Source organism: Methanobacteriaceae archaeon, assembly GCA_030656015.1.
In the GTDB taxonomy this organism is placed as follows: domain Archaea; phylum Methanobacteriota; class Methanobacteria; order Methanobacteriales; family Methanobacteriaceae; genus UBA349.
The window spans coordinates 115343-230685 of record JAUSNX010000012.1; the positions used below are offsets into that span (position 1 = coordinate 115343).

At 35.1% G+C, this 115343-nt stretch carries 95 protein-coding genes and 1 tRNA gene (2 of these 96 running past the window's edge); 48 read left to right on the forward strand and 48 right to left on the reverse strand.

What is annotated here, in order from left to right; all coding sequences use genetic code 11:
• From thiC to Q7I96_09075, 4 genes are all read left to right on the forward strand, one after another.
• Positions 1 to 1013: the 3' portion of a phosphomethylpyrimidine synthase gene (gene thiC / locus Q7I96_09060; GenBank protein ID MDO9627756.1), read on the forward strand. The gene continues 289 nt to the left of window position 1, outside the view; 1013 of the gene's 1302 nt are visible here — the last part of the coding sequence; its start codon lies off the left edge, out of view; it ends in the stop codon at positions 1011 to 1013.
• 379 nt (positions 1014 to 1392) lie between these two features.
• Complete coding sequence (lysS, locus tag Q7I96_09065; protein MDO9627757.1) at positions 1393 to 2970, forward strand: lysine--tRNA ligase; 1578 nt, start codon at positions 1393 to 1395, stop codon at positions 2968 to 2970.
• A 107-nt stretch (positions 2971 to 3077) separates the two neighbouring features.
• On the forward strand, positions 3078 to 3596 hold the full coding sequence (locus Q7I96_09070) for a UGSC family (seleno)protein (protein MDO9627758.1): 519 nt from the start codon (positions 3078 to 3080) through the stop codon (positions 3594 to 3596).
• 130 nt (positions 3597 to 3726) lie between these two features.
• A complete protein-coding gene (locus tag Q7I96_09075) occupies positions 3727 to 4920 on the forward strand; it encodes a hypothetical protein (protein MDO9627759.1) in 1194 nt (397 codons plus the stop codon).
• A 15-nt stretch (positions 4921 to 4935) separates the two neighbouring features.
• Here Q7I96_09075 and Q7I96_09080 read toward each other — a convergent pair whose 3' ends face one another.
• The 5 genes from Q7I96_09080 to polC all read right to left on the reverse strand — a co-directional run bounded on the left by Q7I96_09080 (position 4936) and on the right by polC (position 13412).
• Positions 4936 to 6153, reverse strand: coding sequence for an Ig-like domain-containing protein (locus Q7I96_09080; GenBank protein MDO9627760.1), 1218 nt, complete (start codon positions 6151 to 6153; stop codon positions 4936 to 4938).
• A 162-nt stretch (positions 6154 to 6315) separates the two neighbouring features.
• The gene (locus Q7I96_09085; protein MDO9627761.1) at positions 6316 to 6789 is read right to left on the reverse strand and encodes a nucleoside deaminase; all 474 of its coding nucleotides are present in this window, start codon (positions 6787 to 6789) and stop codon (positions 6316 to 6318) included.
• Between the two features lie 12 nt (positions 6790 to 6801).
• Positions 6802 to 7425: a class I SAM-dependent methyltransferase gene (locus tag Q7I96_09090; protein ID MDO9627762.1), complete on the reverse strand. Its 624-nt coding sequence runs from the start codon at positions 7423 to 7425 to the stop codon at positions 6802 to 6804.
• Between the two features lie 42 nt (positions 7426 to 7467).
• Positions 7468 to 9780, reverse strand: a complete 2313-nt coding sequence (gene nrdD / locus Q7I96_09095) for an anaerobic ribonucleoside-triphosphate reductase (GenBank protein MDO9627763.1) — start codon at positions 9778 to 9780, stop codon at positions 7468 to 7470.
• Between the two features lie 341 nt (positions 9781 to 10121).
• Positions 10122 to 13412 carry a DNA polymerase II large subunit gene (polC, locus tag Q7I96_09100; protein ID MDO9627764.1) on the reverse strand — a complete coding sequence of 1097 codons (3291 nt, stop codon included), beginning with the start codon at positions 13410 to 13412 and terminating at the stop codon, positions 10122 to 10124.
• Between the two features lie 293 nt (positions 13413 to 13705).
• Here polC and Q7I96_09105 point away from each other — a divergent pair, with 293 nt between their 5' ends.
• From Q7I96_09105 to Q7I96_09115, 3 genes are all read left to right on the forward strand, one after another.
• Positions 13706 to 13867: a preprotein translocase subunit Sec61beta gene (locus tag Q7I96_09105; protein ID MDO9627765.1), complete on the forward strand. Its 162-nt coding sequence runs from the start codon at positions 13706 to 13708 to the stop codon at positions 13865 to 13867.
• 116 nt (positions 13868 to 13983) lie between these two features.
• Positions 13984 to 15333, forward strand: a complete 1350-nt coding sequence (gene purB, locus Q7I96_09110; GenBank protein MDO9627766.1) for an adenylosuccinate lyase — start codon at positions 13984 to 13986, stop codon at positions 15331 to 15333.
• Between the two features lie 232 nt (positions 15334 to 15565).
• Positions 15566 to 16486, forward strand: a complete 921-nt coding sequence (locus Q7I96_09115; GenBank protein MDO9627767.1) for a hypothetical protein — start codon at positions 15566 to 15568, stop codon at positions 16484 to 16486.
• Positions 16487 to 16721: 235 nt separating this feature from the next.
• On the opposite strand, the gene Q7I96_09120 is transcribed toward Q7I96_09115, so the two are convergent.
• From Q7I96_09120 to Q7I96_09145, 6 genes are all read right to left on the reverse strand, one after another.
• The gene (locus tag Q7I96_09120) at positions 16722 to 17384 is read right to left on the reverse strand and encodes a transglutaminase domain-containing protein (GenBank protein ID MDO9627768.1); all 663 of its coding nucleotides are present in this window, start codon (positions 17382 to 17384) and stop codon (positions 16722 to 16724) included.
• A 19-nt stretch (positions 17385 to 17403) separates the two neighbouring features.
• Positions 17404 to 17745 (reverse strand): hypothetical protein, encoded by a 342-nt coding sequence (locus tag Q7I96_09125; protein ID MDO9627769.1) that lies wholly within the window; start codon positions 17743 to 17745, stop codon positions 17404 to 17406.
• A 99-nt stretch (positions 17746 to 17844) separates the two neighbouring features.
• Entirely contained in the window at positions 17845 to 17991 is a 147-nt protein-coding gene (locus Q7I96_09130) for a YHS domain-containing protein (GenBank protein MDO9627770.1), read from the reverse strand.
• A gap of 245 nt (positions 17992 to 18236) precedes the next feature.
• On the reverse strand, positions 18237 to 20708 hold the full coding sequence (locus tag Q7I96_09135) for a heavy metal translocating P-type ATPase (protein MDO9627771.1): 2472 nt from the start codon (positions 20706 to 20708) through the stop codon (positions 18237 to 18239).
• Between the two features lie 235 nt (positions 20709 to 20943).
• Positions 20944 to 23007 (reverse strand): copper-translocating P-type ATPase, encoded by a 2064-nt coding sequence (locus Q7I96_09140; protein ID MDO9627772.1) that lies wholly within the window; start codon positions 23005 to 23007, stop codon positions 20944 to 20946.
• A gap of 53 nt (positions 23008 to 23060) precedes the next feature.
• Positions 23061 to 23270 carry a hypothetical protein gene (locus Q7I96_09145; protein ID MDO9627773.1) on the reverse strand — a complete coding sequence of 70 codons (210 nt, stop codon included), beginning with the start codon at positions 23268 to 23270 and terminating at the stop codon, positions 23061 to 23063.
• Between the two features lie 376 nt (positions 23271 to 23646).
• Between Q7I96_09145 and Q7I96_09150 the strand changes: the two genes are divergently transcribed.
• Positions 23647 to 23859 (forward strand): hypothetical protein, encoded by a 213-nt coding sequence (locus tag Q7I96_09150; GenBank protein ID MDO9627774.1) that lies wholly within the window; start codon positions 23647 to 23649, stop codon positions 23857 to 23859.
• A 95-nt stretch (positions 23860 to 23954) separates the two neighbouring features.
• Here Q7I96_09150 and Q7I96_09155 read toward each other — a convergent pair whose 3' ends face one another.
• A complete protein-coding gene (locus Q7I96_09155) occupies positions 23955 to 25190 on the reverse strand; it encodes an amidohydrolase family protein (protein ID MDO9627775.1) in 1236 nt (411 codons plus the stop codon).
• A gap of 190 nt (positions 25191 to 25380) precedes the next feature.
• Here Q7I96_09155 and Q7I96_09160 point away from each other — a divergent pair, with 190 nt between their 5' ends.
• The 3 genes from Q7I96_09160 (at position 25381) to Q7I96_09170 (ending at position 26784) form a co-directional block, all read left to right on the forward strand.
• Positions 25381 to 25740 carry a DUF5518 domain-containing protein gene (locus tag Q7I96_09160; protein ID MDO9627776.1) on the forward strand — a complete coding sequence of 120 codons (360 nt, stop codon included), beginning with the start codon at positions 25381 to 25383 and terminating at the stop codon, positions 25738 to 25740.
• Between the two features lie 231 nt (positions 25741 to 25971).
• Positions 25972 to 26388 (forward strand): DUF5518 domain-containing protein, encoded by a 417-nt coding sequence (locus Q7I96_09165; GenBank protein MDO9627777.1) that lies wholly within the window; start codon positions 25972 to 25974, stop codon positions 26386 to 26388.
• A 9-nt stretch (positions 26389 to 26397) separates the two neighbouring features.
• The gene (locus Q7I96_09170; protein ID MDO9627778.1) at positions 26398 to 26784 is read left to right on the forward strand and encodes a DUF5518 domain-containing protein; all 387 of its coding nucleotides are present in this window, start codon (positions 26398 to 26400) and stop codon (positions 26782 to 26784) included.
• Between the two features lie 130 nt (positions 26785 to 26914).
• Here the strand turns inward: Q7I96_09170 and Q7I96_09175 are convergent, their stop codons facing one another.
• The 10 genes from Q7I96_09175 to cfbD form a co-directional block, all read right to left on the reverse strand.
• A complete protein-coding gene (locus Q7I96_09175; protein MDO9627779.1) occupies positions 26915 to 27316 on the reverse strand; it encodes a DUF126 domain-containing protein in 402 nt (133 codons plus the stop codon).
• Between the two features lie 113 nt (positions 27317 to 27429).
• Entirely contained in the window at positions 27430 to 28683 is a 1254-nt protein-coding gene (gene truD, locus Q7I96_09180; protein ID MDO9627780.1) for a tRNA pseudouridine(13) synthase TruD, read from the reverse strand.
• A gap of 205 nt (positions 28684 to 28888) precedes the next feature.
• Positions 28889 to 30238, reverse strand: coding sequence for a coenzyme F390 synthetase (gene ftsA / locus Q7I96_09185; protein MDO9627781.1), 1350 nt, complete (start codon positions 30236 to 30238; stop codon positions 28889 to 28891).
• A 555-nt stretch (positions 30239 to 30793) separates the two neighbouring features.
• Positions 30794 to 30865 (reverse strand) — tRNA-Arg (locus tag Q7I96_09190).
• A 166-nt stretch (positions 30866 to 31031) separates the two neighbouring features.
• Positions 31032 to 31499, reverse strand: a complete 468-nt coding sequence (locus tag Q7I96_09195; protein MDO9627782.1) for an HIT family protein — start codon at positions 31497 to 31499, stop codon at positions 31032 to 31034.
• 82 nt (positions 31500 to 31581) lie between these two features.
• Positions 31582 to 32025 carry a hypothetical protein gene (locus Q7I96_09200; GenBank protein MDO9627783.1) on the reverse strand — a complete coding sequence of 148 codons (444 nt, stop codon included), beginning with the start codon at positions 32023 to 32025 and terminating at the stop codon, positions 31582 to 31584.
• Positions 32026 to 32047: 22 nt separating this feature from the next.
• Complete coding sequence (locus Q7I96_09205) at positions 32048 to 33412, reverse strand: AIR synthase-related protein (protein MDO9627784.1); 1365 nt, start codon at positions 33410 to 33412, stop codon at positions 32048 to 32050.
• Positions 33413 to 33556: 144 nt separating this feature from the next.
• Positions 33557 to 34153 (reverse strand): imidazole glycerol phosphate synthase subunit HisH, encoded by a 597-nt coding sequence (gene hisH, locus Q7I96_09210; protein MDO9627785.1) that lies wholly within the window; start codon positions 34151 to 34153, stop codon positions 33557 to 33559.
• A 97-nt stretch (positions 34154 to 34250) separates the two neighbouring features.
• Positions 34251 to 35255 carry a sugar phosphate nucleotidyltransferase gene (locus Q7I96_09215; protein ID MDO9627786.1) on the reverse strand — a complete coding sequence of 335 codons (1005 nt, stop codon included), beginning with the start codon at positions 35253 to 35255 and terminating at the stop codon, positions 34251 to 34253.
• A 194-nt stretch (positions 35256 to 35449) separates the two neighbouring features.
• Positions 35450 to 36526 (reverse strand): Ni-sirohydrochlorin a,c-diamide reductive cyclase catalytic subunit, encoded by a 1077-nt coding sequence (gene cfbD, locus Q7I96_09220; GenBank protein ID MDO9627787.1) that lies wholly within the window; start codon positions 36524 to 36526, stop codon positions 35450 to 35452.
• A gap of 231 nt (positions 36527 to 36757) precedes the next feature.
• Between cfbD and Q7I96_09225 the strand changes: the two genes are divergently transcribed.
• The gene (locus tag Q7I96_09225) at positions 36758 to 37570 is read left to right on the forward strand and encodes a hypothetical protein (GenBank protein ID MDO9627788.1); all 813 of its coding nucleotides are present in this window, start codon (positions 36758 to 36760) and stop codon (positions 37568 to 37570) included.
• Positions 37571 to 37655: 85 nt separating this feature from the next.
• The gene (gene sfsA, locus Q7I96_09230) at positions 37656 to 38417 is read left to right on the forward strand and encodes a DNA/RNA nuclease SfsA (GenBank protein MDO9627789.1); all 762 of its coding nucleotides are present in this window, start codon (positions 37656 to 37658) and stop codon (positions 38415 to 38417) included.
• Between the two features lie 134 nt (positions 38418 to 38551).
• On the opposite strand, the gene Q7I96_09235 is transcribed toward sfsA, so the two are convergent.
• A complete protein-coding gene (locus tag Q7I96_09235; protein MDO9627790.1) occupies positions 38552 to 39565 on the reverse strand; it encodes an NAD-binding protein in 1014 nt (337 codons plus the stop codon).
• A 66-nt stretch (positions 39566 to 39631) separates the two neighbouring features.
• On the reverse strand, positions 39632 to 39982 hold the full coding sequence (locus Q7I96_09240) for a hypothetical protein (protein ID MDO9627791.1): 351 nt from the start codon (positions 39980 to 39982) through the stop codon (positions 39632 to 39634).
• Positions 39983 to 40173: 191 nt separating this feature from the next.
• Here Q7I96_09240 and Q7I96_09245 point away from each other — a divergent pair, with 191 nt between their 5' ends.
• From Q7I96_09245 to Q7I96_09255, 3 genes are all read left to right on the forward strand, one after another.
• A complete protein-coding gene (locus Q7I96_09245) occupies positions 40174 to 41058 on the forward strand; it encodes a metallophosphoesterase (GenBank protein ID MDO9627792.1) in 885 nt (294 codons plus the stop codon).
• Positions 41036 to 43216 carry a phage holin family protein gene (locus tag Q7I96_09250; protein ID MDO9627793.1) on the forward strand — a complete coding sequence of 727 codons (2181 nt, stop codon included), beginning with the start codon at positions 41036 to 41038 and terminating at the stop codon, positions 43214 to 43216. The genes Q7I96_09245 and Q7I96_09250 overlap by 23 nt, the downstream gene beginning before the upstream one ends.
• A 428-nt stretch (positions 43217 to 43644) precedes the next feature.
• Positions 43645 to 44214, forward strand: coding sequence for a flavodoxin family protein (locus tag Q7I96_09255; GenBank protein ID MDO9627794.1), 570 nt, complete (start codon positions 43645 to 43647; stop codon positions 44212 to 44214).
• 197 nt (positions 44215 to 44411) lie between these two features.
• On the opposite strand, the gene Q7I96_09260 is transcribed toward Q7I96_09255, so the two are convergent.
• A complete protein-coding gene (locus tag Q7I96_09260) occupies positions 44412 to 45599 on the reverse strand; it encodes a redox-regulated ATPase YchF (protein MDO9627795.1) in 1188 nt (395 codons plus the stop codon).
• 245 nt (positions 45600 to 45844) lie between these two features.
• On the opposite strand from Q7I96_09260, the gene Q7I96_09265 reads away from it, so the two are divergent.
• Positions 45845 to 46483 carry a cobalt-precorrin-7 (C(5))-methyltransferase gene (locus Q7I96_09265; protein MDO9627796.1) on the forward strand — a complete coding sequence of 213 codons (639 nt, stop codon included), beginning with the start codon at positions 45845 to 45847 and terminating at the stop codon, positions 46481 to 46483.
• A 107-nt stretch (positions 46484 to 46590) separates the two neighbouring features.
• Here Q7I96_09265 and Q7I96_09270 read toward each other — a convergent pair whose 3' ends face one another.
• From Q7I96_09270 to Q7I96_09280, 3 genes are all read right to left on the reverse strand, one after another.
• Positions 46591 to 46965, reverse strand: a complete 375-nt coding sequence (locus Q7I96_09270) for a cupin domain-containing protein (protein ID MDO9627797.1) — start codon at positions 46963 to 46965, stop codon at positions 46591 to 46593.
• 140 nt (positions 46966 to 47105) lie between these two features.
• Positions 47106 to 48131, reverse strand: a complete 1026-nt coding sequence (locus Q7I96_09275; GenBank protein MDO9627798.1) for a H(2)-dependent methylenetetrahydromethanopterin dehydrogenase-related protein — start codon at positions 48129 to 48131, stop codon at positions 47106 to 47108.
• A 322-nt stretch (positions 48132 to 48453) separates the two neighbouring features.
• Positions 48454 to 49425 (reverse strand): TRC40/GET3/ArsA family transport-energizing ATPase, encoded by a 972-nt coding sequence (locus tag Q7I96_09280; protein ID MDO9627799.1) that lies wholly within the window; start codon positions 49423 to 49425, stop codon positions 48454 to 48456.
• Between the two features lie 244 nt (positions 49426 to 49669).
• On the opposite strand from Q7I96_09280, the gene Q7I96_09285 reads away from it, so the two are divergent.
• From Q7I96_09285 to Q7I96_09305, 5 genes are all read left to right on the forward strand, one after another.
• On the forward strand, positions 49670 to 50458 hold the full coding sequence (locus tag Q7I96_09285) for an NAD+ synthase (GenBank protein MDO9627800.1): 789 nt from the start codon (positions 49670 to 49672) through the stop codon (positions 50456 to 50458).
• A 48-nt stretch (positions 50459 to 50506) separates the two neighbouring features.
• Entirely contained in the window at positions 50507 to 50827 is a 321-nt protein-coding gene (cutA, locus tag Q7I96_09290; protein ID MDO9627801.1) for a divalent-cation tolerance protein CutA, read from the forward strand.
• A gap of 258 nt (positions 50828 to 51085) precedes the next feature.
• A complete protein-coding gene (gene leuS, locus Q7I96_09295; GenBank protein MDO9627802.1) occupies positions 51086 to 53950 on the forward strand; it encodes a leucine--tRNA ligase in 2865 nt (954 codons plus the stop codon).
• A gap of 114 nt (positions 53951 to 54064) precedes the next feature.
• Complete coding sequence (locus Q7I96_09300) at positions 54065 to 54268, forward strand: hypothetical protein (protein ID MDO9627803.1); 204 nt, start codon at positions 54065 to 54067, stop codon at positions 54266 to 54268.
• Positions 54269 to 54432: 164 nt separating this feature from the next.
• The gene (locus tag Q7I96_09305) at positions 54433 to 54831 is read left to right on the forward strand and encodes a hypothetical protein (GenBank protein MDO9627804.1); all 399 of its coding nucleotides are present in this window, start codon (positions 54433 to 54435) and stop codon (positions 54829 to 54831) included.
• A gap of 169 nt (positions 54832 to 55000) precedes the next feature.
• Here the strand turns inward: Q7I96_09305 and hisG are convergent, their stop codons facing one another.
• Positions 55001 to 55861 carry an ATP phosphoribosyltransferase gene (gene hisG / locus Q7I96_09310; GenBank protein ID MDO9627805.1) on the reverse strand — a complete coding sequence of 287 codons (861 nt, stop codon included), beginning with the start codon at positions 55859 to 55861 and terminating at the stop codon, positions 55001 to 55003.
• 389 nt (positions 55862 to 56250) lie between these two features.
• Between hisG and Q7I96_09315 the strand changes: the two genes are divergently transcribed.
• The 3 genes from Q7I96_09315 (at position 56251) to Q7I96_09325 (ending at position 63532) form a co-directional block, all read left to right on the forward strand.
• Complete coding sequence (locus Q7I96_09315; GenBank protein ID MDO9627806.1) at positions 56251 to 61332, forward strand: PAS domain S-box protein; 5082 nt, start codon at positions 56251 to 56253, stop codon at positions 61330 to 61332.
• 151 nt (positions 61333 to 61483) lie between these two features.
• Complete coding sequence (locus tag Q7I96_09320; GenBank protein ID MDO9627807.1) at positions 61484 to 62776, forward strand: amidohydrolase family protein; 1293 nt, start codon at positions 61484 to 61486, stop codon at positions 62774 to 62776.
• A 75-nt stretch (positions 62777 to 62851) separates the two neighbouring features.
• On the forward strand, positions 62852 to 63532 hold the full coding sequence (locus tag Q7I96_09325; GenBank protein MDO9627808.1) for an HAD family hydrolase: 681 nt from the start codon (positions 62852 to 62854) through the stop codon (positions 63530 to 63532).
• Positions 63533 to 63576: 44 nt separating this feature from the next.
• Here the strand turns inward: Q7I96_09325 and tfrA are convergent, their stop codons facing one another.
• Positions 63577 to 65229, reverse strand: coding sequence for a fumarate reductase (CoM/CoB) subunit TfrA (gene tfrA / locus Q7I96_09330; protein MDO9627809.1), 1653 nt, complete (start codon positions 65227 to 65229; stop codon positions 63577 to 63579).
• A 272-nt stretch (positions 65230 to 65501) separates the two neighbouring features.
• Here tfrA and sepS point away from each other — a divergent pair, with 272 nt between their 5' ends.
• Positions 65502 to 67097 carry an O-phosphoserine--tRNA ligase gene (gene sepS, locus Q7I96_09335; GenBank protein ID MDO9627810.1) on the forward strand — a complete coding sequence of 532 codons (1596 nt, stop codon included), beginning with the start codon at positions 65502 to 65504 and terminating at the stop codon, positions 67095 to 67097.
• Here sepS and Q7I96_09340 read toward each other — a convergent pair.
• The 4 genes from Q7I96_09340 to Q7I96_09355 form a co-directional block, all read right to left on the reverse strand.
• Complete coding sequence (locus tag Q7I96_09340; protein ID MDO9627811.1) at positions 67094 to 68026, reverse strand: hypothetical protein; 933 nt, start codon at positions 68024 to 68026, stop codon at positions 67094 to 67096. The two genes, sepS and Q7I96_09340, sit on opposite strands and share 4 nt — an antisense overlap.
• A 46-nt stretch (positions 68027 to 68072) precedes the next feature.
• Entirely contained in the window at positions 68073 to 69371 is a 1299-nt protein-coding gene (locus tag Q7I96_09345; protein ID MDO9627812.1) for a DUF11 domain-containing protein, read from the reverse strand.
• A gap of 63 nt (positions 69372 to 69434) precedes the next feature.
• Positions 69435 to 70154 (reverse strand): hypothetical protein, encoded by a 720-nt coding sequence (locus Q7I96_09350; GenBank protein MDO9627813.1) that lies wholly within the window; start codon positions 70152 to 70154, stop codon positions 69435 to 69437.
• A 34-nt stretch (positions 70155 to 70188) separates the two neighbouring features.
• Positions 70189 to 75255 carry a hypothetical protein gene (locus Q7I96_09355; protein MDO9627814.1) on the reverse strand — a complete coding sequence of 1689 codons (5067 nt, stop codon included), beginning with the start codon at positions 75253 to 75255 and terminating at the stop codon, positions 70189 to 70191.
• Between the two features lie 409 nt (positions 75256 to 75664).
• Between Q7I96_09355 and Q7I96_09360 the strand changes: the two genes are divergently transcribed.
• From Q7I96_09360 to Q7I96_09370, 3 genes are all read left to right on the forward strand, one after another.
• Positions 75665 to 76042, forward strand: coding sequence for a DUF120 domain-containing protein (locus Q7I96_09360; protein MDO9627815.1), 378 nt, complete (start codon positions 75665 to 75667; stop codon positions 76040 to 76042).
• Positions 76043 to 76187: 145 nt separating this feature from the next.
• Positions 76188 to 76865 carry a 3,4-dihydroxy-2-butanone-4-phosphate synthase gene (gene ribB / locus Q7I96_09365; protein ID MDO9627816.1) on the forward strand — a complete coding sequence of 226 codons (678 nt, stop codon included), beginning with the start codon at positions 76188 to 76190 and terminating at the stop codon, positions 76863 to 76865.
• Between the two features lie 420 nt (positions 76866 to 77285).
• Positions 77286 to 78023, forward strand: a complete 738-nt coding sequence (locus tag Q7I96_09370) for an ATPase domain-containing protein (GenBank protein ID MDO9627817.1) — start codon at positions 77286 to 77288, stop codon at positions 78021 to 78023.
• Between the two features lie 94 nt (positions 78024 to 78117).
• On the opposite strand, the gene Q7I96_09375 is transcribed toward Q7I96_09370, so the two are convergent.
• Together Q7I96_09375 and gatA are read right to left on the reverse strand one after the other, a co-directional pair.
• Positions 78118 to 79656: an AAA family ATPase gene (locus tag Q7I96_09375; protein ID MDO9627818.1), complete on the reverse strand. Its 1539-nt coding sequence runs from the start codon at positions 79654 to 79656 to the stop codon at positions 78118 to 78120.
• 95 nt (positions 79657 to 79751) lie between these two features.
• Positions 79752 to 81131, reverse strand: a complete 1380-nt coding sequence (gene gatA, locus Q7I96_09380; protein ID MDO9627819.1) for an Asp-tRNA(Asn)/Glu-tRNA(Gln) amidotransferase subunit GatA — start codon at positions 81129 to 81131, stop codon at positions 79752 to 79754.
• Between the two features lie 436 nt (positions 81132 to 81567).
• Between gatA and Q7I96_09385 the strand changes: the two genes are divergently transcribed.
• The 5 genes from Q7I96_09385 (at position 81568) to Q7I96_09405 (ending at position 85689) form a co-directional block, all read left to right on the forward strand.
• On the forward strand, positions 81568 to 82272 hold the full coding sequence (locus tag Q7I96_09385) for an isoprenylcysteine carboxylmethyltransferase family protein (GenBank protein ID MDO9627820.1): 705 nt from the start codon (positions 81568 to 81570) through the stop codon (positions 82270 to 82272).
• A gap of 376 nt (positions 82273 to 82648) precedes the next feature.
• A complete protein-coding gene (gene ala / locus Q7I96_09390; protein ID MDO9627821.1) occupies positions 82649 to 83641 on the forward strand; it encodes an alanine dehydrogenase in 993 nt (330 codons plus the stop codon).
• 156 nt (positions 83642 to 83797) lie between these two features.
• Complete coding sequence (locus Q7I96_09395) at positions 83798 to 83962, forward strand: hypothetical protein (GenBank protein MDO9627822.1); 165 nt, start codon at positions 83798 to 83800, stop codon at positions 83960 to 83962.
• A 71-nt stretch (positions 83963 to 84033) separates the two neighbouring features.
• A complete protein-coding gene (locus Q7I96_09400; protein ID MDO9627823.1) occupies positions 84034 to 84777 on the forward strand; it encodes a LysE family transporter in 744 nt (247 codons plus the stop codon).
• A 123-nt stretch (positions 84778 to 84900) separates the two neighbouring features.
• The gene (locus Q7I96_09405) at positions 84901 to 85689 is read left to right on the forward strand and encodes an HAD family hydrolase (protein MDO9627824.1); all 789 of its coding nucleotides are present in this window, start codon (positions 84901 to 84903) and stop codon (positions 85687 to 85689) included.
• On the opposite strand, the gene Q7I96_09410 is transcribed toward Q7I96_09405, so the two are convergent.
• Positions 85690 to 85914, reverse strand: coding sequence for a hypothetical protein (locus tag Q7I96_09410; GenBank protein ID MDO9627825.1), 225 nt, complete (start codon positions 85912 to 85914; stop codon positions 85690 to 85692).
• A 171-nt stretch (positions 85915 to 86085) separates the two neighbouring features.
• Here Q7I96_09410 and Q7I96_09415 point away from each other — a divergent pair, with 171 nt between their 5' ends.
• Complete coding sequence (locus Q7I96_09415; GenBank protein MDO9627826.1) at positions 86086 to 86406, forward strand: DsrE family protein; 321 nt, start codon at positions 86086 to 86088, stop codon at positions 86404 to 86406.
• A gap of 84 nt (positions 86407 to 86490) precedes the next feature.
• Here Q7I96_09415 and Q7I96_09420 read toward each other — a convergent pair whose 3' ends face one another.
• Both Q7I96_09420 and Q7I96_09425 read right to left on the reverse strand, forming a co-directional pair.
• Positions 86491 to 87126 (reverse strand): TMEM175 family protein, encoded by a 636-nt coding sequence (locus Q7I96_09420; GenBank protein MDO9627827.1) that lies wholly within the window; start codon positions 87124 to 87126, stop codon positions 86491 to 86493.
• Between the two features lie 38 nt (positions 87127 to 87164).
• Entirely contained in the window at positions 87165 to 87923 is a 759-nt protein-coding gene (locus tag Q7I96_09425; GenBank protein ID MDO9627828.1) for a sugar phosphate isomerase/epimerase, read from the reverse strand.
• 502 nt (positions 87924 to 88425) lie between these two features.
• On the opposite strand from Q7I96_09425, the gene Q7I96_09430 reads away from it, so the two are divergent.
• The 5 genes from Q7I96_09430 to Q7I96_09450 all read left to right on the forward strand — a co-directional run bounded on the left by Q7I96_09430 (position 88426) and on the right by Q7I96_09450 (position 96705).
• Complete coding sequence (locus Q7I96_09430; GenBank protein MDO9627829.1) at positions 88426 to 88827, forward strand: PadR family transcriptional regulator; 402 nt, start codon at positions 88426 to 88428, stop codon at positions 88825 to 88827.
• 120 nt (positions 88828 to 88947) lie between these two features.
• Positions 88948 to 90027, forward strand: a complete 1080-nt coding sequence (locus Q7I96_09435; GenBank protein MDO9627830.1) for an ATP-binding cassette domain-containing protein — start codon at positions 88948 to 88950, stop codon at positions 90025 to 90027.
• A gap of 20 nt (positions 90028 to 90047) precedes the next feature.
• Complete coding sequence (locus tag Q7I96_09440) at positions 90048 to 91253, forward strand: ABC transporter permease (protein ID MDO9627831.1); 1206 nt, start codon at positions 90048 to 90050, stop codon at positions 91251 to 91253.
• Between the two features lie 222 nt (positions 91254 to 91475).
• Positions 91476 to 92708 carry a PQQ-binding-like beta-propeller repeat protein gene (locus Q7I96_09445; GenBank protein MDO9627832.1) on the forward strand — a complete coding sequence of 411 codons (1233 nt, stop codon included), beginning with the start codon at positions 91476 to 91478 and terminating at the stop codon, positions 92706 to 92708.
• A 463-nt stretch (positions 92709 to 93171) separates the two neighbouring features.
• Positions 93172 to 96705, forward strand: coding sequence for an Ig-like domain repeat protein (locus tag Q7I96_09450; GenBank protein MDO9627833.1), 3534 nt, complete (start codon positions 93172 to 93174; stop codon positions 96703 to 96705).
• A gap of 387 nt (positions 96706 to 97092) precedes the next feature.
• On the opposite strand, the gene albA is transcribed toward Q7I96_09450, so the two are convergent.
• From albA to Q7I96_09480, 6 genes are all read right to left on the reverse strand, one after another.
• A complete protein-coding gene (gene albA / locus Q7I96_09455) occupies positions 97093 to 97371 on the reverse strand; it encodes a DNA-binding protein Alba (protein ID MDO9627834.1) in 279 nt (92 codons plus the stop codon).
• Positions 97372 to 97644: 273 nt separating this feature from the next.
• Positions 97645 to 98406 (reverse strand): response regulator, encoded by a 762-nt coding sequence (locus tag Q7I96_09460; GenBank protein ID MDO9627835.1) that lies wholly within the window; start codon positions 98404 to 98406, stop codon positions 97645 to 97647.
• Positions 98407 to 98686: 280 nt separating this feature from the next.
• Positions 98687 to 100204 carry a 2-isopropylmalate synthase gene (locus Q7I96_09465; protein ID MDO9627836.1) on the reverse strand — a complete coding sequence of 506 codons (1518 nt, stop codon included), beginning with the start codon at positions 100202 to 100204 and terminating at the stop codon, positions 98687 to 98689.
• 223 nt (positions 100205 to 100427) lie between these two features.
• On the reverse strand, positions 100428 to 101243 hold the full coding sequence (locus tag Q7I96_09470; GenBank protein ID MDO9627837.1) for a DUF63 family protein: 816 nt from the start codon (positions 101241 to 101243) through the stop codon (positions 100428 to 100430).
• 340 nt (positions 101244 to 101583) lie between these two features.
• The gene (locus Q7I96_09475) at positions 101584 to 102240 is read right to left on the reverse strand and encodes a PHP domain-containing protein (GenBank protein MDO9627838.1); all 657 of its coding nucleotides are present in this window, start codon (positions 102238 to 102240) and stop codon (positions 101584 to 101586) included.
• 117 nt (positions 102241 to 102357) lie between these two features.
• On the reverse strand, positions 102358 to 103404 hold the full coding sequence (locus Q7I96_09480; GenBank protein MDO9627839.1) for a DUF1786 domain-containing protein: 1047 nt from the start codon (positions 103402 to 103404) through the stop codon (positions 102358 to 102360).
• Positions 103405 to 103736: 332 nt separating this feature from the next.
• On the opposite strand from Q7I96_09480, the gene Q7I96_09485 reads away from it, so the two are divergent.
• From Q7I96_09485 to hisB, 8 genes are all read left to right on the forward strand, one after another.
• Positions 103737 to 105038: a TrpB-like pyridoxal phosphate-dependent enzyme gene (locus Q7I96_09485; protein MDO9627840.1), complete on the forward strand. Its 1302-nt coding sequence runs from the start codon at positions 103737 to 103739 to the stop codon at positions 105036 to 105038.
• A 379-nt stretch (positions 105039 to 105417) separates the two neighbouring features.
• Entirely contained in the window at positions 105418 to 105705 is a 288-nt protein-coding gene (locus Q7I96_09490) for a hypothetical protein (GenBank protein MDO9627841.1), read from the forward strand.
• Positions 105706 to 105948: 243 nt separating this feature from the next.
• Positions 105949 to 107169, forward strand: coding sequence for a bifunctional 5,6,7,8-tetrahydromethanopterin hydro-lyase/3-hexulose-6-phosphate synthase (locus tag Q7I96_09495; protein MDO9627842.1), 1221 nt, complete (start codon positions 105949 to 105951; stop codon positions 107167 to 107169).
• Between the two features lie 226 nt (positions 107170 to 107395).
• Positions 107396 to 108001, forward strand: coding sequence for a flavodoxin family protein (locus Q7I96_09500; GenBank protein MDO9627843.1), 606 nt, complete (start codon positions 107396 to 107398; stop codon positions 107999 to 108001).
• Positions 108002 to 108183: 182 nt separating this feature from the next.
• Positions 108184 to 109743 carry a flippase gene (locus Q7I96_09505; protein MDO9627844.1) on the forward strand — a complete coding sequence of 520 codons (1560 nt, stop codon included), beginning with the start codon at positions 108184 to 108186 and terminating at the stop codon, positions 109741 to 109743.
• Positions 109744 to 109762: 19 nt separating this feature from the next.
• Positions 109763 to 110455, forward strand: coding sequence for a TOBE domain-containing protein (locus tag Q7I96_09510; GenBank protein MDO9627845.1), 693 nt, complete (start codon positions 109763 to 109765; stop codon positions 110453 to 110455).
• Between the two features lie 86 nt (positions 110456 to 110541).
• Complete coding sequence (locus tag Q7I96_09515) at positions 110542 to 110775, forward strand: ferredoxin family protein (protein ID MDO9627846.1); 234 nt, start codon at positions 110542 to 110544, stop codon at positions 110773 to 110775.
• Positions 110735 to 111316: an imidazoleglycerol-phosphate dehydratase HisB gene (gene hisB, locus Q7I96_09520; protein MDO9627847.1), complete on the forward strand. Its 582-nt coding sequence runs from the start codon at positions 110735 to 110737 to the stop codon at positions 111314 to 111316. The genes Q7I96_09515 and hisB overlap by 41 nt, the downstream gene beginning before the upstream one ends.
• A 329-nt stretch (positions 111317 to 111645) precedes the next feature.
• Here the strand turns inward: hisB and Q7I96_09525 are convergent, their stop codons facing one another.
• The 3 genes from Q7I96_09525 to Q7I96_09535 form a co-directional block, all read right to left on the reverse strand.
• Complete coding sequence (locus Q7I96_09525) at positions 111646 to 111945, reverse strand: hypothetical protein (protein ID MDO9627848.1); 300 nt, start codon at positions 111943 to 111945, stop codon at positions 111646 to 111648.
• 28 nt (positions 111946 to 111973) lie between these two features.
• Positions 111974 to 113185 (reverse strand): HD domain-containing protein, encoded by a 1212-nt coding sequence (locus Q7I96_09530; protein ID MDO9627849.1) that lies wholly within the window; start codon positions 113183 to 113185, stop codon positions 111974 to 111976.
• A 161-nt stretch (positions 113186 to 113346) separates the two neighbouring features.
• On the reverse strand, positions 113347 to 115343 hold the 3' portion of the coding sequence (locus Q7I96_09535) for an Ig-like domain-containing protein (protein ID MDO9627850.1). Its footprint extends 238 nt past the window's final position; the window shows 1997 of its 2235 coding nt (coding positions 239–2235); its start codon lies beyond the right edge, outside the window; its stop codon occupies positions 113347 to 113349.

A 115343-nucleotide genomic window follows, 5' to 3' on the forward strand; every position in this document is an offset into this window, starting at 1 on the left:
TTTCCGTAGGTGGAGATCTGGATGAAATCAGACAAAGAATTTTAAAAGTCTCTGACTTACCAGTAGGAAGCGTGCCTATTTACCAGGCCGCTGTGGAAACCATCCGAGAGAAAGGTTCCTCCATTTACATGGAAGAAGAATCCATGTTCAAAGCCATTGAAAAACAGGCAAAAGACGGTGTAGACTTCATGGCTATTCACTGCAGTGTGAACAAGGAAACCCTCAAGCGATTAAAAAGACAGGGCCGTGAAGGCGGACTTGTAAGTCGTGGAGGAGCTTTTGTATCTGCCTGGATGGTAGAAAATGAAGTGGAAAACCCCCTATACAAAAATTTCGATTATATATTGGAAATCGCCAAAGAACACGATTTCACTATGTCCATGGCCAACGCCATGAGGGCTGGAGCAATAGCTGATTCAACTGACCGGGCTGGAGTTCAAGAGCTAATTATTTTAGGAGAATTAGTGGACAAAGCACGAGAAGCAGGTGTACAGACCATTGTAGAAGGGCCGGGCCACATCCCATTAAATGAAATCCCAGCCAATGTAACCCTCCAGAAAAAACTCTGCAGAGGGGCTCCTTTTTACATGTTAGGACCTATTGTAACTGATATTGGTGCTGGATACGATCACATTGTGTCTTCCATTGGAGCGGCCGCATCTGCCGGTGCTGGAGCAGACTTCATCTGTTATGTAACTCCTGCCGAGCACTTAGCTCTTCCTTTCCCTGACGACGTGAAAGAAGGAGTTATTGCCACCCGTATAGGAGCATATGTGGGAGACATGGCCAAAGGTATTCACAACGGTGAAAAGGATTTAGTAATGGCTAATGCCCGTAAAAAACTCAACTGGGAAGCACAATACGACGCATCTATGTGTCCTGCGGAAGCCCGTAAAAAACGGGACGAAAGACCACCAGAAGACCCAGACACTTGTACCATGTGCGGTAACTACTGTGCGGTCAAAATCGTGAATGAATGGTTGGACAACGCCGAAGTTGACGTGTTTGATTAATTGAAATAATTAATTAAACTCTTTTCATTCTTTATTTAAATAAAATTTTTTTAAAAGGAAATATTTTTAATAAATATCTTTTTATATTTCTTATTTTTAAAATATAATAGTTAATATTATTCTTAAATAACTTGAAATAAATAAATTAATTTAATCTCATAAAAAACCGAATATTTCTGGTTTTCCTATGTAAGTCTATATTTTTAAAAAAGAAATTTAATTTCATTACTACCTAAATTATTAAAATAAAAATAAATCATATAATTAATTATTATAAACTGGTTATTTTATGTTCAATATAAATTATGTTCAATATAAATTTGAGCGAATAATAGCTTAGAAATTACATTAATTGACTCTATAAACTTAGGTGATTTGATTGAAACATTGGATAGAAAGGATAGCAGACGAATTAAAAGATTGGGATGTAGAAGAACATGTAGTGGCCAGCGGAACATCCATCTCTGGATCAATACATATTGGGAACTCATGTGACGTATTTATAGCAAATGCTGTGGGCAAGGCACTGAAACAAGAAGGAGCATCTTCCAAGACTATCTGGATAGCTGATGATCATGATCCCCTGCGTAAGGTTCCTTTTCCTCTTCCAGAAAGCTATGAAAAATACCTGGGCGTTCCTTATTCCCAGATACCTTGCCCTGAAGGCTGTTGTGACAGTTTTGTAGAGCATTTCCAGAAACCATTCCTGGACACCCTGGATGACTTTGGCATAGAACTGGAAACCTATTCTGGAGCCCAGATGTACAAGGACGGGTTATACCTGGATTACATACGCACTTCCCTGGAAAAGGCCCCTGAAATTCGGGAAATATTCAATAAATACCGTGAAAATCCCCTGGCTGATGACTGGTTGCCTTACAATCCTATCTGTACTGAATGTGGTCGGGTGAATACCACCTTCGCCTATGACTTTGAGGGCGATGAGGTTACTTACCGGTGCGAGTGTGGCTATGATGGCACTATGGACATCAAATCCGGAGAAGGGAAACTCACCTGGAGAGTGGAATGGGCTGCCCGATGGAAAATATTTGGAATAACCTGCGAACCATTTGGAAAGGACCACGCTGCCAGTGGAGGATCCTATGATGTGAGCAGTGTAATTTCTCAGGACATTTTTGATTACAAAGCACCTTATCCAGTTCCTTACGAGTGGATCACCCTTAAAGGAGAGGCCATGAGTAAGTCACACGGAGTATTTTTCACTCCAGGACAGTGGTTGGAAATTGGGCCTGCTGAGAGTCTAAATTATTTCTTATTTAGAAATAAACCAATGAAACACAAGGACTTCAACCCAGAAATGCCATTTTTAGACTTTGTGGAACAGTTTGACCGGGTGGAGCAAATATACTTCTGCAAAGAAGAAGCAGCCTCTGAAAAGGAAGAAGGGAAACTTAAAAAAATCTACCAAATGTCTCAAATCCAGGAAACAGAGAAAATGCCATTCCGGCCATCCTATCGTTTCTTAACGGTGGCCTATCAGATTGCTGGTGATGACCTGGAAAAAATCTACCATATATTACAGAGAAACTCCCAGCTACCGGAAGAAATGGAAAATAATTCATTTGAAGATTTATCTGATGATTTAAAAGATATTTTACAAAAAAGAATAATTCATGTTAAAAACTGGCTGGATACCTATGCTCCGGGCTTTGTCAAGTTCCAGGTGCAGGAAAAGATGCCTCCTGCGAATTTATCTCCGGAACAAACAGCATTTTTAAAGGATATGGCCACTTTACTGGAAGAGAAAGATCTTAATCCAGAGGAACTGCACGATGAAATGTATAATATCCTCAGAGAACACGATTTAAAACCACAAAAGGCCTTCCAGGCCATTTATCGAGTGGTTATTGGAAAGAAAATGGGGCCACGTGCCGCTTCATTTATCTTGTCCCTGGATAAGGATTTTGTCATTAAAAGGTTGAGATTAGAAGAATAATCTAAAATTCTCAATCTTTATTTTTTGATTTTAATTAATTGGATTTAATTTAGATTAATATTCAAATCATTTAATTCTTAGAATATAATTATAAAAAAGTGGTATTTGTGAAAGTTAATGTAACTGAAATGGAAGTAATGGATCCTTTGGCCGATTTTGGAGGAGAAAAAATTGACTTAAATGAAATTCCCTCAAAAATCTCTAAAATTTCCCTTTTTGACAATACCAAACCCCATGCCGATGTTATTCTGGAAACTATTGGTTCTCATTTACTAGACGTGGAAATTATTCACTCTGAAAAACCAGCCGGGGCCGGGGCCAGTGATGTACAACTGAAAAAGGCTGCTCAGGGAGATGTTTCTATACTGGCCCTGGGAGACTGTGGTTCCTGTACCACATGGGTTATTTTAGATGCCATACGACTGGAAAAAGAAGGTGTGGCCACTATATCAATATGTTCCCACAAATTTGCTCCTTTTGCTCGTAATCTGGCTCAGGCCCATGGTGCAGATGGTTTAATGATATTGGAAGTGGATCATCCTATTGCTGGTCGAAAAAAAGGCGAAGTGGTTGAAAAAACTCTTAAAATAGTTCCTGAGATTAAAAATATTTTAGGAATTAATTAATTTTTCTAGATTTTTTATTTTATTTTTATCAAAACTATATTTATTTCTTCTTATCAAATCTAATTCAACGATTAATAAAAAATAATTAATTTTTACCTATCTCCTAATTACAAATAATATGGTAATTTTCATGAAGCAAAAAATTGACAAATCATGTGGCTGTCTCATTGAAGACATTCAAGGTGAAAGTCCAGGAAAATCTAAAGACAAACAAACTATTGAATCCGTGCAGAAGTCTGACAGATTATGCCCTACTTCAAGCCAAGATGTAGAAATATTTGTAGATCCCGACGTGGAAAATATGAGCCTTGATTTTTACCAGAAAAAATATACTGATGGCCTACCTATAGTGCCCCCAACCAGGGAAAAAGTGAATAAATTCTATAAATACTCAGCCTACGAACCTCAAGAAGTGCTGGCCCTGCTCCCTCCCCGACAGGGAAAGGCCACTATAGAGAAAATAGCCATAAATGGAGTAATGGCCGGTTGTCTTCCTTTGTTTATGCCCGTTTTAGAGAAGGCCATCCTGGGAATGAGTCAATCCCAGTTTAATCTGGCCGGGGTCAATGCCACCACCCATCCCGTGGCCATCTGTGCCCTGATAAATGGCCCTATAGCTCAGGAACTGGAAATGAATGTAGGTGCCGGTTGTCTGGGTCCGGGAAACCTGGCCAATGCCACCATAGGCCGGGCCATAAGGCTTTGTTTAATTAATATTGCCGGGGCCGTACCAGGTATTGGGGACCATGCCACCATGGGTTCTCCAGCCAAGTACAGTTACTGTTTTGGGGAAAATGAAGAAGAAAGCCCCTGGGATCCACTGCATGTGGAGCGAGGTTTGCCCGCTGGTAGTAGTGCCGTTACGGTGCTGGGAATGGAGTGCCCGCATAATGTGAATGACCACCGCAGCAACACTGCTGAAGACGTGCTGGATACCATTGTGCACACCATATCCACTGCCGGGTGCAATAACAGCCACGTTCCTGGAGAATTAATGGTTATTATGAGTCCGGAGCATGCTGAAACGGTAGCTGGTGAGGGTTGGGCCAAAGAAGATGTTAAAAATTATATTCATGAAAAGGCCACTGTTCCAGTAGAATTAGGAGATCGGGGTGGCCGTCGATTAGATAAAAAATGGGTAAAAGAAGATATGGTTTCCCTGACCAGGTCGCCAGATGATGTTATAGTAGTGGTGGCCGGAGGAGTGGGAAGGCATACAATGGTGGCCCATGGCTTTGGAACTTCCTGTGAGTCTGTTACTGAGGGTTTGGTCTTAAAGAATGGGAGTTATGCTGGGTCGGTTAAGGATTATCTTAAAAAATAAAAGATATGGAAAATATTAGTATTTTCCTGTTTTGAATTTAAAAGAATAGAATTTGACTAAATTATTCCCAGCCAGGTCTTTTATGGCCGAAGCTGGTATGTAGACCTGATAAGTATTATAAGAGCTTCTTCTTAAATTCATTTTAATTTTTAGAGTATTTCCACTGATGGTTTTAGTGATGGCCACTTTTTTACCAGTCCTCAGATTTTTAATATAGATCTTAGACCAGTTAATGCTGCTTTTAATGTTTTCTGTGAGTTTAATAGAAATAGTGGCTGTTCTTGAAAAGCCAGTAGCTCCATTTTTAGGAGTTGTTAAAACTACTTTAGGTTCAGTTTTATCAATTACGTATTTTTCAGTACCTATGGCCGATTTTTTCCCATTGGAATCTATGCAAATAAATTTAAGAGTAGTTGTGGAATTTATCTGGATAGGGCCAGCAAATAATACACTGCTATTGGTAGGAGTGGTACCATCAGTGGAGTAATAAATAGTTGTTCCTGCTGTGGCATAGAGAGAAACATTTTTAGAAGTGTTGTAGCTGCCTCCTGCTAGATTAGCTTTTACAGCCAGTTTATTTATGGCATCACTATCTAATACATCAAGAAGCTTATTTGCATCAGAGGATTTCTTAGCCACTGAATCATTCATGTAAGTCTCAAAAATTATAGTGTTAATTCCCTTATTAGCAATAGGGATAGTGACATATTTAGGACTGGTACCATTTGGGGGATTATATGAAACTAAAAACGGCATTTTAGATATTATTTCATTAACATATCTTTGAGTTAATGAATTTTTGGAAATAGGATCCACAAAGCGAGCATACTGATAGCCACTAACCTTGTAGCGATTTTCATGCAGGTCCATAACCAACAGGGGATTTTCACTTGAAACATCAGGAACTATGAAACTTTGGGCCAGTAGCTGACCATTCATCCGTCCTTTACTGTAATCACTCGCATCTTTGGTCACATGAACCTGATAAAGCACATACCTTTTAGTTAGTGAAGATGATCTGGAAGTTATGGCATTGGCCATGGCAGTGTGTATTCCATACTCTTTAGGATGGACCCCTATTATGATAACAATAGTATCATTAGAGCTTAGATTTCCATAATTTTCTTTGGTTACATAACCATAGCTGGTACTGCCTATTTCAGCAGCAAAACTTACACTTATCGCTGAAAATATTATCAGCACACACAAAATTGTTCCTAGCATCCGATTCATCATTAGCCTCTTCTCATTTCTCCAAGTTATTAATTAATTAGTATCTATTCCTATATTTAATATTAATTGTGAATATTAATAGAAAATATAAAAAGAAGAATAATTAATTTTTATTTTTAAATCTCTAAGAGATTTATGAATATCTATAGATTATAATAGAAATCAATCATCCAAATCGGTGGCCCCGCCAACTCGCTCCAATTCCTGGGCCCAAGTATCCTGATTCTCATTAATATAATCCTCCAGAACTTCCCGACACTCATCAAGGCCCAGATTAATCACTTCCACACCATTAGCCTCCAAGAGATCTTCAGCACCCATGAGAGTTGTATTTTCCCCAATAACCACTCTTGGAATTTTATAAAGAAGTACTATACCAGAACACATGGGACATGGAGATAATGTGGTGTAGAGAGTACATTTTTTATAATCAACTCCCTTCAACCGGCCTGCACTTTCCATACAGTGCATTTCCCCGTGCAGAATAACAGAATCATCCTGTAAGAGTCGATTATGGCCCCGGCCCACTATTTTATCATCTTCCACCAGAACCGCTCCGATAGGAATGCCCCCCTCTTTTTGTGATTTTTTGGCCTCTTTAATGGCTTTTTCCATGAAAAAATACTCTTTGTTCAAATATTCACCATCTTAATTTTTTTTCTGAGCAGTAATTACTGTAAACCCACCATCCCCATATCCAATTTTAACCGGCTCAATAACAGTTATATCTTCTGGATTTTTAAATAGTGTCTGGCAAGTTTCAAAATTAGTATAATTCAATTTTTTAAGCCAGTTCATAACATTATTAGGTGAATAAAACTTAGCATGGCGATAAAATCTACTTTTTTTCTTTTTTGATAAATATATCTCGCCTAAAAAACTGTTTTTGTCAATCATCCCCATAATAATATGGCCCTCTGATTTAAGAACTCTTTTTACCTCTTTAAGAGCTTTTAAAGGATTTTGAAGAAAGCAGATAGTGGTTACCATCAAAACAAAATCAAAAGTATTATCTTCAAAGGGGAGATCTTCAGCTAAAGCTTCATAAACTTTTATTCCACGTTTTTGTGCTATTTTTGCCATGGCTTGAGCTGGTTCAACACCCACATTGATACCAAATGGAACTGAAAATCTTCCAGTTCCTACACCTACTTCTAAACCCAGGGCATCCTTTGGAACAAATTTTTTTAAAGCCAGGATTTCAGACTCATAAACCGGTTTGTTGATATCAAACCATCTATCATACTCCTCAGCGGACTCATTAAAAACCATTATATTATTCATGATAATAAAAAAATAAAATAAAATCCGAGATTATCTCTCGAATCGTTTTCGGTCAGATAATTCCTGACGTTTACCCTTATTCCAACCACCAGATGCAGACTTTGCCCGGCCAACTTGCTGGACATAGCCCGTAATCCTATCATACCATTCTACATCGTCCCGTTCTCCACAGGTAGGGCACTGGTCATTAAGGCCCTTCATAAGAGTCTTACATCCTATGCAGAAACTTAAAGCAGAGGAATAGGCCCAGAACCCAATATCTGATTTCTTGGAGATCTTATCAGTGAGGCTCATAAGAGATTCGGCACTGGAGTAGGATTCTCCCATGAAGGCGTGGAATATGTGGCCTCCCGCGGTGAGTTTATGGTAAGGTTCTTCTATCTTTATCTTCTCAGGTAATAGCACATCAGAGTTCACTGGTACGTGGGAAGAGTTGGTGTAATAATAGGCTCCCCTATCTCCCTGAATAACTGCTTTGTCCTTGAATTTTTCCTTATCCAGTGAAGCAAATCTATATGCTGTTGATTCTGCTGGGGTCTGGAGTACAGACCATCTAAGGCCTGTTTCTTTTCTTAGTTTATCGGCCCGTTCATTGATGTGTTCTAAAATCTTTATTCCGAATTTATTGGATTCCCCATTATCAATTCCGTTTCCCATATAGGATTGTAGCATTTCATTTAATCCCACAAAACCAAAGGACAAAGTGGAGTTTTCAATCCGGTAGTACATTTCATCACCGAATTTTTGGTGAAGGAATGGTAAAAGATTGTAATCATTTAAACAAGCCATGGCCTGTTCTCTTCTAAGCATTAATGCCTCTACAGCCATGTCCATATAAGAGTCCAGATAATCAAAGACTTCTGAATCATCCCGGGACTGGTAAGCAATACGTGGTAGGTTTAAGGTTACATATGCCAGGTTTCCGGTTCTAAGACAATCGGTATCCCAGTCTCCTGTCCAATTATCCTGCAAGGCAGTTCTGCACCCCATGTAGTTGGCCATGTCGCCCCGGTAGCTGGCCAGCATATTTACAAAGTAAGCAGTTCCGTATTTGGCCGAAAGCTCATGCACCCGCATGAGATCTTCTTCCATTTCGGATTTTAGGGTCTCTTTCCGGATGTTGTAAATAGTATTAGGGAAGAGGTGAGGTTTTCCATCTGAATCTCCTTCCAATAATGTTTCGGTGAAGGCCCGCTGTAACATTCGAGTTTCTTCTTCAAAGTCCCCGTAAGTTCCCACCAGCTGACCTTTAGGACCGTATGCTGGTTCTTCTTGGAGGAATTTAGGAACATTGAATTCCAGGTTCATGCTGGTAAATGGTACCTGAGATCCCCGAGCTGCGTAGGCCATGTTAAGGTTAAATATAAGCATTTGTACTGCCTGTTTAACCTTTTCATAAGGCAATCCCTTGGCAAATGGTGCTACAAAGACATTCCATAGACTCATGGATTGTCCACCACTCATGTTTTGTTGAGCCGCCAGCATTATTTCACCGGCGTGGTTCATGAGGGTTTCCATGTGTTTTGGAGGTCCAGCCACTGAAGTGTGGTCTCCAGTACCATCTACTTTCAGTCCGTGTTTAATAAATAATCTTAAATCGTGCTGTAGGCAGTTTAATGGTCTGCCAGCGAAGAATTCTAAATCGTGAATGTGTATATCTCCGGACATGTGGGCATCGGCCAAACGGTTAGGCAAAATGTGTACCAGAGCATATTGTTTTAGGGCCTCATCAGCCACGTATTTGTGCACGGTTTCCGGGTTGTGAATCATATTAGCATTATCACGAGAACCGTTTTCAATTAAATTAGTAATGTTATAAACCGGAATCCCAAGCCGAGTGTATTTTCTACGTAAATCTTCCAACCCATTTTCCACCAGCTTGGTATTTACGATTTCCCTTATCATAGGGGCAGTTAAATAATCAACATCCAATTTTTTAAGTTCTTTCCACACATCAGATGCAATTTTATGCGCTACTTTTTCAGATGCTCCAGTTTCCTGAATTAAAGTATTTTCGATCTTTTTTTGATCAAAACCTTCAATTTTATCCCTAGTAGTACGTACTCGAAGTTTATTAGTAGCCAAATATCTATCAGCTGCTGATTCTTTGATTTCTTTAAGATAATCATAAACCAGAATCTTTATTTCGGCTGTAGTTATCCCATCATAGGCCGCGGTGGCCACTTGAGATGCAATTTTTTCGGAAGCCCATAAAGGAGCCCCTACCATAAGGAGGGACTTTACCAGTTTGTCATGGCTGAATTTTTCGTTTACTCCATTATTTTTTAGTACGCAAGTCTCGGCCTTAGTTGGCAAAGCAGCTATTATTCGCGCATCCTTCATCAATATAATCACCCACGTTAAATACCCATTTTATTAAAATTATAATTTCTTTTAATAGACAATTACCCTAGGGAACATAGTTGTTCATAAAAAGCAATATTCACCTTAGATTTAAGTAATCCTCAATCAAAATCTAGATTAACTTTTGTTTAAAGCACTATATAAGTTATTTTATCGTTCGTTTTTTAAGCTCTTAGAGACAAACAAAACTCCCAAATACTTCTCTTCTCATTTTTTTAATAAAATTTAATTAATATTAAAATAAAAAAATGAAAATAAAAAATTTTTAGAAATATTAACAAAGATGATAACTAAATCATTTAAAAAATTATCTGAGTTAATTATAGAAATACATCCAGAGAACTCTGTTTAGATTTATCACTTTCAAATAGCGAATTTATTCCAAATTCTAAAATATCCAACCTCTGCATCAGGTAAGGATCAATTGGGTAACGATTAGCCAGTTCTCTGGAAATTTCCCGGTATTTCACTACAGATCCTTTAGAAACACTCAATATGAGATTAGAACCACATTTACACTCACCAGTGAGCGGTATACGTCGATATTTAGAATTACATTTAGTGCATCTTACCTTCTGCCGGGAAAAGGCCCGGGTATTTCCCATCATATCTGGCAAAAAGTGAGAAGTGAGTACTCCTTCCACCACTCCTCTTTGATCCACGGCCCTTATCCTCTCAGCAATTTGAATTTGAGCCTCTACCTTTTCTTTCATAGTAGGTAAGGTTTTATAGAGACATACTTTTGGTCCGGCATGAATACTGGAAGTATTATGGGAAAACATTATTCCTTCATATTGGCCCGGAGTACCCAACCGATTTTTCACATTATCTATTAAATCCAGAACATCAGAAGGTTTGGCATGTTCTTGAGCCTTTTGATAGAACTCTAAGGGGAATGATTCCATAGCATCAATATTGTGCGATTCATCATCTATTTCTTCAGGATCTATACGGGAAGATAGAACCAGTGGAGCATCCATACTTCCTCCCCGAGTGCTGGGCAAGTATGATTTAGAGAAATTCAATAAAGCATCCATTAAAAGCATGATAGAATCTTCATCACTGTCACAGTTTCTCCGCTTAGCAGAATGGAAGAAAGGATGAGCATAACAGGCCGCAGCCTTGGTAAATCCAACCACACGACCCAATACTCCGGCAGAGGTGTGAGGGGCCAGCCCAACAACTAGATGGCCAACCAGTTCTTTGCTTTGTTTTACATTGTAAAAACGTTCCAGCCCGTAAAAATTCGCTAAAAGGTCATCAATAAAACCAGCCACTCCTAGAAGATACTGGCCACAGTGTTCAGATACTACTACATCCTGAACCTTTAATTCTAATATTTGGTCTTCTTCTTCCAGTGCCACCCCATAGCAGTCTTTTTCATATCCCATTTCCTTTAATTTCGCAACATCTACTCCCACTTCTTTAGGAGTGAAATGAGTTAAAGGCAGATCAGTGGAATCATGACGTATAGTAGCATCTTTAAAGGTGAAAACTTCGTTTTTAGCCCTTAAAATTCCTTTTTCCAAAGGTTCTGGGAACTTATCCTCGGATATCATCCCTATAACTCCTTTTATTTCATCCATCTTACGTACACCCACATTTTCCGAGGCTTTTTTAAGAAGTCCAGCTATATTAATCTTCTTCTTTCCAGGTTGGGCCAGCTCAGTAGGTGACCCACAATGAGGACATATAGATTGGAATGAACTTATTTGACATTCGGTACATTTAGAACGGGCCAGTTCTACAGTTATACTACCTTTTTTAGCAGCTTCCACAATATTTCGGCGAGTTCCACCATTATTGCCAATAGGGAAAAGGGAATGAGGTGCTGGTTTCATTTTCCGTTCTTTGGTTTTTTCCGGCCTTCCCACCCTGGTTCCAATATAGGTAGGGGCTTGGGCCATAATTTCCACTGGAGCAGCTTCATTAACTGCTTTTAATGTATTTTCCAGGGTTTCATCCAATGGATTTGGAAGAGTTTTAATCAACACGTAGGCCTCTTCAGGAGCAATAATCACTTGAGAGTCCATCATAATATGAGGAACACCAATGACTTCTAGAATCCTTTTTTGAGGAGACATATCTAGTTTTAATTCATCTCCATTATGGTATTCATCAATTTTAGTAAATATCCATTCACGTAGTAGATTTAAATCTTTTATAGATACATCATGATAAAAGTAAGTGTATTCCGGATGCAAAGGTACTTCATAGTCTTCTGATATCTTAAATGCTTCCTCAGCAGTTATTTTTTTCATTAGCAGCGTTTTTAAATCTAGGGGATCTTTTTGCAGGTCGTATTTTTCAGCAGATTCAATGGTTTTAACCCACCATTCTTCACACCAGGCCGAAGGTAGTAAAACATGGTTATTTCTTAAAAATTCACCGAAAGCCACCAGCATATCGCCCAAAAATAAAACCTCATCTACTTGAGGCCTTAATTTACGTGCTTCTGCCGTAGTGGATATTTTAATTACATTTCCATTTTTTAATTTAACAATAGGTCCATCTATGGTATCCACCGGAACCACACAGGTACCTTTTCCAGGTCTTTCTATTTTCATCTGAGTTCCTACTGCCAGAAACTCTAGAAGTTCCATAGTGGCCGGGCTGACACCCATTGCCGCCAGCCCAGTATTTCGAGATCTTCCATATCTAAGTCGGAATGCTCCTTTCTCTGAAGGATTGGCCAGCACCGGTCTTCCACCAATAATATCCTGAATATACTTATAATCTGCTTTGATCTCGGTTTCTTCATCGTCTTTTTTAGCTGGTGCTTTTGAAAATTGTGCTAACCAATCCCAACCTTCTAAATTCAATATTTTGGCATATTTAAGTACTTTAGGTGCTTTCTGAATAATACCTTCCACCATAGCCAGTAAAGCCCCGCCCCGTATGTTATTGGTTTCTACTCGCTCCAAGTCCCGGTGGGATACTTCAATTTTATCAGTAGGTTCCCCAGTAACTTCTACAGGGATACTACGGGCGGCTAAACGTACTTCGTCAGGTTTAGGAGAATATTGTAGATTAGTTACTTCTGATTCATATAATTCCACTTCTTCCACATATCGTTCTATTTCAGCATCAATAGGTACATAAGGAGCTAAATCAATAGCCCATCGAATATAATCTCCTATTAAAACTGCTAGAGCCGCCGCAGTACCTCCTGCACTTCTAATTGGACCGGCAAAGTAAACTGCAAAATAATTACTACGGTCAAAATTCTGTTTAATTCTTACTTTGGCTATTCCTTCCAGTGGTGCAGCCACCACTCCTTCCGTAAGAATGGCCAGAGCCGTACGAAGAGCCTGGTCAGCCATAACTTCCCTCTGGGCCAGTTCATCCTCTTTACTGTTTTCGTCCAAGGGGGCTGACGCAATCTCGGCAGCTATTTTGAATGCTGCTTCCTCCCGGCTGGATTTTTCTTCCAGAAATTTAATTCTCTCTGCAATGCCTTCTGGACCTACCAGCCCCTCTACTCTTTCAGCTAAATCCTTGGCCAGAGGTATTTCTGTTTCAGTTTCCACATCTAGCCCCTTTGAGCGAGCCTCACCTGCTATTTTGTAGAGTTTTTTGGTTTCTGATTCTAATTCTTCGAAATAGTCCATTAACATCCCTTTGAGTTTGATTATAAGTATTTAAGTTATTATTAAGCCTTTTTAAAAAATAAAAAATATAAATATAATTGCAAGTTTTGCTTTAAAATATTATTGTACAAACAGATATTTAATGATTTTTTTAAACGCAAAAATTCTTTAAACGAAAATAATTATAAATTATTAATTAATAATTTTATTAAACATTTAAAAACAAATAATCATTAACTATTTAACAGTATAAATTTCATAATTAATTAAACAGAGAATTAAAATTACATTTATATATTATCATCGGTGATATTATGGGAAAAAAAGATAAAAAAAGCCTTCCACCAAGTGGTGCCGGGCTGGTAAGATACTTTGAAGATGAAACAAGAGGCCCTAAGATGAGTCCAGAGCAAGTAGTTGCTATGACCATTATTCTGGCTATTTTCTGTCTGGCTCTTCGTTTTTCAACTAGTTAAACAGATCAAATTTAAACATATAAATAATTAAATTTATTTTTAAGGTCTATTTTTTATTGCATTTTAAAATTAATATAGTTAGATTTATTTGAATTATAAACTACGGAGTGATTTTTATGGCTATTCACCCTATTGAATTTCGTTATGGAACTCCTGAAATGAAAAGCGTTTGGGAATCTGAAAATAAACTACAAAAAATGCTGGATATTGAATCTGCCCTGGCCCAGGCCGAAGCTGAGATGGGAATGATTCCTACCGAATATGCGGTAGAAATAAAAAAAAAAGCTAATACTCAAATCGTAACTCTGGAAAGAGTGAATGAAATAGAAAGGGCAACTAATCACGACATTGCTTCTATTGTAAAGGCCTTAGCTGAACAGTGCGAAGGGGATGCTGGAGAATATGTCCATTTTGGGGCTACTTCCAATGATATCGTTGACAGTTCTAACTCACTCTTATTTAAAGAATCCATGAAAATTCTAAGAGAAAAAATGGTTAGATTTACCCAGCTTCTTTTAAAATTAGCTGATGAAAACAAAGAAAACGTTTGTATAGGTCGAACTCACGGCCAACACGCATTGCCTACTACTTATGGTATGAAATTTGCCTTGTGGGCTGATGAAATGCATCGCCAAATCGAAAGGCTCGATTTCTGTCAAAAACGTCTATGTGTGGGTATGATGACTGGTGCCGTGGGAACCACTGCTGCTCTGGGTGAAGAAGGTCTGCAAATACACGAGAAAGTATCTGAAATTTTAGGCCTGGAAGCAGTTTCCATATCTAACCAAGTTGTTCAAAGGGACAATCATGCAGAATTCATGATGGTCATGGCCAATCTGGCCACTACCCTGGATAAAATAGCTCTGGAAGTAAGAAATCTGCAAAGAACTGAGATAATGGAATTGGGAGAAAACTTCGACCCTGAAAAACAGGTGGGAAGTAGTACCATGCCTCATAAAATGAACCCTATCACTGCTGAGAGAATTTGTGGTGTTTCAAGAGTGGTTAGATCCTATGTAGTAGCGGCCATGGAAAATAATCCATTATGGCATGAGCGGGATTTGACAAATTCTTCCTGTGAGCGAATAATCTTCCCTGAGGCATGTATCTTAACCGATTACATACTTAATCTCTCTCTAAAACTGATGGGAAATTTGGTTTTCTATCCTGAAAACATTGAAAATAACCTTAATTTAACCAATGGTTTAATTATGGCCGAACGATTAATGGCCGAGCTTACTCGGAAGGGAATGGGCCGCCAAACTGCTTATGGATTAGTTAGAGAGTGTGCCATAAAAGCTAATAAAGAACAAAAGCTTTTATCAGATGTTATCCTGGCCAGAAGTGAATTAGAAGGTTACTTGACTCCAGAAGATGTGGAAGAAATTATGGACCCTCACACTTACATTGGCTCTGCTGTTTTAAGTGTGGAAAAAATAATTAAGCTCTCTGAAGACTGGTTTTAAATATTTAGACTTTAAAAATTCTAAATATATTTAAAAAAAGTTTTTAAGTTTAATTAATGTTTTTTTCTTTTTAAAGCCTTTTTAATCTATTAATTTCTATTTTTTAGCATTTTCCTTGATTTTTATTTTTTACTAATTCTAATTACAAAATTGTACATTTTATTAAATAAATATAAAAGTTAATTAACCTCTTCCAACAGAATAATTGACAGTACCTGGGAGGTGCTTTTAAATGAGTGACATGAAAGAATTAAAATCTATAAAAATTGTCCCTTATACACTCATGAATTCTTCTTTGAGTGCCGTATGGGGCCTATTGTTTGCAATAATATTGTTGATATTTGCTGGAGCATTTTCAGCAGTGCTACCATCCGAATTGTCTTCATTTTCCGGATTCTTGTTAGGTCTGGGCGTAGCAGGGCTAGTTGTATTTCCAGTTGGTTCGTTCCTTTTAAGTATAACACAGTCTTTCCTTTATGCGCTAATTTATAATTTAATGGTCCCTAAATTAGGTGGGATACAAATAGAATTAGCCGACATGAAAGAAATCACCAAAGCTGGAGTTATTCCCTTTGCATTAATAGTCGCCGCAGTAACCGCTGTTTTCCAGTTTGTAATCCAGCTGGTATTTGTTCCTCTACAATACTTATCTATAGGGTTTATTGGGTCTATGGTCAAAACCATTGCCGCCACAACTAACAGTACTATGCCTGTAGCATCCATGGGATCTTTAGGAGGATTTAGTGCATTGGGGGCTATTTTAAACATTATTTTAACTCCAATAATAACCTTCATAATGGTTTTCATTGGAGCAGTTATTTTAGCCGCGCTTTACAACTTACTTGCACCTAAATTAGGTGGAATAAAAATAGGATTAAGTGAAAAAGCTCACGGATTCTTAGGAATTGAAAGTATCAGTCCAGTAGCATTAGGTCTTATTGGTGGAGCTATAGCCGCAGTTTTTGGAATTATTATTGGAATATTATTCTTAATAATTCTAGCAATAGCAGGTTCTGCCCTAGCTGGTTTAGTATTGCTATTTGTTTATGCTATAGGTGGATTTATAGTAATATTCATTGCCTACGCATTAACTGCAGTGTTCTATAACTTCCTAGCACCTAAAATCGGCGGATTCGAAATAAAATTAGAATAATTAGAATAAATTTCTAATATTTTTTATTTCTAATTCTTATATTTTTTTATTTTTACATTAAAAAGATTCAAAATAAATATTTTTAGATTAAACTATTTTTAAGAAATTTTTTTAAAAGTGAATTATAAAATATAATTAAACCAACATTAAATTGTTAATTAATATTTATTAGTCAATATGCTTGTAAAAATTAAAAAAATTAGTAATAATAAAATATCAAAAAGTTATTTTTGAATTAAAAAAGCCATTTAGGATTGTATTCAACGTCCTTGACTCCATTGACACAAACTAGAGAACCAATGGGTCGTTTAATTCCATGGTGAGTAACTGCTACCACATCATAATTAACCCAGTTTCCATAATCCCTACCTTTAATCTGGAGCCAAACATGGCCATACCATTGTTTATCCCCACATTTAACTCTTCCATGTGCATAACGGACATCATATCCCATGTCTTCCAGAACTGGGCGTATAAGCTGAGCATAGTCCGTACAATTAATTCCTAAACCTTTTCTAAGACGAGTTAGGGCCATTTTATTGTCAAATTTATCATTATAATAGTACTTATATTCCCCATGATTAGCTATGGCTTTATAAAGATCTTTAGCATCGTTAAATTTTTTATCAAGCGCTTCTTCCAATTTTATCCAAGAAGCAGATTTTTTTCGGCCCAATGAAGGTTTTACTATTTCCATATCTTCATCTAATCGGACTGATTTCGGATTCCTGCCTTTGCTTTTTATAAAAAGATCTACTCTTCGCATCATGTCTTCATACTGTCTTTTGCCTATTTTAGAACCATTTAAAGTAACATATTTAGGTTTTCTGCCCCTTTCCATTTGAAATTGCATTATACGAATGCTCATGTCCTGGTAATCTTTATAAGATATGATCATTGAATCCCCTCACAGGTGGTTAAGCCACATCTTCTTCAATTTCAGATTCTTCTTCCAGTATTTTCTCTTTATTTTCAGTTTTAGGCTTTATTTCACTTTTAAGGCCAGATTCACTCTCTAATTTTGGTTCTGGTTGTTCAGTGGTAGTTTTAACGGCTTTTTCTGCTTCATCACTTGATTTTTCTGATTCTGACGAAGCCTTACTCAAACCCTTATGAGATATAAATCCAGCTATGCCGCCAGCTGCAGCTGCAGCTATCTCATTTTGGCCTTTATACATCCCCATGAGAGAAATTAGTGTCAAACATAATATTGCTACTGTTTCTACCGCCACTATATATACATTACTAGGATTTGCCATTTTATCGCCCCTGATATCAATAATAAAGTAATAAATTAACTTACATGTGTAAATTAGATTAATATAAAAATTTAAATGTCATTAAATATTTAATTGTGCTTATTTTTCTGTGTATTTCTCAGGATTATCTTCAAATGTTTTTTTACATCCCGGAGCGCAGAAATAATATTTTTTCCCTTCATATTCACTCACAAATTTGGCCGATTTCTCGTCCACTTCCATGTTGCATATAGGATCTACTGCCATTTTTACACCATATAATAGTATATTTAAAAAAGTATTAAAGTTTTTATATTAATAGACCATGTTTTTTGAAAAAATTTAAATTTCCCATGAAATTTATAAATAGATTAAAAATTAATTAGTTTTAAATTAATTAAAAATACTATAAAAATAAAATAAGTTTTCTATTATCAAATTAAAAAGATAGATGATAATTAAATAAGTAGTTCTATTAAATCCTAATTTAATAGAAGCTACCTACAAATATATTAATCATCTGTATTTTTAGAAGTCATGGCAAGCTTCTTAGCATCAGGAACATATCCTTTTAACAGTAAAGATAAGGAAACCACTGTAACCGAACTCAGAGCCATGGCCAAACCTGCGTATTCGGGCCTAAATGTTATTCCAAAGCTTGGATAAAGTAATCCAGCTGCAACTGGAATCAGAATAATGTTATATGCAAAAGCCCAGAAAATATTAAGCTTAATTCTACCCATGACCTTTTTTGAAAGCTGTATACTCGCGACAGCATCTATAGGTTCGTTATTTATGAGAACAATTTCTCCACTTTCTATGGCCACATCAGTACCACTACCAATAGCAATTCCTACATCGGCCTGGGCCAGTGCTGGAGCATCGTTAATTCCGTCACCAATAAAAGCCACTTTTTTACCTTCAGATTGAATTTTAGAAACTTCTTGGGCTTTTTCATAAGGCAGAACCTCCGAAAGAACCTTACTAATTCCAATCTGATTGGCTACTGCTTGAGCTGTTTTTGAATTATCCCCGGTGATCATTACTGTTTCCAATCCCATATTATTGAATTCCCGAATCGCTAATGCCGTAGTTTTCTTAATGGTGTCCGCCACCGCAATTAAGCCTATTATTTTATGGTTTTGACCTATGATTATAGTGGTTTTTCCATCATTTTCCAAATTAGAAAGTGATTCTTCCGCTTTAATGTCCAGAACAATATCTTTATCAGCAAAAAGAGCACGGTTCCCAATTAAAATTTCATGATTATCTACCTTAGCAATTACTCCTTTTCCACCAATGGTATCAAATTTTGTAGTTTCTTTTAATTCCATACCTTCCTGGCGAGATTTAATTAGAATGGCTTCTGCAATAGGGTGCTGAGAATTACGTTCCACACTGGCCGCCCAGAGAAGAACTTCTTCTTCAGTCACACTATTTCCATCACTTTCATTAAATACCACAATATCAGTCACTTCAGGACTTCCCTGGGTCAAAGTGCCTGTTTTATCAAAGATAACCGTGTTTATTTGTTCTGATACCTCCAGGGATTCTCCTTCCTTAATTAAAATTCCCAATTCGGCTCCTCTTCCAATTCCCACCGTGACTGCCGTGGGAGTGGCCAGTCCTAAAGCACAGGGGCAGGCCACCACCAGAATAGAAATTAATACTGTAAGGCCAAAGAGTAAGGTAGAGCCCATTAAGAAGTACCACACTACAAATGACACTATGGCTACTGTAAGTACAGTAGGAATAAAATAAGTCACTGCTTTATCAGCAATCCTCTGAACCGGTGGTTTTGAACCTTGAGCCTGATCTACCAGACTTATGATCTGGGATAAAACTGTATCTTTACCTATCCTAGTAGTTTTGAATTTTAAAACACCATTTTTATTAAGGGTTCCTCCTACCACTTCTTTTCCTTTATTTTTGAAGACAGGGATCGGTTCACCAGTGATCATTGATTCATCCACGTAGCTTTCACCATCAAAAACCTTACCATCCGCTGGTATCTTTTCACCAGGTTTTACCAGGATTAAATCACCTAACTGGATATCCTGGATTGGAACTTCCCTTTCTTCACCATCCTGAATCAAAATAGCATTCTGGGGCTGCAGGCCAATTAATTTTTTTATGGCCGTAGAAGTCCTACCCTTGGCCCGGGCTTCCAGATACCTTCCCAGAGTTAAAAAGGCCGCCAGCATTAAAGCAGTCTCATAGAACATAAATTCCGGAGTTAGTATTATATTGAAAGTGCCCAGTAAACTGGAAACAAAAGCCACCCCAATACCCAGCGAATACATCACATCCATGTCCAGGGTTCGGTTTTGCAGTGCCCGGGAAGCCGCAGAGAAAATAGGGTAACTTACATAGATAAAGGGAATAATAGAAACTACCAGCATGAAATAAGGCATGTAAAAAGGTGCAGGAATCCCTAAAAGCATCATGGCCATTAAAGGGAGAGATACTCCAAAACCTACAATAATCCGGTACTTTTTAGATCTCAAATCTTTCTGGCGTATTTCTTCCTCCAATTCCTGACTTTCTTCCCCTTCTAAACCCAGAAATTGATATCCTAAATCTTCAATAGCATTTTTCATGTCCTCAATAGAAACCTGGTCATTTTTATAAGTCACATAGGCCTTTTCAGCACCCAGATTGACCGTTACTTCACTTATTCCATCGAGTTTAGTTAATACATCTTCAATGGCCTTAACACAGATGGCACAAGTCATTCCGCCTATTTTTAGAACGGCCTTGTCCTTTAGTACCACATAACCTGCATCTTCCACCGCTTTTTCCATCTGCCCCACACCCAGCTTTTCCGGGTCGTATTCTATGGTGGCTTTTTCCGTGGCCAGATTCACTTGAGCTTCCTGTACTCCTTCCAAATTATCCAAAGATTTTTCAATTTTAATGGCACAGGACGCACATCCCATTCCAGATATTTTAATATCAGTCTTCTTTTTGGGTTTTTCTGGCATTTTTAGTCTCCACAAGATTTGAACATGAATTAAATCATTCAAATTATAATTTAGTTAATATATGTAAATTATTTTTTATCAATAAGCTCACCATATTACTCATATGCTTCAGTATTACCATAATATACACCCATAATGAGTTTACAGCATAAGCTCGCGAATATGAATATAATAATATTCATAGTATTTGTTATCCATTAAACATCCATTTTAAATGTTTTTCGAAACTAATTATTCATTTCTCTATCTTCAAAAACCTCGAATTAAAAGCCACTATAATAGTACTAAGTGACATTAATATAACTCCTGCTGCAGGGGTTAAAAGAATTCCGAAACTATAGAGAACTCCAGCTGCAATGGGAATTGCAAAAATGTTATATCCTGCTCCCCATGCTAGATTTTCGAACATTTTTTTGTAGGTTGATTTAGCAAGCTTTATTATGTAAACCGCATCAAGAGGATTGCTTCTTACCAGAACAACATCACCAGCTTCAATAGCTACATCAGTGCCTGCCCCGATGGCAATACCCACATCAGCTTGTACAAGTGCCGGAGCATCATTAATACCATCTCCAGTCATAGCAACTATTAAACCTTCAGATTGGATTTCTCGTACTTTTTCAGCCTTTTCTTGAGGTAATACCTCAGCATAATATTTATCAAGCCCTATTTCTTTGGATACCCATTCTGCAACCTCTTTTCTATCCCCAGTGATCATTATGCACTGGATTCCCATACCTTTGAATTTTTTTATGGCTTCTCTGGACTCTTCCCGTATAATATCTGCTAGTGCAATTGCACCTTTAAGTTCTCCTTCAATAAGTAAAAAAACAATTGTTTTTCCCTCAGATAAGAGATTATCTACCTTTTCATTAGAAATATTTATTTTAAGTTCCTTTAAATATCCCGGACTTACTACCTCAACATTTTTTGTATTGATTTTACCCTGAATACCCTTTCCCGGGATTGATTTAAAGTCCTCAACATCAAAAGTTTCTTTTGAGGAGTTAACAACTCCTTTGGCAATTGGATGCTCGGAATAAGATTCAAGAGATGCAGCATATTTTAAAATATCATTTTCACCATATACGCTGCTTAAAGGGACAATATCAGTCACACCAAACTTTCCTTCAGTTAGGGTACCTGTTTTATCAAATATGACGGCGTCAATAGCTCGTGATCTTTCAAAAGACGCACGATTTCTTATTAAAAGTCCATTTCGTGCGGATAAAGATGTTGAGACTGCAACAACCAGAGGTACTGCAAGACCCAGTGCATGAGGGCAAGCAATAACCATTACTGTAACCGCTCTCTCAAGAGCAAATTCAAATCCAAAATTTGAAACTCCCAGCCATACTAAGAGCGTTATAAATCCGCCAGATAATGCTATTATTGTAAGCCCTGTTGCAAAACGGTCTGCCAAGTTTTGTGTCTTTGATTTGCTGGCTTGTGCTTCCTCAACCAGAGTTATGACTTTTGAAAGGAAGGAATCCTTTCCTGTTTTTTTAATTTCCACCGTAATGGATCCCTCTCCATTAATGGATCCACCTATGACTTCTGCACCAATTTCCTTAAATAACGGTTCTGATTCACCAGTAAGCATCGATTCGTCAATAGAAGTGCTTCCCATTATAATTTCGCCATCTACAGGGACTTTTTCCCCAGGTTTAATGACTACTTGGTCTCCTACAACCAGTTCATTTAAAGGGATGTCTATTATACTTCCATCAGGTATTATTTTATGGGCGCTTGATGGCATGAGTTTTACAAGTTCTTCAAGTGCTCTGGAAGCTCCCATCACTGATCTCATCTCCAACCAGTGCCCTATAAGCATAATGTCAATTAATGTTGCAAGTTCCCAGAAAAATACTTCACCCATAAGGCCAAAAACCACCGCACTGCTGTAAAGATAGGCACTGGTAATAGCAACCGAAATTAGCATATCCATTCCAGGTGCTCTGGATTTAATTTCATTAAAAAATCCTTTAAAAAATGGGTAACCACCATAAAAATAAACTATCGATGATAAGACAAAAAGAAGGTATAAATCTCCCGTGAATCGTATCGAGTCACCTAAACCAACTAATCCTTGGATAGTAGGTGATAAAATAAGAATAGGAATACTTATAATCAATGAAATCCAGAATCGTTTTTTTAAATCCTCTATCATACTAGAATGGATGTGTTCTCCTTCCATCCTATGTTTTTCATTTAGTTGCCCTTTGCATACAACACATTTACCGTTTTCACCTTCTTCATGCGCCCCATGTTCCATTTCATGTTCATCGCTGTGATTCAATTTTTATCCCACCCCAAGATTAAGATTATTTACTAATGATTTATTTTAACATTTTAGATACAAATAGTGCCAAAAACAGTCATGAACTTGTCAATTATCTCAACATTACTAAAAACTGCTTTTAAAAGTATATTTGGTAATAAAACGTTTATATTATCCGTTGTTTCTTCTAAGTGTATCATTATTAAAGAAATTAAGTGCATTAAGATATTCTGAAGTTTTCCAAAATCAACAATATAAAACTCTCCACCCCACTTAAGCACCCTGAAAACTTTTCTAAAAGCACTAACTCCATTTAACTCCAGAAACTTATAACTTGTACCCCTGTGTACTTCTTATAATCTTTTTAATTACAGCTCAGAGCCATCATTTGTAATTATTCTGGCTTTCTATCGCAAATATTCCATCTACTAAAGTCTCAAAATACGATGGGTAGAATTAATTTCAGTTTTTTTGTGGGTTTTTCAGCCATTTTTATTCACCAAATGATTGTGAGTAAAAATATAAACTATATAATTAATTATGTGGCCTTTGCATTAAATTGTTTTTTATCAATACATCAAAATTTGGAAATTAAAAAGAAAGAAATATGTAGTAATTAGCGAATAATATTAGTATCAAATAAAAGGAGGTGAAAATGTGGTAAACGCGATACTTGCAGCAATTGCATCTTTTATAATTCCGGGATTAGGTCAATTATTAGCTGGAGATGCTAAAAAAGGAATAATCTTCTTTGTAGTAGCAGTGATTCTAGGGATCCTAGTCACATCCATTAGTAGTTTTATAGGTATTTTATCATTAGTATTTGCTATATACGCAGCTTACGATGCTTATCAAATGGCATCAGTATAGTTAATTAGTAAAATATTGATATTTCTAATATACTTTGAACCTAAGAAGAAATATTTTCTCCTTTTTTTATTTTTTTATAAAAAAATTATAAATTATTAATTTAAAATATTTTTAAAGGTCTTACCATCTTTTATTACCATTAAAATATTTTTATTATCAGCTAAAGAAGCAATATGGTCCAGTGGATCCTTTTTTAGCACCACAATATCTGCTAGTTTTCCCTTCTCTAGAGTTCCCACTTTATCCTGCCACCCCATACATTCCGCCGCTTTTTTAGTACCGGCCTGAATAGCTTCCATAGGTTCCATACCCATATCGCATAAATAATCTAATTCTAAGAGATTAATTCCATGTTCAACCACACCACAGTCTGTTCCAGCGACCATTTTAACTCCTAGCTCATAGGCCATTTGCATGTTTTCTTTATGGACTTTAGCTATTTCAATAGCTCCCTTACGGCTGTATTCGGGAAGTTCACCAGCTAAGGCTTTTTTGAGATTTAAGTTAATGACCACAAAAGTAGGTACTAAATAAGTGCCGGCCTGGGCCATCATTTGACAGGCTTCTTTATCAGCGTAAGTTCCGTGTTCAATGGAATAAATTCCAGCCTTAACTGCATTTTTTATACCTTCTGAACCATGGGCATGGGCCATTACTTTTATTCCTCCCCTGAATTTTGCCTCTTCTACTACAACCTTCAATTCATCCACGGTGAATTGGGTGAATTCTGGCCGGTCATTGGCACTCATAACACCCCCAGTTACCATGACCTTTAGAACATCCGCTCCAGCTCTTAAAACCTCTCTTGATCTTTTTCTTACCTCATCTGGGCCGTCACAAATGCTCTCTGGATGTCCAGGATAGGAAATTTTCATGTCAAATCCTGAATTTAAATTAAAATCAAAGTGGCCCCCACTAATAGATAATGGCATTACACTAATTTGCATACGGGGCGCGGGAAATAATCCTTGCTCACTGGCCATTTTTACTCCAATATCTGCCAATCCAGCATCCCTAACACTGGTTACACCGGCTTCCAGAGTCAATTTCATGTTTTCCAAGGCCTGATAGAAGTGCAGGGCCAGGGGATTGTACATAGTATCTTCCATTCTGAATCCATTGGACATTAAATGAGTGTGAGTATCAATAAATCCAGGCAAGATAAATGAACCATCCACATCAATGATTTGACATTTTTCTGGAGGTTTAATAGAATTCTGGGGGCCAATATCCGTTATAATATTGTTTTCAACTAAAATAGCTCCATTTTGAAGTGGCTCATTTCCATTTCCAGAAATTATGGTTCCATTGATGATGAGTAATGATTTCATGTCGATTACTTCCTTAAAATTATGATAGTTACTAACCTTTCTTTATATCTCTCATGGTTATTGATTTTTTCCTTGAAGGAATATTTATGGATAATTCAAACCAAAATTTGGCCTTAGATTCAAAAAGAAAAAAATATATGGAATATTAAATAAACTAATTATCATATTAAAATTAAAAAGGGGTGAAAAAATGGATATAAACTGGAAAGCCGTTATTATTGGATTTATATTAGCGATTGTCTTAAGTTTCATATTAGGTGCAATCCTCGGAACTTGGGGAGCAATCTTAGGATATTTATTAGCAACTACATATGTTGGTTACTCTATTGGCGGAGAATGGATGAATGGAGCCATTCATGGAGCTCTTGTAGGAGTTATTGCCGGGATTATAGTACTATTATTAGTTCTTATACTTGGAGCCGTCATTGGAGGAGCCGCAGGTCTCACTATGCTAGGCGCAGGATTACTAATGTCAATTGTTTACATTGTACTCTATGCTATAGTAGGAGGCATTGGTGGAGCCATCGGTGTTTTTGTAGCCGAAAGATAATATAACTTTTTTTATTTTTTTAATTCTTATAAATATAATTAAATAAAATTAGTAAATAAAAATTACCTATTCTTTTCAAATATTATTTTTAAATAAACTATTCCATTATCCTGCAGCTTAATCCTTTGCCAATAATTATATGGAATTGTAGAATAATAAAAATATTGTATAAATAATGGTTATTATAAATTAATATAATATATTTAAACTTACTTAATAGGAGTTAAACAAATGGATTCATCTGAAAATGAAAATTTTCTCCCTTTTAATTGGAAAGCAATAGTTATTGGTATTGTATTAACTTTAGTATTGGGATTAATTTTAAGTTATTTATCAAGGGCTTTAAATTTCAATGCAATTGGACTTATAGGCGTAGGGTTCGTCCCACTTTTAATTGGAGGTATTCTAACAGGATATTTAGCTAAAGGTCATCCTATGAATGGCGCTATTCATGGTGGAATTGTAGGGGCCGTTATCTGGCTAATTTACGTTTTATACATTCTTTACCTAAATCAAAGCATTATTCTCCAAATTGTGCAAAGTCTGGCCATGTCACTAATTGGAAATGCTTGTATAGGTATCCTTGGTGGAACAATTGGTTCTTTAATCATGATAGGTCAAATGAAAATAAAAAATAGAAATGAATAAGTGTTTAAAATGACTGATTGGAAAGCCATAATTTTAGGATCATTAATTACCGCCTCATTAACTCTAGCATTAGGCCTTGCAATATTTCCATTGTTCTTTTTGGGACCATTACTAGGTGGTTTTGCTACGATTTATCTTATTACAGAAGGAAAGCCAGATGGGGCCCTTAATGGAGCATTAGCTGGAGTTATTGGTGGTTTAATAATTGGAATTTTATCACTATTAGGGCTGGGAATAATAACTGCATTTATAGGCCTCCTATCAGCCAGTTTAGGAAATTTAGCTGGATTTATTAGTGCATTACTTGGAATACTTTTAACCATCGTCCTGATACTTATAACTGGAGTTTTAGGAGCCATAGGTGGCGTTCTGGCCGAAGCTAACATGAATAACTAAAAATTCTAATAAATATATAAATTTATTAAATAATATTCATTAAATTCTCTTTTTTATTTAATTTTAAACTTAAAAAAAAAAAATTCCCATTTTTTACTGTGATGATAAAAAAATTGATTTAATTAATGGATTAAAATATTCTTATTTCTTTTTCAGTCGTATCCACTTCTATTTCCATTCCAGAAGATACCATATCCATTATATTTCCTTCAATATTATCTACCATAGGTATTTCAGCCATTATAGCACCAGTAGCAATTATTGGTTCTGCTTTAAGACAGATTATGGCCTTAGGTGCTGTTTTACTTTTGGCCATCTGGAAAATAACATAAGAACCCACTGTGGATCCTTTTCCCCCCGGGATAATTAAAATTTTGTCTTTGATGTTTTTTCCATTAAGTTCGTGCTTGGAATCAATAACTTGACCAGTATGGGGATCTACTCCACCCAAAAAACTTATAGGTTCACTGCTAACTAAAGCTTCGCCTTTGGCCTGGCCTTTTGAAATGGTTCGACATTTTAAAGTCTTCATAATATACATTCTCCCCCTCAAACTTTAGATAATTATAATAAGATTATAAATTTCATTATAACCTTTAAATATGTGTATTAACGCCCTAAATCATGAATAAATCAAGGTGGTTATTAAATAGCTCCGCCCTTCATAACCTCTCTTAATACTGCTGTTGCATAGCATCCCTTAGGTATTGAAAATTCAGTTAAAACACCTTCATCAGTGGCTTTAGCCGATACATCCCAAATTTTAAATCTTATGGCCCTTCTTAAACCATGACTACCTAATCTTGGCATTTTAGGACATATAAATTCTTCTAAAGATACTTTTTCTTCATCTAAAACAGCTTTTTCCATTTCACCCACGTTTCCTCCAGCTAAAGGAACCTTACTACCATAAAGGGGTGCAGTAGGATGGGCCTGGAAGCTATCCATCATTTCTTGGAGTTCTTCTGGAGAAGAATCATGAATCAAGTGTTCTTCATTATCAATGACAATATCTCCTTCCACAAATTGATTTATGCCCATAGCCGTTCTCTCACTAACTGCTTTATTAAATAAAAAGGACTGATAAGCGTGTACAAACATTCTACTAAGCGGTTTGGGTAAACTAAGTAAAGCTTTACGATATGAATCATCATCCAATGTTTCTTTCTTCCTTTGCTCTTTTAAAAGGGCCCTAAGCATCATTCTTTCATATCTCATACCCGTAGGCATTAATTCATAGGATTCTTCAAGTTTACCTTCATCATAAGCCGTTCTAGCCACTTTTATCCACTCTGGTTCCTCAGAATGTGGATTTCCAATATAAGCACCCACTGTTTTGGCCAGATTATTTGCAACCAGGGCCTTACCCACCAGATGAGTGTTACTGCGTGGTTTTCCAAATCTTTGCCAACCATAATAGTTAGGAGTTCCCACTTCTTCCAGTTTTTTTAAGGCATTTTGAGCTACAAAAGCAGCAGATTCTGGATCTTCAATTTCCCGAATCAGAATTCGGAATTTATTTCCAATAAGCTGGCCAATTCTGAGTTTTTTCTGATTTTGAGTGATTTTAAGAAATTCCACGTTGTGAAACTGATCTTTAATCTCTTCAATTTGTTCTGGCTCAAAATTACTAATGCACAGCCATTGGCGAGTTACTGCCTTTTTATCTTTCATGCCTGCAAAGCCCATTCTTTTACGGTCCAGATGAAGATCTCTGGCCATGTCTAGAACCACATCCAAGGTATTTCGGCCTACTTTCTCTATCCAAATCCAAGTATTAGGGCCCTCACCACTAGGGACCGTTTCTGGAATTTCTTCCACATAAAAATCCTCGTATTTTGTTCTAATTCGTCCGCCGATACCTTCAGTATCTGTAATATAAGTTTCAGCATTAAGCATTAAATTTCCTCAAGTTTATAGAATTTTTATAGTTTTATTATTAAATATTTGTTAAATTTAAATTGAATTTTAAATCAGTTATTTATAGAATTAATAGGGCCTTAAGGTATAAAAAAAGTTAGGAATAAAAATAATTTCCATCAATCATGATTAAATAATTAATAGGCTGACTTGAAAAAATAAAAAATAAATTGTTTTCAGCATATTAACGCCGATCAACTATTCTTTTTGGCCTTCCCTTAATTTTATAAAATTCTAAATCCCCCGGGCCTTCAAAATTAAATAAAACATCGAATGATCCATCCTGGTAAGCTTCTTTAAGTCCTGTTTTGTACTGGAAGAATGATTTGAGGAAATTTTCTTTTATTAAGTCCTGGTCACAGTTATTTATACTTTCACATTCCATACGGACCCTCATGGTCACTTCACCTTCATCTTCATTTCCATAAATAAATGCCTCATACTCTCCCGTGAGATAATCCATGTTTTCTCTTTGGAATACTCCTGCTTCCACATCAACCCGGTTAAAAGGTGAACCAGCTACCCAAAATGTTTCTGCCTCCCTCTGTGGATTCAAAATACGCATGTGAGTTCGGCCACAGGCACATTTATCCCGGGAAACAACCACCGAAGTATCATCAGTGTCATAATTAAGTAATAGAGTACCGGTTTTTCCACCTTCTGGTAAAAGAGTAGTTAAAACAATTCTACCGCATTCACCATCCTCTGTAAATTCCTTTAGCAAAGGATCATAGACATCCAGATGTACCATATCCTCTGGGACGTGCAAACCCACTTTTTTACTGCATTCCCCACACATAGTACCTTCAGTACTCCCATAGGTATTGTAAATATTCACTCCCCAAATTTCTTCCACATATTTCCTTGCTTCTTCAGAAAAACTCTCACCGCCAGCAATAAGTCGCTGAATGCTTGAATCCTGGGGTTCCAATCCTTCAGATTTCATTCTTCGGGCCAGTCTCAGGAGTTTGAATATGCTGGCCACTATTCCTGTAGGTTCATAATTTTGAATAATCCTCACTGGAAATGTGCATTTACCTTCAGGTATTATGGTCATTCCCATTTTTTGGGCAGCCAGAGTCATGGTATTGGCCCCCACATTCATCCCATAGGATGCACAGACTACAATACGGTCTCCTGGGCCAAATCCCTGGGAAGTGAATGATCTGGCGTATTTCTCAGAGTACCTTTTCCAGTCCTCCCACGTTAAAAAGAATGATTTAGGCCGACCGCTGGTACCACTGGTCTCGTGAATGGTGTAAATATCCTTCCAATTACCGCATTTGAATTCGAATTTTTCTGTTTCAGGAGGTTGATGACTCCTCATGCTTTTTCCAGTTATTATAGGCAGTTCCTGAAGGTCCTCATGAGTTGTAATATCTGAAACAGTTATATTGTTTCTCTTAAACCATTTATTATAAAAAGGAGAATTATCATAGGCATATCGGACCGTATATTTTATACGCGCTTCAACTAAGCCGTCCAGATCACCTCGATCCATTGTTTCAATTTCCGGGTTGAAATAAGAAGTCATGGCCTCACCATCCTGAATATTTATTGGTTTTATATTTGTTTTTAGAGGGTTATAGAGTTAGTGATTTATAATAATTTTATAATAAAATAAGTTTGGTCCAATAACATTAAAGATATTTGAAATATTCCGTCGATTATGGAATTTAGGAGATTAATGGCGGTAAATATAATAATTAATCCATAAAAAAACAGAAAATATGAATATCATGACAAAAACGCAATAAAGAATCCAATATACATCATAAAGATATATTGATTTAAATAAGTAAATATAAATCAATGTTACGCCTTGTAATACTAAAATAGGAGTTATATAAACATAATACAATTTATGGTCCAGATTCTTGATCTTAAATATAGATGCTATGAATACCATTATTAATCCAAAAATAAGAAACAGATAAATTAAATTTTTAGAACTTATTAATAGGAGCAATAAAAGTGCAATTAATGCTCCAGTATGTATAAACAATTTATTTTTCTCTTTCATCTCTTAGCATTGTAGTGATAACAAAAGATCAATTAATAATATAAGAATCATGTTTAAACAAGATAGTGCCCTGACCGGGACTTGAACCCGGGTTATAGGATCCGCAATCCTAAGTGATATCCACTACACTATCAGGGCAAATACAAAACAGTAAGTAAGTGTTTCAAGTGTCAGATTTGAAACCTATAAGTAGTTGATTTTTTTTATATTTAAGTGTTTTTCAGTTTTGTTGTTCATAATTTTATATTTTCAATTAATAAGGCTGAAAAACATTTTTAAAAGGTTACAACTAGAATTTTCACATTTAAATTTCTAAATATTTTATTATTTCCATTTTAATTTTGTTTTTTAGCTCTTCTGAAAGTTTAAAAGATCTTCCCCTATCATACATGGTGCTCATGCCAAAACAAGGGTCTTCAAATGTTTTTCCTTGAAAAATAAATGATGATTTGTAACGTGGAATGAAATGCCAGTGCAAGTGGGGCGTGGGAGGATCCTGAAGGTAAGATGAATTCATTAAACAAGCCCAGTTGAACATGGTGGCCTTAAATGCTTTTTTAACTGCGTGTTCAAGTTTTTGAACTGTATTGGATAAATCAGCCCATTCATCAGGATTTAAACCTGAGAGTTCTGTTTCATCTCTTTTGAGGGCCACCACACATGTTCCCAGGTTCCTCTGGTCAGGGGCCAGGATTATTAGCCAGTATGTTGTCTCACCAATGAGATCACCAAACTTATGATCCTTTAATTTTTCAAAATACTCACATTCCATTTGAACACTTCATTCATTAGAGTAATTGATCCAGTAAAATATTTAGATATTTTTTATTTTCTAAATTGCTCTTCCGATTAAGTTATTTCCATAAATATAATTGAAAAGTGTAATTTCCACAGTGTCTGATGGCCGAATGAATATTCTTAGCATTCTCCATTTTTTCATTAGCAGCTATGGTAGTTCCATTTAATTGTTGGGTCTCGGTAAAATTGTATTTCGTTCCAGGAACTGTTTTATTAAGGAAATCGGATACAATAAGGCCAGAAGAGGCCACCGCATCCTTACTGTTATTTTGGGATAAAAGATGAATGGTAATCTCCGTTAAAATAGTCTGATTATCCCCATATGCGGGATTAGTGGCCATGGTCTCCATAATATCCTGAACATCTTGTTCTGGATTAATTTCCTGAGAAAAAGAAGGCATGGGAGTATTAGTTACATTCAAAACTGCAGAAATTAAAATAAAGATTATTAAAAGGCCAAAAATGGCATCAGCCGTGGCCAAGAAACCTTTTTGATCCATATAATCTCTCCAGCCAATTTTCCTAATCGCCCCTTATGGCCTTGACCACCCGGTTTTTCTTTTCAATGGAATCTATAGCAGCTTTCTCAACCTTATATTTCATTTTCTCAAAGTCTTCCGGGGTAGTGTCCCCTACTAACTTCTTAATTTTAGTATAAGCCGCTTCTCTAAACAATGGAATCAACTCTTCTGTGGAACCATCTGCTTTTATCATACGAGCAATTCCCGTATCATCTACCTTTCCAATTTCCATGATTTTTACTCCCACATCAGATATGGCCTTTTTAACATCTTCAGCCACATCTTTAGGAGCTATTATCATAAGAGAATCCACAGAAACACCTAATGGATCTATATCTAAATTTTCAAGCATTTCCAAAACATTAGGATTAATCATTTTCCAGATTTTTTCCTGATAAAATTCTAATCCCAGACCCGTTGTGGTAGCAATCTCATGAGCATCTCCCCGAAGGCCACCATTAGTTACATCCGTCATAGCATGGACTTTGGGGAGCAGACCTGCTTTGATAATAGCTTCTGAAGCCTGAATAAAGTTAATATCCATGGTCTCCCACACCACATCGAATAGGCCGTGGTATAGGGCAGTGGTAGTAATAGTTCCCCCTCCTGATCCTTCAGTTAAAAGAATAACATCACCTGCTTCTGCTCTTTTTCGAGCAGTTGGTGCATGCTGTGATACACCAATGGAACCCACTGCACTTACCAAACGGTCACCTAAAACCATGTCCCCGCCGACCCGGAGAGTGCTGCCCGCCACAATAGGCACATCAATCAATTCCGAAACGGTTGCTACTCCCGCCATGAAATCAAAGAGTTTTCCCACATCTCCATCATCAGCCAGATGCAAATCACATATAATGGCCACCGGTTCAGATCCCATGACACATACATCCCTTAAAGAAGCTCGGGCCACATGGAATCCTCCTAGGAATGGATATTCACTGAGTCGGGAGTGTATTCCATCTACAGCCGTGGTAATATAAACGTCTTCACCTTTGGTAGAGGTTTTAATTACTCCTCCATCATCCTGAGCTGTGGGATTTATAAAAGAATTAGTTTGAGTACTGGATACGATTTCCGCGATTTTTCGATGGACAAAAAAGTCTCCTGCCCCTCGAGAACCTACACCCATTTCTCCCATGGCCACATCGGCGCTGTGAAATCCAATTATTTCTTTTAAAAATTCATCTTCCTGATTTTGAATTTTTAAGGTATTTTGAACTTCATCCACAACTGCTGAAGCCAATTTAAGAGCATTTTCCTTATCAATATCTTTAAATTCCATTATTCTATCTGAAAGCACATCTTCTATAATATTTTGATCCTCTTCAGCAATTCTTCTGCGCACAAAGCCCTCGATGTCCATTTAATCACCCAATTATTCTAAAATTTAAATAAGATACAAATTATTTTAGAAAGTTGTTATTATATTTATAGTAATACTATATATAATTTTTATGATAATTATATTTTCCTAATTTTTTTAAAGAGCATAAAGAAAATTTATAAATCATTTTAAAAGATCTACAAAATTCTTTAAGATTTTTAATCCGACTTCCCCACTTTTCTCTGGATGGAATTGAGTGGCAAATACATTATCCCTGCAAAAAACAGCCGGCACGTCCATTCCATAAGAAGTAGTGGCTGAAACAACTTCCTCATTGTCAGGGTGAGCATAAAATGAGTGTACAAAATAAAAATACTCTTTTCCGATGCCTTCCAAAATAGCACACTCTCTCTTTATATTTAGCTGGTTCCAGCCCATATGAGGTATTTTTTGACCCGGTGGCAACCTTATAACATTACCCGGAAATATATCCAGACCTTTAATACCCGGACTCTCTTCACTTCCACTTAGAAGAAGTTGTAGGCCCAAACAAATGCCTAAAAACGGTTTGCCTTCTTCGATGTGATTCAAAATTACTTCATGATACTTTTGAAGGTTTCCCATGGCACTACCAAACGCACCAACCCCCGGCAATATTAATGCATCTGCATCAAGCATTTTTTGAGGATCCTGAGTTATTTCAGGTTCCACACCAACTTTAAGAAATCCATTACGAATACTTTTCAGGTTTCCACTGCCATAATTAATAATAGTTACCATTTGATCCCCTATAATCATTATTTAGATTTATATAAATTAAAAATATCTAAATTAGAATTTTAAGTAAAATAATAAAATATATAAAAAAAATTAAAAGTTATCGAGTATAGAAGTCATTGACCCGAACCGTATCATCCAGATGAGGAGTAGATACTTCATGAAGAACTGTATTTTCCATGGCCACTATAGAATGTGGTTCTTCTGGCTCGATACGGATGGTATCATTAGTTCCAAAGTATTCTTTCTTGTTTTCAAACTCAATATATCCTGCACCAGATACAATGTACATGGTTTCATCTTTCTGTTCGTGATAATGGAAAGAAGTTTTGTAACCTTCCCGAATAAATAATTCCTTGGTAAGGTACTTTTCGGTGTTTATAAGGACTTTTTCATATCCCCAAGGCTTGTCTTCCCGATTTTGATATTCTTTTTGTATTTCTTCCAGTTCTTTAGAAGTATCAATGGCCATCCAGAACAGTCCGTCTTCTTTGTAGTAACCTAACTGATTTTCCTTGGCCATCATAGGGAACAATGTTTTCTCAATATCTCCCACGTCAAAATCGCCAAAATCAAGAGGTCCCTTGGCAAAATAAACTCCAGCATTTATATAATATTCCAAAACGGGTTTTTCCTTAAAGGCCACCAAACGATCCCCGCTGACTTCTACAATACCATAAGGTGATTTCATTTTGGTGATGAAAATGGATAAAGGATAATCAGACTGTTCCCCTAAATGAATCATTTTTTTAATGTTTAAATCAGCAACTACATCCCCATTACGAATAATACATTGCTTATTGCTATCAATAGCTTCCATTCCAAGTTTTATGGCATTTAATGTTCCTAATGGTTCAGATTCTTCCACATATTCAATTTGAACACCTTTATATTCCTCACCATATCTTTCCTGGATTTTATCACTTAAAAATCCAGTTAAAAGATACACTTGATCCACACCAGCATTTTTAAAGTCAAAAAGCTGTTTATCAAGTATGGTGTATCCTTCCTTCATTTCAATTAAAGGTTTAGGAATTCTCTCAGTAATAGGACGTAGACGTTTTCCAAAACCGCCACAAAGAATCATACCAACTGTTTTACTCATTTTATCACCCAAATAATATTAATATATAAATTGAGCTCATTAGATTTATTAATCTCAATAAGCACACTATAATTTTATTTACTATTTTCTATTTCAATAGCATATCTCATCAATATTCCGCTTTATAAAAACTGGAATAAATATATTGTCACGATAAATATTTTTTATGCTATTTTTATTCTCAACAATCAAATTCAGTCCGATCTAATGGATTTGTGAATTGTATCTCCAAAATCAGATTTTACTATTACACTTGTTCCCAGAGTTTTAGAATGAGCATCTAATTCAGCCACCACATGAGAGTATCCCAGCCTTCTAAGGGGTTCAACTATTCTAGGACCATCCGTAACTGCCACCGATTCTATATTTAACTCTTCAATAGGTAGAGCATGTGGAACTCCAGCTATAACTGCAAATTCTATGTTTTCATCTTTTAATATTTCCGCAGCAGCCTGGGCAGTGATAGGATATTCATCCAGGCCACCAGTGATGTAATCCACCTTAATTCCAGCATCTGAAAGCTCATTTTTAATATTTTCAGCATGCTGTCTAATTCTAGGAAGTCCAATATTATGATCAAGGTTGGCCACTACTAGAGGCATATTATCCGGGTTTATTTCCGCGTAAGGAAGTTTCATCACATCCGCAAACAAGTAAGAAGTTTCTTTTTTAGCATTTAAAACCATAGCCACTTTTTTACCACTTTTAAGTGCATTTGTAAGTTTTAAAGCGATTTTTTCATGATTATCACCAAAAGATGGAGCTATATATTCTCCCTGAGCCATTCCCCTGGTTTTTTCAATTTCAGTGGCCATTCTAAGCATTTTTACTTGCCTTTCTGCTTCTTCTGGAGGAATAATCCCTGCCAGGACTGCAGCTTCCAGAACAATTATGGCTCCTTCAGTATTATCTCCTTCACCAAATCCCCCGTGCGATTCTACAGGTAAAACTAGGGCAGGTATATTGGCTTGAGTTATAGCTTCTTTAAGATCTTCTCCAATTATCATGCTGGCACAGGTACCGACTATTCCCACTAATTTTGGAGAGAACATTTCGTCTGCTTTTTTAAGAACTTCTTCCAGTTTCTCACTGGCCCCGAAAATAAAATCATTCTCGGACATGGCCGTGGTCAGTACTCGAACACCATCGCTTTCCAGAAGCCTCCCTGTTCTAAAACAGCAGCCATGAGGGCCATGGAGAATTACAACGTCAGCATTAAGGTCTCTCAATGTATAAAGGGAAGCGGCAATGGGACTTGGTCTTGGATGCAAAAATTTCACCTCTTAATTAATATAATGATTATGTATAACATATGGTAGATTAAAATATGAAATATAATTTATATACTACATTTTATATGAATAAAACTTTAAATTTAGTCTATTATAAAATATTTCAAGCATATAAATATGTAAAGAATATTTGGAATGGTAATCAATATAAATTTATCAATTAATAATCAAATAAATTCTTAAGTTAATTCTTAAAACAAGAGGATAATAATGAAATTAAAAAATAGAAGAATAATGCTTATTTTTATTGTTATTCTTTTTACTACATCTATTTTTATTTTAAGTAATTTAAATATCCTTTTGGGCCATTATAATGATTCAAATACTTATGAATATCAAATAAATCTTCCTAGTAACCCATATATGCTTCATGAGTATTTAAATCCTATAAATAATAAACGCATTTTTAATCCTGGCCAGAACCCTCCAAATACCAATTGGACGTGTCCCGCTGGAAAAGTAATAAAATTTGGGGCATTTGGAAATAAAAGCTCCCCAATTAAAATTGCCTACATAATAGGTGTTCACCCAGCAGAAGAAGAATCACATAAGGCCATTTATAATTCTATTTTAAAAAATCAGAACAATTTAAAGTACTGTTACTATATTTATAAAGTCGAGGTAAATGCCAGTAATGATTACAATAAAAACCGTTATTATGGACAATTATTGGCTTATAAATATGCAGTAAGTGATATAGCGAAAAATAAGTTTGTTATGGTAGTGGATGTGCATTCCAACCAGGGAAAATATGAAGAAAAGACTTTTATTTTCACTGCTATTCCCAATAATGAATCACTATTGGTCGCACATTTTCTGGTTAAAAATTTGCCGGGTTTAAGCTATTACATACCTCCTCGATCTAATGAACCTACCAGTGCCCCGTATATAAGTGAGCCACTGATAAAAAACGGCACACCAATCATTGTTTATGAAACTTACCGTTATGAAGCATTTAATCTTACTGAAAAAAAGGCCCAAGACTTCATAATGGTTTTAGATAATTTTAATTTCTATAATTAATATATTATCTACAATTAATAGTTTATAATGATTAAGTAGAATAATTTAGGCCCCAAATACACTAAATTAATTAGGAAACCCATTCATGCAAATAAAAGAATTAATTGAAGGAATATTTTTGGAGAGACCCAATAGATTTACTGTCCTTTTCCAAGACCGTAGCGATTCTAAAGATGCTGATCCTAAATTAGCACATCTTAGAGATCCTGGGAGATTGAAAGAGCTACTTCATCCAGGAATTAAGCTAATTCTTAGAAAAGCAGCCGATAACCCCAAAAGAAAAACAAAGTTTGATGTTATAGGTGTTTTTAAAGATAATTTATGGGTTTTGATAAATTCTGGATTCCATAGTTATCTGGCGGCAGAGTTAATTGAATCTGGGCGGGTTGATGAATTTAAAGGATTTTCCATTGAAAGAAGAGAGTACACATTTGGAAAGAGTCGTTTAGACTTTTTATTAAAGCCTATTGATGATTCAATACCTGATGTGAAAAAAATGCTGGTGGAAGTGAAAGGATGTACCTTAGTTGAAGATGAATGGGCCCGTTTTCCAGATGCACCAACTATTAGAGGGAAAAAACATGTGGAAGAACTTATATCTGCCCTAGATAAAGGATTTGAATCTTCAGTACTATTTTTAATTCTCAAAGAAGATGCGAAAGTATTTTCTCCAAACAATGATACAGATCCGGATTTTTCTAGAGCACTACAAAAAGCTCAGGAAAAGGGAGTTAATATCATACCTTTTGTGTTTAAAACTGAAAATATTAATGGAAGTCTGTTTATTAAGCCACTGCAAAAGATTAATGTTGATTTTAAGAATATTATGGATAAAATTAAAGAATAAAGACTAAGAATATAAATTAATTAATTGAGTAGATTGTTTAATTAAAATAATTAGAAAAATTAAGTTTAATTTTGGCCAGATAATATTAATTAAAATAATTTAAAAATATTGATTTTTTTAGAATAAAAATGAAATCATGTCCTAAGGCATGTTTCCAGTTTTGTAAATTCTTCAGGTTTTCCTACTCCTAAAATTATATCTCCTTCTTTAATTATAAATTCCCTAGGAGGGTCAATAATAAGATCTCCTTCTTCACCTACTCCTAATACAACCACACCTGTTTTCTCGTGGATATCAGCTTCTAAAAGGGTTTGGCCAATTAATGAACAGTTAAAATGTACTTCAACTTCTTTCATTTCTCTATTACTGTGCTCTGCTAGGACTTCCTGAACAAACATGGCCTCGTATCCATCCTGGATACTTTTATACATTAAACGACCCGAAATTACAAATGGGGAAATCACTTGGCTGGCCCCGGCCAGTTTTATCTGTTCAATGTTCTCATATCGCTGAGCTTCAGCAATAATTCTAACCTCTTTGTCCAGTTTTCTTATGCCCAGAATACAGTGAATAGTATGAGAATCAGATTCCATGTCCACTATTATGGATTTAGCTCCTTTTACATTGGCCTTTTCGAGATCTTTCATTCTGGTTGGGTCTCCATGTACGAAATTAGCCTTATTTTTAAGAACTTTTTTTCGCACATCTTCATCTTCATCTATGACAAATACCTCGAAATCTTTTCCAATCTCTTTTATGCATTCCATGGTACTTTCGGTCCAGCCGCAAATTACCACATGATTTGATCTTTCCACATTAACAAGCCCCATTAATCTCAATTGCTGTCTTTTAACCAGGAACTCTAATAAAGTCTCCACAGCCAGAGCAAAAGTTCCTATTCCAAATATAATTACCGTAATAGTAAAATACATTCCTAAAGCAGTCTTTGGACTGAAATCACCATACCCCACCGTACCGATAGTAACAAAAGTCCAGTAAAGAGATTCTGTCCATGTTACACCCTCTATTAAATGAAATCCAATAGTACCATAGGCAACAACCGCCAGAACCAGCGTTAAAATTTTAGTTACTGGTAATTTAATAACTTTAGGAAAATTTTTCTTGATAATTTGTAGTATTACAACCATAAAACTACCTTTTTATTTTTAAAGTAATAAAAATGTGAATAATAAAAAATAAAGGTTATTTAGACCCTATTTCTTTAAAAATGCAAACCATACCACTGCAGCTACTGCCAGGAGTATTATGACTATTATAAGTAGGATAATCCACCATGGAAATCCTGAGTCTGAACCATCATCCGTACCATCATCGTCATCCCCGTCAGCTTTCTTGATCGCTTTTGAGCTACTTGATGAACTGGAACCACCACGGCTTCCTCCACCGCCTTTAACTTCTGGACTAATTTTCTCAGAAGATGCAGATAATTTAAAATCAGAATCAAAATTATCACTAGTTGAAAATTCAGCAGCAAAAGCACATCCGGGAGCCACTAAAAGGCCCACCATCAAAAATATTGTTGAAATACCAAATAAAGTTCTCATGTTTAACCCCCGATAATCGGAATTTTTATAACAAAATTTCTATATTCTTTAAAACATATAAATAAATTGAAAAAATTTTGATGTTGATTAATTATTTAAAGATGATTTATCAATTAAAAAGAACTAATAAACATTAGATTTGAAATTAAAGAATACCTAAATGCAATTAATTAAAAATGTGTTTTGATTATATGAAAGAAAAAACACCTAAAGCATTGGAATTTATGCAAAAAATACAGCGCACCATGACCAAATATCGTGGTAAAGTCAGTAATTCTGAGTTTAATGCCTCAGATTTTGAATTACTTCCTGTAGAAATTATAATTCCAGATTTAGATCCTTTATTTCATGATTATCGCATTGTTAATCTTTCAGATATCCATCTAGGCCAGTGGATAACCCCCCACCATTTAGAAGGAATTGTGGAACTAGTAAATCAGCAAAATCCTGATATTATAACTATAACTGGTGATTTTGTCTCCTATATTCTCGATGAAGTCGAAAAACCCCTGGAAAGGCTATTAAAACTTCTATATCCCAAAGATATTTCTCTGGCCGTCTTAGGTAATCACGACCACTGGCTTGGTGCAGATAGAATAAGAAACATTCTACAAAATTGTGATATAACTGATGTCAGTAACGATGTTTTCACCTTGAAAAGAGCATCAGCTGATAATAATGCAGTTTTACACATTGCTGGAGTGGATAGTGTCATGCTAGGCAAGCATCGTCTTGATCTGGTTATGGAAAAGATTCCTTCAGAAGGACCAGCCATATTATTAGCCCATGAACCTGACTTTGCAGATGTGAGTTCCATAACTGGGCGATTTGGCCTTCAAATTTCGGGACACTCCCATGGAGGCCAATTCATTATTCCCGGACTGGGAACTATGATTAGAGGCCCTCATTTTATTAAATACCCATTAGGGAAGTACCAAGTAGGAGACATGATCCAGTACACCAGCAGAGGATTAGGAACCAATGTTTTCTGGTTTAGAATTAACTGTCCCCCCGAAATAACTATTTTTCATCTTAAAAGTCCCGAGGTAGATGATGAACAAGTCAGACAAGAATAATATTAAAAATAGCCAGGCCACTGCAAGCCATTCCCCTGAGGGCAAAAAATCTCTTAAAAGTTATTATGATCCAAAAAGGCCATCTTTAGTCAGCTTTTTAGTTCGTACCATTATTCTATGGATAGGAGAAGTTTTAGGGTTTATTTTAATAGCTCACCTGTCAGTTGGCCTTAGCATAGATAACTGGGTTACCGCAGCAGCAGTGGTAGGTATTTTAGGAATTATAAATGCACTTTTCTGGCCAATTCTATCGAGGATTTTTCTTCCATTCCTAGTTTATACAATAGGAATTGGTTCTCTCATAATCAATGGAATTTTAATATGGCTAATAAGTAATGTTGTTCCTGGAATCACTATCGAAGGATGGGCCTTAATCCTTACTCCTTTAGGAATGGCATTTATTACCACTATTCTATCTGCAATCATAACTTTAGATGATGATACTTCTTATTATAGGGCTGTTTTGAGAAGAAATATAAAAAATAAATCCAAAAATCCTAAAAATTATCCAGGAGTTCTTTTTTTAGAAATTGATGGTCTTTCTGAAGAAATTTTAAAAGAAGCTATTGAACTCGGGCACATGCCCACCTTGGCCAGATGGATAGAAGATGGAATTCATAAAATTATCCCTTGGGAAACCGATCTCTCCAGCCAAACCGGAGCCAGCCAGGCCGGAATATTGCATGGCAATAACAAAAACCTTCCGGCATTTCGCTGGGTGGAAAAGATAAATAAAAATAAAATAATGGTTTCTACCGGCCTTTCTGACGCATCAATCATAGAAAAGCGTATTTCCAATGGTAAAGGCCTTATGGCTGAAAATGGAGCCAGCCGCTCTAATTTATTTTCTGGTGATGCAGAAGACGTTATATTTACTTACAGTAAGTTAAAAAATCTTAAAAAATTCTACAATTCGACCTGGTATTATTTTTATTCTAGTCCGTCTAATTTCGCCCGTATTGTGATTTTGTTCTTCTTTGATGCCTTTTTAGAAATTGGTTCCCAGTTAGTTCACTGGATTAAAGATATTAATCCCCGCTTAAGAAGAGGATTCGTCTATGCCTTCGTAAGAGCAGGTGCGAATGTTTTATTAAGAGAAATAACCACCCAGACACTTATTGGTGATATGTTAGCTTCAGATATTGATGTGGCTTATTCCACATACTTAGGATACGACGAAATTGCTCATCACTCTGGGGTGAGGGATTTTGATGCATTTTATGCCCTTAAAGGACTGGACCGGCAATTTAAGAGGCTGGAGAATGCTGCAAGATATACTAAAAGAAACTATTATTTCGTGATCCAATCTGATCACGGGCAGACCAATGGCGCTACATTTAAACAAAGATATAATATGAGTTTAGAAGATTTAGTGAGAACATTACTCCCCTTAGAAATTAATATTTACAGTGAACTATCCTCCAATGAAGACCACTTTTCTCAAGCATTTACCTCCCCATTAGAGACTGGAAAAAAATATGTGAGAGAAAAAAAGGATTATGCAACTGATAAAAGTAGAGGTGCTGTGGACAATACCTTGGAGAATATTAAAAATAGTCCTCTGGGTAAAGGGAAGGTTTTAGAATATATTCAAAATTATGAAGTCTCTCAAAATCAATCACCAACAACTGCTGAAGAAGCAGAAGTTATTGTCCTAGCTTCTGGAAATTTAGGCCTAATTTATCTAACTAAATGGGAAGAAAGATTGACTTACGAAGATATAACTAGAATATTTCCAGATTTAATCCCCGGATTGGTGCAGCACGATGGGATAGGATTTATAATGGTCCAATCCCACGAATTAGGTCCATTAGCCATTGGAAAAGAAGGAATTTATTATTTAAATCAAAACAAAGTGGAAGGAAAAAATCCACTGGCAAACTTCGGTGCGAGTTCAGCTAAACACCTATTGCGAAGTGATAAATTCGAATATGCCCCTGATATCTGGGTAAACAGCTTTTATGATCCTGAAAAGAATGAAGTAGCTGCTTTTGAAGAGTTAATTGGAAGTCACGGAGGTTTAGGTGGAGGACAATCCAAACCATTTATTATGTGTCCCTCCCATTGGAAATTAGAAGAAGATAAAATTATAGGTGCTGAACATCTACATAGGATTTTAAAAGATAAAATAAATCAGATTCAAAAAAATAAACATTAAACAATCTTTTAAAATCAAGTATTTCTATTTTTTACAGATATTTATCTAAATTCTTGATTTATGGATACTTTTCAATTTTTATTGTTTTTTATTAATTTTTTATGGTGTTTATGGCGTTTTCTAGGTTCCTAAGTCAATAACGAGTATCTGCATTACCTTTATGTACAGTGGAATTTTTAAAATCCCTATTAATACAAACCATCCTTTGAAGTCCCCATTTCTTTAAAGACTTTCTCATTAGAGATTTGGTAAATCTTCATAGTTACACTTGAAATGTACCTCTTTATTTATATAATTCTATTATTTTTTTTGAGTTTGTAGATATAAAATGTAAGGAAGTTATCAAAATGATTTATTAATGCCAATAGTTTAATAAACCATATAAACACTCAAAAAACCTATTAAAGCACTTTTAGGGAGAAAAAATAATGAAAAAAGTTCTTATGTTATGTGCCAGCCCACGGCCCCACGGAAATACTGCTCAAGTTCTGGAAGAATGTGCCAGCGTTATAGAAGAAGAAGGTTTAGAAGTTGAAACCATCTCATTTATTGGAAAAAACATTAGATCATGCATTGCTTGTCAAAAATGTCGTGAATTAGGCGAATGTGTTCTCAATGACGGATTAAATGATATCATTGCCAAAATTAGAGAATCCTATGGCTTCATTGTAGGTTCCCCAGTTTACTTTGGAACTGCTCGGGGAGATATAATGTCTGCCTTGCAAAGAATAGGATATATGTCCATGGCCACGGATAATTTCCTATCTTGGAAAGTAGGAGGTCCTATAGCTGTGGCCCGAAGAGGAGGACACACCAGTACCTTGCAAGAAATGTTAATGTTCTTCTTTATCAATGATATGATTGTTCCTGGTTCAAATTACTGGAATATGGTCTTTGGATTGGCTCCCAGTGATGTTCAGAGTGATGATGAAGGAATGGAGACCATTAGACGTTTTGGCCGCAATGTGGCCCTTTTGATTGAGAAGATTGGGGATTGAATTATTGCCAATTTAACTATTTAAAGCAAAAATTGCAAGAAATTTTAAATAACTAAAAAGGAGTAAATTATGGAAAATAATTTAATATTTGGAAATTTTGGCCAATTATTAAGTCTCTTTTGGTTATAGGAGGAATTTATTTCATTGTAACTTCTTTTTAAAAAAATGGTTTCAGTAAGAAATCATTTTGGAGTCTACTATCGACAAATAATACTTATAATATCGCCATCTTCTAATTCATGATCACTGCCCACCCGCATATTCTTACGGGCATCCACAGCATGCAAAAACTTCTCACCAATATCTGTATGAATCACATAGGCCATTTCCCTTGGTTTAGATCCTTTAGAGATTAATATAGCATCGGGTAAAACATTTCCTTTCTGATCACATAGTTTGTGTTCATCTTCCACTGGATAAACCACGATCATATTCAAAAGGTCAAATACTGCTTCATTTAATGCTCTTTGAACACCAGTACTGCCGTATTTTTTCAAAACATTTGCTCGAATATATTCCAGGGCCTTTTTCTGGTTTTCACTGAGTTTATCCGTTTCCAATATTTGGAAATCGTCATCTCCTGAATGATAACTTATAAGACCGGCCTGGGCCGCTCGGGTAAGAGCCATTTCTGATTCAGCTGAGGCAGGAATTACATGAGGATATTTTTCCTGTAATCGTTTGATATTCTCAGCTGATGTGGGTAAATCCGCCTTATTGGCCACGATTATAGTCGGCTTGGCGATTTTAAGAAGTTTTCCTAAAAATTCAACTAGTTCTTCTTTTTCCCATGTGGTGTAATCTGTTTCCATTTCTCTTCGAGCTTCTAAAATGTCTTCCAAGAGTATTCCTGTCCCTGAAAGCTGTTCATGTAGTACTTTACCCATATCCAACCTTTCAGACATGGCTTTTCTTACTAAACGTTCCCAGTTCCTTTCCACAATGGCATACAACCACATGGTGACTTCTGTTTCTAGAAAATCGACATCATCCAGAGGATCATAGGTACCAGCTTCTACTGGCCTTCCTTCTTCATCTGTGGAACCTGAGGCATCTATAACATGTATCAATACTTTGGCCTGGCGAAGATCGTCCAAAAATTTGTTCCCTAATCCCCTGCCTTCATGGGCCCCTGGAACCAGGCCCGCCACGTCAATTAATTCTACAGGTATTAATCGTACTCCTTCTTCACATTTTGAATTTTTAGGACTGCATTCTACTTCTAATTCCTTACATGGACATTTGGTATCCACATGCGAGACTGCTTTATTGGCATCTATAGTAGTAAATGGATATCCGGCCACTTCGGCCTCAGAAAGTGTGGCTGAGTTAAATAATGATGATTTTCCAACGTTTGGTTTTCCGGTAACTGCAATCTGGAGCATGGTATCACTTTTTTATTAGATAAATTAAATCCTGTTTTTATTAAAATATTTAAAGAAGTATAAAAATTGAAATTTATAAATTACTTGAATATTTACATATCAACTTAGTAATATAATATGAATATAGATTTATATTAAATTAATTAAATAAATTGTTCTTAATTGCGTATGTAAATTTTTTAATTGTTATAATTCAATTAATAATAATTCAATATTACGATTTAAATATCATGGAGACTAATTAAATGTCAAAACTTTATATAGCCGGCATAGGGCCGGGTTCTGCTGATTATGTAACTCCAGCCACTAGAAAAGCAGTTAAATCAGCTAAAATAACCATTGGAAGTAAAAGGGCACTAGAACTATTTCCAGAGGCCAATGAAGTGGTTCCATTGAATGTCAAAGACGTGCAGGAGAAATTAGAAATGGCCGTGGATATGGTTCATGATGGAAAAAGCGTTTGTGTCCTTTCAACCGGTGATCCTGGATTTTCAGGCGTTTTAAAACCGATAAAAAGAATAATTAAAGAAAAAGGATTAGAAAATAAAATTAATCTAGAAGTTATTCCGGGTATAAGCTCCTTACAGCTATGTGCAGCACGCCAGGAGATACCCTGGGACGAAGCAGACCTTATGACATTCCATGGGCGTGAAAATTCCCTGGAAGTAATAAATATCCTGAATAATGGCCGGCCCACCATTGCACTTCCTTCTCGCAGCACAGCAGACATGGCCCAATTTTTACTGGATAATGGAGTGAATCCCCAGAGAAAAGTGGCCATCGGCGAACGTTTAAGTTACACAGACGAAAAATTAGTCACCAGCACCCTGGAAGAAGTGGCCCAGAGTGATTTCACATATATGTGTGTTATGGTGATTTATTAGATAAATAAAAGTAAAATAAAACTTAATTTGAAATAAGGTGCTTTATTCATTATTTCAATTAATATTTATTTGAATTTCAAAAAAATTGTTATATAAAATTGTTATATTTATTCTAAACAAATTTCATCGTCTTCCTTACTCCAGGGCGGTGAGACCACACATAAAAACTTCAATTCAACATCAGAAATATTTTTTATAAATTGTATTTCACCGGGCGGGATGTAAACCGACTGTCCTGGCTCTAAGACGGCTTTTTCATCCCCAATATACATCAAACCTTTTCCTTCCAATATGAAATAAACTTCAGAAGATTTTTTCAATCGGTGTGGATGGGAAGACTCTTCAGGCCGCAAAATAGCATGAGCTATGCTACATTCCATTTTTATTTCCTTCTTTTCTCGGTCTGGATGCAATAACTCGCAAATAAATGTTCCATCCAACGTTTCAAAGTATCTTGCAGTTTTTAGATCTTTTATAATCATAGAATCAACATCATTTTGAATGTTTAAATTAATAATTGGCCTATTTGAAATAGTATAGTTTAAAAAACAGAACAAATGAGAATAAAAATAATTTAACTGAAGCTAGAGTTTGATTAAAAGTAAAAAAGAAAATATTTGTTTTATTCAAACATTTTCCGCATACATCTTCGGATGGTACCTTCAGCAGCCATTCCACCCATTAAATTCTGCAATTCATTGGCCAGGGCCTGTGCAGCCACCAAGTTGGTTGGTTGAATGGTTCCTTTTTGCACCCATTTATTTACGTTGTCATCCAGTTTTTCAAGAGTTTTTATTGCCGCATCCAGTTCTTCCTGTTCCTCGGATAAGTGCATGGATTTAGCACTCTTAATTAGAAGTTCAGGGTTCATGGCTTTCAGCATTCCATTAACACCAGAGGTTTCTACCAGAGAAGCAATGGTCTGTAAGGTCATTAAAATTTGTTTTTCCACCATTTCTTCTGGGGCCTTAATAATCTGAGTACCCACATAGTAGTAATCCAGAACACCAGATAGTGTTACTGCAGTCACCAGCGATCCCATATCTGCTACTGCTGAAGATACATCTGCGGGAACAATATAAGCGTCTTTTCCACAGCTTTCAGCTAGTTGCACACATTTTTGTATTTGTGCTTCAGTAGCAATATCCAGATCACTAGAGGAATGTCCACCAATAACATAGTGGCCATGCTGAGGAGTTCCAGGTACCGCTGCAGGGTGTAGGGAAGCTATTCCTATGTCTTTCCTATCTTTTCTCAGTTCACGCTCTAAAACATAGTATAATACTATAGGAGACACCGTACAAGTGTTGGCAATAATTCCGTTTTCAGGCATGTGTTTAGTAATTTCTTTAGCAACTTCAAAGGTTTTTTTACCAAATGGAGTGAAAAGAACTGCTATTTCTGCATGTCTAGCTGCTTCTGCATCATCAGCAGTTACTTTGACCCCTGCAGCTTCTACGATTTTCCAATGCTCATCACTTAACATTTCTCTATTTGGTTCAGCCAAGTAAACATCATGTCCTGCCTGAGCATATTCTATAGCCATTCGGCTTCCACCATAAGGAGGTACTCCACCGTATTTCTCTGGTAATTTAAGTTGGTTCACATAAAGATCCTGATTTCCTGCACCATACACTGAAATTTTCATTTAATTCACCACGAATAATTTTTTGTATCCTATTTTGCATCCTAAAATTTTTTCATTTATGCCTAAACAAAAATCTTATCTTATACTATATGCACCTAAACTACATATTAAAATTATATGGTTTAAATTTATAAACCCCTTTATAATTTCTGAAAAAATGGAAAAAAATAATAAAAATAACTATTTTTCTAATAAATAAAAAAATTTCAATGATTGATTATTATTAATTAATAAGTTGGATTTACTTACAAATTTTAAAATAAATATTTAAAAAAATAGGAAATAATAAAAAGAAAATAATAAAATATTATAAGATCATTAATTAAGCATTTGGTTGACCATATAACATTTCAGCAACTTTTTCTAATGATTCCAAACCCTTGGCTTCTTCTTTTAGTAACGGAATTTCTGCTACCAGCTGATCAGAGAATTTTTCCTCAATCACTTTGAGTCTCTTTTGTTGTAAGTTTCTTCTAGCTTCACAGAATTCACAATCAGTAACTTCTGGTAAGACCTGGTTTACAATAACTCCATCAGAGTGCATGTTATATTTTTCAAGTGCCGCCATTGCTCTTTCAGACTCGTAGATTGACATTTCTTCTGGAATGATAACCATTTTGAATGAAGTTCTGTTAGGGTCAGCCATAACATCTCTTGCTTCTCTGATTCTTTTTTTGGTTACTTCCATGTCTTCTAAGGCCTTATCTTCCTCTTCTTCATCACCCATGAAAGGCATGATGTTTTTAAAGGCCTTAGCCATACTTCCCACTTGTCTCCTTATATTAATCATTTTTCCTACCCAGGAATCCATCATTTCTGGGAAGGAAAGTAGTCTAAGGGTGTGTCCAGTTGGAGCCGTGTCGAAAATCACAATGTCGTACTCGTCAGTAGTCATGTACTGCATGAAAATATCAAAAGCAGCAGTTTCATCGATTCCCGGCGCCATGGATGCCATATCCATTTGGTCCTGGAGCATGTCCATTCCCATTCCAGGATTTGAAGCTTGTTGTTCTTGCATTTTTGCCTGATATTGTTCCATGGCCACTTCAGGGTCCACTTCCACAGCAAAAAGATTTTCAACCACAGGAGTTGGATAATGTCCAATTTCTTGCTCCAGTGAATCTCCCAGAGAGTGTGCCGGGTCAGTAGATATTACTAAAGTTTTTTTGCCAGATTTAGCCATCCATAAAGCAGTAGCGGCAGAAACCGTAGTTTTTCCCACTCCTCCTTTACCCCCAACAAATACAAATGTTGTTTTTCCTTTGTTGAATTTAAATAGATCTTTAAATGCCATTATAATCCTCCTACAATGAATATTAAAACTAATGAAGTTTAAAAATAGCTTATTCTATCCTCATTGGTCCTTTTTATTATTTGGATATATCGAATATATTATACTTACTTTTAAACTTATCTTATATCAAAGGCATAACATTATATTAAAATAAAATTATTAGAAAAATTGATTATCATGATTTTATTATTAAAAACACATTCTTTAACCATACTTGTTAAAAAGCATTTTAAGGCGATTATAAATGGAAAATAAAGAAATTCCCGTTTTAAATATAGAAAAGGCCATTGAAAAGATGGAAGAATTTATAAAAATAAAAGTGAATGATTCTGGAACATCTGGAATTGTTCTAGGCCTTAGTGGAGGTATAGACTCCACGATAGTGGCTTATTTATCTCAGAAAGCATTAGGATCTTCCAATGTGCTTGGACTTATAATGCCCAGTGAAACTACCTCATCAGAGGATGTAGAGCACGCGGAAGTAATTGCTAAGCTACTGGGAATTGAATATGAAATAATTCATATTGACCATTTGATCGAACCGTTCTATGATTTATGTTCTCATCAATCCAATGAGCTTGCTCGAGCCAATTTAAAAGCCAGAATAAGAATGATGGTTCTTTATTACCATTCCAATTCATTGAATAGATTAGTAGCAGGTACTGGTAACCTCAGTGAACTACTGGTAGGTTACTTCACTAAATACGGAGATGGTGGAGTGGACATATTGCCTATTGGAGATTTATACAAGACTCATGTCCGAGAAGTGGCCAGAGGCCTGGAAGTTCCGTCCGAAATAATTGAAAAACCTCCCACTGCAGGCTTATGGCCTGGTCAGACCGATGAAGAAGAACTAGGAATGGAATATGCTGTTCTGGATGAAATTCTTCATTTAATGGTTGATAAATCATTAGAAAATGATATAATTGCTAAGAAAATTAATTTACCAATTTCTGAAATTCAAAGAATAAGAGAGCGAGTAAAAAACTCCCAGCATAAAATTTGCTCACCAGAAATACCACCCCTCAGATAAAGATACTAATGAAAATTAATTATAATTCTTCCTAAAGGAGTTGATTAGATGTTTGCCTTGATTTATATTACCACTTCCAGTGAAGATGAATCTTCCCTCATAGGAGAAAAATTAGTTTCGGAAAGACTGGTTGGGTGTGCTAACATAATCAGTGACATTAAATCATTCTACTGGTGGCAGGGCAATATAGAAAATGACCAGGAGTCCATTTTATTAGTTAAAAGTCTGGTAAGTAAGGTTGATGACATTATAAAAAGAGTAAAAGAGTTGCACAGCTATGAAAATCCAGCTATAATAGCCTTACCCATAATTAATGGTTCACAAGATTATTTGACTTGGCTGGAAGAAGAAATAGAAACTGAAAATTGAAATATTAATTTATAAACTTAATTTTCAATAAAATATAATAGAAATTGTAGTTAATACATATTTTATGTATTTTTCATAATTAATGATATTCGATTATAATGGAATTAATATAATGAATATCAATAATCTTATTGACGCATCAATAGTCAGGATTTTTAAAGAATTAATTGAATTAAAGATTAAATTAGATAGAAAAGTAAAAATAAAATAAATTAAATCATTATTTACGAATTTAAACTTATTGTGACGGTGATTCTGTTGAAAAAGAACGTGGAGAGTAAATGGCAAAAGAAATGGGATGAATCAAAAGTATTTCAATCAGATCCAGATGAAAGAGAAAAATTATTCTTAACGGTTGCCTACCCTTATCCCAGTGGCGCCATGCACATTGGGCACGGACGTACCTATACTGTTCCTGATGTTTATGCACGTTTTAAAAGAATGCGAGGATATAATGTGCTATTTCCCATGGCTTGGCACGTTACTGGAGCCCCGGTTATTGGAATAGCCAAGCGTATACAGCGTCGCGACCCCTGGACCATGGATATTTACCAGAATATCCATAAAGTACCTGAAGAGGAACTGGAAAGATTCACAGACCCAGAATACATTGTAAAGTACTTCAGTAGTGAGTATCATGAAGTTATGGAACATATGGGTTATTCCATAGACTGGAGAAGAGAATTTAGAACTACTGATCCATCTTATCAAAAATTTATTGAATGGCAAATTCGCCAACTCAAAGACAAAGGCTATGTAAAACAGGGTGCCCACCCAGTGAAGTACTGTGGCGAGTGTGAAAATCCTGTAGGAGATCACGACCTTTTAGAAGGGGAAGGTGTGGGAATTAACGAATTAACCCTTCTTAAATTTGAAATTGATGGTTATTTCCTTGTCCCGGCAACTTTCCGCCCAGAAACTATTTACGGAGCCACTAACCTCTGGCTAAATCCTGAAGTTAATTATCTTAAAGTTAGGGCTGATGATGAAGAATGGTTAATAAGTAAAGAGGCTCATGACAATCTTTCACAACAAAAAACCTTAGAAATCATAGAAGAAGTTGATCCCAAGCCATTAATTGGTCGCATGGTAAAAAATATCGTTACGGGGGAAGAACACCCTATTCTACCAGCTAGTTTTGTTGATCCAGAATATGGGAGTGGGGTGGTCTTTTCTGTACCGGGTCATGCCCCCGCAGATTATATTGCCCTTCAAGATCTTAAAAACAATCCAGAACTTCTAAATAAATATGATCTAAAAGAAATTGTGCAAAAAATTCAACCTATTAATGTCATTACTTTAAAAGGATATGGAGAATTCCCTGCTCAGGAATTAATTGAAAAGTTGGGTGTTAAAAATCAAAATGATGCCAAACTCCAGGAAGCCACCAATGAGCTTTACAAACAGGAACATGCTAAGGGAGTTATGAGTGAGCATATAACCAATTATAGTGGCCGTAAAGTCTCGGTAGCCCGTGATGAAATAAGTGCCCAGCTTCGGGAAATAGGTCAGGCCAGTTTAATGTATGATTTTGCTGAAAGACCCGTTATTTGCCGCTGCGGAAACCGTTGTGTAGTTAAAATAATGGAAGACCAGTGGTTCATGAAGTATTCTGATGAAGAATGGAAAAATAAAACTCGAAACACTCTGGAAAGGATGAAAATTGTCCCTGAAGAAGTTCGAGCCAATTTCAAATATTATATTGGATGGTTACATGATTGGGCCTGTTCTCGTAGGATTGGGCTGGGAACCAAGATTCCATGGGATCCACAGTGGATAATAGAACCACTGACCGATTCCAGCATTTACATGTCATATTATACTATTGCCAAATACCTTAGAGAAATGAATCCTGATCATTTAAATGATGAATTCTTCTCACAAGTGTTCTTAAATAAACCTGGGGATGTTAAAGTAGAAGAAAGTCTTTTAAATGAAATAAAAGATGAATTCAACTACTGGTATCCGCTGGATTGGAGATTATCAGCCAAGGATCTGATTGGAAACCACCTCACCTTCCATGTATTCCACCACGCCGCCATATTTCCCGAAGACAAACGGCCACAAGGAATTGTTGTATTCGGAATGGGGCTCTTAGAAGGCCATAAAATGTCGTCCTCTAAAGGAAATGTAATACTTCTCTCTGATGCTATTAGTAATCATGGCGCAGATGTGGTAAGACTCTTTTTAATGTCTGCTGCCGAACCATGGCAGGACTTTGATTGGAGAGAAAAGGAGGTCAAAGGAACTAAGAGGAGACTGGAATGGTTCGTAGAGTTCGCTCAAAGAGTGGAAGACATACATGAAGGCCCACTCTACATCAATGAAGTTGGAACTGAATCAGATATTGTTCCAAAGAACTTCATAAGTAAATGGATGCTGGGCCAATTAAATCTAAGAATTAAAGATGCCACTGAAGCATTAGAAGGATTCCAAACCAGAAAAGCAGTTCAAGACTCTCTTTTCCTCCTTAAAAAGGATCTGGATCATTACTTCCACCGGATTAAATCTGACCTAGAGAATGAGGAACAAGTACCCGAAATTTCATTTGTTCTGGCCACGGTTCTAGAAGCATGGATTAGATTAATGGCTCCTTTCACACCTCACACCTCAGAAGAACTTTGGGAGAAATATGGGGGAGAAGGATTTGTATCAGAAGCTCCATGGCCCAAATATAATCCGGATTTAGTAGATGATAAGGTTCAAAAGGCAGAAGAAATCATCCAGGGACTGGTTAAAGATATTTCAGAGATTAAAAAAATTGTAGATGTGGAACCCGAAAAAATACATGTTTATCTGGCTCCGGAATGGAAATGGAATGTTTTTGACATAGCCCGCGAAGTTGGAAGGCCTGATATTGGTCGAATAATGGGCCAATCTGTGCAGCAAAATGTCCATGATGATAAAAAGGAAATTGCTGAGTTTGCTAAAAAAATAAGCCGGGAAATGACCCGTATTAGTTATGTAGGCTATCTGGATGAGTACCAAATACTTTCTGATTCTTTGGATTACATATCCGGAGAAGTAGGAGCAGAAGTTATTGTTCACCAGGACGCTGATTATGACCCTGAAGCTAAGGCCAAAAATGCCATGCCCTATAAACCGGCTATTTTCATAGAATAAACAGAAAAAGAATTTTAATTAGAATATTTTTAATAGAATATTTTAAAAATATTCAATTTTGTTATATTTTTTGTTAATTTTAGATTAAAAGGAATTCAAAGGAGGAATAGTCAAATGGGTAAAAAACCAGAAACTAATCGGGTGTATGCTACAATTATAATCAGTTTTTTATGGTTACTATCACTGGGACTGTGGTTATTTTTCTATGCCGAAAGTTACAGCATTATCCAGAATATTGCAGTATTCATAATTTCCATAGTAGTTTTGGGAGCTATTACCGTAGCTTTATGGGTCCCCTGGAGCATGAAAAATGCTTAAATTAACTTAATTTAATAATAAACTCTTTATTTTTAATTTTTAGCTTCTTAAAAGTAGTCTTAAAAATAAAATGTCTTAGTTTTATTTCATTAATAAATGTCAAGCATTATTTAAAATATTAAATTATTTTAATAACAAGAATTAAATCCATAATAGTGATCACCATGAAAATTAGAAACATCATTGCTATTTATTCACTTTTCATTGGTATTTTAATGATAGTTATGTGGAGCATGTTTATTTTAACTGGCCAGGTGCCAGAAATGGCCACTAAACCTGCTGAAATTATGCTGCACTTACTGGCCGAATTTATTACATCAGTTCTCTTAATAGGGGGAGGAATAGGCCTTTTAAAGAAGATAAAAATAGGTTACAACCTTAATCTACTGGCCCTGGGAATGTTGTTATACACCTTAATTGTCAGTCCAGGCTATTACTTGCAAAGGGGAGATTTAGCCTTTGTGGGAGTATTTTTCATGCTTTTAATAGCAACTCTGGTGTTTTTAATTATAAGTTTGAAAAAAGAATATGAAATAAAGCTGGATCGTTTATCACCCGAATAATCAATCCTCTTTTAAAATATTTTCAAATAAATTTTTAAAAAAAATAAATTTATTGAATTTCTTCATTCAATGCTTTTTTCTAATTTATATTAATTTTAAATAAATAAAAATTAAATCAAAAAAAAAGTATTAAAAATAATATAAAATAAATAGAATTCTTAAAATAGATTTATATTATTCTTTCTATAGGCACTACTAAAATATCCCGTGCACCTAACTTTTTTAATTGATTTACAAGTTTAAAGACATCAAATTCATCAACAACCGCGTGAACTGCCACTACATGCTCACTAGAAAGCACTTTGGATATGGTAGGTCCGGTCATGCCTGGCATAGCCCGAGTTACTTTATCAAGATTTCCTTCATCTACATTAAGCATAATGAGCTTTTTACCTTCAGCATCCATTACACCCCTAATTCCAGTGCGTACTTCTTCAATTATTTCTTTTTTTTCATTGTAGCTTTTAGGATTAGCTATTAATTTAATAGAGCTGTCAAGAATAGTATCTATTATTTTGAGATGATTCATTTTTAAAGTGGTTCCTGTGCTGGTGAGATCAGTTATGATATCTGCCACCCCAATAAAAGGTGCAATCTCAGTAGAACCACTTAATTCCACTATTTTAGCATCAATGCCATTTTTTTCCAAATATCTGCCAGTTAAATTAGGAAATTCTGTGGCCACCACTGTTCCAGATTCTATATCACTTAATGATTCCACTGATGAATCTTCTGGAACTGCTAAAACTAAACTAGCATTTCCAAAATTAAGGTCTTCTAATAACCTTATTTGAACATTTTTTTCTTCAATTAGGTCCAAGCCAGTTATTCCAATATCTGCTGCCCCATCAGCCACAAATTCAGGTATATCTGCTGCCCGAGTGAACATGACTGTTATATCCGGATGATAAGTATCTGAGAAAAGTTTTCTATTGGCCGTGTCTTTTAATCCAATCCCTGCCTTTGATAAAAGCTTTACCGAAGGTTCGCTGATTCTTCCCTTAGATGGGATAGCTATTCTAAGTTTCATATTCTCCTCCAAGCTAAATTAGTCCATTAATATTTATTATGCAATTTAATAGATGATATTTTATGTAATTAATCAAGAGTTAGTTTATAAATCAATTATGAATGTTTTAAGTTTTAAATTTCAGTTTTATTTATTTAATTTATATTATTATATTTTTATTCTAGATTTAATTTTGTTCTTCCTATTAACACTAATAGATATCTCCATAAAATCATATTATATGCCAAAATATTAATATTAACAGATTTATTGATAAAACATTACGTTAGATAAAAAATTTCAGTTGTATATTTTAAATAGTAATAATTTTAGAATATATAACAAGAATTTTAATATTAAAATCCATTTGAAATATAATTAAGCTTATAAATTAGGAATACGAGGTTTTTATGTCCCCATTTAAAATATTACTCGTAGAAGACGATGCTATTGAATCTCTCGATATTCAGAAGAGGTTGGAAATATTAGGCTATGAAGTTCCTTATGTAGCATCAAGAGGTCAAGAAGCAATAGATAAAGCTTCAGAGATAATGCCAGATCTTGTTTTAATGGACATTACTTTAAAAGGAGATATGAATGGTATAGAAGCCGCTTCAAAGATAATAAAATTAAATATCCCAATAATTTATTTAACAGCACATTCAGATGAAGCTACAGTTAAAAAAGCCAAACATACCCAACCTTATGGTTATTTAATTAAACCTTACGATCCTAATGAACTTAAATATGCTCTGGAACTTGCAATTTACAAGAGTAAAAATGATAAAAAGTTGAAAGAAAGCTATGCAATTTCTAAAGCCTTGCTAAATTCTTCCAATTATTCTGTTTTTCTAACAGATAATAAAGGAATTTTCTTAGATGTTAATGAATCTACTGCTCTGAGATTAGGATTTGATAAAATACAACTTATTGGTTCTCATTTTAAAGAATTTATAAATCCTAAACTTGCAAAATCACGCTGGAAACATTTTGAAAATGTTATTAAAACAAAAAAACCAGTTGAATTTGAAGATGAGCGAGATGGAATCATATTTGAACACCGCATCATCCCCATATTAGAAAACGGAGAAGTTAAAAAATTAGCCTCATTTAGCAGAGATATAACTGATAAAAAAATAGCAGAACAGACAATTATCGAATCTGGAAAGAGATATAAGACTATTTTTGACAATTCTGGCTCTTCTAGTATACTTTTTGATAAAAGTGGACTAATATTAATGGTTAATTCTGAATGGGAAAATGTATCCGGATATTCTAAAGAAGAAGTTGAAGGAAAAATGAATTGGATGGAACTTGTACATCCAGATTACCTTGATTTAATGATGAAATACCACCAAAAAAGAGAATCAGGAGATTCTTCAATTCCTTCCAAATACGAAACTCGCTTTATTAAAAAAAATGGTTCACCATTAAATATGTATGTTTCAATTGCCCCCATGGTCGGGAAAAAAGAATGGATAGCCTCATCCATAGACATAACTGATTTAAAGAAAACTCAGGAAAAATTATCACAGAATGAAGAACGTTTAAATCTGGCCATGCAAGGCGCCAATGCCGCATTATTTGACTGGAATATTAGCACCGGAGCTGCCTATTTTTCACCAGAATACTATCAAATGTTTGGCTATGAACCCGGAGAATCCCCAGCCACTTATGAATCCTGGATCAAGATTATTCATCCCGAAGACCGTGAAAAAACTATTTCAAACCTCAATCAACAATTTAAAGATAAATTAGATCAATTTAAAATAGAATATAGGGCAATATGCAAAGATAGTACAGAGAAATGGATTTTAGGCCTGGCTAAGGGAAATGAATTTGACGAAAATGGTATGGCCACCAGAATCATTGGAATCAACCTAGATATGAGTGAACAAAAAGAACTAGAAAAAAATCTAAGCGATAGTCAACGAACATTAAAAACATTAATGAGTAATTTACCCGGTATGGCCTACCGCTGCAAAAACGATCCTCAATGGACCATAGAATTTGTCAGCGAAGGATGTTTAGAGCTTACAGGATATACATCAGAAGATTTAAATGAAAATAAAAAACTTTCTTTTGCTTCTTTGATTCATCCCGACGACCGTGAAAAAGTCTGGGAAGAAGTGCAAAAAGCATTAGCAGAAAAAAAGCATTTTAAAATACCTTATAGAATAATTACTTCGGATTCTATAACTAAATATGTTTTAGAAAAAGGAAAAGGAATTTTTTCGGGTAAAGGGGAACTATTGGCCTTAGAAGGATTCATATCTGATATAAGTGAACAAAAAATAGCAGAAGAAAAACTTACTGAATCAGAAAATTATCTATACAAGATTATTAACACCATTCCCGACCCAGTATTCGTTAAAAATCGAAACCATGAATGGGAATTAGTAAACACTGCTTTTTGTGAATTTATTGGTCATAGTAATGAAGAATTAGTAGGAAAATCCGATTATGATTTCTTCCCCGAGCATGAGGCAGATGTTTTCTGGGAAAAGGACGAAGAAGTATTTATCACGAAAAAAGAAAATGTAAATGAAGAAAAAATTACTACTTATTCCGGGCATACGCACACCATTATCACTAAAAAAACTGTTTACAATGATAAAACCGGAGCAGATCACTTGGTCGGTGTTATCCGTGATGTGACAGATTTAAAAAATGTGCAAAAATCTTTAAAAAAGCAATACAATTTCCTTCAAAATTTAATGGACAGTATACCTAACCCTATTTTCTATAAAGATGTTAATTACAAGTATAGAGGATGTAATACTGCATTTGAAGAAGTTTTAGGCAAATCTAAAAAATCAATCATTGGAAAAACAGTTTATGACTTAAATCCTCCTGAATTATCAGATAAATTCCATGAAAAAGATCAAAAACTATTTGAAAATCCCGGCGCCCAGAGGTATGAATCTCCTGTAAAATATGCTGATGGCACTATACATGAAATCCTTTTTGTAAAAAATACCTACAATGACCCCAATGGTAATTTAGCCGGAATGATTGGAGTAATGTCTGACATTACAGAAATAAGAAATGCTGAGAAAGCATTGAAAATCTCAGAAAGAGAATATAGGGAAGTTTTTGAAAATATGGATACTGCATTAGCAGTTTATGAAGCCTTACATGACGGCGAAGACTTCATAATTAAAGATTTCAACCTTGCAGGTGCCAAAATAGAGCAAGTATCTAGAAAAGAGGTTATTGGTAAAAAAATTACTGAAGCATTCCCCGGAGTAATAGAATTCGGACTATTTGATGTGTTTAAAAGGGTCTGGAAAACCGGGACCCCGGAAAGGTTCCCTATTTCATTTTATAAGGACGAAAGAATTTCGGGCTGGCGTGAAAATTATGTTTACAAATTAGCTTCAGGCGAAGTTGTAGCAGTTTATGATGATTTAACTGAAAAAAAGCAGGCCGAAGAAGAAATAATTCTTAATCAGAATAGATTAAAAAGTTTGGTTAAAATATTGCAGTATAATCCAGAATCGGTTCAAGAACTATTAGATTATGCTCTTAGAGAAGCAATTGAACTTACTAAAAGTAAAATAGGTTATATTTACCATTATTATCCTGATAAAGAAGAATTTATTCTAAATACCTGGTCAAAAGGTGTTATGGAAGAGTGTTCAGTTGAGAAAGCACCTGCAATCTATAAACTAGAAAAAACAGGTATTTGGGGAGAAGCCGTTCGCCAGAAAAAATCATTTATTATAAATGACTTCCAATCCCACCATCCACTTAAAAAGGGCTATCCTGAAGGACACGCTCCACTTTATAAATACATGACTCTTCCAGTTTTTAGTAGAAACGAAATTGTGGCCGTGGTGGGTGTGGCCAATAAAGAAGAAGATTACAATGCAACAGATTTGCTGCAGTTAGAATTACTTATGGATGCTGTTTGGAAAGGTGTAGATCGTCAAAAATTTGAAGAAGCTTTACAGATTTCTGAAATACAATATAAATCTATTTTTGAAAATACAGGCACAGCCACCGCTATAAGCGAGGAAGATATGGTTTTATCCTTGGTTAATGAAGAATTTTGTGAACTTAGTGGTTATTCTAAAGAAGAAATAGAAAATAAACTGACCTGGACTGAATTCTTTGTGGAAGACCAATTAGAACTAATGAAAAAATACCATAGGCTGCGCCGAATAGATCCTAAAAAAGCGCCGAAAAACTATGAAAGCCAGTTAATAGATCGCGAAGGTAATATTAAAGACGCTTATATGAGTGTAGCTATGATTCCTGGTACTAAAAAGAGTTTAGTATCAGTCCTGGATATAACTGAAAAGAAAAGATCACGTACTAATCTTAAAAAAGAACTTAAAATTAATCAATCTCTAGCACATATATACTCCCCCATTATTTCTCCTGATTCAAGCATAGAGGACGTAGCGTCAGTAATTTTAAAAGAGTCAAAAGAATTAACTGGAAGTTTGCAGGGTTATGTTTCTTCCATAGATCCAAAAACAGGATATAATATAATCCATACTTTGACTAAAATGATGCCTAACTGTAAAGTATTGGTAGAAGAAGAACGGCTTGAATTCCCAAAAGGAGCCGATGGCAAATATAATGGTCTTTGGGGTTATTCATTGAATATAGGAAATTCTTTCTTTACTAATTCACCACAAGAACATGAGTCATCAGCAGGAATTCCCGAAGGACATATTAAGTTAGAAAATTTTCTATCAGTGCCTATTTTTTCAGAGAAAAAATTGGTAGGGCAAATTGCACTCGCTAATTCCCCTCGCGATTATTCTAAAAAAGACATAGATGCCATAACTAGAATTGGTGAATTTTATGCGCTAGCCATTCATAGTAAAGAAGCTGACAAAGAAATAAGGAACTCTTTAGAGGAAAAAGATACTCTTTTAAGAGAAATTCATCACCGGGTTAAAAACAATATGCAAATAATTTCCAGCCTCCTTAATCTACAAAAATACTGGGATTCTGATGTAGATCCACTGGAACTAATTGAAGACAGTCAGAATAGAATAAGAACCATGTCTATTGTCCATGAATTGTTATATCAATCTGAAAACCTGTCAAAAGTTGATTTAAAGGTATACATACAAAAATTGACCAATTACCTATTTGAACAATACTCTGCTAGAAGCCGGAAAATAACTTTATGGACCGATTTAGAAGAGGGTTACTTAAATATTGAAACATCAGTCCCTTGTTGTTTAATAGTAAATGAACTAGTTTCAAATAGCCTAAAACATGCTTTCCAGTCAGGAGATGGAGAAATTCAGATATTATTCCATAAGTTGAATGAGAAATATGAATTAATAGTTAAAGATAATGGAATTGGTCTTCCAAAAGATTTTGATTTGGAAAAATCCCACACCTTAGGATTATTTTTAGTAAAAAGCTTGATTGATCAAATCGATGGAGTATTAGAAGTTAAAAATGATAATGGTGTGGAATTTAAAATAGTTTTTGAGGAACTTATATATAAAAAGAGATTTTAGTTATTAAACATTGATTAATATTCCTGAAATTAAATTTATGACTAATTAATTAAATTAATATTCATTTTATCAATATATTAAAAAGTGGAGTTATTAAAAAATAAATTACTATATACGATAACTTTTAACAAAATTCAATTAGAGGCCGAATATGGAAAATCATACCATTCTAATAAAAAATGCTCAAATATTAGGCGGAACAGTGAATAATGGATCCGTGTTAATAGAAAATGATAAAATTATTGAAATCAATGATAAGATTGATTTTAGCCATATAGATAAAGTCATAGATGCTGAAAATAAAATTTTAATGCCCGGAATGGTCAATACCCATACTCACCTATCCATGAGTTTGCTTAGAGGTCTGGCCGATGATTTACCACTGGACACCTGGTTAAATGAACATATATGGCCCATGGAGGCCCACCTAAATGGAGATTACTGCTATGCCGGGGCTTTATTGGCCTGCGTGGAAATGATAAAATCGGGAACCACTACCTTTAATGATATGTACTTTTTTATGGATGATGTGGCCCGGGCCGCAGATGAAGCCGGCCTAAGGGGCATTTTAAGCCACGGCATGATTGATCTAGGCGACGAAGAAAAAAGAAAGGCTGAGTTTAAGGAAAGCAAGCGCCTCATTGAAGAATGTCATGACACTGCAGATGGGAGAATAACCGTAGCATTTGGACCTCACTCAGCATACACCTGTTCTAAAGAACTTTTGAAAGGAGTAAGAAAGGAAGCTAATAAATATGGCAATCATATACACATCCATGTAGCTGAGACGGAATATGAAGTTCAACAAGTAATGGGGGCCCATGGGAAACGTCCATTTGAATATTTAGATGAAATTGGCCTTTTAGGAGAGGATGTTCTGGCCGCTCATGCCGTGCACCTTTCTACAGATGAAATAGAAATTGTAAAAAAAAGGGGAGTTAAATTATCTCACAATCCAGCCAGTAATATGAAACTAGCTTCAGGAGTTTCACCAGTGCCTGAGATGCTTAAAAAAGGAATCTGTGTATCCCTGGGAACCGATGGTGCCGCTTCCAATAACAATTTAGATATGTTAGAAGAGATGAAACTTGCTGCACTGCTCCAGAAAATCCATAATATGGATCCTACTTATTTAACTGCCCAGCAAACCTATGAAATGGCCACTATTAATGGAGCCCATGCTCTGGGAATGGAAAGTGATATTGGAACTATCGAAGTGGGTAAAAAGGCAGATTTAGTTCTTTTAGATTCTAAAGCCCCTCATTTAACACCATTTAGAAACCCATTATCCCACCTTGTTTATTCCGCCAGTGGCAGTGATGTAAATACTACCATATGTAATGGAAAGATCTTAATGGAAAATAGAGAAGTTTTAAGCATTCCTGAAGCACAAATAATTGAAATGTCTCAGAACGCTGCTGAAGAAATGCTTTCTAAAAATTAATTTCTTTTAATTTTTTTATTTATTATAATATATTATCATGAAATATTTCCAAAAACATGAAAATTAGGACATAATATGAATCCATTAGTACTTTTTGACATTGACAAAACCCTTATTGACCGTTCAGAGTGTCATCACCAGGCATTTATACATGCCTTTAAGAAAATTTATGGAGTGGATACTTCGGTGGAAGTAATCAACTATCATGGAAAGACAGATCCCCAAATTATGCATGAGGTTTTACTTGCAGAAGGCCTCGATGAAAATGACATCTGTCCATTTAAAAATGATTTTCTTAATTCTATCTCCAATTATTTTATTGCTAATGTAAAGTATGATAAAATTAAAGTAATTGATGGGGCTATGCCACTACTAAAAGAGCTTGAAAATCGAAAAGTGCTACTGGGACTTCTGACTGGAAATATAGAAACTATTGCCTATTCCAAGCTCAATCACGTGGGCCTGGGCCACTATTTTAAATTAGGAGGATTTGGAAGCGATAGCCATTATAGGCCAAATCTAGTCTTAAAGGCCATACAAAGGGCAGAAAATGATTTTAGGTTTGTGAGAAATAAAAATAATGTTTTTGTGGTGGGCGATACACCTCTGGATGTGGCCGCTGGTTTAAAAGCTGGGATTTTGACCATTGGTGTGGCCAGTGGGGAGTATTCTAAAAATGAATTACTGAATAGCGGGGCCCACTATGTTTTAGATGATTTAAGGAACAAAAATAAGTTTTTAAAAATATTATTATGAATTGTTAGTTGTTTTTAAAATTAATAAAAATAATGAAAAAAAAATCAGACCCGACTAATCAGGCCAATCTTACCATTTCTATTTAAAACTATACTCTTTTTCCAGTCATCCCTAGTTTCTGGGAAGTCCTCACGGTAATGGGCCCCCCGACTTTCCTGTCTTAAAACAGCCGCAGTAATAACCATTTTGGCAGTTTCGATCATGTTCTCTACTTCCAAGGCTTCCTGCAAGTAGCGGTTAAACTTAGATTCCTCAGGAACATTCATTCTACTTATTTGTCCTTCTAGTTGACTTATTGTTCTCAAAGCCATCCTTAAACCTTGTTCACTACGTATAATGGCCACATTATCCCACATAGTTTCTTGAAGTTTCTTTTTAAGCTGTTGAGGTGGAATATCCCCATCTTGAATTTTACCTTGAATTCTCTTTTCTTCTTTTTCTACAAAGGCTTGATTCAATTCATCACCAGATTTTAAGGCGTTTTCAGCGGCAGCTTTACCGGCCCTTTCCCCAAATACTTGAGTATCAGCCAGTGCATTTCCACCTAGACGATTAGCCCCGTGAACTCCCCCTGTGACTTCACCAGCGGCAAACAGATTTTCCACACTACTGTGACCATTTTCATCAATTTTCACCCCACCCATAAAGTGATGGGCAGTAGGAGCTACTTCCATTGGTTCTTTACGAATATCCACACCAACATCCTGGAATTGTAGAATCATAGTCTCCAACTTTTCTTCAATAAGTTCGGGATCAATGTGAGTGACATCCAGGAAAACTCCCCCATTTTTAGTACCTCTTCCTCCCCTAATTTCATTGTAAATGGCCCGAGCCACCACATCCCGCGTGGCCAGTTCCATACGAGAATCATAATTACCCATGAATCTATTACCCTCTTTATCCAGGAGAATTCCACCTTCTCCCCTTACGGCCTCGGTAACCAGAACCCCTTTTCTTGAGTCGGGATAAACCATTCCTGTGGGGTGAAATTGCACCTGTTCCATGTCAATTAGATCTGCTCCAGCATTCCAGGCCAGTGCAAAACCATCCCCGCCTTTTTGAACCGTATTTGATGTGACCGGGTAAATCTGACCGGCACCACCCGTGGCCATTATAGTGGATTTGGCATGAAATATAAGGATTTTAGAATCTTTTAGGGATAACCCCACTGCACCTTGGACTTTTTCCCGGTTTTCGTCTGTAATAAGGGCTGTTATCATTATCTCATCCAGAGTAGTGATTTCCCGCCGAATAACTTCTTCTTTAAGAGCAGTTATCATTTCATGCCCGGTCCGGTCTCCTTGAAAGCAGGTTCTTCTAAATGTCTGACCACCAAAAGGCCTTTGATCCAGTTCTCCAGATTCCTGGCGATCAAACATGGCCCCGTAATTTTCCAGATCCACCAACCGTTCTGGTGATTCATCCACCAGTATCCTGGCCAATTCTGGGTCATTTATGAAGCCTCCTCCTTTTAGAGTATCTTCATAGTGAATGTTGGTGTTGTCGTCACAGTCCACATAGGCAAAAGCAGCATTATATCCACCTTCAGCCATTCCTGTACATCCTGATTTAAATGATAGTCCTTTAGAAACAATTATTGGTTTTAAATTGTGATTAGAAACTTCTATTGCTGCTCTACATCCCGCGCCTCCAGAACCAATAATCAGCACATCACATTTATAAAATTCGCTTTCCATGATTTTTCATTGATTATTATGATTATTATAATTTTATGAAAACCACACCAATATAAAATATAAAAATTTTCAAATAAAATAAATTCAATTATAGTGAATTTAAAAAATTAATATAACTGTGAACCATATAAATCAAATACAAGTTTATTAACAGTTCTAATATAACTTTAAAATTAAAGATTTAACTTAATTTAAAAATAATTAATGTGATCTAAAAAATTCCTAATTTTATAGACCACATAATAACTCAAAAATCATTTTGGGGGCATAATTTGGACAAGAAAAAGATTATAAAACTGGCTAAGAAAGATTTTGAAAAGGCATGGATGGAAAGTGGAAAACTATTAAAAGCCCCACACCATGACCAGCAGCACCCCCGGTTACGCTTCAATACCGGAAAATCACATGTTTTATACGACACCATATGGCAAATAAGACAGGCCTACCTACAACTAGGTTTTCAGGAAACTATAAACCCTCTTTTTGTGGAAGAAGAACATGTTTACAAGCAGTTTGGGCCAGAAGCCCCCGCAGTTCTTGACCGCTGTTTCTACTTGGCAGGTCTTCCAAGACCAGACATTGGTTTGGGAATGGATAAAATAGAAAAAATTGAAAAACTGGGTGTGGAAGTTAATGAAGATCGTTTAAAAGACCTTCAAGATGTTTTTAGAGGTTATAAAAAGGGAGATGTGGAAGGAGACGACTTAGTACATGAAGTTTCTATCTCTCTGGAAGTAAAAGACCATATTGGCCTGCGGGTTCTGGAGAAGGTATTCCCAGAGATACATGAGTTACAGCCCATATCCAGTCGAACTACTCTGAGATCCCATATGACATCGGGATGGTTTATATCATTACAAAATGCCCATAATCATTCTAAATTACCCCTTAAACTATTTTCTATTGATAGATGTTTTAGAAGAGAACAACGCGAAGATTCAAGTCACTTGATGACTTATCATTCAGCTTCCTGCGTAGTAGTGGATGAAGAAGTTTCCCTAGATGTGGGTAAGGCCATTTCTGAAAGTTTACTGGAATATTTTGGTTTTTCCAAGTTTAAGTTCCTTCCGGATGAGAAAAAATCCAAATATTACATTCCTGAAACCCAAACTGAGGTTTATGGATACCACCCCAAGCTAAAAGAATGGATAGAAATTGCCACCTTCGGATTGTATTCCCCTATTGCCCTTTCCAAATATGGTATTGATGAAGAGGTCATGAACCTGGGAGTAGGTGCTGAAAGAATGGCCATGGTCCTGAATCAGGCCAATGACATTAGGGAAATGGTTTATCCCCAAATATATGGTAAATGGGAACTCAGTGATCGTGATTTGGCCACCATGCTGCGTATAAATTATTATCCGGTCACTGAAGAAGGTAAGGTCCTCATGGAAAACATAATTTCTGTCTGGAGTGAAAATGCATCGGCAGAATCACCCTGCGAGTTTACCATATTCTCTGGAGAATTTTTAGGCAAAAATATTACTTTAAAAGCCGTAGAAGAAGAATCCAACACCCGACTTTTAGGGCCTGCCGCTAAAAATCAGGTTTACATTTATCAAGGCAATATTGTAGGCGTTCCAGTAGAAGGAAAATTAGATGATCCTCTGATAAAAGAGGCCATGAGTAAGGGAATTCCAATTAATACCAGTTACTTAGAGGCTCTTGCTGCTCAAGCCGCCTACAAAGTAGAAGAAATGGTAGTTAGTGGAATGGATGAAATTAAAATTAGAAGCACCATTGCCCGCTCACTTTCTGACATAAACCTACAGCTAGATAATGTGGCCTTGAATTATATTACTGGGAATAATAAAGAAATTGATATTAGGGGCCCTATATTTTCTACGTTGGTTTGTAGAATGGATTAAATTTCCTTTTTATAAACTAGATGGCCACCACATTCACAAGTATCCTCAAAATCATTGGCTGATTCATCAGATTCTAATTTATAATAACTGTTACATTTATCACAAACCAGATAACCAGCACCTTTTGTCTCAGATATTATGAAACCAGATTCATGAGCAAGATTAGGATCTGCCTTGTAAATAGTTATATCAGTTTTTAAGAGTTTAAAATAAGTTTTATACGCCCGGACTATATCAAACTGATTAATTTCATCCCTACCGTAATTAATAGCACTGCAACCAGCTAAAAATAAAGTAAAAAACATTTCAGTGCCCGTAAAACCTCCCGGACGACCTCCAAAGAATCCCGATCCGAATATTGTTTCACTTACAAAAAACATAGAATCAGTTAAATTTTTGTATAGTTCATCACTTTCGTTATCTTGCCATTTTAGTCCTTTGAGTTTTAAGAAGAATTCTTCGTCGATTTCTGGTATTTTTTTGATTTCGTCGAAGTTATCTAAAGCGAACATGATTTTTTCAGTTAGTCCACTGAAATTTATGTTCAATAGATCTTCACGTTCAAGTTTCTCGCCAGAACACATATAATAAACCCGCTCCAAGAAAACATAAGTGGTATAAAAATGATCAAAGTGTATAATGTCCATTTTAGAGGGCATATAAAGTGTAGAATTGGTTAGAATATCGTGACCTAGCATTAATAATTTTATTTGTCTACCTTCTTCGCGAGAATATTTCGCACCAGATACATAAATCTTTTTCTTCAATTTAATAGCATTAATAAGCCTTTTATAGAAAGCCTCTTTTCCCAAATTTCTGATTTCAGAAATAACCTCATTTAAACCAGCTATATCCAAATTTTCTAATTCAGTTAAATTTTTTTCCAACTTTTCAGCAAACCGAACTTCCGGCGGATCCGACCAACCCATAAAGATTACCTCATAAATTAATTATAATTAAACATTTATTATTATATTAACCAAAAGGTCTTGGATCTGTAAGACCCAATATATCATCTTGCTTATCACCATGATATGGATTAAAAATATTTATTATATTTTCAATTTTCCCAAGAGGATCATTAGCAAATTCTGCTAAATTTATCCCACTGAAAACCACATCTATTACCATTCCCATTGAGGATTCTATTGATGGAGCAAAATCAGGGGCAATCTTAGACACTATCTTATTTAATCCATTTTTCAAAACCCATTTAACAACTGTTGAACCAACATTAGGGTTTAAACCATCCAATATCGCTGAAAATGAATTAAAAGAATCTTCAGAACCTGTTAATTTAAATATATTCTTAACATTTGGTTTTAAAACTTTTTCCGCAAAGTATCTTGTTGAACCACCGAAATATCTCATTGTATTCCATAAAGTTCTCAAACCGTTTAATATTGCTGTTCCCCATTCTGGCTTTTTAATTGCAACAGCAGCAATTATAATTCCTGCTGCTAAAGCCATATAAACCCAGTTAGGTATCTCGCCATTTTCAACTTTATCATCTTCTGATCCTGGCGGTTGTAAAGTCCAATCCGGCATACTAGGAATTTGTGAATCTGATCCTCCTTGATCATCAGAGCCATCGTGATTATTAGAACCTACATATCCTACATAATCTCTTATATACATCTGATCACGATAAAGCTGACCATTACCTTTGTTTATGCTGGGTTTAGGTTTTTGGTCATCACCACCGTCACTTCCACCACCATTTCCGCCCCCTTTACCTCCATTACCAGATCCACCTGCACCTCCGGATCCTCCACCATTACCACCATTTCCTCCATTGCCTGATCCTCCATTTCCACTGCCACTACCAGACCCACCATTTCCATTATCGATTGGTTTTAATCCATCAAATGCAGAGGAATTAATAACCGTTGGCGTAACACTACCCAGCACACTGGCACAAACCATAGACCAAACCATATGATTATTAGAAATATTCAAACTATCAAAAACATCCACCACATGATTAAAACAACCAACCATACCAACCTGCAAAACCAAATCCAAACTAATCGTATCATTAACTAATAACAAACCAGCAGACCAAACACCACTGGCCACATCATAAACACCTGGCCCTTGAGAAGATAATAACTTCAAACCTACGGGTATTTTATAATTCAGCTTAGCATCACACGATTTAGGGCCCAGATTACTAAGACTAATAATCAAATGAACCGTATCACCAATACCTACACTACTAGCATTACCCGTGATACTCACGGCCAAATCCGTGGCCTCACTAGTTGTATTCAAAGCATTAACACTAATATCATAAGCACAGGAAATTTAGGCATTTAATCCTTAGAAATCTCGTGACTAAATTAATTTAGATATGTCCGTTTTAATAATTTTAAATAATGTTTTATAAGCGATTAAAACGTCTTTAGTGATTATTTTTTGCCTATTCTCTTTTAGTGCACTGCATCCTGCTAAAAACAAAACTATCCATTCTTGTTTAGTTTTAAAGGAACTCTCTTTAAACCCATAATTTTCAAAAGCAAAAAGAGATAAAATATTTTCTAGTTCGTTAAAAATTTTTTTAGTTTTTTTATTATCCCATTTAACTTCTCTAAGTTCTTGGAAAAACTCGGGTGTGACTTTAAATGTTTCTTTTGTAGTATCAAAATCTTCTAAAGCAAAAACAATTCTTTCAGCGAGATCACTGACAAACAATCTACGAACATCATCAGGACCCAGTTGTCTTTCTAAATTCATGGAATAAATCCATTCCAAAAAGGGTAAAAAGAAAATAAACGTATTGTAATCGATCAGATCAGATAAAAAACTAATCGGAATATTTTTCAAATTCGCAACACCAAGTACCAACAGTTCACTTTCACAAGCAATTTCATGAGTAAACTCACTATCCAAAGGCACAGGCTCCTCCCAATTACTATAAACATCGAATAAATTAATATAATAACCAGAATCAAGCAGAAAATTCAAATCATGCATAAAACCGTCAATTAAGCTAGAATTATACTTCTTTTCTAGTTTTTTTAAAGCATATTCCCCAAAATCATTACGAGAAGGCATAAAATATCACCTATAATACTATTTTTTTAAGAATTCATTTAAGTTTCTGGGCCACCTCGATTAATGTTAATTGATCCAAAGATTCTATTACTGGAGCAATATAAGGTTCTAAAGCCGGAACCATTACTGCTAAATTTCTTAAGCCAAGACTGATGATATTCATTGGCCCAATACCAGTAATTGGAGTAAATAACATTTCCTGAAGATTTGGTGTAATAAAATTTCCATATTTAATAAAAACAGGAGTCATTGCATTTATAATGAACTCTTTAATGGAATTACCCAAATATGATGAATATATCCATAATGAAGCCAATGCTTCAAGAATTCCTAGTTTTATTGTTTGTATATATTCACTAGCGGCAGTTCCTGCAGGAGTAATTGTTAAAACACAGCCAATAATGGCTCCTCCTAAAATAAGAGCCCATGCCCAATCTGGTACATCAACATGAGATGCTTCTGTATCATTATCATCATTAAAGGGATCTAGTGTCCAGTCTGCTATTTTAGCATCTTTTACTCCACCAGTAATATCACGTACGCTGGCAATATCTCTGGGTAATTGATCATTTGATGGTGTTGGTTTAGGCGGATCTTTAGGCTTAGGAGTAGGCTGAGGCTGAGGCTCCTTATCTGGCTTAGGTGTAGGAGTAGGCTGAGGTTGAGGAGTAGGAGTCGGATCTGGCAAATGAGGCCATTTATATTCATGGCTAGGTGTCTGATAAGTCGGAGATTTAACATCAAAACTAAAACTGGCCTTATTATTCCCACCATTAGAATCACTCATGGCCGCAGTGGACTTCCATTTACCATTAAAAACCTTAACAATCGGCTTCGCAGCATGTGCATGTGTACTGGTTAAATCACCATAAACACTCACTATATTCACAAAATAACCAATATTAGTGGCCTGTAACACCAAATCCAAACTAATCGTATCATTAACTAATAACAAACCAGCATTCCACACACCACTAACCTCATCATAGGCCCCCGGTCCTTGAGAAGATAGTAACTTCAAACCCACCGGAATCTTATAATTCAACTTAGCATCACACGCTTTAGGGCCCAGATTACTAAGACTAATAACCAAATGAACTGTATCACCAATGCCTACACTACTAGCATTACCTGTGATACTCACGGCCAAATCCGTGGCCTCATCTGTCACATTCAAAGGATTAAAACTAATATCATAAAGCACTGGTGATTCGGTATTATTAAACCGCTCTAAATTAACTTCTACTTGTAGATACCTGCCAGGAGGTGTCATCTTTATTGACAGGCCATTACCAGCATCTTCCCAGTTGGACCAGTTAATTTGATCATTGGAACTTCTCACATGAACCGAAACCTTAGTTCCCACTGGTTCCCAACTGTTCCAGGAAATATTATCCCAACCAGTACTACTACCATAATCATGAACCACACTCCAGGCCCCAGATTCATACTTATCCGGTGATTTAACAGTGAAATAACCTAAGGCATTATGATTAGTAGATACCAATCTTTTAGAAAGCTCAATACCATTTATACTGGTATCAAAACGGTGAATATACTCCCCATCCAAATCCATAACCCACAACTTACCATAACTATCAAAACACAGACTCAAAGGAGAAATCGATGAGATAAAATTGGATTTAAGAGTTCCATTATGTGAATAAACTCCAAAGCTTGTTCTTTTACCATAAACCCAGTGTTTGTAATATTCTGCCATCCAAAGGTCGCCATTCTCATCTAAAACCATTGATGCAGTATGCATACGTGCAGGTCGAAGTTGTGTCCAGTCCAAAGTATTATTTTCAATATTAATCCGTGAAAAACGACTATCTGGCCATAAAAAGTGAGGATGGACACCATAAGTAAATATATGATCATCACCATCATAAGCTATGTTAAAAATATTATAATCTAAGTTAGTTACACTGATGGAACCAGTACTTGGATCCAAACGCATTAAATTACTTCCTCCAGACCATAAAATATTATTTTTATCAATTACCGCATAGCTTGGACTGTGACCATATGCCATGACATTGTAACTCTTCAAAAACTCCCCACTGGAGCCATTAATATACATTAAAGTTTGATTCTCACCAATACCCAACCAGACATTGTCTTTATTATCCAATACCAGAGAGGTCAGGCCAGTACCATAAGCAGCATAGCCCCCACTATATGATCCGGGATGAAATACTCCCTCTTTACCAGGAATTATAATTGTCTCCAACGTTACACATTCATCAGATCCCCAGTTTAAAACCTCATCAGGAGTTATAATACCATTTTTATCCACATCATGACAGGTTTGAATAATACCGTCATGATTTCGATCATCATAAACCCCATTTTCATACAAACCAATTTTAATTAAAGAACCTGTTACCCTGTTGGCAGCCCAACAATTACCCTGACTATCCACTGCGATACGTACTGGTTCTGCATTAGATGCAGGATTAGTCTTATAACGGGCCACTTCCTGACCCGTTTTCACATTAACTTTAGAAATAGTTCCTTCATTGCTGTTAGGTATCCAGATATAGTTACGAGCAGCATTAGATGAATTGGCCAACTTCAAGGAACCATCAGACCCATTAACATTATTAAAAGTACCCTTAGAGAAATCATCATCACTAGTATAATTAGTATCGGCCGCCCCTACATTTCCCATACAGAGCAAGGCCAAAAACAAGACAATGAACAATATCAGCCATTTATTAGGCCTGATTTCATTGTCATTTTTATTTAGATAGGCTGCAAAGAACATGAAAAGAATGGCAATGGCAGAGAAATTAATAGGAACCCCAGTCTGCTGCATAGGAACTGAAGAACCTTTTCTAGTTTGAGAAGAAGAACTTGCATTTACCTGAGTAGAATTTTGATTCACTTCATGATGATTATTAATTGAACCATGATGACCTGGACTGGAAGGATCAGAAGTACTAGGAGTCTTATTACCACGTAATGGAACCAAAGTCATAGTAAAGGATCCATTAGAAGGAATAGAAGTTATAGTCCAGGTGCCTCCTTTATAAGTACCACCCGAGGTTTTAGGAGTATAACCCTTTGGAATAGATGTTTTAATATTTATATTGAAAGCACCATCTGGCCCAATATTCCTCACTATCAAAGTAGGCTTACCATTTTTAAGAGAATAATCCAGCTTAATATCTGAAAAAGGAACATAGAAGTTAATCGTGGCTGGTGGATTAGTCTTAGAGTCATATTCATTATGGGTTTCATTAGCAGAGTAAGTAATGTTTTTACTGGTTAGATTTTGAGTTATATTACCTATAACTTCCAGTATAGCAATCTCACCAGGAATTAAAGTATTAATAGTCCACACACTACCATTAAAAACACCAATGGTGGGAGTTACTGGTGTAAAACCAACTGGAATATTCGCAACTACAGTTATATTATGGGCAGAATCCGGGCCATTATTAGTAAGCACTGTAACCAGCTTAATAGTGTCTCCTAATTTAGGAACTGAATTATTTATGCCATTTATAATATTAATATCTGATTTTAATACCCGAACTGAGAGATCATAAAGTATAGGAGAAACACTACCCTTAAATCTCTCCAGAGTTGTTTCCACTTCCAAATATCGACCATTAGGTGTTGATTTTAAATATTCAGCATTTATTGCCTCTTCCCAACTAGACCAATTAACTTTATCATTAGAACTTCTAACACGTACATTCACACTAGTACCATTAGGAATATAAGCATTCCAGGATATAACACCCCATAAGGCATTATTTATGCCAGAATCATGAATTAAATCCCATGATCCATGATTAGTGGTGATGGTATTGGATAAGGCCCCTGTCATGTCACTATATCCATAATGGGTTCCTCCCACTATTCTTTTGGATAATTCTACCCCATTGACAATGTTTCCCTCACCATCGGTTTGATTATTAGCGGGATTTATACGGTGAATATATTCATCATTGGTATCCACTGCCCAGATTTTACCCATATTGTCCACAGAAACCCCACTGGGAGTTCTTCCCACAATAATAGTTGCCTTAAAAATACCATTATTAGAGTAACGGGTAACCGTTCCCTTAACATTATCTGCAGTCCAGATATCACCGTCATCAGAAACAGTTATCCCCTGAGCATAGGAAGCAGATTTTGTCCATAAAATAGTCCCATTTAAAACATTTATACAAGTTATGCGATAGTGATCCAGTCCTGAGACAAATAAATGATTGTTGCGATCCAGAGCCAGACCATATGATTTATGGGGAAGATTGATTCGAGTGAAAGTATTATTGGAAGGATCCAATCTTAAAACATTATTACCTGTGTTTCCTGAAGACCAGAGAATTCCATTCTGATCTATTACTGCACCATAAGGCGTGTGGCCTACAGATGAAACATCAATTGTCTTTAAAATCTGACCATCTGAACCATTCAAGTAATAATATTTCATGGTCCCATAGGTTCCCACCCAGAGATTATTTTTGGAATCAATGGCCAGACCACGAGGCCCCGGATTATAATAATCATTTACATAGGAGCCATTATATTTGCCTGGAACAAAATTACCCTCACTTCCTGGAATTAAAATTACTTCCCATAATACACATTCGTCCGCGCCCCAGGGAAGAATCTCGGTGGAATTAATTACCCCATTACCATCCACATCACGGCAGGTATCTGCCACCCCATTATGGTTACGATCGATCCACTGGCCACTTTCTAAAAGCCCAATTTTAACCACAGTACCTATGTTCCTGTTTCCCACCCAACAGTTACCATCCAGATCCACGGTGGTTCTGGAAGGATTGGAATAAGTAAGGTTACTGGTTTTATACCGGGCCACTTCCATACCAGTGATAGTATTTATTTTAGAAACCGTTCCTTCATTACTATTAGGGACCCAGATAAAAGGATTCACCGAACTAGAACTATTAGAAAGCTGCAGCTGGTTATGAGTACTGTTATACTCTAATCCAGTCAAATCCCCTTTATCAAAATCAGAATCATTGGTATAATTAGTATCTGGGCCAGCAGCAAATACACAGCCCATATTTAAAACCACAAATATTGATATTAATAGCAAAATATTATAAATTTTCAAGTATTCCCCACCCACAAATAATTATTAACAGTATTACTTATGATTAGGTGAGTAAGATATTACTAATAAACTAATCCATTAATAACAAATAGAAATATTAATATAATAATAAAAAATAAAAATATATGAATTAAATTTATATAAAATAGTATTCAGATTTTTTTAAACTAATTTTTAATAAAAATAAGATAAAAAGACTTTATTAGCTTATTTGACAATCAAAATAATCAATCCCCAATTATTATTTTATTAATACTAATACTATAATAGTGATTAACTAATGTTTTAATTAATTTAAATTAGAGATAGTTATATATAAATTATAAATTAATTAATGGAAATGTAAGAGATGATTTCAATAATTCTTTAATAACTTATTAAAATATTAATCATTTAAGAAGGAATTAAAATGAAAATAAAAGGATTAGTAACTTCCGGATCACAAAAAGGCAGTTATTTTATGTCTCAGGAAATATATGTCCATCAATTTCAAGAAAAGCTAGGATACCGACCATTTGAAGGTACTTTCAACATTCTTATTGAAAAAGAAGATCTGGAAAATGTTCATGAAATTCGTGAAAAAAACGCGGAAATTGTAAATGGTGAAGGAGACTTTGGAGATGTTGAATTCATCAAAGCAACTCTTCAAGACCAATTAGAAGGTGCTGTGATTTTTCCGGTAAAAACCCATCACCCCCAAGAATTTTTGGAGTTTATTACATCTGAAAATGTTAGAGAAACTCTCAATGTGCGAGATGGAGATTCTGTGACAATATCAATAGATTAATCTTTGTTTTGGCGGTTAATATCATAATTTAAAAAATAGGATTTATAACTGATTAAATAAAAGAATTCGGTTTAATATACACGGTTCATTTAAATAGCAAATAAAAATATTTAAATTAAATAATTCATTCAAAAGTCGTGATTACATGATTCAAAAAGCTTTAGAAGCACTAAAAAACGGAGAAATAGTCCTGGTATTTGATGCCGACAATCGAGAAAGAGAAACAGACATGATAGTGGCCGCGGAGTTTATGACCCCTCAGCATATGACCACTATCAGAAATGATGCTGGAGGCCTATTCTGCGTACCATTATCCTCAGAAAACTCTGATAAACTAGGAATTCCATTTATGACAGATATAATGGAAGAGGCTGGAGATAAATACCCTGTGCTAAATGAATTATCCCCTAATGACATACCCTATGACGAAAAATCTGCTTTTTCAATTACCCTCAACCATAGGGAGACTTTTACAGGAATAACTGATAATGATCGGGCATTCACTATGAAAGAGCTGGCTTTACTTTGTAAAAATGGTAAACAAGAAGATTTAGGAAAATTGTTCCGGGCCCCTGGTCATGTGACCCTTTTACGGGCTGCTAAAGGCCATGTTCTTAAAAGAAAAGGTCACACCGAAATGAGTATCGCCCTTATGGAAATGGCCGGCCTCACTGAAGTGGCAGTATGCTGTGAAATGATGGATGACGTTTCTGGAGGTTCCCTAAATACTGAAGATGCTAGAAAATATGCAGAAGAACATGGACTTGTTTTCTTAAATGGTGCTGACCTCATTGCGGCATATAAAGAATATGCAAATAAATAATAGAATCACCATCTATAATAAAAAAGTACACACAGAATCTACAGAATAATTAATTGGGAGAAATAAATCTCATTTAAATTTTATTTTAAATTAATTTTTATTAAACATTTTAATAATTTTGTTCCCATCATATGTTTATTCAGGTTTATTTTTAAATTCATTTTATTTTTAAAGGATTTAGTAATGTTCCATGCTTTAAAATAATTATTAAAAAATCAGTAAACTATTTATCAATGATTATAATTTATATGTACAATTATCAATATTATTAACTAATAAATTGTATAATTATTGTTTAAAAGTATAGTAATAAAAAATTACAATTAATACATATTACAGGTTTTTACAGCATTTAATAAGATATTAAGCTGCTAATATCTAATTACCGGACTAAGTAGTTTTATTGATGGAGGCAATTTTATGGAGAGAATTAGTATTGGAATTGATAAATTAGATGATGTACTAGGTGGATTTCCGGTGGGAAGATCCATGTTAATAACCGGAGATGCTGGATGTGGAAAAACTATCTTCGGTCTTCGATTTGCAAAAACTAGTTGTGAAGAAGGATATGCTACGGCTTATATAACTGCAGAAGAAGATTCATATGATTTGCATGTTCAAGCCAATACATTTGGATGGAATACCCAAGAACTAGAAGAGCAGGGATTATTAACCTTTATTGAGCTTACTGGTATTAGGGCCCGGATCACTGAGGCAGAAATCAATATGGATATGGATCCTATGAAAGGGAATTTCACTAAAATCCTTCATGACATACCTCCTGAAACTGAAGTGGTAATTATTGATAGTTTAGGAGGATATACAGCCAAATTAACCCCATATGACTTTAGAAATCAGTTTGATTTGCTTGTTTACGAATTAAAGCAACGGGGAATTACATCGGTACTTATTTTAGATAGTGCTACTTCTAGTGAATTCAATGAACTAGCATTATTCTCGGTTTATGGTGCTATAAAATTAGTGCGAAGGGAAAATCCATATACTGGCCGTCGGGAAAGAGTTATGGATATTATAAAAATGAGAAGTACCAAAACTCCCACCCAGTTTTTAACTTATGATATTGGAGCAAATGGGATAGAAATAGAAAATGGAGAAGAATACTTAGATGATGAATCAAAAGAAAATTACGAAATTTAATTAACTAATCTCCCTGAATACTCTTTTTAAAATTCCATTTCTTTTTATTAATTTTAAAGTAGAATTAAAAATAAAATAATTTAATTAAAAATAGTTATAGTGAGTTAAAATCCATTTCAATTTTTTTTATAGATTTATATCCATTAAAATATGGTTTTTTGGCCAAAGAAAATATATTATCCAAATCCAGATTTTCTTCAACAGTTTTTAGGGCCATTAAGCAAAATTCCTCTAATTTTATTTCCACTTCAGGTGTGCCTCCCCTTTTACTTAATTTTACTTTAGGAACTTCTCCTATCATTTCCAGACCATTACCATTTTTAAATATCTGAGAAGCTTTCTGGAAAATTTGGGAATCATAAACCCTATTAAAAATAACTCCTGGAACCTTAATGCCCATTTTTATCAACATGTCCCTGTGTGAGGCCAAATCCAGGGCAGCAGTTTCAATACCACCTTTGCTGCATCCTGAAACTAGTATAATTGGAATATCCGCTGCAAGAGCAATTTCTGAAGAAGAATATGGAACTTTTTCATTTAAAAGACCAGTGAAAACACTCATTACTCCCTCAATGATTACTAAATCATAATTAAATGATTTTAAACTTTTTAAAACATCTTCCAGGCCCATCCAACCTAAATGTCCAATTTTAATAGAAGAATGATATTCCATTTTTTCTTTAGTAAGATAAAGTGATGGGACAATGTCTCTAACATCTGGACCAACCTTTAAAACGCCTACTTTAAGGCCTTTTCTACGAAAAGCGCCGGCAAGGCCCGTTACTAGGAATGTTTTTCCAGAATCAGATCCAGTACTTCCCACCATGATTATTGGGGGCAATCCATAAGAAATAGATCCTATATCTTGTCCAGAGTTAATTTTTTCTTTTTTAGCCACAGATAGGCTTGTTTCAATGCCCAATTGACCTTTAATCTTCTCAACCAGGATTTTATTGTCTTCAGCTATTTGCAGTCGATCGTTATCATCAGCACCCATGAATTTTAAAATATTTTCAACTAAAAGAGAGTTATTATCTAGGCATCCATGGATCATGGTCCCTACCACATTTCCCTCAGCATTAGTAACCCCTGCTAAAACCTCTCGAGTGTCATCAGTATAATTAACACGTTTAATTTTAGAATAAAGTATAGGTTTTGCATTATCCGAATCGTTTTCTGTTAGATGACCATAGGTATGGCAGTGAAATCCATTGATGGTTTTTCCCACCAGACCTTTAGTTAAAAACGATTCAGAAGTTATTTTAGCCTCCACCCGATCGTTACTTATCATGGGGGAAAATGAAACATCAAGAAGGCCCAGACCTTCTTTTTCAATAGGACAAGGCGATTTACGTCCAATATCTGTTTTTAGAGCCAATGACTGAAATCCAGAACATATCCCCAGCACGAACTTTCCATTGTGGGCCATGGTATTTATTTCAGAGGCCAATTCAGGAGTCATACTTTCCGACTCTACTATACTTCCCCCCGGAATTATAATACCATCTAAAACTTCATGAGCTTTTTTACCATCAACTAAACCATTATTTTTAACCAAATGGGTGGGAAGATTTCCAAAGTTTTCAAAAGCAGGAACTGCACCTTTAACATTTACCAGACCTATTTTCATTATTGCTCCCAAATGTTTTAATTGATTTTATTAACCTTAAAAAAAAATTTAATGAAAATATTAAAAATTAATTTCAAATTAGATGATTTGCAAAAACATCAAGGCGCTTTTTCCAATGCAGCCATGGCCTGAACAATTTTAGCATCATCTAATGGCTTGGCCTGGAATTGTAGGCCAACTGGAATTCCCTTAACTTCACCTGCTTTCATGCTGGAGGCAGGAATACCAGCCAAATTAGCAATTACAGTTAAAACATCGTAAGCGTACATTTCCATAGGTTCTAAAGTTTCACCAAGCTTATGTGGCAATTTAGGAACCGTAGGTCCCGCTATCATATCCACCCCATTAAGGAGTTTAGTGATTTCTTTTCTTATGAGTGAACGTGCCTGAAGGGCTTTTTTATAATATTTTCCTGAAAACTCCTGCTGGCTGATGTAAGATCCCATATGTATCCTACGGAGAACTTCATCGCCACAAACTTCTTCTATTTGATGGCCGTATTTTCGCCCGTCATATTTTCGGGTAGCTGAGAAAAACTCCACATAGTTTATGAGATAGTAAGTTGGCAGGCATAAATCAATATAATCGAAGCTTAATTCAACTACTTCTGCTCCCATCTCACCCATTTTATCAATGGAATCTTCAATTATATTCACAATATGATCGTCAGTGACTTCCTGGAACTGTTTCACCACTCCCACTTTCAGTCCATTTAAGGCTTCTTCTGGATTTTCATCTAAAAGTGCACTGAAGTTAGGAACTTTCCAATCAATGGATGTGCATTCATTAGGGTCATTTCCCGCAATAGTATCCAGCATCATAGCAATTCCTGAAGTATCCGCCGCTAAAGGCCCAATTTGATCCAGACTCATAGATAAATCCAGCAAACCCTGCCTGGAAACGGCCCCATAGGTTGGTTTAAATCCCATTACTCCACAGTGGGATGCAGGATTACGGATGGATCCTCCAGTATCTGATCCTAAGGCAATATCACACATCTCAGCAGCAATGGCAGCCGCGCTTCCTCCACTGGATCCGCCAGATATATGTCCTGGTGCAGCAGGATTATCAGTAGAGCCATGGAAAGAAGTTTCCGTGGAACTTCCCGCAGCAAATTCATCCATGTTAGTCATTCCAATGATTATACCATCTTCTTCTTTAATCCGCTGAATTACCGTGGCATCATAACTACCCATATAATTTTCCAGAGTCTTGGATGCTGCAGAAATGGTGAAATCCTTAACATTAATGTTGCTTTTAATACCAATAACCATACCGGCCAATTTTCCAACTTTTTCCCCATTTTTTATCCGGGCGTCAATTTCATTGGCTTTTTCTAATGCATTTTCATGATTTATTTGCACAAAAGCATTAATATTCGAGTTTTTACTTGAGATAACTTGATTAAATTTCTCCAGACTATCCAGAGCCGTGATTTCTTGATTTCTGATTGCCTTAGATTTTTCAAGGAGGTTCATGATAACACCAAAATTTTAATTATTTTATATTATTAACAACGGATTATGCTCTAAATTAGCTATAAGATTTAATTCGTGTAGGTATACTAATGTGATTACTAGTGAAATAATACAATTTACGAATTCTTTTAATTAATTAGTTTAATTTTTAATAAATTTTTTTAAACTTAAAGGAAATTTTTGTACTAATCTTAATTAATTCTTTTATAAATTATAATTAATTGAATATAAAAATAAAGTTATGAAGATATACTTATAAAAAGGTTATATCATACACTATTGTAGAAGCATAATATTAACCTGAAAAATTTTAAACTAATAACATTTTAAGCAATTATAGGAATAATAATTAAAGTTTCTAATTGATATTAAATATTTAAATTAACTTATAGAAGATATAAAATTAAATAGCTTCTATTTTAAAGGTAATTATAAGATGACCGCCAATAGAAATCTTTTTTTAAGGATATTTATCGTCCTTTTATTTTTATTACCCCTCCTATTTGCCCAACAATTCTATATTCATTTTTACGCTTATTTATCCAGCAACGTAATTACCGAAGTAGTTACTAAACAATGGTTAGTGGTTTTATTTTTCATTATTTTATTTATGGCATTTTTAATTCCCCTTTCATATCGTAGGAAAGCAGGATGGTTAGAATATGGTTTGGTAGCTGCATTTTTCGTTTCTCTTTTTGTAGAAATGTATGGCATTCCCCTGACTATTCTTCTGGCATCTAAATACTTTTTCGTGCCGGGGACACAGCTACCCCCTAATATTTTAAGTATTTCATTTATGGGAGTTGGATTAGGATTGGATATGGCCATGGTTTATGGTTCAATTCTAATTTTAATTGGAACAGGACTAATTATCCTAGGATGGGTTACCCTTTATAAAAATAGTAAGAAAGAAGGACTGGTAACCAGTGGAATTTATAAATACAGTCGCCATCCCCAATATTTAGGCTTTATTTTCATAATTTTAGGATGGTTCTTTGGATGGCCCACTACACTCACCCTGATATTTGCACCCATACTCATTTACAAGTATTTAGATGTCTGCCGCAAGGAAGAAGTTGAAGTTTCTAAAGAACATCCAGAATACAATGATTATAAGTTGAAAGTTCCTTTTATGATTTAAATTTCTTAATTAAAACTAATTAAGTCAAAAACTTCATATTCAATTTATTCACTAAATAAGAAATAATATACACATATAGTAAACTTTAAATTATGGCAAAACAATATGCTTGCACACCAAACGAATTAAAATTTCATTTGTATACATTGTCATAGTCCCGAATTATGAATTTAAAACTTTAGAAGTTCTAAGTACTTTTTAAACCCTGAAAAACTTGAATATGAAAATTATATAAATTTTTGCCTCAAAAGAAAGATGTTTATCTAAAAAAACTTAAATTACCATTAATAATCCTTTAAATAATTCTTTTAATAATTCTTTTAATAATCCTTTAAATAATCCTTTAAATAATCCTTTTAATAATTAGGTGACAAAGATGAAAGAAACCATAATTCTCAATCAAAGCGAAATAAAAGAATTAATACAAATGAAAAAAGTTATTGATGCTGTTGAGACTGCTTATATTGAACATGCCCAGAGCAGAGTCCGAATGCCTCCTAAAGAATATCTTTTCTTCTCAGAATTTAATGGCGATTTAAGAATAATGCCCTGTTACCTACCAAATATGGGCGAAGCCGGAGTAAAGTGTGTTAATGTTCACCCTGATAATCCGAATCTTCATGACCTGCCCACCGTAATGGCTATGATAGAATTAATAGATCCTGAAACTGGATTTCCACTGGCCATAATGGATGGTACCTGGATTACCAACATGCGCACCGGTGCTGCGGGAGGGGTAGGAACCAAGTACTTGGCCCGGAAAGATTCTGAAACTTTAGGGATAATAGGGGCTGGAAAACAAGCATATACTCAACTTATGGCCATCAATGAAGTAATGGATATTAAAAAAGCCTATGTTTACTGCCGAACTTGCTCTGCTCGAGAAAATTTTGCTAAAAAAGTATCTGAAGAATATGGAATTAAAGTAAAAGCAGTTGATACACCTAAAAAAGCTGTAGAAAATATGGATGTAGTGGTGACTGTCACCCCCGTAATTCACCCCGTTATAAAAGATGAATGGATTAGTCCTGGAACCCATATTAATGCTATGGGTGCGGATGCCCCAGGTAAACAGGAAATAGAAAGTTCTGCACTTTTAAAGTCCAAAATATTTATTGACTGTTGGGAACAGGCCAGTCACAGTGGAGAAATCAATGTTCCTGTAGCAGCAGGCCTATTAAAACAAGATGATCTATCTGGAAAACTGGGAGATGTTATGATTGGTAAAAATCCCGGCCGAACCTCTGATGATGAGATAACCATTTTTGATTCTACAGGATTAGCTGTTCAAGACATAACCACCGCTTGGACAGTTTATGAGAAGGCTCGTGATCTTAATTTAGGCCGTAAGATTAATTTCCTGGAATAAAATCCAATGAATTATATATTTAAATTAATTATTTTATTCAATTTATTTTGAAGATTTTATTAGATTTTATTTTTTTTATTTGCTTTTGCTAAAATTTAAGATAAAAATTAAAAAAGTAATATATATTCGACTGAACAATTGTAAAATGGTGGTTAAATGTACCAGTCTAAAATATATGTTAATGACATTTTAAACAAAATGAGCCACGTTTTAGAAAGATTCACCTTTTTAAGTCGTTCTAAGTCATTTAAAAAAGAAGATGTGGATCAAGTAGATTATCATCTAAACGAAATAATGAAAATATTAAATCAATACAATTAAACATCCCATGACATATCTATTAAAATGCAAAATAAATTATATTAATTAATATTACTATAATTCCGATTTTCATGATTGAAATTGTCCTGTTTGCAGTTACATCATTTTTAGTGGGATTATCAGGAGCCCTGGTTCCGGGCCCCATGTTAACAGTAACCATATCAGATTCATTTAAAAAAGGATTTATTGCCGGCCCTTTAATAACCAGCGGACATATATTTACAGAATTATGCCTAGTATTGCTGATATTATTTGGATTAGGATGGTTAATTGGTTCCAATACTGCTTCTTTTATTATCGGCCTTCTGGGAGGAATTGTTTTAATATTTATGGGTTTTCAAATTTTTAAAGAAACTCCTAAATTAGAAAATACATCTTCTGGAGAAATTCAGGATAATAATTCTTCTAATAGAGAATTTATCAAACAAACTTCTAAAGAATATAATCACGAAAGCAATATAATTTCTTCTACAGATTCCTCAAATGAAAATTCTTCAAGCTTCCGTTCTATAATCAACGGAATTTTAACCAGTTTATCTAATCCATTCTTTTTTATATGGTGGGCCACCATTGGTGGAGCTTTTATATTTAAAGGAATGGCTCTGGCTGGATTTTTAGGAATTTTCGCATTTCTTTTAGGCCACTGGACATCTGATGTTGCATGGTTCAGCACAGTTTCTTATCTTTCATCAAGAAGCCGTGCTCTGGTGCAACCTGATAACTATAGAACTATAATGCGCATTTGCGGAGTATTTATGATCTTTGTAGGAGTATATTTCTTTATAAATTCTGTAGGAGTATTTAAAATAAAATAAAGATATTATTTAATTCTAGCCGAAAGTATACTACTTTTTTCATTATTAGATTCATGTAGATTAGAATAATTCCAATTAACAAAATTTTAAATATTCTTCTCAACTAACTCTTATGGTATGAAAATGAAGGCCGTAGTTTTTGACAACTCAGGAACTCTAATAAAAAGGTACCGAGCTTTAAAAAATATTAAAACAGGGGGTATCTGCGATTACATGAATTCCATGGATATAGTGGATTACACTGGAAATCGTGCTCTGGTGGTCCTTCAAACTGATCCCGCGGAGTGTTTGATAAACGCCCGGAGTGATCAGACTTTGTATCAGTTCATAACCCAGAATAATGTTAAATTTGATGTGAGCTATTCCAGTGAAGATATAAGCAATGAAGATGTTTTAAATGATTTAAAACAAGACACTTCTACTATAAAAGACATACAAGATAGTATTCTGGCCGTAATGGAAAAGAAATACAATGTGCAAATATGTAGTGGATCTGGATTTATTATGAATCTGGACACTGGAAAAGTAGAATTTACCATAACTGCTGGGGGTAAAGTTTTCCCAGAAGTTATTAAAGTAGTAAATGAACTGAAAAAAAGAAATATTCAAATTTTTATAGCCTCTGGAGACCGTACAAAGTCTTTAGAAGAATTGGCCAAATTTATTTCAATACCTCATTCCAATGTATTTGGAACTGCCAGCACCAAGCGAAAAAAAGAGATTATAAAGGAATTAAAAGAAGACTACAAAGTTATGATGGTTGGAAATGGAGCTAACGACATATTGGCCTTTAAAGAAGCAGATATTGGTGTTTTAACTCTTCAACAAGACGAAAAAGTTCCTGAAAAAGTCTCCAGTGCCGCAGACATTATAATATATAATATAAAAGAAGTTTTAGATATTGATTTTTAATTAAACTCCATTAGTATTTTTAAGACCTTTCACTAATTTTTTCTCTTTTTCTTCATCATTAATCCATTTTTTAACTTCTCTCCAGACAATATTGCATTTATCCTCGCTAGTTTTCCCCACCACTCTACGAATAGCAATATCTACTTCTTTACGCTCAGTTTTGTCTTTTGGATCAATTCCAGCTTCATTTAAAACTTTTTTCATGTGTCTAAGATAGCAACTCATACCTATTCTCCTAAAATCATTTATAAGAATAATAATAAAAAATTAAGTGAGTATAATATTTTATAAAATCATTATTAATTATATTTTTTAATTAATAAAACAAATAGGAATCTTGCTAATGAATTGAATTATTGAGGGAGAAAAATGGAAAAATATAAAGTTATATTTCAAGTGAATGAAGAAGACCCTTTTCGAGTTAATCTAGTTTTAAATAACATTAGAAATCTGATTGCTGATTTGGGTGAAGAAAATGTAGAAATAGAACTTTTAGCTTATTCTATGGGTGTTAAAATGTTTTTTAATAGTTCTCCCTATTCAAACATGATCTCTAGTTTGCTTAAAAAAGAGGTGAGATTTGCAGCCTGTTCAAATACACTAAATTCGCTTAATGTAAATCCTGAAGAACTAATTAAAGGAATTAAAGTTGTACCCTCCGGAATTGGGGAGATAGTAAGAAAGCAAAAAGAAGGCTGGATTTATATAAGGCCTTGAATTATCAAAATAATCATGTTTTATTACTAATTAATCAAATTAATTCTTTAAATATATTTAATTAATAAATACTGATATCTTTTATTATTCGTCATCAGGATTAATTTTTTTCCCTATATTTTCAAAAAAAACTATTCCTAAATAAGCTAGGGAACTAAAGGAAGGCGAAATAAATGTTAGAAGCATTGCCACGACAGCTAAAAAAGGAAATATTAAATAATGATAAAAACTACTTTTATAAGCTTTCTTAGTCCATTTAACATTTGTAAGTCCCCAATTAACAGCATAATACCAGTTTATGAATGCCAGTATTCCTATTATGAGCATATTTAAATGAAAAAAAAGTTCAGCTGCTTGAAAATTACCATAATCTCCCACTAAAGATGTTGAAAATGGCACCAGAACTACAAACATCAACCAAATAACATTTATCCTTAAAAGCATACCATTGGATTTTTCTATTCTATGAAATTCACGATGATTTATTCTCCAGAAAACAGCCAGTAAAACAAAACTCATTCCATAAACAAAAAATTGTGGTATGGTAGAAATTAAAAAATTAATTATAGTGCCATTGGTCACTGGAGCAGGAAGTTGGGGAACTTCTAAAGTTAAAACTAAGAGAGTCATGGCTATTGCAAAAATACCGTCCACTAAAGTTTCTATACGGTTAGTGGTCATGAATTTTTCTTTTAAATTTTTTTTAACTCTTTTATCCAAGCATATCTCCCCTATTTTATCTTAAAAGTTGTTTCTAGTTAATTACCTTTACCATTTAATTTATATAAAATTTTTTTGCTTTTTAATACGGATTCATAGGAATTAAGCTCTATAATGCCAACTTTAATATTTTTAATAAGATTTAAGTCCAGAGATCCATCACCCAATGGTAAATGCTGATCTTTGAGACCATCATTGTCACTTAAGTGGTAATAAATGGTTTTATTAATATTTAAAAATTCTGAAGGGTCATCAGTAGTATTAGCATGACCCATATCCACTGTGGCCTTGCATCCACATTCATTCACCATAAAATCATGCTCTAAAGCACTATTACATAAATAAGCATATTTATTAGGCATATTTTCTATAGAAAAACATATTCCTCTGCCATTAGCATATTCAGAACATTCCGTGAGATTTTCAACAGCGAAGTCAATGGCCATGAGTCTCACCCTCTCTTCCAGACGCCTAATCATGCCCGGATGTGTGGTTATAGCTTTGGCTTCAATTTCAACGGCCAAATCAACCGTTTCTCCCATTTGCCTCTGAGTTTCATCTCTAATTCCGGAGTTAATACTGGCAGGGTTTAAATCTACCGTAGGAGCATGCAGAAAAATATCGAGATTATATGATTGAAAAACTTCCAAGCTACTGCATTCTTCCAGAACGCTACGCGGCCAATAGGGCCCTTCACATAATATTTCCATACATTTAAATCCATCCTGGGTTGCCTGATCAAGCATCATTTCAAAAGAATTCATAAAAAGAGCCAAACTAGAAAAGCCACATTTCATGTTATTATCACCCCATCACTGATTGAATAATCCTAATTGTGTTCTCTCACTTTCTCCATTAAAGATATATTCTTGTTTTTGAAGGTTATTTTTTTCTATTATTGATAAATAAACCATAAAATTTTAATTTTATCTAGAAAATAAGAAAAAGAAATTTTAATTCCTTATTTTAATTTTTATATTATTATTATTATTATTATTATATTAAAAAGTGCCATTACTATTACAAAAACAGATATATCAAAATTAATAGCAATATTTATATATCCGAATTTGTATTATGGAATATTACGAAAATAGATATATCCAAAATTAATATATCAAAATCTAGAATAGTGAATTGAAAACATCAAATATGAATTAATATTTGAATATAAGATGTTTAAGTAAATTAAATTTAGTCTAAATAACAAAAAACAGTTAAATTTAGAAATAGAATATAGGGGGTTAGTAAATTCTAGATGATAATAAAGATAACCATCACAATGAAAATTCAGAAGACATGAATAATCCTTGTGAAGATTTTGACGATTCAGATTGTCAAAAATATGATAAAACATTTATTAAAACTTTCATGCGTGGATTCGGCAAAACAATAATTTTGGGAATGATAAAGAAGCATAGGCTACATGGCTACGAAATAATGACCAATATAAATAAATTTTATCTTTCTCATGATCTCTCTAAGAAAATGAAACCACTGGGGCCCAGCACAATATATCCCATATTACATGACCTTGAAAAAAAAGGCCTCATAACTGGAACCTGGGAATATCAAGGCAAGAGAAAGCTAAAATATTATGAAATAACTCCTCAAGGAGAAGCTACAATTCTTAGAATAAGAGACATTTTCGAAAATAATATTGCCAAACTTTGGGAAGATTTTTGGAATGATGAAATTTAAGAATAAAATAAAATTAGCCACGTAAGCTAATTTAAAATTAGTTTAACCATAATCTAGTTAATTTATCAAAAATGATTAAAAATGATTATGAGCTAAAACGCCACACGGAGGTGTTAATAAATGAAATACGCAATAGAAACCTTCGATTTGACAAAAAAATTCGGTGATTTTCTAGCAGTGGATGCCCTTAATATGAAAATCGAGAATAAATCAATTTTCGGATTTTTAGGTCCAAATGGAGCCGGAAAAACTACTACTATAAAAATGTTGACTTGTCTTGCTCAGCCAACTGAAGGAAGTGCTAGTGTAGCTGGTTATGACATTAATGAGAGTCCTAATGAAGTTAGACAAAAAATAGGAATGGTTCCTCAACTAGTAAGCCTCTATGGAGATCTTACGGTGAGAGAAAATGTGGAGCTATGTGCCGACTTCTATGGGATGCCTCGAGACCTTAAAGAGGTACGTATTGAAGAACTCATGGAACTGGTTGACATAAAATACGCTCAAAATAAGCTGGTTAGACAACTTTCTGGTGGTCAAAAGCAGAAAGTTTCAGTAGTAGCCAGTCTGGTACATCAACCAGATATTTTGTTCCTGGATGAACCAACCATTGGACTGGATCCCACAACAAAAAGAGTACTCTGGGATTTAATTACTGAATTGAATGAAAAAGGACATACCATAATACTCTGTTCCCACGATATGTATGAAGTAGAGCTCCTATGTGATAATGTGGGAATTATTAATCAAGGCACACTTGCTGCCTTTGACACTCCTCAGGGATTAAAAGATACCATGATCAGAGAAGATGAAGATGCTAAAAAGGCCAATTTAGGTACAATTATTGATAAAATAGAGCAAGAAAATCCTATTGGTCAAGAAAGTTCATTTAAAGATTTGAAAGGTGCAGTAGCGGATCTTGAAAGAGAAAATGGGAAAACAAAACAAATGAGCATCATGGTCAGTAACCTGAATGATAAAATGGTAGAAGAAATTCAAAAGCTCCCCGTAGTATTTGAAGTAATTAAACATCATTCTGGTCGAGTCATTATGGAAATGGACGAAAAATGTAAAACAGCTGTAAATGATGTTATATGGGCAGTTATGGAGAATAACGGGAACATAACTTCTATTTCAACTAAAGATCCCTCTTTGGAAGATGTATTTGTAAAAGTAACGGCTAAGGAGAAGGAGGAATAAGATTGGAGACTAAGAAAGTAATGTGGATGCTCAAAAAGGATCTAATAGTCCTTTGGAGGCATAAGCCTCGTTTAATGTCCCTTATACTTTTCCCGATTATCATGATAACCTTATTTGGTTATGGGATGGGTGGAACACTTGATAACATACCTATAGTGGTAGTTGATCAATCACACGGAGCAGTAACCGATCAGACACTAAATGCCATAAAAAATATGAGTTTGTATGATGTGAAAGGAATTATTAGCGATCCCGAGAAGGGTAGGGAGATGGTTCAGAGCGGACAGGTAAAAGCAGCCATCGTATTGCCACCCAATTATGACAATCTTACTAGTTCGCAGCCTCAAAGTGTAGTGATGTATGTTGACTCATCTGATCAGATGGCCAGCCAGGCCTTAATACCCACCACACAAGCATTATTCAGCAAAATTTCCGGCCAGCTCGGACTGGAAAAAATGCAGATGAATAGTAGTGGCTCTACCGCCAGTTCTCAGAGTACCTCAAATCAGACAGGAATCCAGGTAAACACCAGCCAAGTATCATCATCCCAGCCTGGTGGAATAGTGGCCAGCATACAAAATCTGGCAAATACCATTAATTTCCAGGTAGACAAGATTTATGGTGATATCAAATACATAGACTTCTTGGTACCTGCAGTTATAGCCATGACCGTTATGATGTCTTGTATGATGGGTATGGGAGAGTCTATTGCTGGTGAAAGAGAAAGAGGAGAACTTGCTCGTTTATTTATGACCCCAACCAACGTTTCTACTGTGGTAGGTGGAAAAATTATATCAAAGTTGATAATTGAAACCGGGAGGGCCATTATATTAATTTTGGCCGCCGTTATTCTCTTTGGAATAGTAATAAAGGGAAGTATGGGGCTCACGCTCTTACTACTGGTTCTAACAGCCCTATGTTTTGTAGGGTTTGGAATAATGATATCGGCCCGAGTTTCTACTCAGGAAGATTATGTGCAAATGGTAATGCCATTTACCATGCCCATGATGTTTGTATCAGGAGTATTCTATCCACTAGCAACCATGCCCTGGATATTCCAGAAAATCGCATATTTAGTCCCCCTAACATACGCTAATGATGCACTAAGAGCAGTTATGCTTAAGGGCGCAAATTTAGGAGATGTATGGGTAGATGTTGCAGTTTTAATAGGTTTTACCCTATTATTCTTTGCCATGGGAGTTAGAAGTTTCAATAGAGACGTATAATAGAGATGTACCTATTATATCTCCCATTTTACGAATATGCTAATAAAATAATTAATAAATTAAATAAAAATAATTTAAACTGATTATAAAGTTTAAATCATTAATATTACTAAATTTAGAGCAAATTAAAGTAAAAAATGGATATAAATTGATTAAATTGATTAAATTGATTAAATTGATAATCAATATTTTCCATTAGTATATTAATTGTGGTGAAAAAATATGTTTAAAAAGAGAAATGCCTTTATTGGACTACTCATAGCGTGTATACTGATTGGTCCAGTGTCTGCTGCAGATTGGCAGATGTTTCACGAGAATCAGGAACACACTGGATTTTTAAAAGAAGCAGCGGATTTCACATCCCAAGTATGGTACTTCCCAGCCGGAGGGCCAATACAATCATCCCCCGCCATATTGAATAAAATAATATTCTTTGGTTCAAATGCCGGGAATGTATATGCCGTAGATATGGAAGATGGTACAAAATTATGGGATTATAAAACCGGCGGGGGCGTAATTTCATCTCCAGCCATTCAAAATAAGACTTTATTTGTTGGTTCCACTGATGGATATCTTTACTCCATAAATACTGATAATGGTGATGTTAACTGGAAATTTAAGACTGGAAACGCCATTGAATCTTCTCCAGCCGTGGTGAATGATACAGTTTATATAGGTTCAAATGATGGCCGATTATATGCTGTGGATATAGAAAACGGAACAAAAACCTGGGAATTTGATACAGGTAATGCCGTAAAATCATCTCCTGTTGTAAACAATGGAACCATATATATAGGATCACAAAATGGAAAAATATTCAGTCTGGGAATAAATAATGGAAGCCAAAATTGGGCTTATACTTCAGGAGATGCTATACAATCTTCACCAGCATTTTACAACAATACAGTTTATGTTGGATCCAATGATGGAAATGTGTATGCTCTTGGTGCCTATAATGGTTCTTTAACCTGGAAATTTGATATGGGTAACAAAATAGCCTCTTCAGCAACAATAGAATCTAATGAAAATAGTTTATTCATTGGTTCTGATGATGGAAATATGACTGCTCTTGATACCCGTGACGGAGCATTTAAATGGTCTTACAAAACAGGCGGTGCCATAAAATCTACCGCGGCCCTTATGGACAATAAAATTGTTTTTGGATCAAATGATGGTACTGTCTACGTGGTCAATAAATATAGTGGTAAAGAAGAATGGTCTTACTCACCAGGTTATTATCTATTTAATTCTGCCATAACTTCTTCTCCAGCAGTATATGGGAAAACAGTTTATGCAGGAAGTACAGATGGTTATCTGTATGCATTAAATACTGATAAAGAACAAGGGCCAAGTTCAATTTTCACTTATTACACTTGGGGAGCAATTATAGTTGTAATAGTTGGTCTTTTAGGACTAAAATCTGTATTAAACCGACGTAAAAACAAAAAAGAGTAATTGATATGAGAACTTAAAATTTCTCATACTTTTTTTTATTTTAAAATTTTTTTATTAGACTTAGAATTTATAGTAAATAAAAATCTATTTTGTTTTTTTATGGATTTAAATTAATTTCTATAGTAAATAAATAATCGCATACTTTTAATTTTGCTTTATAAATGTTTTCATTCATTTTTATTCGTTAAATATATGGGTAGTAATTTAGTATACTTTAGTATATCACATTATTAGTTCATTAACAGTTTCAATGATTTTAATTCGCTTCAATTAATTTTTTTGGTGTGGGTCATTACCCAATATATCTCGTGATTATTAATAGAATAAAGGAGGTGAAAAGATAAGAAAACAAATAAAAAGTAATAAAATTAAAATCCTCTTCCTAATCTGTCTTTTTGCTGTTTTACTTTCCATTTCCAGTGCCAGTGCATCCTCAAATGTTTATGTTAATGGTACTACTGGATTGGACACCAACCCTGGAACGATCGATGAACCTTACCAAACCATATCCATGGGAGTAGGATCTGTTGATGAAAAAGGGACAGTATACATAGCAAATGGAAATTACGCGGGTTTAAACAACAGTGAAATAGTTATAAGCAAAAACATGACTATTACTGGCCAAAACCAAAAGGATACCATAATAAATGGAAGCAATACCGCCAGAATATTTTACATCAGAGATTCAGTTACAGTTACCATCACGAATTTAACCTTCGTAAATGGACGTGCAACAGGCATCCTTCCGGTTACAGGTGGTGCCATTAGTAATAATGGTACTCTGAACGTTGTTAACTGCAATTTCACAGATAACTACGCACATAACTATGGGGGTGCAATCCACAACAACCCAACTGGAACTTTATCAGTGCACAATAGCACCTTCACAGGTAACGAGGCGGGAAATGGTGGTGCTATTTCCAACTGGGGTACATTGGTCGTGAATAACAGTACCTTCAATACTAACAATGTAATTAACTTCGGTGGTGCTATTTACAACAACGGTGACAAAGCTCAAATTATTCCTTATGTGGGTAATGTGACTTTAACTAACTCTACTTTCACCAGAAACATTGCAGGTACTTATGATGCTGGTCAGGGGAGTGGTGGTGCAATTTATACTCAACTCGGTGATCTGACTGTGGATAACTGTATTTTCACAGGCCAAAATGCATTGCGTGGAGAAGGTGGTGCTATCTACAGTGTGAGGAGTACTTCTAAATTTAGTAACAGCAGCTTCACAGACAACTGGGTCTATCGTGGAAGTGGTGGAGCCATCAAAAGTGAAGGTACATCCCTCGATCCAAATGTGTTGACCGTGATCAACTGTACTTTCACAAGTAACAGTGCACAAGTCAATGCAGGTGCTATAGGCAGTTGGGGCACTTCTATTATTAATATAACTGGCAGTAATTTCACAAACAATAGTGTAAATTATTACTATGGTGGAGCCATCGAAATCTACGGTACATTAACTGTTACTGATTGCAACTTCGAAAATAACACGTCAACAGGTTTCGGTGGAGCCATCTACAATCATGGTACATGCACAGTAACAAGTAGTAATTTCCTGAATAACACTTCAAAAGAAGGTGGAGCCATATGGGGCAGTAAAGGTTATTTAAAAGTTATTAATTCAAATTTAACAGGTAACCTAGCAACTAATACTAACTGGGGTTATGGTGGAGGTGCCATCGGTACCACAGGTGTGATGGATGTGATTAACTGTACATTCACAGCCAACAATGCAAGTTACGACGGCGCTGCCATATGGAGCAACAACGTCACACAAATAGTCAACTGTACATTTACCAAAAACCATGCAGAAAGTGGTGCAATATGGAACACAGGTAATGGTATTTGCACAGTAACAAGTAGTAACTTCACAAACAACACTGCAGGTTTTGGAGCTGGTATTGAGAACTATGGTATCCTGACCATCAACAGCTGTAATTTTACCAATAACAGTGCAAGTTACGGTGGGGCAATTTCCCATTTAGGTAAGAACCTGATCATCACAAACAGCAACTTCACGGGTAACCGTGCAACATCATCCGGTGGAAATGGTGGAGTTATCTGGGCTAATTACAATACTCAGTCATTAACAGGTCCTTTTACTATAACTGACTGTATATTCACAGATAATAGTGCAACAGGACAGGGTAGTGTTGTATGGAATAACAGAAATTTAGATAGTGGTGTAATGCACTTCAACCGCATATTTGAGAATATAGGAAACTACGATGTGTACTCTGCCAGTGGAGCCATAGATGCAGAAAACAACTGGTGGGGTGACAACTTCAATGGAACCAATCCAATTGCAGCCGTAAGGGTAAACAATAATGTTGATGCTGATCCATGGATCGTACTTAGATGGAGTGCGTCTCCTACCACTTTGGTGGGTCTACTAAGTACTTCAACCGCAACTGCAGATATGAGGTACAACTCCAACGGCTTTATTCCAAGCGGAACACTGCCAGATGGAACTGTCAGATTTACAGTCAATAATTCAGGAAACTTCAACCCATTAAATAGAACCATAGGCAGTACAATAGTTACAACAATATTTACTCCTACGAAGTACGGTTTGAGCACAATAACCGCGACTGTGGATGGTTTTTCACTCAGTAAGTCAGTTCTTGTGGAGGGAACAGTAACCAGTTTAACTGTCAGCACTGTTTCGGGCTACAAAGGAGACACCACAACACTAACAGCAACACTATGGGACACAGCCCATGCCAGAGCAGTTGTGAATGAAAAAGTTGACTTCTACGTAAACGGTGATAACGTAGGCCAGGGCACCACTGATAACAATGGATTGGCAACCTGCAACTACAACATCATACAAAACGTTGGAACCTACACCATAAACGCAACCTTCAACGCAACCACACAATACGAACCCAGTAACGGAACAAATAATCTAATTGTGAACGCAACACCAACCAATTTAACCATTGATGTAGCTTCAGGCTACAAAGGAGACAAAACAACACTAACAGCAACACTATGGGACGCAGCCCATGACAGAGCAGTTGTGGCTGAGAAACTTGACTTCTACGTGAACGGAGTCTATGTAGGCTACGGAACAACTGATGTCAACGGTATTGCAACCTACAACTACAACATCGCAGAAAACGTTGGAACATACACCATAAACGCAACCTTCAACGCAACCACACAATATGCAGCCAGCACCAGAACAAATAATCTAATTGTGAATGCAACACCAACCAATTTAACCATTGACAATGTAACGGGAAATAAAGGAACAAATGTGACTTTGAAAGCAGTTTTAACTGACACTGCCCATAATTTGGCTATCAGCGGTAAAAACGTGACTTTCAAAGTTAACAGTATAGTTGTGGGTAATGCTACTACTGATACTAATGGTGTGGCCACCTTAACGTACTACATAGATATTGTAGGTGGAAAATACACTGTTGATGCAGTATTTGCCGCGGATAACCAGTATGCAAGTTCTAATGTCACAGGAACACTCAAAATTCCCCAATCCAGTGTCTACGTTGTGGTAACAAGCAGTAAAAAGGATCCAAAGATTGGTGAAACATTCACCCTGACTTACAAACTCGGAAACAATGGACCAGACCCTGCAGATAATGTTACAATAACTATTCCATTACCAGAAAGCTTTGAAATATCCAATGTCAATGGTGATGGAAATTGGACCTACAACGAAAAAACAAGAACCATAACTTGGACCTTCACAACCCTTGTAGTGGGTGATCCATATCTATATGTTACTGGAAATCTCACAAAAGCAGGTGCGTATCTCTTCAGTTTATCAATAGCCACAGCCACCTACAACGGAGATACACAAGAAATAACACCGATCACAATAAACGCTAAAAATCCCGCGCAAGTAAACGCAGCAAGCAACACAATAACCATGCAGAATACTGGTACACCAATAAACTACTTAATAATGGCAATATTAATGATTTTAAGTGGATTATTAGTATCTAAAATAAAATAATTTCCCCATTTCTTTTTTTCTTTTTTGGTTCAATTTAACAAGTTTTAAACATATTCTTGGAATTATATATTTTAAAATCAGTTTTGAAATTAATTTTTTAGGCCTTAGATTTTGTGAAATTTTAAGTTTTTTTATTGATTATTTTCTTTATTTTTAGGATTTTTTGTATTTTTAGGGTTGAATACGATTTTTGATGCCACTATTGTGGATTTAGAGTTCAATTGACCTGAAAACATGAAGTAAGAATATTTAAAAAAGTTGAATTTAAAATGAAGCTATTCTTCATCAAAAAAGTTATTGCAAGCTAATTCTGGATTTAAAAAATCAATAAAATTGAAACCTAAAGGTTTCAAAGGAATAATTCTAAAATAAAATACTATAGTATATTTAATTATCTTTTTGAAGTAGTATCTCAATAGCCGAAACATTAGTGGCTGTTCCCTCGTTACCAATGATTTCCTCGGTGCTTATGTCAATATTCTGAACATCTATGTCTGTTATAAACCTGTTTCTTACTATCTCAGCAACGTCCACAGCGCGACTAATGGCTCTTCCTCTAGCTTTCAGAACCACTTCATTACTTCCACCATTCATCTGGGTTACAACTGCTAAGACATAGTTCATTACGGGTTTGTTTCCAATGTATACAACATTTTCCTCTGACATCACTTTAACCTCCGAAAGAATGACTATTATTCTTTCAGTAACCCATTATTATATATATTTTGTGATATCCTTGCAAAAAAGAATAATACAGAAAATCTTGTTTAAAAAGCAGTATTGGGAGTCAAATACTGAAATAAAATGATTTTAATTCTATTTATCATGTGAAAATCTGATTTCAGAATGTATTCATATTAAACATTTAAAAAAAAAATAGATTAAAATGGCCATTTAAATTAATTAAAACATTAAATTAATTTAAGAAGGATGAATGAACTAAAGGCCATTGAATACAATTACCCATCCATCAATTTTTCCATTTAGATCTTTAGACGGATTTAAAGTTCCACTAATTTTTATTTTTACCCCAGCCTTAGTTCTAATTAGTTCATCTGAAAATTCTAATGGGCGGGCCATAGAAATATCTTCCGTATCTAAAAGGCCTAATTGGCCACTGATGGGATTTAAAACCTTCATGAGATCCATTCCAATTGCATCCTCTTTTAACCATCCAGTGATGTCTTCTGCTTTAGAGTTTATCAATCTTACTTGTCTTTTCGAGTCAGTAGATATAATTGCGTCAGAAACATTTCTTAATATATTTTCCATCTGCTGCTGGTTTTTTATAAGGCGCAATTCCATTTTATGTTTGTAAAGTGTAATTTCAATTGCAGTATGGAGGTCACTATCATCAAAGGGCTTGCTTAAGAAACTTGAATCTCCTTTAAGAATATACCCCGAAGGTTCTGTTATTTTAGCTCTTTCCACTGTACTTTCATCACTATAAGCAGTTAAATAAATAACTGGAATCCCAAATCTGCGCCTAATTTCTTGTGCGGCTTCAATACCGTCCATTTTACCTTTTAAACGGATATCCATGATAATTATATCTGGTGAAAGCTCTTCTGCTTTTTTAATTGCTTCCTCCCCAGTTGAAACCGCTGCTAGAACATCATAGCCTAATTCTACAAGTCCTTCACTGATGTCATCTGCAGTTATACTTTCATCTTCTACAACCAATATTTTGGCACTGGCCATTTTTTATCTCCCCAATTGCACCTATAAATGTTTATTACATTTTATACAATTAAAAATTGACTTAAATATCTTTATTTGATAATAGAAAATTTATTACTAATTATTTATGTTTTAATCATATAAAATATATCTGTTTTTTTACTTTTATTTTAGAATTATAAAATCAAAAGATAAACAGAACACTAAAAAATAGCTAAAAAAAAAAATAAAAATAAATTTAAGTATTTAATAAAAAATTTAATAATTTAAGCGTTTGAAAAACTATTTTAATTTCAGAATTCTACCTAACCATCAAAATTTTGTTTATTGAATCTAAAACTGCTTCTACACTGGCCATGACCACATCGTCTCTGGTTGAGCGTCCAGTAGCATTATTTCCATCAGTATCACTCATTATGACAAATACTTCAGCGAGAGCATTAGTTCCACCAGTTATAGCATCTATATGATACTCTTGAAGTTCAATGTCCAGAGTATCACTCATTAAACTCTGAATAGCATTAATTGCAGCATCTACCGGACCCACACCTGTTTTAGCAGCAGATTTGATTTCATCGTGTATGCTGAGCTTTACTGTAGCCGTCGGCATTACATTTTCCCCAGTCATAACGGCAATTCCTTCCAGTTTAACTATTTCTTCCTTGGCTTTACCTAAAATAGTCACTGCAATGGCCTTTAAATCAGCATCAGTAACCTTTTTACCCTTATCTCCAAGAGTTTTAATCTGATCATAGACCGTGCAGAACTGGTCTTCATTCATTTCAATACCATATTCATCTAATTTTGATCTAAGGGCATTGGCTCCAGTATGTTTTCCTAAAACAATTTTGCGAGTGTGACCAACCATTTCAGGACTAATAGGCTCATATGTTTCTGCATTTTCCAGAATACCATGCACATGAATACCAGACTCATGAGCAAACGCATTTTCTCCCACAATAGCCTTGTTAGGTGGCATTTTTATCCCCGTGATTCTGGAGACAAATTCCGATAGATTAACTAGCTGCTGAGTTTTGATATCTAAAGGGAAATCATAACGAGCGATTAAGACCATAACTACTTCTTCTAAAGAAGCATTGCCTGCCCTCTCACCCAGACCATTTACAGTAGCATGTACCTGTTCTGCTCCAGCTTCCACTGCAGCCAGCGAATTTGCAACTGCCAGTCCAAAATCGTCATGACAGTGCACACTTATACTCGACTTAATAGTTTTTTTAAGTTCTTTAACCAGCCAGTTCATAGAACCTGGGATCATTACCCCTACCGTATCGGGTACATTAATGAAATCAACCCCGGCCTCATCCACGGCTTGGTAAATCTCAGAAAGGTATTCAAATTCAGTTCTGGTAGCGTCTTCTGCCGAAAATTCAGCCACTATACCATGGTCTTTTATATATTCCACAGCATCAACTGCTTTACTTAAAATATCTTCTTTAGTCATTTTAAGCTTAAATTCTCTATGCAGAGGAGATGTACCAATAAATGTATGAATATAATCAACTTCGCAATCTATTGCAGCATCCAGGTCACCTTTCAAAGTTCTTGCCAAACCACAAACCTGGGCATCCAGGCCCAGAGATAATATTTCACGAGCTGCTTCTTTTTCTCCTTCAGAAGCCGCAGGGAATCCAACCTCAATTGTTTTCACACCTAAATGGTCCAGCTTTTTAGCTATCCGTATCTTCTCATCCACGGTCAGGGCCACACCGGGTGTTTGTTCACCGTCTCTTAAAGTAGTATCAAATATTACTACCTCTTCCGGTAAATTCATGGTTTTTTTTACTTTCTCAATGTACATAGACATTCCTCTTTGGTTTGGCTAGGCTCAGAAAGAATCTGATCCTGTATTTGCTGATTTTCATCCTATAAATCATTAATCCCAATGAAATAATGAAATTAGGACAAAATTTCGTTTAAACAGTTATATTTCAGGACCTTATCTAATAAAAATATTTGCCGAGAATGGTTAAATATTTCTAAAAAATGAAGTTGGAAAAAAATATATTAATAATAATTATTATTTAAACACCCATTATCAAGCTTAGAAAGTTTCTAAGGCCCGGAGCCAGTCCTAAAATAAATATGCTCAATTTTAATGTATTTCTTATTGTTTTATCTTCTATACTAGTGTCTATTATATAAAGAGCTGATAAAATAACTACTATTTTTAAAGGAAACATTACAAATGCGGTTCCCCATAAATTGGTCAAAGCACTGGGAAGAACATGCTGTTCCCAGTAACCATAATAGTCCACTGCCACATAAGTGGATGCTGCATCGAAAAAATGGGCTGAAAGGACTGCTAAGTTAAATTTATCTTTTAGAAGATCCCATTTTCGCCCAATCAAAGCAAATATTCCGGTGAACATCCCCCAAAAAATTAAAACATGTGCCATAGCTGTGAAATTTATACTTTGTAAGCTCAAAATGTGGGGAATGCATATCAATACTCCCACTGTGAAAATAATGTATCTATAGTCGTATTGGGTCTTTTTTTCCAGATAAATCGAGCCTAAAAGTGTTAATATTGTTATCAATCCAGTCAAGACATAAATACCCGGAGTTACCAGCCACAACGTCAACGGATAAATTCCATTATCCACCAGGGCCCGGGCACTGGATCCGAAAAATATGAAGGGAATCAAAGCTATAAAGAGATCACCAGGATCCTTATCAATCCATTTAAACATTTTAATTATTACAATTACTATCAGGCCTAAAATTAATCCAAATATAATTGTATTAAACAGTGTGTAGCCGGGATGAAGATATAAAAAATTATTCTGGATGAATTGAGAAACAGAGTTCGAGAACGAAATACCAATTTCCGCTTGCATAATTAATCTAATCTGTACTGTTTACATTTAATAATATCTCTTGAAATTCGATCCCAATACAACAATGAGATGATGATAATAAAAATCTGAGTTTAAATAATTAGAAATTCAATCTTATTTTTTATTATGAGTTAAAACTGATAACTTATAACTTATAATTTAGAACTTATAATCAATTTTTTTAAGAATCAAATTAGAAAAAAATAATTATTTAAAAGGTTAATTCGACTTGAATTAAATTTTAAACCATTTTAGTGTGATTATTTTATATTAGATTTATTTGATATTAAATAAAGCATCACAATAAGTAAATAAAAAAGTAAGACTTTTTTATAAATATTTAATATTCGTAAACACGCTTAATTTTTTTATTGATAACTTCTTTGAGTATCAAAGGAAGTGGAGTTCTATCACCATAAGCTGTGGTTTTTCCAGCTTTTATGGATTTTAAAATACTTTCCACCGAAAAATCAGCGTCTACATCAGTCACACAACTTCCCACCGCACCTACAAAATGCGAGTCGCTAGCCCCAATTTCAGGTATGTTTTTTTCAATGGAGAGTTTTTTGGCCCGCCAGTTAGAATATCCAAAAATATAACGAGAATTCATGGTTTCAATAGCATCCACCGGCATGTGCTTAATTTTTGCAAATAAACCATCCCTATATCTTACAAAAGGATGGGGTACAATCGCTATTCCATCCATATCGTGAATTAAATCTACAGTCTCCTCAGGAGAAAGATTTTTTTCAATCTCTTCATTTATCCCTAAGGCCACAATATGGCCCTTGTTAGTGGTAATTTCCATGGCAGGGATTATGAGTATATCTTTAAATTCTTTTACTTCTTCCTGGGCGACTAAAGATCCTTTCATAGTATTGTGATCAGAAATGGCTATGGCATCCAGGCCTATGCTTCTAGCCCTTTTTATTATCTCCCTAGGCGTTCCAGTAGCGTCGCCGGAATAAATAGTGTGAATGTGTGAGTCAATTATCATATTATCATCTGTTATGTTCGATTGATTAATAATGTATTTTTGTGAGTTAGATTAGGAATATGATTTCATATTTAATATCAATTTAGGACATATTATAACTTCTAATCCTAATGACTGTCATTTATTCTTATTCTCAATTCGGTGATTAATACAGTTAATTAAACCGACTGGTCCCGTCATCATTACATCACCAGCGGGGGCCGCATTATAAACCGGAAATTGAACTTCATCCATCAAACTGCGCCGGGGTCCAGTTACCACCACCTTTTCAATTTCAGTTATGGACTCCAGAGCCCAAGCCCCATGGCCATGGTCTTCATGTACCTCTTCATGAGTTATAGTAGCATCTGCCAGTTTTTTTAAGTAGTATTCTATTTTTTCAGGAGTAAGGGAACTGGTATGGTGCTCAAATATCCCCTTTATTTTCCCATCTTCAATGGATGCCGCCAGTGTGTGCCCATTGCCTACATCCATAACAATATAGCTGTTTAATTCCTGGGCCATTGGATCAGCAGTGGCACCACAAACTGAAGCGAACTTGGAATCCATTAAAAATGGATCAAAATTAGATAGGGTCCTGGAAACTGCTTTCATTCTAGTGAAGTAATCAGGAATATCCCGGTGAAATGAAAATTCTTCTGGGGCTAATGGTTGGCTTAATTTTTCCCTTATTTTTAAAAATCGGAAATTACGATCCCCCATATCCTCATTATATCCATGATCCTGTACAGCCACCCCCACATAATCAAAATCCAGATTTACACCGAAATATGAGAGTGATGAAGCAATACTCTCTAAATCAACGTCTTTTAATTCTAATTTTGCAAAATCGTCGTATTTTACTCGACTTTCATCATGAAAAACTATTTTAATCCCTAGTGAAGCTACTTTTTTAAGATCGTCCCTTATGGTGCGGGCTGCATTTTCTTCCATAACCACTTGATAACCTTTTTGGATATGTTTCTCTATGGCCTGATTTATAGGGCCTCCGCCCATGGTTTCTCCACTTATAAAAAGATTTTTATTAATTTTAGATATTTTTGAAGCTAATATGCGAGTAGGTGAAGGTAAAACAAGTTTTACAGAATTTTCCATGTTTTGATGTGAATCAAAAAGCATAATATCTTGAGTACCTTTACCCACATCCACGGCCAGTATTTTCATGGGGATACTTCTGAATTATTAATTATTAGTATTTAGTGGTAAAATTATAAATTAAATAGAATTAATTAATTAATTTAAATTATTTATATCTAATAATCTAATTCCTAAAACTAAAATCAACTGAAATAAATTAAGAAAATAAGATTAAATTAAGTACAAATAAAGTATATTTTATTCTATTAATAATTCATTCTGCCAATTAATTAATGATTATGGATGCAATTCAAAGTACATATTTGTACAAAAAAGATTTAAATAGTACGGTGTGGTATTAATAAATAGCATATTAAGAAATTATGGGCAAATAAAATAAGATAAAAAATGGTGATTAAATGTACAAAATTACACTATCCTCAGATGAAATTCCAAAAAAATGGTATAATATAAATGCAGATTTACCGGTTCCTTTACCAGAGTATAAGGACTCTGAAGAAGGTGGAAACCTTGCAAATCTTCCAAAAATCTTTTCAAAAGGTGTTCTAGAACAGGAAATGTCTCAAGAAAGATGGATTGATATTCCTAAAGAAGTAAGAGATGTTTACAAAATGATAGGAAGACCCAGTCCCCTATTTAGAGCTAAAAACCTGGAAGATCAACTTGACACCCCGGCCAAAATCTACTACAAAAGGGAAGATTACTCTCCTACTGGCAGTCACAAGCTAAATACTGCTATTGCTCAAGCATATTACGCTAAAAAAGACGGAGCAGAACGTTTAACTACTGAAACTGGTGCTGGACAATGGGGAACTGCTTTATCCCTGGCATGTTCCATGCTGGAGATGGAATGTAAAGTGTACATGGTAAAAGTATCCTTCAACCAGAAACCTTTCCGTAAAACCATTATGCAATTATATGGTGGAAATGTTATCCCCTCACCAAGCCCAGACACTGCATATGGGCGAAAAATATTGGCTGAAGATCCTGATCACCCCGGCTCATTAGGTATTGCTATTTCAGAAGCTGTGGAAGAAGCATTACAAGATGATAAGGTTTACTACACTTTAGGAAGTGTTTTAAACCACGTATTGCTCCACCAAACAGTTATTGGATTGGAAACTAAAAAACAGTTAAAAATTGCTGATGAAAGTCCAGATGTCATGATTGGTTGTGTAGGTGGAGGAAGTAACTTTGGTGGGGCTGTTTTCCCATTCATTAAAGACCAAATTGATGAGAAAATTGACTGTAAATTTATAGCAGCCGAGCCAAGTTCCTGTCCAACACTTACCCAGGGAGAGTATTGTTATGACTTTGCAGATTCTGGTGAGATGACTCCTCGAATGAAAATGCACACCCTAGGCCACAGCTTTGTGCCCCCATCAGTACATGCCGGAGGACTCCGTTACCACGGAATGTCTCCACAAGTAGCTTTACTGGTTAAAGAAGGTCTTATAGAAGGTAGAACTGTAACTCAAGATGAAGTTTTCCAAAGTGGAATCACTTTTGCTAAAGCAGAAGGAGTAGTACCTGCTCCAGAAACTTGCCACGCTATTAAAGTGGCTATTGACGAAGCTAAAGCGTGTAAGAAAACTGGAGAAGAAAAAACAATTGTGGTCAGCTTCTCAGGCCATGGAATGCTTGATTTACAAGGATACGATGATTATTTGAATGGTAAACTTCCTAAAGACAGCAAGTAATCATTAAAGTACCAAAATTAATGTATTGAAATTGAAAAAATAAGATTAAAGATTTAATCTTATTCTTTTTTAACTTTTAAATTATTTTTTTTAATGCTAATCAGCAAATAGAGTTCATTTGTTAATTTTTAGTGGATTTTATAATGTAAATAAGCTAAATAAAGAGATATATTTTTTAATAATTTTTTATAATTTCTACAATCCAATAAGGCCCGTTTATTAAATAAATTTTACTTTAAAATCAGTTATTTATTAAAAATAAGCTTTATAAATGATTAAAAAATTATCTTCGATATATATAAATATCATCATTGATTATCTAAAATAAAAGATTGATAACTATCAACATATTTTTACTAAATTTCATTAAGGTGATAAAATGGATTATAAAACTGTTGTCATAGCATTTATGGCCGTCATAGTTGTCTTGCTGGCCGGAGTAAATGCAATTTTCTTAATAAGTCCGTCAGAAGACCTAAATAATAGTACCCTAGCATTAGGCAATAATACAACTACCAATACTTCTTACTCAGTTAATAACAGTAACTCTACTGAAGAGCCAAGCCATAAGGTGGCCTACAAGAAAAAAACAAATAATACCAGTCATAACACAACTAAACACAATACTACTCCCTATATCAAGCCTAACAATACACCAGAAACATAAACACAACAATTCTACTATTTTTTAATTTTTATTCAAATATTTTTTAAAATTATTTTTTTAAAGACAAACATGGAAACTCTTTTTATTTGCTAATTTTTCTACTACTACCATAGAAAATATAAATGGATTAAATAAATAATAATTATATATAAATAAAACTATATTTTTGATTGGATTATCATTCAATGGTTTATATTAATATTATAATCAAAAAACCATGAAATTCTATAAAGGAGGACTTTAATGTATAAAATAGGTGAAGCTTTAATTGGAAGCGGAAATGAAATCGCTCACGTTGATTTAATTATTGGAGATAAAGAAAGCCCTGCCGGTGCTGCTTTTGTAAATGGAATGACCCAACTTTCTCTGGGACACACCCCATTGTTATCTGTCATCAGGCCTAATCTAATGACCAAACCAGCTACTCTCATAATCCCTAAGGTAACTGTAGGAGATTTAAAAGACGCAAATAAAATATTTGGTCCAGCACAGACTGCAGTGGGAAGAGCTGTGGCAGATGCTGTAAGTGAAGGGATTATTCCTGAAGACCAGGCAGAAGATCTGGTAATTATGGCCAGTGTATTTATACACCCGGAAGCTGAAGACTTTAGGAAAATTTACCAGTACAACTACGGAGCTACTAAATTAGCTATTCAACGAGCTATGGATGGATATCCATCTATGAAAAAGGTAATGGCTGAAAAAGATAGAGGAAGCCACCCAATAATGGGATTCAAGGCCGTTAAATTATGGAACCCACCATATCTACAAGTTGCTCTTGACCTGGACAACATGGATGAAATGGAAAGAATCATTAACACTTTACCTGACCGGGAAAGAATATTACTGGAAGCTGGAACCCCTCTAGTTAAGAAATTCGGAGTAGGTATTGTAAGCAAGATCCGGGAACTGAGAAAAGACGCCTTTATCATTGCTGATTTAAAAACTCTCGATGTAGGACGTATTGAAGTTAAAATGGCTGCTGATGAGACTGCAGATGCTGTAGCTATTTCTGGACTTGGTACCATAGAATCCATTGAAAAAGCAATACATGAAGCTCAAAAGCAAGGTATCTACTCCATACTGGACATGATGAACGTGGATAACTTTGTGGAAAAACTCAAAAGCTTGAATTTCATGCCTAATATCGTACTACTTCACCGAAATGTGGACTTAGAAACTATGAAAGCTGAAAGAGGAGAAGAAGCTGGAGAAATGACTGAATGGGGTAACATCGGAGAAATTAAAGAAAGCCTCGGTGCCAATGGATTAGTAGCTGTGGCTGGAGGAATTACTCCTAACAAAGTTGAACAAGCTTTAGACAGTGAAGCTGACATTATTGTAGTGGGTCGTTACATTATAGGGTCCAGAGATGTCCGTAGATCTGCAGAAGACTTCCTGGAACACATGCCTCAAGACCCAGACACCATGCGACTGGCCCTTGACGAAGACGAGTCTATTTAATCTTAATTGATTGATAACTCGATTTATTTATTTTTTTACTTTTTTGTTCTATTTATTTCATTTATTTTTTTACCATTCTTATTTATGATATTTATGGCAAAATAATCGTTTTTTAAAATTATATTTTTTTAAATATAGTATTAAAAGCTAAATTTTATTAGAATAAAGCTACTAATCTCTAACTATATAATTCTTATAAATTTTTTTAAGATTTGACGAGGTAATCATCATGATAGTGGGAATATGCGGCAGTCCAAGAAAAAAGGCCACAGATCACGTTTTAAAAGAAGCTCTCACCATGTTGGAAGATAAGGGTTTTGAAACAACATTTTATGGAGTAAGAGGCAAAAATATTGGGCCTTGCAAGCACTGCGATTACTGTCTAAGAAAAAAAGAGTGTTTCCTAAAAGATGACATGAGCGAAGTATATGAATTACTGAATAATGCACAGGGAATTATAATAGCCAGCCCCATGTATAATGGTGGAGTAAGCGGACAAATAAAGTGTATAATGGACCGGTGCCGAGCCTTAGGAGCAGCAGATTACGATTCTCTACGGGGAAAAATTGGAATGGGTATTGCTGTGGGCGGCGACCGTTCCGGTGGTCAGGAGATGGCCCTGCTACAAATTCACACCTACTACATATTAAGTGGAGTAATTCCCGTGAGCGGGGGATCCTTTGGGGCCAATTTAGGGGCCTGTTTATGGTCTAAGGATTCACTTGATGGCGTTAAGGAAGATAAAGAAGGTTTCCGGACATTACGAAAAACCGTGCATATGTTTGCAAGATATCTAGAAAATTATAATCCGGAAACTCATAAAAAACCTTGATTTTAGTATTTTTTTATTCCTAAATTATTTCTTATGTTAGTTTATTTTAGGCAAAAACTATTAAAAATATACCAGCCATTAAGCAAGTTTATAAACTAATATTCTAAATAATATTTAGTTTAATTAAATTTTATTTATTTTACGAAATCATACTCGACTAAATATGATTTCCCGGTGATTCAATGAGTACAAGTAAGGGCACAGCAAAGCTACTTAGAGGAAGTTTCCTCTTAATGATTAGTAATCTCCTATTTAGAGTAGGAGGTTACGTATATCGATTTTTAATGGCCCGAATGCTGGGCCCTGAAGGATACGGAATATTAGGATACACCTTATTTTTCCAAGGAGTATTTCAGGTCCTATCCGCCGGAGGACTGCCTCCAGCAATCGCCAAATATGTTTCTCAGCATAAAGCCCTTGAAGAAGACCAAATGGCCAGTCAGGTGGTTTTCACATCATTAAAATTTATGATGTTTCTGGGAATTTTATTTTCCATAGTTATGTTTTTCATTGGGCCAATGATAGCCAATAATATATGGCATAAGCCCGCTGCAGCTCTTCCTCTTCAAGCAGTAGCACTAATAACTCCTTTCAGCGTTATAGTTGGGGCTTTCAGAGGCGCATTCCAGGGAATATATAAAATGGAATATGTGGTAATTACCCGAGCAGTGGAACAAGTTTTCATGATTGTTTTTGCAGTCATTCTAGTTATGCTCGGATTTTACGCCGCAGGAGCTGTGATTGGGACAGGAATAGGATTTATGGCCTCTGCAGTTTCTGCAATCATCATTTTTAGAAAATATATGTGGAAATATCTACCATCTCTTGATCCAGAACATAAATTCAATTTTAGGCAAGAACTGGGGCTTATCAAGACTCTTTTAATATTCTCCATACCCGTTATCATCACCGCATTATCTGAAATGTCTATTTATGGAGCAAGTATATTTATATTGGGAATTTTTATGGCTACCAAATTTAGTGGTTATTATAACGCCGTGGATCCTATAGCTCGCCTTCCACTAGTAATTTCTCTCTCAGTAGCTACGGCAGTACTTCCAGCCGCGTCTGAAGCCTTTGCTTTGAAAGATAAAGCATTATTAACAACTTATATAGTTCAATCTTATCGTATGGTAGTTTTAACTGTTCTTCCTCTCTGTATTGGTATTGCTATTTTTTCTGGTCCTCTTTTGGAGCTTCTTTTTGGTGTTAATTATGTATATGGGGCAGGAGCATTAAGCATACTAGTAATTGGAATGGCATTTTATACGTTATTCATGGTCTCTTCTAGTATAGCCCAGGGATTAGGCTATCCCAGATTACCCATGTACATTTTAGTAGTAGGTAGCGTGGTAAATATAACTTTGAACTGGTTCCTCATACAATTTTACGGAATAATTGGTGCTGCATTGGCTACAACTATTACTGCGTTTGTTATAATGATCCCCATTTTGTGGAAAACCTACAAAATTACTGAAGTGAAGTTACCATTTATGTCCTTTGCTAAAATAACTTTAGCATCTGCAGTCATGGGATTAGGAATGTTTTTTATCCCCCAAACAATCTTCGGGCTGATTCTAGCTATTATAATTGCACCAATAATATATGTAATAGCTTTTACATTTTTAAAAGGATTTGAAAAAAGAGACATCCGTATGATGCGCCGGATGGGAACTAAATTAGGTCCATTATCCAGTATCAACGAAAAATTGGTTAAGTTTATAGAAAAGTATTCCCTATAATAAACTAAGAGGTTTTATCATGACTAGGGCACGGAAAGCAGAGTACAATTTAAATATTAATGGCAAGAACATGCTCATGGATAGCCGCAGGTTTGAGCTTTTAAAGAAAATTGATAATTGTGGCTCTATTATGAATGCCTCCAAAAAAACAGGGACCCCCTATAGAACTGCCCTAAAATACATTGAAGTAATGGAAGAAACCATGGGCCATGAAGTTGTTTTCACCACTCGCGGGGGACGTGGAGGTGGAGGAGGGAGCAAATTATCTTCACTGGGTAAAGAGATTGTGAAAGAATACACCAAAATTGAAAAAGTTCTTCAAAAAGTTTCCCAGACTAATGAATTGGGCGGAAAAATTTCTTTAATTGATGAAGAAGGAAAAGTAATGCATATTGACTTCAATGGTGAAGACATAGTATTGCCCCTAAATGTGGATTTTAAAATTGATGATGATATAATTCTCCTTATAAGTCCAGAAGACATCATTATAATGCTCGAACCTCAAGAATCCAGTGTTAGAAATATAATCGAGGGGAAAATAGTAGGTTTAAAACTTCATGATGATATGGTAAGACTTGAAATCCAATTAAATAACAAAGAAACTCTAGATGTTGATGTTACAGAATTTTCAAGAGAAAAGTTAGGATTAGATCTGGGAAAAGTTGTTTTCATAGGGTTTAAGGCAGTTTCACTATCTGTAGTTAAAGGCTGATTACAATAGTATGAAATTCATTAAATAGCTAGTTATAAGTTGTAACTTATAAGTTATCAGTTATCATTATATCACGAGGAATGTTTATGAGAATAGAAGTTGATCAAGAAAAGTGCACTGGTTGCGGTAACTGCCTGGAAATCTGTCCAAAAGGATATAGAATCTGGAAAAAGAATTCTGAAGGGAAAGCTGAAATAAAAGATTTAACTTTATGCCATGTTTGCACATTATGCGCCAGTAAATGTCGCGCAGATGCTATAAAAATCGTAAGGGATGCTAATGAACAAAAGGAAAATGAAATTAAGCAGGAAAACCTCTGAAACTGATATTGAAATCATTCTAGATTTGGATGGTCAGGGAAATTATGATATCCAAACCGGTGTGGAATTCTTTGACCACATGTTAGAATCATTTGCCAGACATGGATTTTTCGATCTAGAAATTAAGGCCACCGGTGATGTGAGCGTAGATGACCATCACACCGTGGAAGATGTGGGAATACTTTTAGGCGAAGTATTTAACCAGGCAGTAGGCGATAAAAAAGGGATAAACAGAATATCCCATTCATTGGTACCCATGGATGAAGCATTGGCCATGGTGGCCGTGGATATAAGTGGCCGAAGCTATTGTGTAATGGATATGCAATTTACCCAGCAAAAAGTTGGTGAATTATCCACTGAGAATGTGGAACATTTCTTAGAATCCTTTGCCAGCAGCGCCAGAATAAATATTAATGCCAAGGTAGAAGGTGAAAATGACCACCACCAGATTGAAGCACTTTTTAAGGCACTGGCCCGAGCTCTTAAGGACGCTTTACAAGTGGAACATGATCAAATACCTAGTACTAAAGGCATATTATGATAATTGTAAATTTTTGGTCAGATATTATAAAATAAAAAAAACTCTGGGTTTTAGTTTTTTATATGATATTAATTTACTGATTATGGCTTTAGTTTCCATAGCAATTTAATTTATTTATCCTTTCTGTAAATTGATAATTTAGTTATATCTTGTGGAATTATTAGTTCTTCCTCTGTTTTATAAAGTGTAGCTAAACGAAAATATAAAATAATCGGCTTAAGTATATATGCTCCATATGGGAATTGTTTATTGTCTTGAATTTGTTATTTTAAAAAGAAATTAAAATAAAAATTTAATTAATTCTTAAAAAAGATAAAAAAGAATAATAATTAAATCAAAGAACTATATTCTTTTCTCAGTAAAATCAATTCTCTTTCCATGTCACTTAATTCATATGATTCTATATGAATGTCCAGTTGGTTGTAATTATCCAAAACATGCTCAATTTTGTCTAAAACCAAGTCAATTTTATTAATCTGAAACTTAATATAATCTATGTAATGTGAAACATCTTCCTGTGTGGAATCTGTAAGATCTTTCGTCTTAATTTCAGACAATTTAGCTGTGGAAGAAACATTTATTTCATTGTATTCATCAAATATACTATCTATTTCTGATTTTGAAAACATTGTAATCCCCTAAATAATTATTCTTTAATTATTCTTCAATCAATTCCTCTAAACTATGGAAAATATGGCCAAAATCGTTGCCAGAAACTTTTTTAGATTTCCAATCACCCATAATGCTTTTTTGAGCATCTTCCAAATCTTTAGAAGTGACTCCATGACGAATAGAAATCTTGGCCTCGGCAAAGGCTGCTAGTTGATCACAGGCCTTGACCAGTTCCCCATCTAAAGGATAATATTCATTTTTGTTGTATTTTTTATTTAAATCATTAAATGAAACGAACTTAATATTTTCAGAATCCTTAATTTTATTTTTAAATTCATCACCCGTGAAATAAAGCATCTCTTCATGCCAGGTCTTGGGAAGAAGAGGTAATAATTCCTCTTTCATTTGATAATCTTCATATTCTTTTATAATATCATCCAGTCCTTTAACTGAACGCTTCACCGGTGAAATTATATCTTTAGTCATTACTTCTGGCAAATCGTGGAATAATCCTGCGAAAAAGTTGTTATAAATTCGTTTTTCACATGCTTTAACTCCCATTTCCAAGGTACAAAGATAAGAAGTGGTAGCGACTATCAACATATGGCCCAAAACAGATGTTTCCGGAATTCGTGGCGAGTGTGCCCATCTTTTCTGGAATCTAAGCTGTCCGCAAAGATCAACGAATCCGAATGACTTCTTCTCCAACATAATCTTTTGAACACCTATTAAATCATAGTGATCTTCAATCTGGTTCTCTATTCTTTCTTTAGTTTTCTCAATTCCATAGATAAATGGAGCCGTATTATAGATTATCTTAAATTCCCAGTTAGTGGCTAAATAATGGGCTGCTCGAAGAATTCTCTTTTCCAAAGTGCTTTCTCTACTGGAAAGATAATTTTTAAATTTTTCTTCAAAAGATGTATCCTTAAACCCGTTTAAGTCATGTTTCAATTCATTTAAAACATGCTGATTTAGTTCTTCTCTCTTTTCATCCATCATTCGATGAAATACAGATGGTTTTAGGTCCGTTAAAACTAATCTATGTAAAAAATCAAATAAAAATCCTTCAATGAGATTAATCCAATTAATAGAATCTTTTCCTCGGCTATCTTCTTCAATCTTGGCTAAAACATATGCTATAATCATTTTATGGGCCTGTTTATCCAGTTCTGTAAGCTGCACAGGCCGGATATGATCATTCCATCTTTCCATGGTGGCCGCCTTGAAGAAGCGTTCTATGAGGTTTTCTATCATTATTTTTACCTTCATTTAATGATTTATTAATTGATATTAGAATAATATTAAATATATATTTATTTATTAATATTTTAAATCAGATTAATAGCCTACTTTAAATCATGAAAGTTCTTGAATTAATTTGCAGATACTTTAATTAAAAAAAAGAAAAAAGAAGATTAATATCTTCCTGTTTTGAATTTAATGACATATCCTGGAGACAAAGCATTACCTGCAAGATCACTTATTGATGAAGAAGGTATGTAAACCGAGTAATAGGAATTAATGCTTCTTTTGTTGCTGGTTTTTATGTAAAGAATGTTTCCTGAAATCCACTTGGATATATTGACTATTTTTCCATATTTGTCTTTCACTATAATCTTAGACCAATTGATACCTAATTTAATGTTTTCACTGAATTTAAGATAAATGATCTTTGTTCTTGGAACACCAGTAGCAGACTTCTTAGGATATGTATAAGTCACCTTAGGTGGAATTAAATCTATTTTAACCGATTTATGTATACTCTGACTACCAGTACTGGCTGCAACATCAGCATATCCTGCTTTTGAACCGCCTTTTAAAGTAGATCTGGCCACGCCGTTAATCATGGAAACATATGTGGTTCCAATTGTTCCTAAGTTAGAGGAAAATTTCACCACTATACCATCTGGAACATGGCAATTGTTCGGGTCGTGGTAGACGCCATTAACATCATGGAGTAAGTCTGCCGTTAGTACAGCAATTCCGCCATTTTTAATAACAGCCGTGCTCGGATTAAATCTTAAAACCAGCCAGGAAGAAACATTGGAATCAACAACACGATCTGATGGATTTTGATTGGAACCCCACCAGTTGTATCGAGCATCAACGGAGCCTCCTTCATTGTATATATCTTCTGGATAGTATCCGTCCATACCATTTTCCATGATCTGACAGAAGTGAACCCTTAGGATGCCTTCATTGTAGAAAACATCACCATTCATATTAGCGCCGTTCCTTCTGAAAACACTGCCAGATACGTTTACTGTGGAATTGGCCCAGTTAGAAATGGCCCCGCCCAGATCCGCATAATTATCAGTGAAATTACTATCATAGACACTAGAATTACCGTAATTAGAAATGGCACCACCATCAAAAGCTAAATCGTCCAAACCACTGGTGGCAGTGTTTTCTACGAATATACTATTTTTAACAATTAAATAGCCCATATTAGAAATAGCAGCCCCACTATCTGCCAGATTACCAGTGAATTCACAGTTCCTCATGGAAGTTGTGCCTTCATAATTGGAAATAGCACCACCACAATAAGTTGTATCATTATAAGAACTTTTTGCAGTATTATTTGTAAATTTGCTTGAATTGATGATTAAAGCGCCAGCTCCAGTAAAAATAGCGCCACCGAAACATCCCGTATCATTATTCAAACTATTAACTAAGTTATTTGTGAAATTATTTGCATTAATGGTCAAATTTCCGATATTGTAAACAGCACCACCATATTCTGCAACATTTAATAAGAATTCACAATCAGATAAAGTAGAATTACCCTGGTTTGATATGGCCCCTCCACCAGTGGCAGAATTCCTTGAAAATGAGACTTTATTAGAAATAAACTTACCTCCATTATCTATGGCTCCACCAAGAAGATTAGCTTCATTATTCACAAATTCACTTTCATTGGCACTTAAATTCCCATAATTACCAATAGCACCACCATAGGATATTCCATTTAAATTACTGGCAGAGTTATTGTTAAAAACGCTGCGAATAATTTTTAAATCTCCTAAATTAAGAATAGCACCACCAACAGCTCCGGAATCATATGTTGCAAAGTTATTGTTAAAAATACCATCATTGATAGTCAAATTACCATAATTAAAAATAGCACCGCCTAATCCTGCTTTGTTAAATGTAAAAGATGTTTTTAATAAGCTCAAAGTCCCATTATTATAGATAGCACCTCCGATTGAGCCATTACCATTAGTAATAGTCAAATTCATGATAATAACTGTTATATTTGATTTAATCAGAAATATTTGGGCAGAATTAGTCCCATTTATGATAGTGCCATCACGGCTCTGGCCTTGAATAGTCATATTCTTATCAAGAGTTATATTATTGTTATTCTCCCCAGAATATAGTCCATCAGCGATATTAACTATTCCTCCATCAG

Bases quoted from the DNA above. Each gene is read 5' to 3' on its own strand.
- Q7I96_09075 (MDO9627759.1), top strand. From the start codon at position 3,727: ATGAAGCAAAAAATTGACAAATCATGTGGCTGTCTCATTGAAGACATT.
- Q7I96_09080 (MDO9627760.1), bottom strand. From the start codon at position 6,153: ATGAATCGGATGCTAGGAACAATTTTGTGTGTGCTGATAATATTTTCA.
- Q7I96_09090 (MDO9627762.1), bottom strand. From the start codon at position 7,425: ATGGTTTTTAATGAGTCCGCTGAGGAGTATGATAGATGGTTTGATATC.
- nrdD (MDO9627763.1), bottom strand. From the start codon at position 9,780: ATGAAGGATGCGCGAATAATAGCTGCTTTGCCAACTAAGGCCGAGACT.
- polC (MDO9627764.1), bottom strand. From the start codon at position 13,412: ATGGACTATTTCGAAGAATTAGAATCAGAAACCAAAAAACTCTACAAA.
- Q7I96_09105 (MDO9627765.1), top strand. From the start codon at position 13,706: ATGGGAAAAAAAGATAAAAAAAGCCTTCCACCAAGTGGTGCCGGGCTG.
- purB (MDO9627766.1), top strand. From the start codon at position 13,984: ATGGCTATTCACCCTATTGAATTTCGTTATGGAACTCCTGAAATGAAA.
- Q7I96_09115 (MDO9627767.1), top strand. From the start codon at position 15,566: ATGAGTGACATGAAAGAATTAAAATCTATAAAAATTGTCCCTTATACA.
- Q7I96_09120 (MDO9627768.1), bottom strand. From the start codon at position 17,384: ATGATCATATCTTATAAAGATTACCAGGACATGAGCATTCGTATAATG.
- Q7I96_09125 (MDO9627769.1), bottom strand. From the start codon at position 17,745: ATGGCAAATCCTAGTAATGTATATATAGTGGCGGTAGAAACAGTAGCA.
- Q7I96_09130 (MDO9627770.1), bottom strand. From the start codon at position 17,991: ATGGCAGTAGATCCTATATGCAACATGGAAGTGGACGAGAAATCGGCC.
- Q7I96_09135 (MDO9627771.1), bottom strand. From the start codon at position 20,708: ATGCCAGAAAAACCCAAAAAGAAGACTGATATTAAAATATCTGGAATG.
- Q7I96_09155 (MDO9627775.1), bottom strand. From the start codon at position 25,190: ATGAAATCATTACTCATCATCAATGGAACCATAATTTCTGGAAATGGA.
- Q7I96_09160 (MDO9627776.1), top strand. From the start codon at position 25,381: ATGGATATAAACTGGAAAGCCGTTATTATTGGATTTATATTAGCGATT.
- Q7I96_09165 (MDO9627777.1), top strand. From the start codon at position 25,972: ATGGATTCATCTGAAAATGAAAATTTTCTCCCTTTTAATTGGAAAGCA.
- Q7I96_09170 (MDO9627778.1), top strand. From the start codon at position 26,398: ATGACTGATTGGAAAGCCATAATTTTAGGATCATTAATTACCGCCTCA.
- Q7I96_09175 (MDO9627779.1), bottom strand. From the start codon at position 27,316: ATGAAGACTTTAAAATGTCGAACCATTTCAAAAGGCCAGGCCAAAGGC.
- truD (MDO9627780.1), bottom strand. From the start codon at position 28,683: ATGCTTAATGCTGAAACTTATATTACAGATACTGAAGGTATCGGCGGA.
- ftsA (MDO9627781.1), bottom strand. From the start codon at position 30,238: ATGACTTCTTATTTCAACCCGGAAATTGAAACAATGGATCGAGGTGAT.
- Q7I96_09195 (MDO9627782.1), bottom strand. From the start codon at position 31,499: ATGGAATGTGAGTATTTTGAAAAATTAAAGGATCATAAGTTTGGTGAT.
- Q7I96_09200 (MDO9627783.1), bottom strand. From the start codon at position 32,025: ATGGATCAAAAAGGTTTCTTGGCCACGGCTGATGCCATTTTTGGCCTT.
- Q7I96_09205 (MDO9627784.1), bottom strand. From the start codon at position 33,412: ATGGACATCGAGGGCTTTGTGCGCAGAAGAATTGCTGAAGAGGATCAA.
- hisH (MDO9627785.1), bottom strand. From the start codon at position 34,153: ATGGTAACTATTATTAATTATGGCAGTGGAAACCTGAAAAGTATTCGT.
- Q7I96_09215 (MDO9627786.1), bottom strand. From the start codon at position 35,255: ATGAGTAAAACAGTTGGTATGATTCTTTGTGGCGGTTTTGGAAAACGT.
- Q7I96_09225 (MDO9627788.1), top strand. From the start codon at position 36,758: ATGAAATTAAAAAATAGAAGAATAATGCTTATTTTTATTGTTATTCTT.
- sfsA (MDO9627789.1), top strand. From the start codon at position 37,656: ATGCAAATAAAAGAATTAATTGAAGGAATATTTTTGGAGAGACCCAAT.
- Q7I96_09235 (MDO9627790.1), bottom strand. From the start codon at position 39,565: ATGGTTGTAATACTACAAATTATCAAGAAAAATTTTCCTAAAGTTATT.
- Q7I96_09240 (MDO9627791.1), bottom strand. From the start codon at position 39,982: ATGAGAACTTTATTTGGTATTTCAACAATATTTTTGATGGTGGGCCTT.
- Q7I96_09245 (MDO9627792.1), top strand. From the start codon at position 40,174: ATGAAAGAAAAAACACCTAAAGCATTGGAATTTATGCAAAAAATACAG.
- Q7I96_09250 (MDO9627793.1), top strand. From the start codon at position 41,036: ATGAACAAGTCAGACAAGAATAATATTAAAAATAGCCAGGCCACTGCA.
- Q7I96_09255 (MDO9627794.1), top strand. From the start codon at position 43,645: ATGAAAAAAGTTCTTATGTTATGTGCCAGCCCACGGCCCCACGGAAAT.
- Q7I96_09260 (MDO9627795.1), bottom strand. From the start codon at position 45,599: ATGCTCCAGATTGCAGTTACCGGAAAACCAAACGTTGGAAAATCATCA.
- Q7I96_09265 (MDO9627796.1), top strand. From the start codon at position 45,845: ATGTCAAAACTTTATATAGCCGGCATAGGGCCGGGTTCTGCTGATTAT.
- Q7I96_09270 (MDO9627797.1), bottom strand. From the start codon at position 46,965: ATGATTATAAAAGATCTAAAAACTGCAAGATACTTTGAAACGTTGGAT.
- Q7I96_09275 (MDO9627798.1), bottom strand. From the start codon at position 48,131: ATGAAAATTTCAGTGTATGGTGCAGGAAATCAGGATCTTTATGTGAAC.
- Q7I96_09280 (MDO9627799.1), bottom strand. From the start codon at position 49,425: ATGGCATTTAAAGATCTATTTAAATTCAACAAAGGAAAAACAACATTT.
- Q7I96_09285 (MDO9627800.1), top strand. From the start codon at position 49,670: ATGGAAAATAAAGAAATTCCCGTTTTAAATATAGAAAAGGCCATTGAA.
- cutA (MDO9627801.1), top strand. From the start codon at position 50,507: ATGTTTGCCTTGATTTATATTACCACTTCCAGTGAAGATGAATCTTCC.
- Q7I96_09300 (MDO9627803.1), top strand. From the start codon at position 54,065: ATGGGTAAAAAACCAGAAACTAATCGGGTGTATGCTACAATTATAATC.
- Q7I96_09305 (MDO9627804.1), top strand. From the start codon at position 54,433: ATGAAAATTAGAAACATCATTGCTATTTATTCACTTTTCATTGGTATT.
- hisG (MDO9627805.1), bottom strand. From the start codon at position 55,861: ATGAAACTTAGAATAGCTATCCCATCTAAGGGAAGAATCAGCGAACCT.
- Q7I96_09315 (MDO9627806.1), top strand. From the start codon at position 56,251: ATGTCCCCATTTAAAATATTACTCGTAGAAGACGATGCTATTGAATCT.
- Q7I96_09320 (MDO9627807.1), top strand. From the start codon at position 61,484: ATGGAAAATCATACCATTCTAATAAAAAATGCTCAAATATTAGGCGGA.
- Q7I96_09325 (MDO9627808.1), top strand. From the start codon at position 62,852: ATGAATCCATTAGTACTTTTTGACATTGACAAAACCCTTATTGACCGT.
- tfrA (MDO9627809.1), bottom strand. From the start codon at position 65,229: ATGGAAAGCGAATTTTATAAATGTGATGTGCTGATTATTGGTTCTGGA.
- Q7I96_09340 (MDO9627811.1), bottom strand. From the start codon at position 68,026: ATGGGTTGGTCGGATCCGCCGGAAGTTCGGTTTGCTGAAAAGTTGGAA.
- Q7I96_09350 (MDO9627813.1), bottom strand. From the start codon at position 70,154: ATGCCTTCTCGTAATGATTTTGGGGAATATGCTTTAAAAAAACTAGAA.
- Q7I96_09360 (MDO9627815.1), top strand. From the start codon at position 75,665: ATGAAAATAAAAGGATTAGTAACTTCCGGATCACAAAAAGGCAGTTAT.
- ribB (MDO9627816.1), top strand. From the start codon at position 76,188: ATGATTCAAAAAGCTTTAGAAGCACTAAAAAACGGAGAAATAGTCCTG.
- Q7I96_09370 (MDO9627817.1), top strand. From the start codon at position 77,286: ATGGAGAGAATTAGTATTGGAATTGATAAATTAGATGATGTACTAGGT.
- gatA (MDO9627819.1), bottom strand. From the start codon at position 81,131: ATGAACCTCCTTGAAAAATCTAAGGCAATCAGAAATCAAGAAATCACG.
- Q7I96_09385 (MDO9627820.1), top strand. From the start codon at position 81,568: ATGACCGCCAATAGAAATCTTTTTTTAAGGATATTTATCGTCCTTTTA.
- ala (MDO9627821.1), top strand. From the start codon at position 82,649: ATGAAAGAAACCATAATTCTCAATCAAAGCGAAATAAAAGAATTAATA.
- Q7I96_09395 (MDO9627822.1), top strand. From the start codon at position 83,798: ATGTACCAGTCTAAAATATATGTTAATGACATTTTAAACAAAATGAGC.
- Q7I96_09400 (MDO9627823.1), top strand. From the start codon at position 84,034: ATGATTGAAATTGTCCTGTTTGCAGTTACATCATTTTTAGTGGGATTA.
- Q7I96_09405 (MDO9627824.1), top strand. From the start codon at position 84,901: ATGAAGGCCGTAGTTTTTGACAACTCAGGAACTCTAATAAAAAGGTAC.
- Q7I96_09410 (MDO9627825.1), bottom strand. From the start codon at position 85,914: ATGAGTTGCTATCTTAGACACATGAAAAAAGTTTTAAATGAAGCTGGA.
- Q7I96_09425 (MDO9627828.1), bottom strand. From the start codon at position 87,923: ATGAAATGTGGCTTTTCTAGTTTGGCTCTTTTTATGAATTCTTTTGAA.
- Q7I96_09430 (MDO9627829.1), top strand. From the start codon at position 88,426: ATGAATAATCCTTGTGAAGATTTTGACGATTCAGATTGTCAAAAATAT.
- Q7I96_09435 (MDO9627830.1), top strand. From the start codon at position 88,948: ATGAAATACGCAATAGAAACCTTCGATTTGACAAAAAAATTCGGTGAT.
- Q7I96_09440 (MDO9627831.1), top strand. From the start codon at position 90,048: ATGTGGATGCTCAAAAAGGATCTAATAGTCCTTTGGAGGCATAAGCCT.
- Q7I96_09445 (MDO9627832.1), top strand. From the start codon at position 91,476: ATGTTTAAAAAGAGAAATGCCTTTATTGGACTACTCATAGCGTGTATA.
- albA (MDO9627834.1), bottom strand. From the start codon at position 97,371: ATGTCAGAGGAAAATGTTGTATACATTGGAAACAAACCCGTAATGAAC.
- Q7I96_09460 (MDO9627835.1), bottom strand. From the start codon at position 98,406: ATGGCCAGTGCCAAAATATTGGTTGTAGAAGATGAAAGTATAACTGCA.
- Q7I96_09465 (MDO9627836.1), bottom strand. From the start codon at position 100,204: ATGTACATTGAGAAAGTAAAAAAAACCATGAATTTACCGGAAGAGGTA.
- Q7I96_09470 (MDO9627837.1), bottom strand. From the start codon at position 101,243: ATGCAAGCGGAAATTGGTATTTCGTTCTCGAACTCTGTTTCTCAATTC.
- Q7I96_09475 (MDO9627838.1), bottom strand. From the start codon at position 102,240: ATGATAATTGACTCACACATTCACACTATTTATTCCGGCGACGCTACT.
- Q7I96_09480 (MDO9627839.1), bottom strand. From the start codon at position 103,404: ATGAAAATACTGGCCGTGGATGTGGGTAAAGGTACTCAAGATATTATG.
- Q7I96_09485 (MDO9627840.1), top strand. From the start codon at position 103,737: ATGTACAAAATTACACTATCCTCAGATGAAATTCCAAAAAAATGGTAT.
- Q7I96_09490 (MDO9627841.1), top strand. From the start codon at position 105,418: ATGGATTATAAAACTGTTGTCATAGCATTTATGGCCGTCATAGTTGTC.
- Q7I96_09495 (MDO9627842.1), top strand. From the start codon at position 105,949: ATGTATAAAATAGGTGAAGCTTTAATTGGAAGCGGAAATGAAATCGCT.
- Q7I96_09505 (MDO9627844.1), top strand. From the start codon at position 108,184: ATGAGTACAAGTAAGGGCACAGCAAAGCTACTTAGAGGAAGTTTCCTC.
- Q7I96_09510 (MDO9627845.1), top strand. From the start codon at position 109,763: ATGACTAGGGCACGGAAAGCAGAGTACAATTTAAATATTAATGGCAAG.
- Q7I96_09515 (MDO9627846.1), top strand. From the start codon at position 110,542: ATGAGAATAGAAGTTGATCAAGAAAAGTGCACTGGTTGCGGTAACTGC.
- hisB (MDO9627847.1), top strand. From the start codon at position 110,735: ATGAACAAAAGGAAAATGAAATTAAGCAGGAAAACCTCTGAAACTGAT.
- Q7I96_09525 (MDO9627848.1), bottom strand. From the start codon at position 111,945: ATGTTTTCAAAATCAGAAATAGATAGTATATTTGATGAATACAATGAA.
- Q7I96_09530 (MDO9627849.1), bottom strand. From the start codon at position 113,185: ATGATAGAAAACCTCATAGAACGCTTCTTCAAGGCGGCCACCATGGAA.